The organism is Streptomyces lavendulae subsp. lavendulae (assembly GCF_002803845.1).
In the GTDB taxonomy this organism is placed as follows: Bacteria; Actinomycetota; Actinomycetes; order Streptomycetales; family Streptomycetaceae; genus Streptomyces; species Streptomyces lavendulae.
Genome location: NZ_CP024985.1, coordinates 8219795 through 8333437 on the forward strand (window position 1 = coordinate 8219795; position 113643 = coordinate 8333437).

97 protein-coding genes and 16 pseudogenes (1 of these 113 running past the window's edge) are annotated in these 113643 nt (G+C 71.2%); 52 read left to right on the forward strand and 61 right to left on the reverse strand.

Annotated elements, in window-relative coordinates; genetic code table 11:
- The first annotated feature begins 206 nt into the window (after positions 1-206).
- Together SLAV_RS37025 and SLAV_RS37030 are read left to right on the forward strand one after the other, a co-directional pair.
- Positions 207-548, forward strand: coding sequence for a HopJ type III effector protein (locus SLAV_RS37025; protein WP_030227811.1), 342 nt, complete (start codon positions 207-209; stop codon positions 546-548).
- A 207-nt stretch (positions 549-755) separates the two neighbouring features.
- Entirely contained in the window at positions 756-1013 is a 258-nt protein-coding gene (locus SLAV_RS37030; protein ID WP_158740575.1) for a ferritin-like domain-containing protein, read from the forward strand.
- A 215-nt stretch (positions 1014-1228) separates the two neighbouring features.
- Here the strand turns inward: SLAV_RS37030 and SLAV_RS37035 are convergent, their stop codons facing one another.
- The gene (locus tag SLAV_RS37035) at positions 1229-2626 is read right to left on the reverse strand and encodes an MFS transporter (protein WP_234333501.1); all 1398 of its coding nucleotides are present in this window, start codon (positions 2624-2626) and stop codon (positions 1229-1231) included.
- Positions 2627-2733: 107 nt separating this feature from the next.
- Between SLAV_RS37035 and SLAV_RS37040 the strand changes: the two genes are divergently transcribed.
- Positions 2734-3261, forward strand: a complete 528-nt coding sequence (locus SLAV_RS37040) for a winged helix-turn-helix transcriptional regulator (RefSeq protein WP_030227807.1) — start codon at positions 2734-2736, stop codon at positions 3259-3261.
- Positions 3262-3347: 86 nt separating this feature from the next.
- Here the strand turns inward: SLAV_RS37040 and SLAV_RS37045 are convergent.
- Positions 3348-3755: pseudogene (locus SLAV_RS37045) on the reverse strand (nucleotidyl transferase family protein); the annotation flags it as partial.
- A 122-nt stretch (positions 3756-3877) separates the two neighbouring features.
- On the opposite strand from SLAV_RS37045, the gene SLAV_RS37050 reads away from it, so the two are divergent.
- Positions 3878-4315: an SMI1/KNR4 family protein gene (locus SLAV_RS37050; RefSeq protein ID WP_030227805.1), complete on the forward strand. Its 438-nt coding sequence runs from the start codon at positions 3878-3880 to the stop codon at positions 4313-4315.
- Positions 4316-4371: 56 nt separating this feature from the next.
- Here SLAV_RS37050 and SLAV_RS37055 read toward each other — a convergent pair whose 3' ends face one another.
- Complete coding sequence (locus tag SLAV_RS37055; RefSeq protein WP_030227803.1) at positions 4372-5283, reverse strand: alpha/beta hydrolase family protein; 912 nt, start codon at positions 5281-5283, stop codon at positions 4372-4374.
- A 103-nt stretch (positions 5284-5386) separates the two neighbouring features.
- Here SLAV_RS37055 and SLAV_RS37060 point away from each other — a divergent pair, with 103 nt between their 5' ends.
- Positions 5387-5956 (forward strand): TetR/AcrR family transcriptional regulator, encoded by a 570-nt coding sequence (locus tag SLAV_RS37060; RefSeq protein WP_030227801.1) that lies wholly within the window; start codon positions 5387-5389, stop codon positions 5954-5956.
- Between the two features lie 128 nt (positions 5957-6084).
- Here SLAV_RS37060 and SLAV_RS37065 read toward each other — a convergent pair.
- Positions 6085-6570, reverse strand: a pseudogene (locus SLAV_RS37065) (IS110 family transposase); the annotation flags it as partial.
- Positions 6571-6996: 426 nt separating this feature from the next.
- On the opposite strand from SLAV_RS37065, the gene SLAV_RS42805 reads away from it, so the two are divergent.
- Positions 6997-7233 carry a hypothetical protein gene (locus SLAV_RS42805; RefSeq protein ID WP_244225270.1) on the forward strand — a complete coding sequence of 79 codons (237 nt, stop codon included), beginning with the start codon at positions 6997-6999 and terminating at the stop codon, positions 7231-7233.
- Positions 7234-7933: 700 nt separating this feature from the next.
- Here SLAV_RS42805 and SLAV_RS42810 read toward each other — a convergent pair.
- Positions 7934-8036 (reverse strand): annotated as a pseudogene (locus tag SLAV_RS42810) (ATP-binding protein); the annotation flags it as partial.
- Between the two features lie 191 nt (positions 8037-8227).
- Between SLAV_RS42810 and SLAV_RS37080 the strand changes: the two are divergent.
- A complete protein-coding gene (locus SLAV_RS37080; protein WP_030227797.1) occupies positions 8228-8539 on the forward strand; it encodes a hypothetical protein in 312 nt (103 codons plus the stop codon).
- An 80-nt stretch (positions 8540-8619) separates the two neighbouring features.
- Here SLAV_RS37080 and SLAV_RS37085 read toward each other — a convergent pair whose 3' ends face one another.
- The gene (locus SLAV_RS37085) at positions 8620-9336 is read right to left on the reverse strand and encodes an alpha/beta hydrolase (protein WP_199922139.1); all 717 of its coding nucleotides are present in this window, start codon (positions 9334-9336) and stop codon (positions 8620-8622) included.
- Positions 9337-9433: 97 nt separating this feature from the next.
- Positions 9434-10330 carry an MBL fold metallo-hydrolase gene (locus tag SLAV_RS37090; protein WP_051840547.1) on the reverse strand — a complete coding sequence of 299 codons (897 nt, stop codon included), beginning with the start codon at positions 10328-10330 and terminating at the stop codon, positions 9434-9436.
- 600 nt (positions 10331-10930) lie between these two features.
- On the opposite strand from SLAV_RS37090, the gene SLAV_RS37100 reads away from it, so the two are divergent.
- From SLAV_RS37100 to SLAV_RS37115, 4 genes and pseudogenes are all read left to right on the forward strand, one after another.
- On the forward strand, positions 10931-11542 hold the full coding sequence (locus SLAV_RS37100) for a TetR/AcrR family transcriptional regulator (protein ID WP_199922138.1): 612 nt from the start codon (positions 10931-10933) through the stop codon (positions 11540-11542).
- A 127-nt stretch (positions 11543-11669) separates the two neighbouring features.
- Positions 11670-12099: pseudogene (locus SLAV_RS37105) on the forward strand (transposase); the annotation flags it as partial.
- 234 nt (positions 12100-12333) lie between these two features.
- Positions 12334-12855 carry a GNAT family N-acetyltransferase gene (locus SLAV_RS37110; RefSeq protein ID WP_030227784.1) on the forward strand — a complete coding sequence of 174 codons (522 nt, stop codon included), beginning with the start codon at positions 12334-12336 and terminating at the stop codon, positions 12853-12855.
- 88 nt (positions 12856-12943) lie between these two features.
- Positions 12944-14089 (forward strand): hypothetical protein, encoded by a 1146-nt coding sequence (locus tag SLAV_RS37115; protein WP_051840545.1) that lies wholly within the window; start codon positions 12944-12946, stop codon positions 14087-14089.
- A gap of 32 nt (positions 14090-14121) precedes the next feature.
- On the opposite strand, the gene SLAV_RS37120 is transcribed toward SLAV_RS37115, so the two are convergent.
- From SLAV_RS37120 to SLAV_RS41905, 5 genes are all read right to left on the reverse strand, one after another.
- The gene (locus SLAV_RS37120) at positions 14122-14604 is read right to left on the reverse strand and encodes a hypothetical protein (protein WP_030227779.1); all 483 of its coding nucleotides are present in this window, start codon (positions 14602-14604) and stop codon (positions 14122-14124) included.
- Between the two features lie 53 nt (positions 14605-14657).
- Positions 14658-15158 (reverse strand): GNAT family N-acetyltransferase, encoded by a 501-nt coding sequence (locus SLAV_RS37125; protein ID WP_078950206.1) that lies wholly within the window; start codon positions 15156-15158, stop codon positions 14658-14660.
- 33 nt (positions 15159-15191) lie between these two features.
- Entirely contained in the window at positions 15192-16202 is a 1011-nt protein-coding gene (locus SLAV_RS37130) for a zinc-binding dehydrogenase (protein WP_030227777.1), read from the reverse strand.
- Positions 16203-16423: 221 nt separating this feature from the next.
- Complete coding sequence (locus SLAV_RS42815; protein WP_030227774.1) at positions 16424-16621, reverse strand: hypothetical protein; 198 nt, start codon at positions 16619-16621, stop codon at positions 16424-16426.
- Between the two features lie 161 nt (positions 16622-16782).
- Positions 16783-17331 (reverse strand): hypothetical protein, encoded by a 549-nt coding sequence (locus tag SLAV_RS41905; RefSeq protein ID WP_030227772.1) that lies wholly within the window; start codon positions 17329-17331, stop codon positions 16783-16785.
- Positions 17332-17651: 320 nt separating this feature from the next.
- Between SLAV_RS41905 and SLAV_RS37150 the strand changes: the two genes are divergently transcribed.
- Entirely contained in the window at positions 17652-18377 is a 726-nt protein-coding gene (locus tag SLAV_RS37150; RefSeq protein ID WP_030227770.1) for a dienelactone hydrolase family protein, read from the forward strand.
- A gap of 387 nt (positions 18378-18764) precedes the next feature.
- Positions 18765-18959: pseudogene (locus SLAV_RS43735) on the forward strand (IS5/IS1182 family transposase); the annotation flags it as partial.
- A 200-nt stretch (positions 18960-19159) separates the two neighbouring features.
- On the opposite strand, the gene SLAV_RS37155 reads toward SLAV_RS43735, so the two are convergent.
- The 4 genes from SLAV_RS37155 to SLAV_RS37170 form a co-directional block, all read right to left on the reverse strand.
- On the reverse strand, positions 19160-19954 hold the full coding sequence (locus tag SLAV_RS37155; protein WP_030227768.1) for an SDR family NAD(P)-dependent oxidoreductase: 795 nt from the start codon (positions 19952-19954) through the stop codon (positions 19160-19162).
- Between the two features lie 605 nt (positions 19955-20559).
- On the reverse strand, positions 20560-20943 hold the full coding sequence (locus SLAV_RS37160) for a hypothetical protein (protein ID WP_159038073.1): 384 nt from the start codon (positions 20941-20943) through the stop codon (positions 20560-20562).
- Positions 20944-21065: 122 nt separating this feature from the next.
- A complete protein-coding gene (locus SLAV_RS37165) occupies positions 21066-21662 on the reverse strand; it encodes a DUF4241 domain-containing protein (RefSeq protein ID WP_341869035.1) in 597 nt (198 codons plus the stop codon).
- An 82-nt stretch (positions 21663-21744) separates the two neighbouring features.
- The gene (locus SLAV_RS37170) at positions 21745-22149 is read right to left on the reverse strand and encodes a hypothetical protein (RefSeq protein ID WP_158740572.1); all 405 of its coding nucleotides are present in this window, start codon (positions 22147-22149) and stop codon (positions 21745-21747) included.
- A gap of 954 nt (positions 22150-23103) precedes the next feature.
- Here SLAV_RS37170 and lepB point away from each other — a divergent pair.
- Together lepB and SLAV_RS37190 are read left to right on the forward strand one after the other, a co-directional pair.
- Entirely contained in the window at positions 23104-24018 is a 915-nt protein-coding gene (lepB, locus tag SLAV_RS43435) for a signal peptidase I (protein ID WP_078950204.1), read from the forward strand.
- Positions 24019-25005: 987 nt separating this feature from the next.
- Complete coding sequence (locus tag SLAV_RS37190; protein ID WP_030227754.1) at positions 25006-25365, forward strand: hypothetical protein; 360 nt, start codon at positions 25006-25008, stop codon at positions 25363-25365.
- A 518-nt stretch (positions 25366-25883) separates the two neighbouring features.
- Here SLAV_RS37190 and SLAV_RS37195 read toward each other — a convergent pair.
- The 4 genes from SLAV_RS37195 to SLAV_RS37205 all read right to left on the reverse strand — a co-directional run bounded on the left by SLAV_RS37195 (position 25884) and on the right by SLAV_RS37205 (position 28991).
- On the reverse strand, positions 25884-26273 hold the full coding sequence (locus SLAV_RS37195; RefSeq protein WP_030227746.1) for a DUF3052 family protein: 390 nt from the start codon (positions 26271-26273) through the stop codon (positions 25884-25886).
- 721 nt (positions 26274-26994) lie between these two features.
- Positions 26995-27144, reverse strand: coding sequence for a hypothetical protein (locus SLAV_RS41295; RefSeq protein WP_158740568.1), 150 nt, complete (start codon positions 27142-27144; stop codon positions 26995-26997).
- 46 nt (positions 27145-27190) lie between these two features.
- Positions 27191-27946: an HNH endonuclease signature motif containing protein gene (locus SLAV_RS37200; RefSeq protein ID WP_051840539.1), complete on the reverse strand. Its 756-nt coding sequence runs from the start codon at positions 27944-27946 to the stop codon at positions 27191-27193.
- A gap of 124 nt (positions 27947-28070) precedes the next feature.
- Positions 28071-28991 carry a GntR family transcriptional regulator gene (locus tag SLAV_RS37205; protein ID WP_030227743.1) on the reverse strand — a complete coding sequence of 307 codons (921 nt, stop codon included), beginning with the start codon at positions 28989-28991 and terminating at the stop codon, positions 28071-28073.
- A gap of 128 nt (positions 28992-29119) precedes the next feature.
- On the opposite strand from SLAV_RS37205, the gene SLAV_RS37210 reads away from it, so the two are divergent.
- The 3 genes and pseudogenes from SLAV_RS37210 to SLAV_RS41300 all read left to right on the forward strand — a co-directional run bounded on the left by SLAV_RS37210 (position 29120) and on the right by SLAV_RS41300 (position 32825).
- Positions 29120-30304: an FAD-dependent monooxygenase gene (locus tag SLAV_RS37210; RefSeq protein WP_030227740.1), complete on the forward strand. Its 1185-nt coding sequence runs from the start codon at positions 29120-29122 to the stop codon at positions 30302-30304.
- Positions 30305-30394: 90 nt separating this feature from the next.
- A pseudogene (locus tag SLAV_RS37215) lies at positions 30395-31689 on the forward strand (IS256 family transposase).
- An 851-nt stretch (positions 31690-32540) separates the two neighbouring features.
- Positions 32541-32825 carry a hypothetical protein gene (locus SLAV_RS41300; protein ID WP_158740566.1) on the forward strand — a complete coding sequence of 95 codons (285 nt, stop codon included), beginning with the start codon at positions 32541-32543 and terminating at the stop codon, positions 32823-32825.
- Here SLAV_RS41300 and SLAV_RS41305 read toward each other — a convergent pair.
- The 4 genes from SLAV_RS41305 to SLAV_RS37230 all read right to left on the reverse strand — a co-directional run bounded on the left by SLAV_RS41305 (position 32809) and on the right by SLAV_RS37230 (position 34996).
- Positions 32809-32970: a hypothetical protein gene (locus tag SLAV_RS41305; protein WP_158740564.1), complete on the reverse strand. Its 162-nt coding sequence runs from the start codon at positions 32968-32970 to the stop codon at positions 32809-32811. The genes SLAV_RS41300 and SLAV_RS41305 overlap by 17 nt on opposite strands.
- 41 nt (positions 32971-33011) lie before the next feature.
- Positions 33012-33656, reverse strand: coding sequence for an HAD-IA family hydrolase (locus tag SLAV_RS37225; RefSeq protein ID WP_030227737.1), 645 nt, complete (start codon positions 33654-33656; stop codon positions 33012-33014).
- A gap of 424 nt (positions 33657-34080) precedes the next feature.
- Complete coding sequence (locus SLAV_RS41310; protein ID WP_158740562.1) at positions 34081-34251, reverse strand: hypothetical protein; 171 nt, start codon at positions 34249-34251, stop codon at positions 34081-34083.
- 268 nt (positions 34252-34519) lie between these two features.
- A complete protein-coding gene (locus SLAV_RS37230) occupies positions 34520-34996 on the reverse strand; it encodes a cupin domain-containing protein (RefSeq protein WP_030227736.1) in 477 nt (158 codons plus the stop codon).
- A 428-nt stretch (positions 34997-35424) separates the two neighbouring features.
- Between SLAV_RS37230 and SLAV_RS42830 the strand changes: the two are divergent.
- Positions 35425-35719, forward strand: a pseudogene (locus tag SLAV_RS42830) (IS5/IS1182 family transposase); the annotation flags it as partial.
- A gap of 113 nt (positions 35720-35832) precedes the next feature.
- On the opposite strand, the gene SLAV_RS37240 reads toward SLAV_RS42830, so the two are convergent.
- On the reverse strand, positions 35833-36423 hold the full coding sequence (locus SLAV_RS37240) for a TetR/AcrR family transcriptional regulator (protein ID WP_030227732.1): 591 nt from the start codon (positions 36421-36423) through the stop codon (positions 35833-35835).
- Between the two features lie 89 nt (positions 36424-36512).
- On the opposite strand from SLAV_RS37240, the gene SLAV_RS37245 reads away from it, so the two are divergent.
- Positions 36513-37457, forward strand: a complete 945-nt coding sequence (locus SLAV_RS37245) for an alpha/beta fold hydrolase (RefSeq protein WP_030227731.1) — start codon at positions 36513-36515, stop codon at positions 37455-37457.
- A gap of 178 nt (positions 37458-37635) precedes the next feature.
- On the opposite strand, the gene SLAV_RS37250 is transcribed toward SLAV_RS37245, so the two are convergent.
- Positions 37636-38346 carry a M24 family metallopeptidase gene (locus SLAV_RS37250; RefSeq protein ID WP_051840537.1) on the reverse strand — a complete coding sequence of 237 codons (711 nt, stop codon included), beginning with the start codon at positions 38344-38346 and terminating at the stop codon, positions 37636-37638.
- Between the two features lie 485 nt (positions 38347-38831).
- Between SLAV_RS37250 and SLAV_RS37255 the strand changes: the two genes are divergently transcribed.
- Complete coding sequence (locus SLAV_RS37255; RefSeq protein WP_030227727.1) at positions 38832-39518, forward strand: hypothetical protein; 687 nt, start codon at positions 38832-38834, stop codon at positions 39516-39518.
- Between the two features lie 243 nt (positions 39519-39761).
- Here SLAV_RS37255 and SLAV_RS37260 read toward each other — a convergent pair.
- Positions 39762-40483: pseudogene (locus SLAV_RS37260) on the reverse strand (SDR family NAD(P)-dependent oxidoreductase); the annotation flags it as partial.
- Positions 40484-40720: 237 nt separating this feature from the next.
- Between SLAV_RS37260 and SLAV_RS37265 the strand changes: the two are divergent.
- Positions 40721-41575 carry a hypothetical protein gene (locus tag SLAV_RS37265; protein WP_100661203.1) on the forward strand — a complete coding sequence of 285 codons (855 nt, stop codon included), beginning with the start codon at positions 40721-40723 and terminating at the stop codon, positions 41573-41575.
- A gap of 78 nt (positions 41576-41653) precedes the next feature.
- On the opposite strand, the gene SLAV_RS37270 is transcribed toward SLAV_RS37265, so the two are convergent.
- A complete protein-coding gene (locus tag SLAV_RS37270) occupies positions 41654-42592 on the reverse strand; it encodes a serine hydrolase (protein WP_244225271.1) in 939 nt (312 codons plus the stop codon).
- A gap of 1 nt (position 42593) precedes the next feature.
- On the opposite strand from SLAV_RS37270, the gene SLAV_RS42835 reads away from it, so the two are divergent.
- Positions 42594-42761, forward strand: coding sequence for a sensor histidine kinase (locus SLAV_RS42835; RefSeq protein ID WP_244225272.1), 168 nt, complete (start codon positions 42594-42596; stop codon positions 42759-42761).
- Positions 42752-43416, forward strand: a pseudogene (locus tag SLAV_RS37275) (response regulator). The gene SLAV_RS42835 and the pseudogene SLAV_RS37275 overlap by 10 nt, the downstream one beginning before the upstream one ends.
- Positions 43417-43440: 24 nt before the next feature.
- On the opposite strand, the gene SLAV_RS37280 reads toward SLAV_RS37275, so the two are convergent.
- The 6 genes from SLAV_RS37280 to SLAV_RS37300 all read right to left on the reverse strand — a co-directional run bounded on the left by SLAV_RS37280 (position 43441) and on the right by SLAV_RS37300 (position 51363).
- Positions 43441-45345: an ABC transporter ATP-binding protein gene (locus SLAV_RS37280; protein WP_078950201.1), complete on the reverse strand. Its 1905-nt coding sequence runs from the start codon at positions 45343-45345 to the stop codon at positions 43441-43443.
- On the reverse strand, positions 45342-47033 hold the full coding sequence (locus tag SLAV_RS37285) for an ABC transporter transmembrane domain-containing protein (protein ID WP_030227719.1): 1692 nt from the start codon (positions 47031-47033) through the stop codon (positions 45342-45344). The genes SLAV_RS37280 and SLAV_RS37285 overlap by 4 nt, the downstream gene beginning before the upstream one ends.
- On the reverse strand, positions 47030-47152 hold the full coding sequence (locus SLAV_RS43285) for a hypothetical protein (protein WP_256462234.1): 123 nt from the start codon (positions 47150-47152) through the stop codon (positions 47030-47032). The genes SLAV_RS37285 and SLAV_RS43285 overlap by 4 nt, the downstream gene beginning before the upstream one ends.
- A gap of 33 nt (positions 47153-47185) precedes the next feature.
- Complete coding sequence (locus SLAV_RS37290; protein ID WP_078950200.1) at positions 47186-49024, reverse strand: condensation domain-containing protein; 1839 nt, start codon at positions 49022-49024, stop codon at positions 47186-47188.
- Positions 49021-50754 carry a carbamoyltransferase family protein gene (locus SLAV_RS37295; protein WP_030227714.1) on the reverse strand — a complete coding sequence of 578 codons (1734 nt, stop codon included), beginning with the start codon at positions 50752-50754 and terminating at the stop codon, positions 49021-49023. Before SLAV_RS37295 ends, SLAV_RS37290 begins: the two co-directional genes overlap by 4 nt.
- A gap of 69 nt (positions 50755-50823) precedes the next feature.
- Positions 50824-51363 carry a hypothetical protein gene (locus tag SLAV_RS37300; RefSeq protein WP_037686691.1) on the reverse strand — a complete coding sequence of 180 codons (540 nt, stop codon included), beginning with the start codon at positions 51361-51363 and terminating at the stop codon, positions 50824-50826.
- Positions 51364-51941: 578 nt separating this feature from the next.
- Between SLAV_RS37300 and SLAV_RS37305 the strand changes: the two genes are divergently transcribed.
- The 9 genes from SLAV_RS37305 to SLAV_RS37345 all read left to right on the forward strand — a co-directional run bounded on the left by SLAV_RS37305 (position 51942) and on the right by SLAV_RS37345 (position 63621).
- Complete coding sequence (locus SLAV_RS37305) at positions 51942-53360, forward strand: KamA family radical SAM protein (protein WP_051840532.1); 1419 nt, start codon at positions 51942-51944, stop codon at positions 53358-53360.
- Positions 53357-54517, forward strand: a complete 1161-nt coding sequence (gene vioD, locus SLAV_RS37310; protein ID WP_030227708.1) for a capreomycidine synthase — start codon at positions 53357-53359, stop codon at positions 54515-54517. Before SLAV_RS37305 ends, vioD begins: the two co-directional genes overlap by 4 nt.
- A 5-nt stretch (positions 54518-54522) precedes the next feature.
- Entirely contained in the window at positions 54523-56364 is a 1842-nt protein-coding gene (locus SLAV_RS37315; protein ID WP_234333493.1) for an amino acid adenylation domain-containing protein, read from the forward strand.
- Positions 56365-56655: 291 nt separating this feature from the next.
- Complete coding sequence (gene vioC / locus SLAV_RS37320; RefSeq protein WP_030227704.1) at positions 56656-57690, forward strand: arginine beta-hydroxylase, Fe(II)/alpha-ketoglutarate-dependent; 1035 nt, start codon at positions 56656-56658, stop codon at positions 57688-57690.
- A gap of 7 nt (positions 57691-57697) precedes the next feature.
- A complete protein-coding gene (locus SLAV_RS37325) occupies positions 57698-58447 on the forward strand; it encodes a hypothetical protein (protein ID WP_030227702.1) in 750 nt (249 codons plus the stop codon).
- An 84-nt stretch (positions 58448-58531) separates the two neighbouring features.
- Entirely contained in the window at positions 58532-60559 is a 2028-nt protein-coding gene (locus SLAV_RS37330) for an NAD-dependent epimerase/dehydratase family protein (protein WP_030227700.1), read from the forward strand.
- Positions 60556-61260: a PIG-L deacetylase family protein gene (locus tag SLAV_RS37335; RefSeq protein WP_030227697.1), complete on the forward strand. Its 705-nt coding sequence runs from the start codon at positions 60556-60558 to the stop codon at positions 61258-61260. Before SLAV_RS37330 ends, SLAV_RS37335 begins: the two co-directional genes overlap by 4 nt.
- Entirely contained in the window at positions 61253-62485 is a 1233-nt protein-coding gene (locus SLAV_RS37340; protein WP_030227693.1) for an ATP-grasp domain-containing protein, read from the forward strand. Before SLAV_RS37335 ends, SLAV_RS37340 begins: the two co-directional genes overlap by 8 nt.
- A 56-nt stretch (positions 62486-62541) precedes the next feature.
- The gene (locus SLAV_RS37345; RefSeq protein ID WP_030227691.1) at positions 62542-63621 is read left to right on the forward strand and encodes a glycosyltransferase family 2 protein; all 1080 of its coding nucleotides are present in this window, start codon (positions 62542-62544) and stop codon (positions 63619-63621) included.
- On the opposite strand, the gene SLAV_RS37350 is transcribed toward SLAV_RS37345, so the two are convergent.
- Entirely contained in the window at positions 63586-65262 is a 1677-nt protein-coding gene (locus tag SLAV_RS37350; RefSeq protein WP_234333492.1) for a CocE/NonD family hydrolase, read from the reverse strand. The genes SLAV_RS37345 and SLAV_RS37350 overlap by 36 nt on opposite strands.
- A 46-nt stretch (positions 65263-65308) precedes the next feature.
- On the opposite strand from SLAV_RS37350, the gene SLAV_RS37355 reads away from it, so the two are divergent.
- The 4 genes from SLAV_RS37355 to SLAV_RS37370 are packed head-to-tail and all read left to right on the forward strand — an operon-like array spanning position 65309 to position 69357.
- Complete coding sequence (locus tag SLAV_RS37355) at positions 65309-66826, forward strand: AMP-binding protein (protein WP_030227688.1); 1518 nt, start codon at positions 65309-65311, stop codon at positions 66824-66826.
- On the forward strand, positions 66823-67782 hold the full coding sequence (locus SLAV_RS37360) for a macrolide 2'-phosphotransferase (RefSeq protein ID WP_063760261.1): 960 nt from the start codon (positions 66823-66825) through the stop codon (positions 67780-67782). The genes SLAV_RS37355 and SLAV_RS37360 overlap by 4 nt, the downstream gene beginning before the upstream one ends.
- Positions 67779-68621 carry an alpha/beta fold hydrolase gene (locus SLAV_RS37365; RefSeq protein ID WP_234333490.1) on the forward strand — a complete coding sequence of 281 codons (843 nt, stop codon included), beginning with the start codon at positions 67779-67781 and terminating at the stop codon, positions 68619-68621. The genes SLAV_RS37360 and SLAV_RS37365 overlap by 4 nt, the downstream gene beginning before the upstream one ends.
- Complete coding sequence (locus tag SLAV_RS37370; RefSeq protein ID WP_037686686.1) at positions 68611-69357, forward strand: nucleoside 2-deoxyribosyltransferase domain-containing protein; 747 nt, start codon at positions 68611-68613, stop codon at positions 69355-69357. Before SLAV_RS37365 ends, SLAV_RS37370 begins: the two co-directional genes overlap by 11 nt.
- On the opposite strand, the gene SLAV_RS37375 is transcribed toward SLAV_RS37370, so the two are convergent.
- Complete coding sequence (locus SLAV_RS37375; protein ID WP_030227680.1) at positions 69333-69893, reverse strand: GNAT family N-acetyltransferase; 561 nt, start codon at positions 69891-69893, stop codon at positions 69333-69335. The two genes, SLAV_RS37370 and SLAV_RS37375, sit on opposite strands and share 25 nt — an antisense overlap.
- A 356-nt stretch (positions 69894-70249) precedes the next feature.
- Entirely contained in the window at positions 70250-71479 is a 1230-nt protein-coding gene (locus SLAV_RS37380) for an FAD-dependent monooxygenase (protein WP_030227678.1), read from the reverse strand.
- Between the two features lie 468 nt (positions 71480-71947).
- On the opposite strand from SLAV_RS37380, the gene SLAV_RS37385 reads away from it, so the two are divergent.
- Positions 71948-72469, forward strand: a complete 522-nt coding sequence (locus SLAV_RS37385; RefSeq protein ID WP_078950198.1) for a hypothetical protein — start codon at positions 71948-71950, stop codon at positions 72467-72469.
- A gap of 82 nt (positions 72470-72551) precedes the next feature.
- Here the strand turns inward: SLAV_RS37385 and SLAV_RS37390 are convergent, their stop codons facing one another.
- The 4 genes from SLAV_RS37390 to SLAV_RS37410 all read right to left on the reverse strand — a co-directional run bounded on the left by SLAV_RS37390 (position 72552) and on the right by SLAV_RS37410 (position 78881).
- Positions 72552-74369: a vWA domain-containing protein gene (locus SLAV_RS37390; RefSeq protein ID WP_030227673.1), complete on the reverse strand. Its 1818-nt coding sequence runs from the start codon at positions 74367-74369 to the stop codon at positions 72552-72554.
- Complete coding sequence (locus tag SLAV_RS37395) at positions 74366-75427, reverse strand: ATP-binding protein (RefSeq protein ID WP_030227671.1); 1062 nt, start codon at positions 75425-75427, stop codon at positions 74366-74368. Before SLAV_RS37395 ends, SLAV_RS37390 begins: the two co-directional genes overlap by 4 nt.
- A gap of 981 nt (positions 75428-76408) precedes the next feature.
- Positions 76409-78001, reverse strand: coding sequence for an APC family permease (locus SLAV_RS37405; protein ID WP_030227667.1), 1593 nt, complete (start codon positions 77999-78001; stop codon positions 76409-76411).
- Between the two features lie 169 nt (positions 78002-78170).
- Positions 78171-78881: a TetR/AcrR family transcriptional regulator gene (locus SLAV_RS37410; RefSeq protein WP_030227665.1), complete on the reverse strand. Its 711-nt coding sequence runs from the start codon at positions 78879-78881 to the stop codon at positions 78171-78173.
- 113 nt (positions 78882-78994) lie between these two features.
- Between SLAV_RS37410 and SLAV_RS37415 the strand changes: the two genes are divergently transcribed.
- Complete coding sequence (locus tag SLAV_RS37415; RefSeq protein WP_030227662.1) at positions 78995-80221, forward strand: saccharopine dehydrogenase family protein; 1227 nt, start codon at positions 78995-78997, stop codon at positions 80219-80221.
- A gap of 62 nt (positions 80222-80283) precedes the next feature.
- Here the strand turns inward: SLAV_RS37415 and SLAV_RS37420 are convergent, their stop codons facing one another.
- The 6 genes from SLAV_RS37420 to SLAV_RS37440 form a co-directional block, all read right to left on the reverse strand.
- Positions 80284-80943, reverse strand: coding sequence for a DUF5825 family protein (locus SLAV_RS37420; RefSeq protein WP_030227660.1), 660 nt, complete (start codon positions 80941-80943; stop codon positions 80284-80286).
- 93 nt (positions 80944-81036) lie between these two features.
- On the reverse strand, positions 81037-82938 hold the full coding sequence (locus SLAV_RS37425) for a RiPP maturation radical SAM C-methyltransferase (RefSeq protein WP_030227657.1): 1902 nt from the start codon (positions 82936-82938) through the stop codon (positions 81037-81039).
- A 248-nt stretch (positions 82939-83186) separates the two neighbouring features.
- The gene (locus SLAV_RS42840; protein ID WP_244225273.1) at positions 83187-83720 is read right to left on the reverse strand and encodes an alpha/beta hydrolase family protein; all 534 of its coding nucleotides are present in this window, start codon (positions 83718-83720) and stop codon (positions 83187-83189) included.
- Positions 83633-85051: a S9 family peptidase gene (locus tag SLAV_RS37430; protein ID WP_234333489.1), complete on the reverse strand. Its 1419-nt coding sequence runs from the start codon at positions 85049-85051 to the stop codon at positions 83633-83635. The genes SLAV_RS42840 and SLAV_RS37430 overlap by 88 nt, the downstream gene beginning before the upstream one ends.
- Positions 85048-86325, reverse strand: a complete 1278-nt coding sequence (locus SLAV_RS37435; protein ID WP_030227655.1) for an MFS transporter — start codon at positions 86323-86325, stop codon at positions 85048-85050. Before SLAV_RS37435 ends, SLAV_RS37430 begins: the two co-directional genes overlap by 4 nt.
- A 541-nt stretch (positions 86326-86866) precedes the next feature.
- Entirely contained in the window at positions 86867-87304 is a 438-nt protein-coding gene (locus SLAV_RS37440) for a hypothetical protein (RefSeq protein ID WP_030227653.1), read from the reverse strand.
- 217 nt (positions 87305-87521) lie between these two features.
- Between SLAV_RS37440 and ligA the strand changes: the two genes are divergently transcribed.
- On the forward strand, positions 87522-89573 hold the full coding sequence (gene ligA / locus SLAV_RS37445; RefSeq protein ID WP_037686681.1) for an NAD-dependent DNA ligase LigA: 2052 nt from the start codon (positions 87522-87524) through the stop codon (positions 89571-89573).
- Between the two features lie 257 nt (positions 89574-89830).
- Here the strand turns inward: ligA and SLAV_RS37450 are convergent, their stop codons facing one another.
- Both SLAV_RS37450 and SLAV_RS37455 read right to left on the reverse strand, forming a co-directional pair.
- On the reverse strand, positions 89831-90379 hold the full coding sequence (locus SLAV_RS37450) for a hypothetical protein (RefSeq protein WP_158740558.1): 549 nt from the start codon (positions 90377-90379) through the stop codon (positions 89831-89833).
- 2 nt (positions 90380-90381) lie between these two features.
- Positions 90382-90945, reverse strand: a complete 564-nt coding sequence (locus SLAV_RS37455) for a zinc metalloprotease (RefSeq protein WP_158740556.1) — start codon at positions 90943-90945, stop codon at positions 90382-90384.
- A 313-nt stretch (positions 90946-91258) separates the two neighbouring features.
- Between SLAV_RS37455 and SLAV_RS37460 the strand changes: the two genes are divergently transcribed.
- On the forward strand, positions 91259-91771 hold the full coding sequence (locus SLAV_RS37460) for a hypothetical protein (RefSeq protein ID WP_030227644.1): 513 nt from the start codon (positions 91259-91261) through the stop codon (positions 91769-91771).
- 765 nt (positions 91772-92536) lie between these two features.
- Positions 92537-92794: a hypothetical protein gene (locus SLAV_RS37465; protein ID WP_234333488.1), complete on the forward strand. Its 258-nt coding sequence runs from the start codon at positions 92537-92539 to the stop codon at positions 92792-92794.
- Between the two features lie 7 nt (positions 92795-92801).
- Here SLAV_RS37465 and SLAV_RS43440 read toward each other — a convergent pair.
- A pseudogene (locus SLAV_RS43440) lies at positions 92802-93089 on the reverse strand (transposase); the annotation flags it as partial.
- A 553-nt stretch (positions 93090-93642) separates the two neighbouring features.
- Between SLAV_RS43440 and SLAV_RS37475 the strand changes: the two are divergent.
- From SLAV_RS37475 to SLAV_RS37485, 3 genes are read left to right on the forward strand one after another with little or no spacing between them, the layout of a single operon-like run.
- The gene (locus SLAV_RS37475; RefSeq protein ID WP_030227640.1) at positions 93643-94995 is read left to right on the forward strand and encodes a discoidin domain-containing protein; all 1353 of its coding nucleotides are present in this window, start codon (positions 93643-93645) and stop codon (positions 94993-94995) included.
- Complete coding sequence (locus SLAV_RS37480) at positions 94995-96239, forward strand: MFS transporter (RefSeq protein ID WP_030227638.1); 1245 nt, start codon at positions 94995-94997, stop codon at positions 96237-96239. Before SLAV_RS37475 ends, SLAV_RS37480 begins: the two co-directional genes overlap by 1 nt.
- Positions 96236-97222, forward strand: a complete 987-nt coding sequence (locus SLAV_RS37485; RefSeq protein WP_030227637.1) for a TolB-like translocation protein — start codon at positions 96236-96238, stop codon at positions 97220-97222. Before SLAV_RS37480 ends, SLAV_RS37485 begins: the two co-directional genes overlap by 4 nt.
- A gap of 314 nt (positions 97223-97536) precedes the next feature.
- Here SLAV_RS37485 and SLAV_RS37490 read toward each other — a convergent pair whose 3' ends face one another.
- The 6 genes and pseudogenes from SLAV_RS37490 to SLAV_RS37515 all read right to left on the reverse strand — a co-directional run bounded on the left by SLAV_RS37490 (position 97537) and on the right by SLAV_RS37515 (position 102511).
- Entirely contained in the window at positions 97537-97917 is a 381-nt protein-coding gene (locus tag SLAV_RS37490; protein WP_030227635.1) for an HIT family protein, read from the reverse strand.
- Between the two features lie 130 nt (positions 97918-98047).
- On the reverse strand, positions 98048-98515 hold the full coding sequence (locus tag SLAV_RS37495) for a hypothetical protein (RefSeq protein ID WP_051840528.1): 468 nt from the start codon (positions 98513-98515) through the stop codon (positions 98048-98050).
- Positions 98516-98560: 45 nt separating this feature from the next.
- A complete protein-coding gene (locus SLAV_RS37500; RefSeq protein ID WP_234333487.1) occupies positions 98561-99073 on the reverse strand; it encodes a hypothetical protein in 513 nt (170 codons plus the stop codon).
- A pseudogene (locus tag SLAV_RS42850) lies at positions 99070-99270 on the reverse strand (IS5/IS1182 family transposase); the annotation flags it as partial. The gene SLAV_RS37500 and the pseudogene SLAV_RS42850, both read right to left, overlap by 4 nt.
- A 227-nt stretch (positions 99271-99497) precedes the next feature.
- The gene (locus SLAV_RS37510; RefSeq protein WP_158740554.1) at positions 99498-101552 is read right to left on the reverse strand and encodes a hypothetical protein; all 2055 of its coding nucleotides are present in this window, start codon (positions 101550-101552) and stop codon (positions 99498-99500) included.
- A gap of 150 nt (positions 101553-101702) precedes the next feature.
- Positions 101703-102511: pseudogene (locus SLAV_RS37515) on the reverse strand (IS5 family transposase).
- A gap of 57 nt (positions 102512-102568) precedes the next feature.
- Here SLAV_RS37515 and SLAV_RS37520 point away from each other — a divergent pair.
- Positions 102569-103434 (forward strand): IS5 family transposase gene (locus tag SLAV_RS37520; protein WP_100661205.1). Its coding sequence is split into 2 segments (ribosomal slippage): positions 102569-102842 and positions 102842-103434, totalling 867 coding nucleotides; the frame shifts between segments, so codons are not numbered across the junction.
- A gap of 6 nt (positions 103435-103440) precedes the next feature.
- Positions 103441-103721 (forward strand): annotated as a pseudogene (locus tag SLAV_RS42860) (transposase); the annotation flags it as partial.
- Between the two features lie 90 nt (positions 103722-103811).
- Here SLAV_RS42860 and SLAV_RS37530 read toward each other — a convergent pair.
- The 3 genes and pseudogenes from SLAV_RS37530 to SLAV_RS37540 form a co-directional block, all read right to left on the reverse strand.
- Positions 103812-104795: a GNAT family N-acetyltransferase gene (locus SLAV_RS37530; RefSeq protein WP_051841468.1), complete on the reverse strand. Its 984-nt coding sequence runs from the start codon at positions 104793-104795 to the stop codon at positions 103812-103814.
- 41 nt (positions 104796-104836) lie between these two features.
- Positions 104837-105590: pseudogene (locus tag SLAV_RS37535) on the reverse strand (transposase); the annotation flags it as partial.
- Between the two features lie 162 nt (positions 105591-105752).
- A complete protein-coding gene (locus SLAV_RS37540; protein WP_234333915.1) occupies positions 105753-106877 on the reverse strand; it encodes an alpha/beta fold hydrolase in 1125 nt (374 codons plus the stop codon).
- A gap of 326 nt (positions 106878-107203) precedes the next feature.
- Here SLAV_RS37540 and SLAV_RS37545 point away from each other — a divergent pair, with 326 nt between their 5' ends.
- A complete protein-coding gene (locus tag SLAV_RS37545) occupies positions 107204-107824 on the forward strand; it encodes a TetR-like C-terminal domain-containing protein (protein ID WP_394298638.1) in 621 nt (206 codons plus the stop codon).
- A 236-nt stretch (positions 107825-108060) separates the two neighbouring features.
- A pseudogene (locus tag SLAV_RS37550) lies at positions 108061-108459 on the forward strand (transposase); the annotation flags it as partial.
- Between the two features lie 224 nt (positions 108460-108683).
- On the opposite strand, the gene SLAV_RS37555 reads toward SLAV_RS37550, so the two are convergent.
- Entirely contained in the window at positions 108684-109073 is a 390-nt protein-coding gene (locus SLAV_RS37555; RefSeq protein ID WP_030240320.1) for a VOC family protein, read from the reverse strand.
- Between the two features lie 85 nt (positions 109074-109158).
- On the opposite strand from SLAV_RS37555, the gene SLAV_RS37560 reads away from it, so the two are divergent.
- Positions 109159-109971, forward strand: coding sequence for a TetR/AcrR family transcriptional regulator (locus SLAV_RS37560; RefSeq protein ID WP_051841470.1), 813 nt, complete (start codon positions 109159-109161; stop codon positions 109969-109971).
- Positions 109972-110218: 247 nt separating this feature from the next.
- Positions 110219-110989, forward strand: a complete 771-nt coding sequence (locus SLAV_RS37565) for a class I SAM-dependent methyltransferase (protein ID WP_030240324.1) — start codon at positions 110219-110221, stop codon at positions 110987-110989.
- Positions 110990-112821: 1832 nt separating this feature from the next.
- On the opposite strand, the pseudogene SLAV_RS37580 reads toward SLAV_RS37565, so the two are convergent.
- Positions 112822-113367: pseudogene (locus SLAV_RS37580) on the reverse strand (Rossmann-fold NAD(P)-binding domain-containing protein); the annotation flags it as partial.
- Between the two features lie 105 nt (positions 113368-113472).
- Between SLAV_RS37580 and SLAV_RS37585 the strand changes: the two are divergent.
- Positions 113473-113643, forward strand: the start of a protein-coding gene (locus SLAV_RS37585) for a hypothetical protein (protein WP_030240332.1). 282 nt of this gene lie beyond the right edge of the window; 171 of the gene's 453 nt are visible here — the first part of the coding sequence; it begins with the start codon at positions 113473-113475; the stop codon falls past the right edge of the window.

Below are 113643 nucleotides of genomic sequence, written 5' to 3' on the forward strand. Positions count from 1 at the left end.
TGGCAACGCCACCGCCCGACCCCGCATTGCCACGGCACGCGACCGACCCGTCGGCGGCGCGGGGCGTGAACCGCAACGCCCCGCCGACCAGCACCGCCCGCGTGGCCGGTCGCCCGGACCGAAACCGGCTTTCGGCGGGTCGGGGGGGTATTGTCGTCCGGTCACGGACGGCAATCGGAGCGTCTGTTCAACCCAGGGGAACCAACATGGCTGATCTGAACTCGCTGCGGGCAAGCCTTGCGTCAGGTGAGCACGAGTTCGCCGACACCTTGGCCTTCGTCGCCGCGCATTACGAGTACCAGCCGCAGGCGTTCCGCAACGGTGAACTGGAAAATGCCGCAGGTGAGAACGAGGGTTCGTGTAAGACGCTGGGACTGGCCCTGCTGGAAGGCCTCAGCGACCAGGAGGCGCTGTGGGCATTCGGTGAGTACTACCGCAGTGTGCTGGCGACGCCGAACGACACTGATCACGGCAACATTCGCAACCTCATGGCCCATGGCCTGGCAGGAGTGAGCTTCGCCGGGCAGCCCTTGGCCCGCAAGAGCTGACCAGCGAAGTCGGGCGAGCACCCAAAGGTCACGTCCACCACGCATAGGGCTGCGGGACGTCGAGGCCAAGCGGCGCGTCGCCGTGTCGATGCCTGTCCACCTGAGCGTCCGGACGGGCTATTCCGCCGGGTGCGGGGCGGACGGTGGCTCTGATACTGGCCTCCTGGGTGCCCCGACGGCGGGGCGCGCCGATGAAGGAGTACGGACGTGAACTCACCGATGGCCGCGGAGAGCGGCTGCGACCTGATGAAGCGCCTCGCCAAGGACCTCAAGCTGAGCATCGCCAAGACCCAGGAGCACGCGGACCAGGTCGCGAGCAGGATCGCTGAGCTGGAAGCGCAGGCGAATCCCGACCAGAGCCAGATCAGCGCCTTGAAACAGGCGCTGGAAGTACTCAGGAAGAAGATCGAGGACGAGCGCGCGTCGCTGTCGGAACTGGAGGACGTGATCAGCGAGAACTGCTGAGACGTTCCCTGCCGATCATCGGAACGCCGGCCTGACCGACGCGAGGCTCACCCAGCGCGGAGTGCACCGCCCGGTGCGAAGGAGCCCGCGCGTGAACCGGACTCCTCGCCCACGGCCGCTGCGGGTGGCCGATGACGTCCTCGGCCGCCCGCAGCAGCCGGAAGGCCGGCTCCGGGTCGGTGCCCGCGCTGCCGACGACGGGCGGGATTCGCTCCTCAGGCGGCGCCGACCTTCGCGGCCCCTGCGGCGTCGGGCGACTCGGCTACGCCCGGTCGCGGCTTGCGGGTGAGCGGAACCGTGGCGCACGCGGAGAGCAGGGAGGCCGCGGCGACCGCGTACCACCCGTGCCGGAACGCGGCGACAGCGTGTCCGGGCGCCGGGGTGCCGAGGATGCCGACCAGGATCGCGACGCCGAGGACCGCGCCGATCTGGCGGCCCATCGAGGTGATGGCCGACCCGGTGGCGAAGCGGGCCGGAGGCAGGGCGGCCGCCGACGCCCCGGTCAGGACCGGGAGCGTCATACCGACGCCGAGGCCGGTCAGTATCATGCCGGGCAGGAGCGAGGCCGCGTAGGACGGGCCGGTGTCCAGCGTCGCGGCCCACCACAGGATGCCGGCCGCGAACACGACGGTTCCCGCCAGCGCGATGCGGCCCGCACCGAATCTGGCGACCGCGGGCCCGATCCGCAACGCGACCGGCGGCACCAGCAAGGGGCCCGGCGCGATGGCGAGGCCGGTGAGCAGAGCCGAGTAGCCCCACACGCCCTGGCACCACAGCACCGCGCCGAGCAGCATTCCGGCGAACGCGACGGTGAACAGCGTCAGGGCCGCCGCGGCGGATGCGAACGCCGGTACCCGGAGCAGTGGCAGCTCGATGATCGGTACGGGGTGGCGGGCGGAGCGCACCACGAACCAGACGCCGAGCAGCACCGCGGCAGCCAGGCCGCCGAAGGTGCGGGCGTTCGTCCACCCCCAGTCGGGAGCCTTGACGAGGCCGAGCGCGAGCGTGGCGATCGATCCGGTGAGGAGGGCGGCGCCGAACAGGTCGGGCAGCGGACTCTTCTGCGCCCCGGCGCGTCCGGGCGACGGCAGCACCGTGACACCGAGTGCGAACGCCGCGATCCCCACCGGCACGTTGACGATGAACACCCAGCGCCATCCGGCCTCGACCAGCAGCCCGCCGGCCACCGGCCCGAGTCCGGCGGCGATCCCGCCGATCGACGCCCAGGCCCGCACCGCCCCGGCGCGCTTCTCGGGCGCCGTCGTGTCGAGCAGCAGCGCGAGCGACGTCGGCATCAGCAGCGCAGCGCCGGCGGCCTGGACGAGCCGTGCCGCGACCAGGGTCCCGACGTCGGGGGCGAGTGCGCAGCCGACCGAGGCGAGGGTGAACACCGCCAGTCCGGTCAGGAAGACCGGCTTGTGGCCGGAGCGGTCGGCGACGCGGCCGGCTACCACGAGGAGCGCCGCGAAGGCGATCGCGTAGCCGTTGAGGATCCAGGAGAGGGAGCCGAGGCCGCTGCCGTCGAACGAGTGGCCGATGGCCGGAAGGGCGGCGTTGACGATGAAGAGGTCGAGGTTCGACATGAAGACCGCGGCCGCGACCGTCGCGAACACGGCTCGGGACGCCCTGCGTGAGGGTGGGTTTGAAAATCCAACTGTCATGGACCGGAGGCTAGCCGGGTGGGTTTGAAAACACAACGCACTAGGAGGAGGATGGGGAGGTGACCTCGAACGCGAAGCAGGGCGAGAACTCGGTTCCGCACCCCGAAGTGCCCGGCCGGCCGTGCTCCGCGGCCGCCGCGCTGCAACTCGTCGGCGAACGCTGGGCCCTCCTGGCGATCCGCGAGATCTTCTACGGCAACCGGCGCTTCGGCCAGATCGTCCGCAACACCGGTGCCCCCCGCGACCGCCTCGCCGCCAGACTGCGTGCACTGGAGGAGGCGGGCGTGGTCGAGCGCCGCGCCTACAGCGAGCGCCCCGTGCGCTTCGAGTACCACCTCACGGAGGCCGGCCGCGACCTCGCACCGGTGATGCACGCGCTGCTGGCCTGGGGCGACCGCTGGGCGGTGGACACCCCGCCGGTCGCCTTCCGGCACCGCGGCGCACCGGGCTCGGAGCACGCCGCCGAGCACGACCTCGACCTGAAGTCGACGTGCCGGACCTGCGGTGAGGAGGCCGGCGCGGGAGGTCTCACGATCGACGTACGGGCGCCCGGATGGGATCGGTCCGGACCGGTCGAAGGCTCCTGAACGCAGCAGCGATCAGGAGTGAACGGTGGTCTCGATCGACCGGCCGTCACGGGTGAGGGGAGAACACCCGACTGTCCGCCAAGGCCCTATGCCTTGCCCTTGCTGCGGCTCTCGCCTACGGGAAGAAGCCCGCGCACATCACCATTCGGGACGCGGTCCTGGTGCTTCACCGCGGTGACGAGAATGGAGGAGATGTGGGTCAGGGCGGGGTCGGCAGCGATGAAGAACGTGTCGACTCCGGCCAGTTCGTGTTTCATGCGGGCCATCGGCATTTCGTGGTCCAGGTCGGCAACGCCGCGGACTCCGCGGATGACGACGTCGATTCCGACTCGGCGGCAGTAGTCGACCAGCAGGCCGCCGGTGTGGGAGTCGATGGTGACGTTGCTCAGGCCGCTTGCTGCCGTGCGGAGCCGGTCCAGCCGCTCACCGACGGGGAAGCGGCCGGTCTTGTTCGGATAGGACATGACGCAGACGACGACCTCGTCGAACAGGAGGGCGGCCCGGCGGCGCGCGCCAGGTCCCGGCGACGCCCCATCTCGGGCGGGTGGTGGCCCACCGGCCCTGCGCGGCCGGGCCCAGGACGTAGTCGGCGCATCGGGTCACTACGATTCTGGGCATGTGGAGAGAGACGGCCTCGCAGGCCTTTCCCGGCGTCGGCTTCCGAGAACCGGCTCCTGCCCCCGAACTCGCCGAGGCCGAGCGACGACTTGGCCGGGAGATTCCTCCAGAGCTGAAGCAGCTGCTCCTTGAGAGCAACGGGGTGATCGGTCAGACCTCGGTCGACACCGTCTGGGCAATCGATCAGATCGTCGAGCAGAACCGTGTCTTCTGGTCTGACCCATCCTTCGCCCGGTTGTACATGCCCTTCGACGCCCTGCTGTTCTTCGGAGACAACGGGGGCGGTGATCACTTCGCCTTCGTGCAGAGGCCGCAGCGTCCCGACATCTTCGTGTGGGAGCACGAGACCGACAGCAGGCGGTGGGTGGCCGGCGACCTGCGGGACTACCTCGGGCGCTCACTTCGCGAAGGCGGCGACGGCTGGTACCAGCTGTAGCCCCTGGCTCAACGCATGTTCTCCGCGGTATCCCGTAGCTCGTGCCCCGGCCGGGTTCACTTGCTGGTGATGTCCCACGTGCCGTCGCCGGCTGCGGCGGCGTTGTCGAGGGCGGTCCACGCGGCGTCGTCAAGCTTGAAGGCGTCGTGGAGGTAGGCGGAGATCGCGTCGGCGACGAGTGCGACGCGGGCAGGGTCCTCGTCGGTGGTCTCGGCGACCATCTCGCCGGCGAGGCCCCCCAGGGTGTGCTCGCCCTCGGCGATGCCGAGCAGGCTCTTCGGGGACGGGCTCAGGTGATAGGCGTCGGTGAACCACTCCGGCCCCCGGGTGGAGAGCTGAGACTGGTCCCTGCCGCCCGCGATGACCAGGGTCGGAGCGGTCATGGTGGAGTAGTCCGGCCTCATGAACGGGAGGTGTTCGACGGCGAACGGGGTGAGGGTGTCGCCCGATCCGGTCGCAGCGATCAGCGCGCCGGCCGAGACCGCCGAGTGGGAGAAGTCCTCTCCGGGAATCCCGTCGGCGTCGAGCACGCGCGCGCCGAGGAGCGCCCCGGCCGTCTGGGCACCCCAGGAGTGGCCGACGACCGCGACACGGTCCCGGTCGACGCGGGTCTCCAGATCGCCCGCCTGGGCAAGGATGTCGCCGAGGCCGTCGAGAACCGCATGGAGGTCGGCGATCCGGACGCGCCAGATGGTGGCGAAGCGCGGGTCGTCCCACGTGATGCCGTTGCGGCGGGAGTCCAGGTGGGTGGGCTGCACGACGACGAATCCGGCGGCCGCCCACCGGTCGACGAGGGGTTCGTATCCGTCCATGGACCACGCGTTGCCGTGGGAGAACACGATGACGGGAAGGCTCCGGCCCGACAACGGGGCGGTGACCTTCACCTGGAGGTCGACGCTGCGGCCGGGCGCGGGAACGGGGATGGGCTTGACCGCGACGATCCGCTGGGTGAGGTGATGGGAAGGCATGGGGGACCTGTGCTTTCTTCCTGGGGGCGCCCTGCCATACTTTGGCGGAGCGGCGTTCCGCCAAAATAGCGGAACATTGTTCCGCGAGTAAAGGGAGAATCTCGTGTCGGAATCGGTCGGAGTACGCCAAGCACAGGCGCAACGCACCCGCAGCGCCGTGCTGGCGGCCGCGGCGGCGATCTTCGTAGAGCAGGGTGTCCAGGCCCCCGTCCGTGATATCGCCGAGCGCGCCGGCGTCGGCGTGGGGACGATCTACCGAAACTTTCCGACCCGGGCGGACCTCGTCACCGCCGTCTACCGGCACCAGATCGACACCTGCGCCGCACTCGCGCCCCGGCTCCTGGAGGAATCGGCCTCCCCGTTCGCGGCCCTGACCTGCTGGGTGGACGCGTTCGTGGATTTCCTTGTGACCAAGCACGGCCTCGGTGCCGCCCTGGGGTCCGGTGACCCGGGGCTGGAAAACCTCCACGCCCTCATGCTCGACACCCTGCTCCCGGCGTGCGCGACGCTGCTCGACGCGTGCACCGCCGCCGACGAGCTCAGCCCCGGCATCACCACCTACACGCTCATGCGCGCCATCGGAAACCTCTGCATCACCGGCCCCGACTACGACCAGGCCGACGCCAAGCACATGGTCGCAACCCTCCTCGCCGGATGCCGTCGCAAGGCATAGCGCGGTGATCGCCCGCCCGCGGGACAGGCCCACCCGGTGGCGGAGGCCATCTCGACCTGCGTGTACACGTCCGCCTGCTGGCCCCGTCCGGCCCGTGTCGCGGCGTCGGCCACGACCCGCAGGGGTTGGGCGGCAAGGTGGGCGGTGGTCGGGAAGGCGCTGCCGTCCCCGACCCCGACCCCGTCCCCGACCTCGATCGGGGTCCTGGCTCCGGTCCTGACGCCGACTCCCGTCTCAGTGGCGGGGAGGGTAACGGTCTGCTCGTCCAGGGCGGTGGAGATCTCCTCGACCAGCCGCTCGCCCATCCTCGGGGCCCTCGGGCCGTATCAGCTTCGCGGACCCCGCACGCGCTCCAGGGAAGGACGGATCTGGGCCAGCGGGCCGTGGAGCCGGTTGGCGGCGATCCGGCGCATCGTCAGCCCCGGAAGGCCGGAGACCGGGCAGACCATGACCCTTGCGCTGGACGGCGACAGGGCGCCGGTGGAGACGGGCCGGTCGACCACGACCAGCGCCGTCCCGTGCTTGGCCCGCAGCTCTCCCAACAGTTCGCGGAGCTTGAGTTCAGTGTCGGGCAGGCGCTTGTCGAAGGCCTTCTTCCCGGCTCGGGCGAAGCCGCTGCTCAAGCCCCTCACCAGCGGTCCGTCGATGCCTCCGGGCCCGGTGGCCCCGGCCTGCTGTTGACGCGAGCCCTGTCCCGGGAGACGGGACGGGCACGGCAACTCCTGGCCGTCGGGGAATGGCGTCCCTCCCCGGCGGACGCCGAGGCGGCGACGGCTGTTCTGGGGCGCCTCACCGCTCTGCTGCCCGCTCGGCGGGGCGGGACGGCGCGGTTGTCGGCCAGCGATCGGGACCGGCGGCTCCAGCGCATCCTGCGCACGACGGTCCACCATCTCGATGCGGGCAGTGTCAGCCCTCCTGCCGCTGCCCTTCTGGCCGCCGTCGGTCGCGCTCTCCTGCCCTGGTACGCCGCTCTTAACCCACCGACCGCCGCGGCAGCACCGCGATACGGGGTCGCGCCAAGGACAGCCGACGGCGTATCAGTGCCGCCGACCGAAGCGGGGGAATCCCTGCTCCCCGATCTGATCGCGCTGTTCACCACCCTGGCCGCGGCGAGCCCGCCCGGGGCCGTCCCGGTGACGCCGCCGGTTGAGCCCTGGCAGGTCCGGTACACGGGCCGCTTCCGTCGCCACGGCCGACCCGCCCCCGGGGTGTGGACGGCTGAGACCATCCGCTGCCCGGGGTGCGGGCGTACGGCCGGTCCGTGGGTGGTCACGTGAGACTGGCGTCTGATCACGCTGGGTTGCCCGTGCGGTGTCGTGACCCGAGAGCACGGACTCGCCTTCTCCGAGGTCTGGCTCCTCCTGCCGGACACCTGAGCGCACGGTCGACGACCTCGACTGCGACGCTCCGCCGGCGTTCCTCGCCGCGGGTGGACGAATCGTGTCGCACCGCCGTCCGGCCAGCCCCGGAACGAGCCGCACCACATCGACCGGTCGCGGTGGTGTTCGCCGCTCCTGAAACCGGGGCCGTGGGGGAGGAACGAACACCACCGCGCTGGTGTGGTGCACACCCGGGGCGGGCACGGGTTCCCGTGATACGGCACCCAGCATCGGTATCCCCGCACTGCTGGAGCCGCATTGACCGTCATCACGAAGTTCCTCGACCGCCGGCTGGTGGCGGATGCCAGGTACGGCGGGCGGATGCACCTGGACGCGTGCCCTCCGCTGTCTGCCGTGCCGAATCGGTACCTGCGGTCCTGCGCTCGGTATTCAGTCGACAGCCTTCGCGTGAACCAGGAGATACGGGCCCGCTGTGCCCAGCGGCCTGCGTTCGGGCGGCTGCTGGCCCACACGTACGCCGGGGAGCCCGGCTCGCCGAGGGGGCGGGTCTCGACTTCAGCTGGCACGAAGTGGAACAGCAGGACGGGCAAGGCTTGGTCATGGACGGAACAGGCCGGCCACTCTGGGAGAGCGCGGTCTTTTCGGCGTCGAGCACCCGTGAATCCGGGATCAGTTGCTGCACGAGTGCACCCGTCGTCGTCTTGCCCACCGCCGTGCGCACCGTTGAGCCATACGATCACGGGACCCGATGCCGGCGCTGTGCGGCCCAGGGGCACGGGGTACAGCGGAAATCCCGGTACTGCGTCCGCGCCTATCAGGGTGGCGCCGCCCGCCTTTGTGGACGCCTTCCGTGCTGAACTTGTCCTCCGGGGTCCGACCGGGCCGGCGTCGACATGGGGCAGCGGGACGCCAACCACTCCGGGCGAATCCGATGGCACCGACAGCCTTCCGGCGACAAGACCGCACCGGTGAACACCCTGCCACCGCCGCCGTCACGCATTCCCTGTTCGCCCCGGAGCACGTCCTCGCCGAGCGTCTGGCCACGAACGAACCGCTCCACGTCCTCATCGAGCGGGCCACCGACGCAGGGCTCATCACGGCCGGACTCGCCGCCGAACCCGACCGCAGCCGACTGCTGCGCGACAAGCTCACGCAGGGCGCCGAGTCAAGTGCCGCCTTCCACCCGCTCCGCGCCGTCGCAAGGGCCCGGATCTTGGTCCGGGCGGCCTTCGGGCGGACGTGATGTTGCCGTCCTCGACGAGCATGTGGGTACCCGGATCAGGAGCCCCCGGCCGGTTTCGTGCGATACCCGGAGGGCAAGGGCTACGGCATGCGGACCTGTTCGGCGATCCAGGATTGCGCGAGCTTCGTCCACGCTGCGGCCTGGCCGGCACCCTCGGCCAGACCGAGACTGTGCGGGCCGTGGGCGAAGACGTGCACGGTGTGCGGCACCTCGTGCGCGGCCAGCGCCGAGGCCAGCCGGTAGGTGTGTTCCGGCGGGACGTAGATGTCTTCGGCGGTGTGCCAGAGGAAGAAGGGCGGAGACGCCTCGGTCACCAGCGCGTCGAGGCTCGTCCGGCGGCGCAGGTGCGGTGAGGCGTCCTCCCCGAGCAGGATCAACCGGGCAGGCCGGTAGGTGTCGGTCTCCATCGATGTGATCGCGTAGCCGAGGACGGCGAACTGCACGGACTCGCGCGGATCGTCGCCGGGTGCGAGTGCTGCCAGGCCCGCGAGATGCCCGCCGGCCGAGAAGCCGATCAGCCCGATGCGGTCCGCTCCCTGATCGCGTCGGCGGCGGATCTCGGCTTGCAGGGCGGTCAGAGGTGCGGGATGGCGCACGTGAAGCGGGTAGCGGAAGACGCTCGCCGACAGGCCCAGGGCGGAGAGCCACGCGACGACCGGCTCCGCCTCGTGCGGGGCGTGCGAGGCGTAGCCCCCGCCCGGCAGCACGATCAGATGGGTCGTCGCGGGGCGCATCCGCCCGTCCTGTCCGGGAGGCGCCGGTGCTGCCTCCGGTGGAATGCCCAGTGGAATGCTCATGCCCACCTCCGTGCTTGCTGTCGGACGCTGCGAGCGGCCCTGACCACGAGGTGTGGGGCCACCACCCGACCTACCGTGTGGTGCGTGAGGCGCGCTGCTAGAACCAGGCTCCCACCGAGGCGGCAACCGGGTCGGCCCCCGGCTCGCGCAGGGCGTAGAGCGCCTTCGCGCCGACCCACAGGAGTGTCCTGCCGTAGGGGAGGTCGGGGTGGCGGTCGAGCATCGCGTGGAAGAACTCGGTCGCGGAGGAGCACTCCTTCAGTGCCGCCTCGGCGCTGTCGAGGTACTGGCGGGTCCCGGCGATGACGCGGGTGGCGTCGTCGTCCAGGTCCTTGTTCTTGTGGCCGGCGACGATGTGGCGGGGCGCGAGGGCCTCCACGGTGCTGATGGCGCCCCGCCAGGCGTCCAGGCCGCCTCCGGCCGACTCGCCGATGTACATGTGGGCGCCGTTGTAGAGCACGTCGCCGGCAACGACGAGGCCGAGGTCGGGGACGTGCAGGACGCTGGTCTGCTCGGTGTCGGTATGGCCGACATCGACGAGGCGCAGGTCGTGCCCTTCGAGGGTGAGGGCGTTGTCGGGGACGGTGACGGCGGTGACCGGGGTGTCGGGGATCTGCCCGGGCCAGAGCTTGTCCCAGGCGAAGGGCCGGGCTTGCACGTTGCCGTGCATGACGGCGATGGTGCCGGCGGTGGCCACGACGGGCGCGTCGAACCGCTGGGCGAACTCGTTGTCGCCGAACCAGTGATCGCCGTGCCCGTGGGTGGCGACGATGGCGATGATGTTCTTCCCGCCGGCAGCCACCCAGGCGGCAACCTCCTCGATCTGGCCGGCGGTGAAAGGCGGGTCGACGAGTACGGCGTCCCGCTCGCCGTGGACGAGGGTGGTCGAGATCGGCTGGAAGGTACGCCCTTCGCCGTTGGGCAGGGGCTCGGTGACGCTGATCGGCATCGGGTCGGAGACGTGTACGGCGTAGCCGAGAGACTGCGTGTTCATGAGTGCTGACCCTTCTGTCGGTTGCCGTCGCGAGTGGATGTCTCGGGGGTGATCAGGTGAAGGGGATGTCGCTGGGGTCGATGGAGACGAGCTGCGGCTCGGCTGGCGCGTGGCCTTCGGGTGTGCACGGGAGGATGCGGTGCCCGGTGGGGAGGGCGATTCCGGCGACCCGCGACTACCCGCGAAGCAGTGGGCGCCGGGGCTGCCGGCGCGATGTCGACGCCGTGGCCCTCGCGCCGGGCCACGGGGGATCCGTGGCCCCTGCTCACCCTTCTCCTGCCAAGGTTCCAGTTCCTTGAGCAGGTCGCCATCGGTGGTGAACTCGTCGTGGTCCTGGAACAGGAACCCGTGGGCCGAGTCGGGTGGATCGGCCGTCGCGCCTGCGGCATCAGACCGGCGAGCGGGCGGGAGTGGCGGGGGAGGATCATCGGGTCGCTGTCGCCGTTGGCGACGGACATCGTCGCGATAGGTGCCGCCTGGGTGTAGGACCGCGTCATGGGGGTCCCCTGTTGGCTCCGTCAAAGAATGGCGATCGCTTTACCTGGCATCGACGCTACGCCTCCTCGCGGCAGAAGTAAAGCGTTCGCTATACTTGTGGGTGTGGCGGCAACGATATCGACGAACGGGGCGGCTCGCGGCGGGCGTGGTGCGCGTGAGCGCATCCTGCGGGCGGCGGAGGAGCTCTTCTACGCCCGTGGCATCCACGCCACGGGTGTGGCAGCGCTGATCGAGGCGGCGCACGTCTCGCCCCGGACGTTCTACGTGCACTTCCCGACCAAGAACGCACTGGTGGAGGAGTATCTCCGCCGGTTCGAGTCGGAGAAGTCGATCCCTGCCGAAGCGGAGCTGGAGCGCGAAGACCTACCTCCTGCGCAGCGGTTGTTGGCGATCTTCGATCCAGTCGAGGGGGATGCGTCTGCGCTGATCCGCGGTTGCCCCTTCCACAACGCCGTCATCGAGGGGGCCGGAGAACTCCCGGAGGTGGCCCGCCTCGCGCAGCGGCACAAGCAGGCCTTCCGCGATCGCCTCGTGGCCACGGCCGCAGAGGCCGGAGCAGCCGACCCGGACGCCCTCGGCAGGCAACTCGCCGTGCTCTTCGAGGGCGCCAACGCGCTGGCAGCCTCCTGCAACGACGCGCAGGCGTTCACGGACGCCCGGCAGGCAGCCCGGACGCTGCTGGACATCGCCTTGGCCGCTCCGCCCGGCGGGTAAACGCTTCGGGACCCCCGTCGACCGTGCGCCAAGACGTCTCACGGCCCCCCGGTGCTTCATGGGGTCACCGCTGCCAAGGCCGGACGAACCGGATCCCCAAGTCGGGATCGGACCCAGAGTCCGAAGCAACCTCCTGGCCGAGCTGCGGGCCGCCGGACTGTTGGACATGGATGACGCAGCGATCGACGCTTCGCACGTCAGGTCCCTCAAAGGGGGGTCACACCGGACCTTCGCCGGTCGACCGTGCACGCCCGGGCAGCAAGCACCACCTCATCGTCGACCGCCACGGAACCCCGCTCGTCGTCTCCCTGACCAGCGGAAACCGGCACGACGTCACCCAGCTCATGCCTCTGCTCGACGCGCTGCCCCGCATCCGCGGACTGCGCGGCCGCCCCCGTCACCGGCCCCGCCGGCTCTTCGCCGACCGCGGCTACGACTACGACAAGTACCGGCGCCTGCTCAGAGCCCGCGGGATCACACCCAAGACCGCCCGACGCGGCACATTTCACGGCTCAGGCCTGGGCAAGACCCGCTGGGTCGTCGAGCGAACCGGCGCGGTCACCGGCGACCGCTACGCACCCGAGTTCATGGGGACGCCGGGCGGCTGAACACCCGGCTCGGCGAGCGCCGCGCCGAGACGCCGTGTTCATGCCCATGGGGAAGATGGGGTGGCGGCGTCTCCGAGCAGGGTGACGCGGTCGAGGCTCCAGTGGGGGAGCGGGGCACGGTCGAGCCTCTGGCTGTGTGCAAACCCAGGTGGCCTGAGCAGACCATCTGGGTAGGGTCGGGCAATGCCCCTTCTGAAGCCGCTGAATGCCGGCCATGCCCCGGCGGTCCTGGCCTTCGAGCTGGCGAACCGCGCCTACTTCGCTGCCTCGGTCCCGGACCGCGGCGACGACTTCTTCGACCGGTTCGCCGATCGGTACGACGCCTTGCTGGCTGAGCAGGAGGCCGGAACATGCGCCTTCCACGTGCTCGTCGCCGAGGACGGCTCGGTTCTCGGCAGGTTCAATCTGGTCGACATCGAGGACCGCACTGCAGAAGTCGGCTACAGGGTCGCGCAGCACATCGTGGGCCGCGGCGTCGCGACCGCGACCGTCCGGGAGTTGTGCCAACTGGCGGCGGCCCGGCACGGGCTGCGCACGCTGCGGGCAGCCACGGCCCGCCGGAATGCCGCGTCTCAGAAGGTGCTGGCCAAAGCAGGGTTCGTCCCCGTCGGTTCGGCCCAACTCGACGGTGAGCAAGGCATCTGGTATCAGCGCGACCTGATGATCCAGCCGTACGGTGCGATGGTGCCCGAGGACCGGCCGTAGGAAGGCCGAGGCCACCACTGATCATCGGTGTGCGAGGTCTAACGATCTTGCGATGGTCGCAGCAGGCAGACATTAGGGATGTGCAGAGGTGGTCGAGGATGATGCGGAGATGACTGATCAGGGGTCCGCCGCAATTCCGGCGCCGGTATTCGATGAGGAACACGTACCCGCGCTCGTCGGTAGCTCGGTGAGCGCGGGGCGCTTCAAGGTGGGGGGTGCCGGCATCGTCATGGGCCGGGCGGGGACGGTGATCATCGTGGAAGCGGGTGACTCGCCCGCCAGGAGCGGCGTGTGGAGTGCGGAGGCGGTCCGTCTGATCGGGCCCGCACCGGTGCCGGTCACAGAGCGGCTGATGGGATCGCCCCGTGCTGCGGACGAAGGGTTGTTGCCGATCCACATTGCGGTGCGGCTTGGAGGAGAGGCCCTGTACCTCGGCACTGCCAAGGTGAGCCGGGCCGGCACGTCCGACGGAGTTCTCACCGATTGCGAACTGCGCTTCGAAGCGCCCTTGAGCCGACAACTCCTCAACCGGGTACGTCCACCGCTTCCCGCCGTGGACCTGCCGGGCCTGGAGTGGCTCAGCAATGTGAACGGTGACCGTGCGGCAGCGCTGGAACAGTTCATCACCGGCTGGTATCCAGGCACAGACACCACCGAACCACCGGCCACCAGCTCTCCGTGGTCGTGCCTGCCTGCTGGACTGAGGCAGCTGTACCGGCTCGCGAAGCAGCGGCCGGGTGCCCTCGGAGGCCAGAACAGCATCCTGCCCGAGTCGGATCTGCACACCGACCACCTGGGGGAGATGCTTGTCTTCGCCGTCGAGAACCAAGGAGGCTTCTTCTGGTCACTCCTGTGGACGCTCGACGGGCCCGAGGCGGATCCGACGGTCTGGTTCCGTGAATTCGACGAGGAACCGATCGCCGAGCAGGAACCGCTGAGCGGCTTCCTGATCCAGTTCTCCCTCTTCGAGGCTGTGATGAGTGCCGAGTACTGGGCGCTGCCCCGCAGACTCACGGCAGCACAGGCCGCGCGACTCACCGAAGCACTGCACCTCGTGCCCCTGCGCCCCTTCTGGCCGTGGGCACCCACTCGCTTCTACGTGGCCCCTGGCCTCGTCGTGCACGTCGGCAGCGAGGACGGCGAGGCATTCGATGTCCGGGCCGGCGCCAGCCACCGAAGCGCCCTGGCACCGCTGGCCGGCCTCTCCGTCGACTGGATCCGCTTCGACGGCTGACGTCACCAGGTCAGCTACACAGTCGGCCGGTGTCAGCGCAATGCGGCGAGTTCGTTGACGTGATGGGTCGGCGTGCCCATGAAGAGGTCGGTGGGTGCGGGGCCGTAGGCGATGTTGAGGGTGTCGAGGCGGTAGGTCCACGCATCGCCGTGTGAGCCCGCGAAGCGGTGGTTCACCTGCCAGCGCAGCCATTCGCCCCGGGCGAGCCGGAATGCTGGTGGACGCCGCCATCTGCGCGGCATGCCGAATGGCGTCACGGCCAGTTGGACCCGCAGGAGGCCGTCGTCTTCCTCCAGGAGTACGGATGTGTCCGCGTCGGAGACGGGCAGGACCGCGTGGGTTGCGAACTGCGGCTTGAACGCGTCAACCTCGTGCATCAGGACCTCGTGCACGAACGGCGGCGAGGTGAGCGGCAGGGGGAAAGCGGTCGGGGTCGCGTTGCGGCGTGAGGCTTCAAGCCCGCCGCGGGACTGTTTGGTCCAAGACGTGCGAACCCACTGCACCACGGTTTCCATGATGCTGATCCTCTGGCACTGCATTGCCCGGCCGCTACATCGTTTCCGCCGGTTCAGCGGTCGGCCCCTGCCTTGCTGAAGAGAACCGGTTCGTAGCGCAGAGCGCAGCAGCACCCGGCTCGGGATCGTACCGCTCCACCAGGTCGACGGGTCATTCCTGTGGTGATCGCACGCCACTCGTCTTCGAGGGCGCTGAACATGTCGGAGTCTCGCCAACCATCCCGGATCAGGGCCGTGTGACGATGACGTCCTTCCCGTGTCATGCCGAGCTTGCCGAGAACCCTTGCCGACCCGGGGTTCCGCGGGTCGCAGGTGGCATGGATGCGGCGGAGCCCAAGATCCTCGAACCCTCGCGCCAGTAGTCCCTCGCCGACCGCCGTTCCGACGCCCTGTCCCCAAACCCGCGGATGCACCGCACAGGTGCTCTCGCCTTGACGCTGCCCTCGGCCACGGACGTGGAGTTCCCCCATGCCGACCACGTCGCCTTCGACACGCGCTGCGTAGGCGAACCGCTGCTGAGGTGTGTGCGACCAGGCCAGACATAGCCCGAACAGGCACTCGGCCGTCGGGTGGCAAGCCCCGGTCCGTCAGGGTTTGAGGAGCAGCCGGATCGGGTTGCCTTCCTTGCGTTCCAGGGCGTCCACGGCCTGCGCGGCCTCGGCCAGGGGATAGATCCCGCTGATCGAGCCCGAGAGGTCCAGGCGGTTCATGCCCACCAGGCGGACCAGGTCGGCGAGGTCCTCGGGCCCGGATCCGTAGTGGCCGAGCACCTGTTGCCGGAAGCGGCAGAACCAGAGGTTGTCCTTCATGGTGAAGGGCTGGTCGGTGAGGCCGACCAGGACCAGCCGCCCGCGCTCGGCGAGAGAAGCGAGCGCCTGGTCCCGCGCGGCCGGCACTCCTGCGAAGTCGAAGGCAGCGGCGATGCCCGCCGCCCCGGCGGCGGAGCGCAGCAGGGTGGCGAACTCGGGGTCGGCCGGGTCGAGAGCGGCGTCGGCGCCGAGCCGGACGGCCCGCTCGCGGGCGGCGGCCAGCGGGTCCACGGCGATGACCGGGCAGGCCCCCACCATGCGGAGCAGCTGGACGGCGTGCGCGCCGAGTCCGCCGACGCCCCACACCGCGACGGCCTCCGCGGGCCGTACGTTCGCGCAGGAGGTGATCGCCGCCCACGGGGTGGACACCGCGTCGGGAATGATGCACGCCTGTTCGAACGGGATCCCGGGCGGGAGCGGGACCACCGCGTCAGCCGCGGCCACGGTGTACTCGGCCCAGCCGCCGTCGATGTTCACTCCCCGGGTGCACGGAATCCCGTTGCGGAGTTCGCCGGCCTGGAGGACCACCGGGTCGCCCTCGTCGAATCCGGTGACACCCTCCCCGAGGGCCCTCACCACACCCGCGGTCTCGTGACCGAGCGTCACTTTGCTGCCCGACAGGGGATGCGGCTCCAGCATGCCCTGGATGAGGTGGACGTCCGACAGGCAGACCCCGGCCGCCCGCACCTGGATCAGCACCTGGCCCGGGCCGGGCTCGGGGACGGGCACCTCCTCGACGGCGAAACCGCCCCCTCCGGTGGTGAGCCTTCCGGCCAGCATCGTCTCCACGGCCGTCCTCCTTCCTCGCTTCCGCACCGCTCGGGGGCCGCGCTTTCACCCAGTGAAGCTCATGGAGCGCAGCGGTACGGCGACCGATCGGAGGACGCGCCGGGTGGACGAGACCGGCGCGCGTCGCTGACGCCGGGTTCACCAACCGATCGATGTCGGCGGCGCAATGGGCCCACCCCCGCCCTCTCAGGGGCGTCCGGTCGCGAGCAACGCCTCGATCATCAGGCCATGACCTGCCGCGCCTCTTCGGGGTTACGGGTGAAGCGCAGGTGCTGCCATGCCTCCCAGGACGTGGTGGTCTCCAGCCCGGCGAGGAGGAGTGCACGACGGCCCTCCGGCTGGGCGGCGAACTCCGCCGCGAAGACGGCCTCCAGCTGGACGCGGGCCCGCCCCGCGCGACCCCGGTCCTGCTGCTCCATGGCGAGCCCACCTGGTCCTACCTGTACCGCCACGTCCTAGCGGGCCTGGTCGACCACGGGCAGCGGGGCGTCGCCCCGGACCTGATCGGCTTCGGCCGCTCGGACAAGCCCACCGAGCAGACGGACCACACACCACGACGGTTTGACCAGCCGGGGCGCGCTTACGCGTCCGGTTCTACCCGGCCGGCGTGTATCCACTCGTCCTCGAACTCGGCCCGGCTGATCTCCTGGTCCGCCAGCGCGGGGTCGAAGAGGTCCACGATCGGTGGGTTGAAGGGCCAGTCGTCTGGTCCACTACGCAGGGCGGTTCCGCCCTCCGCGAGCTCCACCTGGCGGATCCGGCGTCCGTCGGACCCCACTTCCATCAGATGGACGACTGCTTCATCGTCCTCCTCGTCCCAGCGGCGCCGCAGGTACACGATGTCCCTGTCCGCGAGCGCGCCGAAACCTTCACGCCCGCGCTGCGCGTCGCGCTCCGCGCGTAGGCCCTCCAGTCCAGGAGGCATCAGGGACGCCTCGATGTCGACTTCTTCCAGCCCGTCGTGCTCGAACCGGGACGCCGCCTCCGGGTCGGTGACGACCTCGACCCAGGCGAACGTTTCGAGCACGTCTCGCGCAGACCGTGCATGGACCCACCACCACGCACCGCCCATGCCGTAGTCGTGCAGAACGAGGAAGCGGCGCTTGTCTGCGCTGTTGGTGCCGGTCATGGGGACTGAGCTTAACGAGGGAGGGAGGGAGGGAGAGAGGGCTGCGAGCCTGGTCAAACTCATCAGGCGAACCGGGGTCGGGTGATGTTCTGGTGGTCTGGGCGTGCAGACAGGGCCTCTTGGTGGTATCGGGGGTGCGACCCCGTCCGAGCAGTTCCGGGAGACCCCGTCGCCACAGCCTCGCGCGTTCGAGCTCGCCGCGTCCAACCCGGCTGCCCATCGACGTCCACGTCCCCTGTCGGCACATCCGGGACGGATCACCGTCTGCCAGCGGTGAACACGAGCCTGACTGGGCCCGATGGTCACTACAGTCCAGTCTCATGACGACGGTCACAACGCGTACGGTTACCTACCAGGCCGATGCCCTCACGATGGTCGGGCACCTCGCGCTCCCCGCCGGATCCGACCGCCGGCCTGCGGTCCTGATCGGCCCCGAGGGGGTGGGGCTCAGCGACGTCGAGCGGCGCCGGGCCGAGGCCCTGGCCGAACTGGGATACGTGGCGCTGGCCTTTGACCTCCACGGCGGGCGCTATCTGAGCGACCCCGAGGAAATGCTGGCCCGTTGCATGCCACTGCTCGCCGACCCAGACCGGATGCGGGGTATCGGCCACGCGGCGCTCGACGTGCTGCGCGCCGAACCACGGGCCGACCTCGACCGGGTGGCGGCCATCGGGTACGGCACCGGGGGCGCGATCGCGCTGGAACTCGGGCGCGATGGCGTCAACCTGCGTGCAATTGGGACGGTCAACGGACTGACCACGGGCCGACCGGGCGAGGCGGCACGCATTCGCTGCCCGGTGTGGGCCGGAGTCGGTTCGGAAGACCCGATCATGCCGCCCGCGCAACGGCAGGCGTTCACTGCTGAGTTGCAGGCCGCAGGCGTCGACTGGCGCCTCGCGGTCTACGGTGGAGCCCTGCATGCCTTTCACCATCCACCGGTCGACCACACAGCGCTTCCCGGCGTCGGCTACCACCCGCGGCACGCACAGCGAGCCTGGCGCGACATCGTCGGCCTGCTTGCCGAGTGTCTGCCCGTAGCGGAGTGACCCGGCCGGTTTCTGACGCTCACTCCTGACCGTTGTCGTCTTCATCCAGCCCTGGTGCGTCCGCGGAGGTGAAGCTGTAGCGGCCGAGCAGGTTGAGATTGCGGTGCTTGAGCGTGGAAAGCTGGGGCTCTCCGCAGATGAGAGCTGGGCGGGGGCTTTGCAGTGACTGACATGGAAGTGGTGTCCGGGGTTGTGGCGCTGACACGAGGACTCGTCCACGCCTTTGCGGAGGGTGGTCTCGCTGACCTCGGCCACCTGGGCGACAGCCCGGGTCGCGTCGTGGCCCAGGATCCGAGCCTCGGCCAATCGACGGCACGTGGGAACGCGTCTTCTCCGTCCTCCTCGCCCAGACCGACGCCGAGGAGGGCCTGAACCGGGTCGGTCGCCGTCGACCCCACGGTCGTCCGCGCCGCACCAGCACGCTGCCGGGGCCCGTCAAAGGGGGCTCCGGCAGGCGAGCCGTCCGACCATGCCGTCGGACGCTGCTCCCGCGGCGGACTGGCCACGAAGATCCACCTCGCCGCCGACGCCCGCTGCAGGCCGCCGGCCTTCGTCCTCACCGCCAGCCAGGCCGGTGACGCACAGGCTTTCACACAGCTCAAAGCCGCAATCCGGGTCATGAGACCGAAAGGAAAACCGCGAACCCGCCCGATGCCGGCTCGCCGACAAGGCGTACACGACTCGCGCGATCCGCGACCACCCGCGCAAACGCAAGATCCGGGCCGTGATCCCACAGCCGGCCGACCAGACGGTCAACCGCAGACACCTCCGCACACCAGGGCTCAGGTCGTCTTGGTCTGGCCGCCGTCGATGAGGAATTCGGCGCCCGTGATGTTCGCGGCGCGGGGCGAGGCCAGGAAGAGCGCGAGGTCGGCGACCTCCTGAGGTTCGGTGAAGCGTCCCGTGGCGATGCCCATCTGCCGGGGCACCACCACATCCATGGCCTCCTGGGCAGTGGTCCCCGCGCCGGCCGCCACGGCGTCGGCGAAGCCGCCGGGGGCGGTCCAGAACGGGGTGCGGACCGGTCCCGGAGCGATGGCGTTCACCCGTACGCCGCGCGGAGCGAACTCCTCCGACAGCGCCTTGGTAAGGCTGGTCAGCGCGGCCTTGGCCGCCGAGTAGTCCACCACCGTGGGGAAGGGCATCCGGGCGTTGACGGAACTGATGTTGACGACCGCGCCTCCGCCGTCCGCGATCAGGTGCGGCAGCGCGGCGCGGCTGGCGCGGACGGCGCTGAAGAAGTTCAGGTCGAAGCCCCGCTGCCACTGTGCGTCGTCGATGGCGAGGAAATCGGTGCGGGGCTCGGTGGCTCCGACGTTGTTGACCAAGACGTCGATCCTGCCATGACGTTCCATCGCCGCCTGGATCAGCGCATTCACGCCTTCGCTGGTAGCCAGATCGCCGGCGACGAAGGCCACGTCGTACGTCTCGCGCAACGCGGCTAGCTCAAGGCTCTCGGAACGGCTGCCGGCGACCACACGTACGCCCTCACGCAGGAACGCCTCGGTGATGGCCAGGCCGATGCCCTTACTGGCACCGGTGACGACGGCGACTTTGCCGGTGAGCTCCAGATCCATCGGCACGCACTCCTTGTGTCATGAACTCGGCACGGATTTTTCCCATGAATCGGATATGCACGGGCATTGTGTGCGTCGGATCCCGTGCGCCCTCGCAGGCACGCCGTTCCCTGCTGTCGGGGTGTGAGACCACCGTCAGCTGTGGGCGGTCCTCGACCGGCCCTCCGCGTCGACGTGCTCCTGGCAGGCGGGACGGTTCCGAAGCCGGTCTACGTCGATTCGAGGCCTCCGGCGCCTCGGGCCGGGAGGCTCTTCTATGTCCCGGGGCACACGTGCTGCATGCCGAGTGCTCGTGCGGCTGGACGGGTACCCGACACACCGTCGACCGGACCGCGGCCGGGGACGTTCCGATCCGTGAGAGCGGACTGGTGACGGCCGAGCGGTGCGAGAAGGACTGGGACACCGGCACCACCTCGCCCGCTACGGCGGCTGGAGCCCGTACGGCTGACGCTGCGCGGGTTCGGGGACGACGGCGATGGTCGGGCCGTCCTCGGCGAGCCCGAGGAGGTCCTGGCGTTCGTTCTCATCGGCGGCCAGGTCCCACCGCAGCTTCGTGGGGAGCGGAGTACGCGGCCGGAGCGGCGGGGTGCCGGGGCGGCCATGTTTCAGTCCGTTGAGGCCCGCACCGCGTCGTGCCAGGTTTGGGGGCTGAGGTAGTGGTTCCTGCGTCCTTCGGCGAGCACGGACCGGAGTTCCGGGAGATGCGGGGTGTCTGCGGGGAGTTGCAGTCGCGCGAGGACAGCCGGTGCGGCCGTGGGCTCCCGGTCGCCGTAGACGTCGTGGTAGCCGGCCAGCAGGCCCTTGAACAGCGGCACGTGCAGTGAAGGGAGCCGCACTGCGGTGTCGTACGCCTTCTGCTTCACGTGCCAGGGCGCGGGGCCCGAGCAGGCCCGGTGCATGATCACGGCCCGCCGGCCGAAGGGCGGCGGGCCGTCATATACCTGTCTCTGAGCCTGACGGTGCAGGCCAGTGGCGGTCGGCCGGAGCATCGGAGAACCGTCAGGTTCGCCAAGGGGCGCCGTGACGGACCCGGGCGGGACGTCTTGGGCGCCGTGCCGCTGCGGCGCGCAATGAGAGCGGTCGCCGTCGCCGGGAACCGAGCTGAGTGCCCTCAGGCCAGTGCCTCCATGCCCATGTGGCCCATGACGCCGATGGAGATGAGTTCTCCTTCTTCTGCACGGCCGAGCCAGGCGACGGAAAGCCCCTCGGTGGCGGAGAAGGTGATGAGGTCTGCGCCCCGGACCTCATCACGGACCATCGCGAACTCAGCGCCACCCACGCTCTCGGTGTCACGGGACACGAGCCCCGGCGCTGTCGCTTTCCTGCGCTGCTCCCAGAATTCACGGAACGGCGCTGTCAGCGCGGGCCGGGCCGTCGCGTCGGCGAAGCTGCCCATGGAGGTGTCCGTGTTGGACCCGACCTCGTCGCCCTGACGGAGGCGTTCGATGTCTTCGCCCGCGGCGAGGCCCATCTCCCAGACCGCCACCGTGCCCTCTCGCACGCTCAGGGGCGTCGCGGCTACCTCGCGGCCGGAGAAGTACTCGTCCATGAACTCGTACGGTGCCTCCGTCCAAGCCACATCCACGCCGTACGCACCAGGAGGGACCCGAACCGCGAGCTCCCGCGGCTCCCCGTCTTCCAGCCAAGGAGTGTCCACCACGAGCCGGCCGCTCGGCACGCGGTTCGACGTCACCCGAGAGCAGGGCACCCGGCCCCATGACAGAAACAGGCCACCACGGCGGAGATCAGTCGGCCTTTGGCGCTGGAGCCTGCGGGGTGCGCGCTGGTGGTCAAGGCATTTCGTCTGGGTCGCAGGAGGCCCGGCGCAGGCCGATCGTGCGCAGGGCGCGCATCAGTCCTTCCTCGTCGCCCGCACGGACGATATGAACGGCCCCGTCGGCGGTGAAGCTGTCAAGGTCGCCGGGGGCCGCGCCGGCTCTCGTGCGGAGTACGACTCCGCTCGGCGGGTCCAGGGCGCGTACCCCGTGGAAGACGTCGAGTGCGACCGGGTCGTCACGGAAGCCTCCGGCCAGGGTGAGCACGGTGATGTCGGGGAGCAGGACCCGGGCGTGAGCGAGGGCGACATCGGGCGTGCGGGCGTGGGAGATGACCTGGAAGTGGGAGTTGCGCTGGATCCGCGACCTCAGCCGCTCCAGTTCCTCGCCTTCCGATACGCCGACCACCATTACTGTCATCACGGTCCTCATTCTCCGTCCGTGTGGCGCGTCGGGCAGGACGGTGGTCGTCCGCCCATGGTCGACGGGCGGGCGGTGTAGACCGCACCTGCGGACCGCCGCTCCCCGCTCCCCGCCCTGGACCCGGTTGTCCCGGGCCGGGACCAGGTGCTGCTGGGGGAGGCGGGGCGGATGGCCCGGGCCGCGGGACCGCGCCACACCGCTGCCTGGTCTGCTGACAGCGGTCGGCGGGACTCTGCCTACGCGGAGCGGCTCTGAAGCAGCCGCCGCTGACGGCTCGGGCGCCCCGAACACGAGGACGTGCAGGTCGGCCGAGTGACCCGGCTCGTTCTGCAGGGGGGGGAGGCCCCGGCGAACGGTCGGCCGGCGGCGGGGCGAGGCCGGACGATGGCTCCGGCAGACGGGGCGGCCAGTAAGTGCGGACAAGGCGGTAGTGGCTTGTCCGGGCCTTTCCCGGTCCGGCGCCTTCGGGGGTCGTCACCGCTTGGTGGCGTCCCGCCCCGCTCGTCGTGTTGTCGGCCCACGCGCGGTGTCGTCGGGGTGTCGGCCGGGCGGGGGCGGGAGACCTCGGGTCTGGACGTGGAGTCGCTGTCGGCGGAGCCCTGTATGCGTTGCTGGCGTCGGCGTTCACCGCGACCCGCGACGAGTACGCGGCCGAGGCCACGAAAGCCGGGGACAGGGCGCTCGCCGCCGCTATCGCGGCGCTGCCGAAGCCGACCGTCGCGGCATGGGCGGCCGGGATACTGGCCCCCCGCCGGCCGAAGGAGGCGCAGAGCCTCGTCCGCTGGACGCCGGGCAGCTGCGCAAGCTGTCGCATGACCAGCATGTGGTGATCGAGCGGCTGGCCCCTACGGCGCGCACCCTGGTCGCGGAGGCGGGGCAGGGGCAAGGCAGCTGAGACCGAGGTACAGACCGCGGGGGAGCGGCTGGAGACGGCACGTGCGGCGAGGGCGGATGCCGCGGGCCGCCTGGAGGAGGCCGGGCCCGCGGCCGCGAAGGCGCGGGCGTAGGCCGAGGCGGCGGCCCGGACGGCCAGGAGAGTCAGAAGCTGTTCCTGGAGTCCGTGCACACTTGCCTGACGGGATTCTGGGCGGTGTGGGACCCCATCGGGGTTGGTCGTGCCGCGGGCCCGTACAGTTCGGTCGCACATCGGAACAGGGAGAGCAGGGCGTGATCGTGGGAACGCAGGGCCGGAAGCCGGGACGCCGTCTCGGGGTGGCGGCGGTGGCACTGCTGGTGTTGGGCGGGGTTCTGAGCTGTGTAGGGAGCCTCGGCGGGCACTTCTTCATGCCGACCAGGGTCATGCCGTCGGACCATATGAGGCCGTCCCATCCGGCAGGCGGGTCGATGGTCTTCAACACGCTGGTCGCTGGTGTGGACCGCGGCGACGTGGTGCTTTTCGATGCCGCGGCCTGGGGCGAACGCCACCTGTCCGTGGAGCGGGTCATAGCGGTGGGCGGCGACCGCATCGCCTACACCCCCGGGGACCGGACACTGACCTTGAACGGGAGGCCGCTGGAGGAGCCGTACGTCCTGAACGGCGACCCCGTGGCAGGCTCGCCCGGCGCGTTCAGCGTCAAGGTGCCCGAGGGCCGGCTGTTCCTGCTGGGCGACAACCGCGGCAACTCCGCCGACTCCCGGTACCGCTTCGAAGCGGCGGAAGGCGGCACCGTGCCCCTGCCGGCGGTGAAGGGCGCGCTCATCGACGAGGACGACCCGCTGGCGGTCGGCCTGCGGTCGGCCGTGCCTGCGGGCGGCGGGGTGCTGCTCCTGGGCGCAGTGTCCGGCGTCGCGGCGCTGCGCCTGCGGCGCCGAGCGGTGACGGCCGCGGCACCGACGGCGGACACGGTACCGGTCCCGGGAGTCTGACAACAGCGCCCGGGCCGGCCCTGCTGCTGCCTCGTCTACTGGGCTGTGTGGTGGTGGGGCGGCCGGGTCCTTGAAGGAGATCACGAAGGCTGCGGGATCCGTCATTCACGGTTCGGTCGCCCCGCAATCCCTGTGCGCTGTGTGTGGGTGGGGGGCCGTCTTGTTGGTGTCGGCGGCCGGTGAGATGCGGTTCACCGTTCCGGGTGCGCACGTCTTCACGGTCCGCGCCGGGGTGACGCGTCTCGCCTTGCTGTTGCGGGTCGCCTGCGGTTGGCGCTGGCGCGAACGGCGTGGGTCCGCACCGAGGTGCCGGCAGTTGGGGCGCGTCCGCCGCGGGCGGTGGCGCCTCCGCGTACGAGGACAGCAGCGGAGGCGGCGGTGATGCCGGCACCGTGAACGGGGAGCGCGGTGGCGGGGCCGGGGCCGGCGGAGGGTCGATGTTCCGCCGCCGCCGCCGAAGGGCGGGCGGAGGCCTTCGGCGGCAGCGGCGGCGGTCCCAGCGCTGCCAACAGGGAGTTCAGCGGCTCGGCGGGGCTGGCGATGTGCAGGGAGGAAGGGCCGGCGGCGTCCGCGAGAACATCACATACCCCTATGGCGGATTGGGAGGCGCGGCCGGCTCCTGCCCGGACGATGAGGACGACGAGGCGTCCGGAACCTCCGGGAACGAGGGGGAGAAGGGAATCGGCGGCAAGGGCGAGACGGGCCGTGGCGGGATCGCTGTGGAGGACGGCACGCGCGATGAAGGCCACGGAGCGGGCGGTGCCGGAGGCCGTGCCCCGACGGCCACCGGTGCCAACGGGGGCAACGGAGCGGTGATCGTGGAACGGGAACAGCGGCGGGCTGACCGGCACCGTCACCGGTCCGATCGGGTGGTGGTGGCGGGGCACGCGGGAGTGCCGGGTCCGGCGGATCGATTCGCCGCCGGGCCCTGCGTCTAGGGTCGGGCCCGCATCATCGGTGATCATCTCCGGAAGGCATTCCCCTGTCATGAACCTCCGCACCACGCTGGGTGCCGGCCTCAGCGCGCTCGCTCTGGTCCTGTCGATGGCCGGCTCGGCCCAGGCCGCCCAGGGCAACTTCACCTACAAGTACGTCGACGGCTACGGCGCAGAGCGCCAGGTCACCCTCCACGACCCGCACAGCGGCAAGTGCATCAACCTCCATGCCGTCGGCGACGACAAGGAGCAGCCAGGCTACGGCCCGCGCAACGACACCGACACCGCCGTGACCGTCTACCTCGGTGCGAACTGCCAGGGGCCCGAGTGGCGGCTGAAGGCACACGGCCAGCCGGCCAAGGACACCCTGGAAGTCCGCTCGGTACGCTTCGACGCCCCGCAGGTCAGCTAGGCAGGCCGCTGCTCCTCGCCCGCATCGTCCCGTGTGACGGACCGGCAGGACACAAGGCCGGTCCGCCACGCGATCGGGCCGCCGCAGAGCCAATCCCGTCGGCGGCCGGCTCGCGGAGATGCCGCGGGCGCCGACAGCGCCGCGCGCAGCACCTACGCCCCGCCCTGGTCCGGTGACGTGGACACCGGCGAGAGCCGCGACTTCCCCGGCGCCTCGACCCGTTCTCCGGGGAAGCCGCCCAGCAGCCGATGGCGAGCGCCTGGTGTCCCTTGTATGCCGCGCACGGCCAGGGCGTCGGTGTCGACCGGCTCGTCGCAGCCCTCCCTCCTGGCTCAGCAGGGCGCCGCACCTGCGGCGGCTCTTGATCAGGCCGCGGAGGCGGTGGCGGTGAGAGTGGATGCCCGCGCGAAAGATCGCGTTGAGCAGTCCGAAGGGCGTCCGGTCGGAGAGGGCCGGAGCCGGGTCGGCGAGCACGTCAGCTACGCCGAGCGAGTCCCCTGGGGTGATCTTGCACGGTTTCAGCGCCTGCTGCGCGCGGCCTTCGCGCTTGCCAGCAGGGTTCCCGTCCAGTCCGGCGCTGCGCCGATGGACGAGGTCTGCGCCAGACCGGCTGTGACCGCGGCATCGCTGATGTCGCTGGGCTCCATGGAGCCGTCGCGGCCGGACTTGGGCGTCGGGACCCAGACGATGCTGTTCTCCGCGAGCCCCGGCATGGTGTCGACCAGGGCGTCCACAAGTTCGCCCTCGTCGTCGCGGAACCACAGCAGGACGACGTCCACCAGGTCGTCGTAGTCGACATCGACCAGGGCTTGCCCGCCGGCCTCCGCGGCTGACTTGCGTACGCTCTCGTCCCCGTAGCCGATCTCCTGGACGACCATGCCGGGCTCGACGCCCAGGCGCTGGGCGATGCGGAGCTTTCTCCTCGTGGTGTGACGGCAATGCGGACCACAAGCACCGAGGCCGTGGCTGGGTCCGGGTGAGACATTTTCAAACCACAGATTCGAGTGGCCGGGTAAGTGCGGGGCGGGCTTCTCCGACCCCCGAACGACGAAGCCTCAGCCATCGCGGAGGCTGGACCTCGACTCGGCAGCTGCGGGCTGTGCGAGGCAGTCCCGTAAGCTCAGCCTGGTGTTCCTGTTCCAAGTAGCAGCAGACGGGCCTGAACCACTGGTCGTTCACTTCGAACCTCTCGGCTGGGACTTAGTGGTCGATCCGGGAGACCACATACTGATCGAGTGGCCCGAGAGTTCTACTGGCCCGGCTATGTCTGGGATGTTCTGTCATGCGCCGGGGCGCTTGACCATCCTGGAGCCCAACTTTCTGCCTGGTCAGGAGCGGAACTGGGCCAGGGTTTGGAACTCTGCGGGCGAAGAGATCACCTACTAGTGCTCATTGACCTCGTGGCTGGCAGAGGTGAGCTGACGGATGCGGCACGGGAGCAAGCCACGGAGCGGACGGTCCCGGAGGCCGTGTCCAGGACCGTGACGTCCTGATGCTCTTCCATCCGAAGTTCAGCGGGATCGAGGGCCCTGAGAACCCAACCAACCAGTCCATGGGCGTAGGCGACCTCAGGGAAGCCGTCCGGTACACCCCCTTCGACAACCGCAGCAGAATCCTCACGCTGGCCGACTACAGAAGCGTCAGCGTCAGGAGCAGTCGGGAGACTCTGTCGCCGTAGGCTTCGTCGACGATCGCGAGGTCGAAGCCCGTCATCTGCTGGCCGTAGAGTCGTTCTCCGTCCGCCCAGACGGCCTCCAGCAGCCCCCGGATCTTCCTCACCCGCTACGGTCGCTCCCGGCGGAGGTAGGGGGACAGCGCCGCGCGGTTACTCTTCCGTCTCCCAGAGTCCGCGGGTGCCGAGGGGGACTTCGGGGAGCCCCAGGCCGGACTTCTCGGCCTCGAAGAAGTCCAGCTCCGTGGGGTCCAGGTCCAGGGCCGCGCAGAGCTCCTCATGGAGCATGACGAAGGCCATGAGCCTCTCCTGAGCCCGGTCTTCGTAGTCGTCCCTGGTCCCGTTGAAGGCGGAGGGCTTGAGGTCGAACACGTCGTTTGCCCAGCTTCGGTACCAGTCGAAGATGTGGTTCGCCGCCTCGGCGACACCCTCGTCGCCTAGGTTGCCCAGCTTGTCGGCGGCTGCGCGGGCAATGGACGCTGCCGTGCGACACGGCTTCAGATTGCCGGTCGGAAAGCCACCGGAGGAGTACTTGACTGCCGAGACCAGAGTGGAGATGGTCTTGTGCCATCTGGTCATTTCGCTCTGGAACAGTCGGTACGCCCGGATGAGACCGGCTCTCGGAGAAGGATCGTCGGGCGCTACGTGGTTGGGGTCCGAGAGCCGCAGCAGCTCCTTGTAGCGGAACATGGCTTGGCGGTCGATGTCTCCGCGATCAAAGCGGGTGTGGCAGTTAGGGCACAGGACGATCATGTTGTGGAAGTCGTGCCTCTGGACACGGTGCCAGGGCACGATGTGCGCGATCTCCAGAGGTGTCGCGCGGCACGTCGGTATCGCGCATCGGTGGCCGGTCTCGACGAAGAGCTGGCGGGCTAATGGGCGAGGCACCTTGGTGCGGTTCGTGGCCATGAGGGAAGCGTATGAGGGCGGTGTGAGAACGGGTCGTGCGGCCCAGGGGTTGGGCTGATCCCCGTGCTCCGTGCATCGGACCGGTGACCCATCGGGCAACTCGTCCTTCCGCTGAGCGACAGGGTCAGTTCGGTGGTGTGGTGATACGGGTGGCGAGTCCGTCGAGCAGGGTTGTGAGGCCGTGCTGGAGGAGGGATTCGGGGGAGAGGGCGGCGCCCGTCCTCGCCGCGGCGAACGCCGGGAAGGCTCCGCCGTCCACCAGGGCCGCCAGCCGTGTCTCCTGGGCACGCATCCACTCCTGCCCGCTGACGCCGCTGGTGCGCGCCGCGTCGGTCTCCGGCTGGAGGTCGACGGCGTGGCCACGGACGTACCCGAAGAGGGTGACGGCGGCGTGCATCCGGGTGTCGTCGTCCAGGCCGAGTCCGTCCAGGGCGGCGAGGGCCCAGTCGATGTGGCGTATGCCGTTGGGGATCAGCAGGGGCCGGTTGAGGTTCATGGCCCCGGCCAGCCAGGGGTGGGCCCGGTAGAGCCGCCATTGCAGGGCCGCCGACAGTTCCAGCCGCTCCCGCCAGTGCGGCGGCGGCCGATCGGGCAGAGTCTGTTCCCCGAACACGGCGTCGGCCATCAGCACCACCAGCTGCTCCTTGGAGCTGACATGCCGGTAGAGGGACATCGCCGAGACGCCGAGCTCGGCGCCGAGCCGACGCATGGTCAGGGCCGCGAGTCCCTCGGCGTCCGCGATGACGACCGCCGCGCGGACGATGCGGGCACGCTGCGCGGTGTCGTCCTCGGCGGCGGGGCGCCGTCCCGGCCCGCCGGCCGCGGGCCGGGATGCGACCACAGTCCCGACTCCCGGCACCGCGCGCACCAGCCCTTCCTGTCCGAGTAGGGCCAGGACCTTGCTCGCGGTGGCCATGGCGACCCCCCACCGCTGGGTGATGGCCCGTGTCGAGGGCACCCGGTCCCCGGGCCGCAGTTCCCCGCGCTCGATGCGCCCGCGTAGCTCGGCCGCGATCCGCGCGTACGGCGCCTGCGTCTCTGTCATCCCACCCTCCTTGGTGCACTAGTACGGACGAACCGTAGTGCACTAGCTCGGTTTGCTCAACTTCCCTGTTCCATCACGCATTTACCGTCTGTACGTTGTACACACCACCCCGAGAGAGGACAGGGAAAATGAACGAGACCCAGAGCCAGACCAAGACCAGGAACCAGACCGTGCTGATCTCCGGCGGCAGTGTCGCGGGCCCCACCCTCGCCTACTGGCTGCACCACCACGGCTTCACCCCCACGGTCGTCGAGCGAGCCCCCCGGCTGCGTGACGGCGGCTACGCGGTCGACTTCCGCGGGGAGGCCCTGGACGTCCTGGACCGCATGGGGCTGCTGGAGGGGATCCGAGCGCTGGACACCGAGATGGGCGACGCGGCCCTGGTGGACGCCGAGGGCCGCCAGTACGCCACCCTGCCGGCGGCGGTCTTCGCCGGAGACCTGGAGGTCCTCAAGGGCGACCTGACCCGGATGCTGTACGAGGCCACCCGCGAGGACGTCGAGTACGTCTTCGGCGACTCGATCGCGAGCCTGGAGCAGGACGAGGACGGGGTGCTCGTCTCCTTCGAGCACGGGGCGCCCCGTCGCTTCGACCTGGTGGTCGGGGCCGACGGCCTCCACTCCAGGACCCGCGCGCTTGCATTCGGCCCGGAGGACGAGTTCATCCGCCACCTCGGCATCTACACGGCGATCTTCAACCTCGACAACTATCTCGGCCTGAAGAACACCGGCCACCTCTACGCCGCCCCCGGCAAGGCCGCCAACGTCTTCACGGCCCGCGACAACACCGAGGCCCGCGCGGCCTTCCACTTCGCCGCCGACCACCTGGAGTACGACCGTCGCGACCCCGCCTCGCACAGGCGGATCGTCGCCGAGCGGTTCGCCGGCGAGGGCTGGGAGGTGCCGCGCCTGCTGAAGGAGATGGACACCGCGCAGGAGTTCTTCTTCGACTCCAACGCCCAGGTCGAGATGGACACCTACTCGGCCGGCCGCATCGTCCTCCTTGGTGACGCGGGCTACTGCGCCGGCCCCACCTCGGGCCGCGGCACCTCCCAGGCACTGATCGGTGCCTACGTCCTCGCCGGCGAACTCGCCACCCGAGACGGCGACCACACGGCCGCCTTCGCCGCCTACGAGCAGCAGATGCGTCCCTACGTGGCCGAACACCAGGCTCTGGGCCGCGAGGGCGCCGAACGGTTCTTCATGCCTGCTCCCACCCAGGAGATCCTCGACATGCTGGCCGCGAACGCCCCCGGGAATACCCGCACCGAACCGGTCCGCCTCCCCGACTACATCCCTGCCGCCGCCGCCTGACGGGCGACGGCGGGACTGTCCGGAAGTTTGTGTATGCCCCGGTGTGACCCGTAAGGCATGAGATGTGGTCTCTGTCGGGAGAGATCACTGATGGGGATCAACGACGCTCGGCCCCGTGAAGGCATCGTGCGGACGGGGGCCGAGTTGGCTCGACTTGCGCAATCAGAAAGTGACTTGGCCGCCCAGCTCGTGGAACGGGCCCGCGCGGAAGGCGTGAACCTGGTCGGGGAGAACGGGCTGCTCAAGGGACTGGTGAAGCTGGTCCTGGAAGGAGCCCTTGAGAGCGAGATGGCCGACCACCTCGGCTACGAGAAGGGCGACCGGGCCGGGAACGGCTCGGGCAACTCCCGCAACGGCACCAGCCGCAAGCGAATCCTGACCGATGTCGGGGCGGTGGAACTGGACATCCCGGCGACCGGGCCGGCACCTTCAGCCCGCAGATCGTGCCCAAGCACCAGCGGCGTGTGGAAGGCTTCGACGAGGCGATCCTGTCCCTCTACGCCAAGGGCCTGACCGCCGGCGAGATCCAGGCCCACCTCGCGGAGATCTACGACGTCGACGTCTCCCACGAGACGATCTCCAAGGCCCCCGACAAGGTCAGCGCCGAGCTGGACGCCTGGCGCCAGAGGCCGCTGGACCGCGTCTACGCCGTCGTCATGATCGACGCCATCGTCCTGAAGATCCGCGACGGCGCGGTCGCCAACCGGCCCGTCTACATCGCGGTCGGGATCAATCTCGAAAGCGAACGCGACATTCTCCGGGTGTGGGTCGGCGCCGGTGGTGAGGGCGCCAAGACCTGGATGGCCTGGCTCGCGGAACGGAAGAACCGAGGGGTCCAGGATGTCCTGATCGCCTGCTGCGACGACCTCAAGGGCCTGCCCGACTCCATCGCCGCGATCTGGCCCCTGGCCGACATCCAGCTCTGTGTGGTCCACATGGTCCGCAACAGCCTCAAGTACGCCTCCACCAGGCACTGGTCGCAGATCGCCAAGGAACTTCGGCAGGTCTACACGGCCGCGACCGCGGACGCGGCCGAGGCCAGGTTTGCCGAGTTCGAGGCCGAGTGGGGCGCCCGCTACCCGGCCCTGGTAGCGGTCCGGCGCCGCGGCTGGGAACACTTCGTGATGTTCCTGCGGTTCCCGCCCGAGATCCGAAAGATCGTCTACACGGCGAACATGATCGAGTCCCTGAACTTGAGGTTCCGACAGGCGACCCGCCGCCGAGGCCACTTCCCGAACGAGGAAGCGGCGCTCAAGGTCCTCTACCTCGTCATCCGGGACCGGCAGCCTAACCGGCGCAACCCCACCGGCCGGACCCACAACTGGGAGGAAGCGATCAACACCCTCGCCGGCTACTACGGCGACCGCGCCACCGACAACCAGTAACCGCACTACCCACAAGAAGCGTCAGCACCAGGGCTTACACAAAGAAACTGACACTCCCGAGGAAGGTCTTGTAGGTCCGCCTGAGATCGCGATCGCAGCAGTCGTATTCCGATCCGCTGTTGCCGCATTCGGATTTCTGGGTGTGGCCGCTTCAGATCTTCTGTATGGAAATCCGGACAGTGGTCAGTGGATCAAAATGACGTCTCTCGCTGTCGGGGGCATGGTCGGCGCAACCTGGACCGTTCGCAGGTTGGGGCGGACAAAGCGTTGATGGGTTCGTTCTGAGAAATGCTCGTGGCACACCATGAGTCGGCGGTGTGCCATAGCCATCCCACACGACTGGTGTGAATGCGAGGGCTGATAGCAGTCGATCTTCCGGCACCCGGTCACTCCATGGCAGCCAAGATCCGAAGCCCTGCCGGTCTCCGGCTCGAACGGGCCCGGGAACGGGGTGAAGAGGTAACGGGACGGGGGAACCGGCGCCGGTGGGATCCCCTCTTGATGAGTGACCGAGGGGGAATTGCATGGCGGGGAAGATCGTCCCGGCAGCGGGGCGCTTGGTGGTGGCGGGGTTTCTTTGCGCCCTGATCGCGGGGTGCGGCAGCACAGCACCGGGGGGCTCGGCAGGACCTGCGCCCGTGCCCTCCCTCTCGCCTACCGCCGACTGCGGCCTTGACACGACGACTGACGACCCGAGCGGCGGGTACGCGGGCCCGCCGACGGACGAGGAGGCCGGCGGTCATGCCGGCCCGCCCACTGACCAGGAGGCCGCCGACGGTGGCGCCGGTCCGCCGACCGACGGGGAGATCGGAAACGGGGGTGGCCCCTGCGGGTCTGCGGACTGGTTCGACATGACCCGGGACTTCCAGGCCTACCTCGGACAGCACCTCACCAAGGCAGACGACGGCACCGTCTCCCAGCAGTCCGTACGCGAGACCCGTGTCCGGAAGGTGAACACCGCCGGCGAGGCGAGGATCACCTTCTTCTCCTACTTCACCGACGATGCCCTCAGCCGCAACGCCGCGCTCCGCCTGGCCCGGCTGTTCGCCGACTGGCGACGCGAGATCTACGGCGACGCGGGCAGGGTGTCGGTCCGTAGCACCGAAGGGACCGTGCTCGTCACCCTGAACTGGTGACCCCGGCCCCTCGCGCGTCCCATACCGCGCGGTGGTGGACGGCCCCGGCGCCCTCCGCCCGGATCCCGCCCGGAGCCGGCGAGGCGAGGCGCCGGGTGATGAGAGCGTGGTGGGCCTTGATGGTCTTGACCGGTAGACGGCTCATGGTGGAGTCGGGTATTCGAGACTGTCCGAGTGCCTCGCGTGTCACTGCCCCTGTGCCCGTGGGGTCGCCGAGGCGAGGAGACCGGACAAGGCCTCCTGGAGATTCTCGATCCGGCGGTAGTGAAGGGCGGTCATCCCCACTTCGCGGGCCGCGACGACGTTGGCGGCGGTGTCGTCGATGAACAGGCAGCGGCGGATCGGCACTCCGACGCGTTCGGCGGCGATGAGGTAGACGCGAGGATCGGGTTTCGCGACTCCGATGCGGGACGTGTTCACCACGGCGTCGGCGAGGCCGTCCAAGCCTTGCCGGGAAAGATCCGACTCCAATCGTGTGGTCGCGTTGGAGACCAGGGCGACGGTGGCGACTTCGCGGACCCTGGTGAGGAGGGACACGACCTCTTGATCGACGCGTGGCATGAGTTCGGACCAGGCAGCGACAATGCTTCGGGCACGATCCGTTGACCCACAGACGGCGGCGAGGTCCGTGACGACAGCTGAGCGCCATTGCTCATCGGTGACCTCCCCCGTGATCGCGGGGTGCAGGCGGGATGGCGCGAAGGCGGCTGCCGCGAGCGTGCCTGCGGGGAGTCCATGGGTGTGGTCGAGGTCATCGGGTCCCGCAGCGGGCCAGTGGCGAATCACGCCGTCGATGTCGCAGAGCACGGCGTCGTAGGGGCGGACGGTCATGTTCAGCGCTCCTTGGTGATGGCAGTCGAGCGGCTGACGTCGGCTGCCTAGGCGGCCCGGTCGCTCGCTGATGCCTCCCGCCACCGGTGGCGACTTGGACGCTGACCAGCACGTCATCCGCCCCTCTCAAGCCGGGATTGTCGCAGACGTCCCCGCGGTGGGAGAAGGGTTTCATCCCGCACCCAGCCCTTCACGAGTTCCACGCTCCAGGGCAGTACGGCCAGGCAAGCGCGGTGCTGTTGCACGTGCCGCCGGCGGCGGTCGAGGCACGGACGCGGGACGCGACCGCACCGTGCCCGTACGCATCGTGCGCGAGCACCACGCCTCCCAGCGGTACGGCGAGGGCTTTGCCGCAGGTGCACCTGATCTCCGGCTTCGGCGCGGCCGGAGCCCAAGGGCCATCATCCGCGCACTGACGCCATTTCTACTGGGCGGACTTCGATTCGCGACGCTGCAGCCGCTCGCCCATCAGCAACAGGAACGCCACCGCCGCCGCCGGATCGGGGCCGGCCGAGTACAAGTACAGGCCGAGCACGATCACGGCCTGCGTGGCTACAGCCGCAGTCAGCGCGGACTGCGGAAAGCGGTCGAGCAACGCACCGCGATGCTCATGCCTGCCAGACCCGCAACACCAAACCTACGTGCAGGGCGCTGACCGTGCCGGGGGAGAACCCGCTTGGGCGTCACCCAGAAGCCTCACGATGTGGGCAAATCCTGTGGACGCCCCGGCGACAGACAGCGTCCCGGCTGCGAGCACCGTTCCGGACCGGCGGACGTCAGGGCGTACAGGGGGGAGGGGCCCACCGTGATTCTCTCGGTGGGCCTCGGGGTCAGGAACTACCGTCGCGAAAAGCCCTCGCTCGTCAGGCGTGCTCGTCCGATGGCTGCTGGGCAGGCTGGACCGACCAGCTTGGCGGCTCGTCGTTGCCCGAGTGCTCGTCCAGCTCCGCGTCGGCGGCCGTCGCATGGACCTTGCCCGGCGAGTGGTGGACGGGCGCGTATACGGCGTAGAGCTGCAGAGCTTCTTCCCCGATGTTGGTGACGTTGTGCCAGGTGCCGGCGGGCACGAAGATCGCCCAGCCATCCTCGACCTCCTGGTCGAAGTCGAGTCGATCCTTCGTGGGGCCCATCTGTACGCGGCCCCGGCCTGCGTCGAGTCGTAGGAATTGGTCAGTCTCCGGGTGAGCCTCCAAGCCGATGTCCTCACCCACCGGGATCGACATGAGGGTCAGCTGAAGGTACTTCCCAGACCAGGCGACCGTGCGATAGTTCGTGTTTTCGAGCGTCGCCTTCTCAAGGTCGAAGCTTTGAGGTTCCGGCCCAATGTCCTTGATGGTCATACTTCTCTCCCGGTCAACGAAGGCGGTAGGCGGTACTCGGTTGTGTCTTGCACCGGACCACGTCAATATTCTCAGATCCCCAGGCTCTTCTGGCGACAAGTACGCGAGCCGCCGCCACGCAAATGTCCATGCCCCATTGCTCCGTTCTTCAGTGTGCCGTCGAGCAAGACCACCTCCTCGCACCGCTGGACGCCGCCTTTCAGCGCGCGCAGGTGGGGATCTGGCTGAAGAACGCGCGCGCCGCGGCTGCGGAGAAGTGGTCAAGACCTGTGGATCAAGCGTTCCAAGGGCTGTCCAACAAGGGCGGCCGTGCCTTGATGGGGTCAGGATCACAGTCGGCGGACGAGGATCCCTCAATGCCGACGTACGACCAGCTGACCGAGTGGGCCGGTCTGGGGCATGTCAGGCGAGCCAGATGGGACGCTGTGGCCGGCTGGCGGATCCCGGGCTTGATGATCCTGCGGCAGCCGGCTCCCTTGTCCGGGTCTAGAAGTCGTCCGCGGGCCGCCTCGTGAGCCGGCTCGGGCCCTTGCTCGCGCTCCGGCCACGGAGCCGCTTCAGCAGAGACAGGGTGCTGATCGTGAACGGCACCTTGGTGCCGACACGGGACCCGGTGTGGGGGAGCAGTCCAAGAACCATCGCTACTCGACCAACCCCCAGGTCGTCATTGATGCCGATTCACGCCTTGTCGTCTCCGTCGGCCGACCCGTACCCGGCAACCGGCGGCGGCAGCCTGACGGAAGCCGGTTCTCCCGAGTCGCGTCTCCCACCGCCTTGCATGCTCGCGGATCAGGTTTCCGCCCCAACAGCTTCCGTATCCGGGCGAGACGGCGAGGTCAGCTCCGGGCATGCAAGGCGCGTGCAAGTGCATTCATGCTGATGTCGACGACCGTGCGGAGCTGCTTCTGGCTCGCCCTGGTCCTGCTCATCACGGCCAGCGACTGGTTGACCGCCGTCATGTGAACCGCGAAGTCGTCTGCATCGGCTTCGGGCAACTGTGCGGCGTTCAAGGCGGTCCGCAGCCGCGCATGCTGGGAGTCCAGAGCTTCGATCGCGCGGGCGGCGATGGTGGGGCTGAGCGCCGGTGCCGCCATCGCGGTCTGGGCGATCAGGCATCCATCGGGTACGTCAGGGTCGGCGATGCGCTGCAGGGTGACCTCGAAGAACGCCCGTACCGCCTGGAGCGGTTCCTCGGACGCGCATGAAAGCGCCTGCTCGTACCTGTTTCCGTACCGCGCGGCATAGCGGTCCAGGCAGCGCAGGTAGAGCGAGTCCTTGTCGCCGAACGAGGAGTAGATGGAGCTGCGGTTCAGTCCGGTCGTCCTGGAGAGGTCGTCGAGAGACGTGTCGGCGTATCCGGCCCGCCAGAACTGGACCATCGCCGCGTCGAGCGCGATGCCCACGTCGAACTGCTTCTTCCCGGCCATCACGCATGCACCTCGTTCTCGTACCGGCCGTTGCGGCCCTGCCCATCTTATCTTGAACTGAACAGTTCAAGATGCAGTAGGCTTGAAACATGACCTACGACGCCATGGCCCCGGACTCCTCATGCGACCAGAACCCGGTCCCAGGGTTGCCGCTGTACGACCTTGAGGGTTTCGCTCACCGCTGGGTCGACGCGGAAGGAATCCGACTCCACGCCGTGGAAGGCGGCCGTCCGGCCGGTCCCACCGTCGTCCTGCTCGCCGGGTTCCCGCAGACCTGGTGGGCTTGGCGAAAGGTGATGCCAGGTCTTGCCGAGCGATTCCACGTGATCGCGATCGACCTGCCGGGGCAGGGCCACTCCGACCGCCCTCAAGGGGGCTACGACACGCACACCGTCGCTTCGCGCGTCCAGGGTGCGCTGACCGCGCTCAACGTGCCGAAGTACTGGCTCGTCGCCCACGACATCGGGGCTTGGGTCGCTTTCTCGCTCGCCCTGAAGTACGAAGAGCGCCTGCACGGTGTCGCTCTGCTTGACGCCGGCATTCCCGGAATCACCCTCCCGGCCTCGATCCCAACGGACCCCGACCGGGCCTGGAAGACCTGGCACTTCGCCTTCCACTTGGTGCCCGAACTGCCCGAGACCCTGCTCACCGGCCGCGAGCGTGACTACGTCGGCTGGTTCTTGAAGGTCAAAGCCCTGTCCCCGAACACCTTCGACCGTGCCGAGATCGACCACTACGCCGCCGCCATCGCGGCCGAGGGAGGGCTTTCAGCAGCTCTCGCCTACTACCGCGACGCCGCGGAATCAGCGCGTAGGAACCACGACGCCCTCGAACAGCAACACTTGACCGTTCCGGTCCTGGGAATCTCCAGCTCCCATGGCTCGATCCCCGACATGGCCGCCTCCGTCCGTCCATGGGCAGAGCACACGACCGGCGTCGTCATCCCACAAGCCGGACACTTCATTCCCGAGGAGCAGCCCGACGCAACTGTGGAGGTGCTGACCGCGTTCATCGATCACGAGCGTGTCGAGTAGTTCGCAACACGCTGGTCAGTCCGGTGACGTCGGCGAGATGAGCCGGCAGTCGTGCCCCGGCATGACCCGGCACTCCCGCACCGTCGGCGCAGACATGAAGCCAGGGACGCGAACCGATACCCTTCCCGCACGGAGAAAGGGCCTTCCACCAGGGCCGAAAGAACCCCTGTGGGGTTGTTCAGGCGAGGTCGAGGAGCTGCTTGAGCGTCCCGCCGTAGCCGTGGGCCTCGTCCGTGAGGTGGATCTCCACCACCCAGTGGGCAGGGAATCCGCTCCGGTCCGTACGGCGCAGCGGCCTGCTGTTCTTGTACGCGATGAGGTCCGTCTCCGGCAGGGCCTCCGGTCCGTCCGTGATCAGGGTGCCCGTGATGCGGCCCACGTGCCCGGACCCCAGGGACCAGCCGCCCTCGTCGGCGAGGTCGCGCACCTCGGCGTGCAGGAGCCTGCCGGTGATGCCGCCGCAGCGCTGGAACACCTCCTGCGCGTGGCCGAGCAGACCGGCGAGATCCTCGACGAGCTGGTGGCGGCGCAGATCGTCACCGACGACGACAGTGCGCGCGAAACCCGTCTCGTGGCGGGCCAGCAGCGGGCTCAGGTCCACCACCACGACATCGTCCCCGGCGATGAGCCGGTCCGAAGCCGTGCGCGAGGCGTCGGTCAGGAGGGTGCGGGGCCCGGAGCGGACGAGCCGGCCCGGACCGGCCAGCGCGGGGCCGGCCACCGACCGCGCGGTCTCCCGGATGGAGCGGTCCACCTCGCTCTCGTACCGGCCCGCGGCGATCACACCGTCGGCCGAGACCCGGGCGAACACGGCCTGCGCCATCCGCTGGGCCTCCACCAGCCGCAGGACCCGCAGCTGCTCGTCCATCCGGTCGCGTACCGTCTCCACGCACTGTCTCCTTCGTGCTCCACCGCCGTGCCCGCCTGATCCGCCGACGGGCTTGCGCTGTCGTGTCGACAGGGCTGGGAAGGCGGTGGCCGTGCCGGCCTCTCATCGAGGCGGGACCGAACGTAACACCGCCGAGGTGGCCCCGGTCAGCGGTCGATCCCCCAGACCTGACAGGCCCAACGAAGCCCAGGCTCTGGTCGAATCACCAGGACGGCCACGCGCCGATCACCGCTCGGCAGCGAGCGCGATGCGCGAAGGCGCGCCGACAGCGGCCACGGCGATGAGGGTCTGGTCGCGGCGGCCGTGGATCGCACAATGACGCGAGGCACCGGCAGTGCCCCCAGGCCACAACGGACTCGCTCGTCAGCGATTCGGATGTTCCTCAAGCCTCGGCCCGATTCCTGATCCGAACGCCTGCGCGCTTCCTTCCGCGCTTGAGAGGATCCGCCTGGGGAAGCCGTCTCGATTCGCACTTGGAGGGACACATGCACCGCGCGCGTGCGCTGTCCGTACTGCCCGCCACCCTCGTGGCCGCGCTGCTGGCCGTCTCGGGATGTTCAGGAGGTGGCAAGCCTGCCGCCCAGGTCCCGGCTCCCACGCCTTCCGGTCTCGTGCACTACGCGCCCGCCACCGGCTCCGCCGCCCCGGCCGCGAGCGCGCTGCCCACCGCGCCCAAGGAGTGCGTGCGGACCGCCGGAATGAGCGTCGAGCAGCTGACCGGCTACCTGAAGGAACTGCGCAGCTCCAGCGGGGACTACCAGACCAAAGGCCTGACCCTGGACTCCTCCGGCCTGAACTTCACCCCGGAGGACATCAAGCGCCCGTGCGAAGCGGTCTCGGTCAAGCTCGCCCACTACTGGGTCGACCTGAAGAAGACGCACGAGGCCAACGTCGTCAGCGGGGCCCGCTACGAATACGCGTACACCCTGATCGGCACCGCCTCCCACGCGGCCGGCCCGCAGGACGGCCGGGTACCCGACACCGCGCCGCCGGGGCCGTCAGCCTGTCGCGGCACGGTCTCGGTGGCCTACCTCGGCGAGGACATCCCGCTGCGGTCCCTGCCGTACGACCTGAAACTGGTCGACACCACTGCCCCCGTCCCGGTCAAGGTGGACGGCGACGGGGTGCTGTCCGCGATCTACGTGTCCCCTCCCCACCCGGATTCGTGCTGACACCGACAGGCGCCGGCCACGAGATTGCCCGGCCCTGGCCGGGCCGGACGCCAGACGTCGGATGACGCCTCGCGTATGTGGCGGTAGGCCGGGCCGATCCCGATGCGGAAGCCTGCTGCGAGGCGCGCGCGTAGGTGTCGCCGCAGCACAGATGAGCCAGGACGAGCAGGGCCATGCCGGCCGCAGGTCAGAGCAATGCTCAGGACTTGTGGACCTCCTTGTAGCTGATGCGGGGGGACCCTTTCACAGGGGTGCTGTGAACGCGTCGACACCTGTGAGCTGGGCCGAGAGTTTCCACAGCCGCGCCGCCTGCCCGGGGCCCGTCGCGTAGGCGCGTACGCCCCCGGCGAGCTGGCCCTCGGCTGCGGGTTCGGCGATGTCGCAGTCCTCGCAGTAGACACCCCTCATGCCGGCCAGCTGCGGGGAGGTCGCCACCCATACCTGTGTCGCCGCACCCTGGCTCGGGGTCTTGAACCCGGCGTTCGTCGGGTTGCCGTCCTCGTCGATCCAGCCGGCGGCGAGCATCTCCTCCCCGGCCACGTGGCGCCCCAGCTGGGTGGCAATGGCGCCGGGGTGCACCGCGAACGCTCGTCCACCGGTGTCCCGGCCCAGCGCATCGAGCTGTACGGCGAACCGTGCGTTGGCGGTCTTCGCCTGCCCGTACGCCTGCCACTTGTCGTAGCCGTGTTCGAACTGCATGTCGTCCCAGTGGATGGCCGAGAACTGGTGGCCGTTGGAGGACACCGTGACGACCCGCCCCCCGCCCCGCGCGATCGCCGGCCAGAGCCGGTTGACGAGTGCGTAGTGGCCATGGTCCCGGCATTGTTGATCAACAGGTCGATGGCGCGGCCGGAGGCGATGAAGCGTCCGGCGAAGCTGCCGGCACTGTCGAGGTCGGAGAGGTCCAGTTCGTCGACCTCCACGTTGTCGATGCCGACGACCGCCTCCTGGCCGACCGCCTGCCGGGTGCACTCCGGCGAGCGGGTCCCCGTTCGCCGAACAGCGCAGCCGGGTCCAGCGTGTGCGAGGTCCGGATACGAGCTTGTGCGTCGTTGCCGGCCGGGGTGTGTTCTCGGGTCGGTGCCCGGGTGTCGAGGGCGTGGAGGTGAATCGGCTGGTGCACTTGGGTGCTGGTGACTTCGCAGGATGGCGGTGTGGGGTACAGGTGTCCTGTGACGACCGCATCAAGAAGAGGTCTTGCCATGGGATCCGTCCGTACGACCGCGCTGACGGCGGTGCTGTTCGCCGTTGCCCTGCCCGTTGCCGTGCCGTCCGCATGGGCGGACGGCGGCCCTTCGCCCGCGGGGCCGGGGGCCGCCGTTCGTACCGTCACCCAGCAGGTGGGGCATCCTGCGATCATGTCTCCCGGCAGGCTGTACACGGTGGCGGCGTACTGCCCGCAGGGTACGAAGCCCACCGGGGGAGGTGCGACGGTGGAAGACGACCCGGTGAGCGCGGTCTTCATCAAGGACTCCTACCCCGATGCGGTGGGCAATCGGTGGCTGGTGCGGGCCTTCAACGACTCGGGGAAGGTGCAGACCCTGCATCCGCGGGTGGTCTGTTCGACGGACCCGACCATCGGCTACGAGGTCGGACCGGACAAGCCCCTTCAGCCGGGGGAGGCGGCCAATCCCGGCCGGGCGAACTGCGGCTTCGGCCGTACCCGGTTCGTGGTGGGCGGCGGAATCCAGGCCGGGGACCGCACGTACGCCAGCGAGACGAGCGTCGGCAACGGGGAGTGGGTGGCGCAGGCGAAGTACACGGACTTCGACCCGGACGCGCCCCTGTCGTTCGTGCGGGCGACCGCTGTCTGCTCCGCCACCGAGGCCACCTTCAAGTTCAGCAGCACCGTCAGGCTCGCGGTGGGGGCGGTCGCCACCGTGCACGCGGAATGCCCCGCCGGGCTGGTGCCGATCGGCGGCGGCGGGGACGCGAGCCCCGACGTCCTGCTCAACTCCTCGGCCCCGACGGCGACGGGCTGGACCGTCCGGGCCACGAACAAGGGCTTCAGCGACCGCGACGGCGTCTTCGCCACGGTCGCCTGCGCGGCGCCCTGATCCAGTACCGGACGGGCAGGGTCGGCGCCGGCTCCGCTGCGACGGCGTCGCCATCGAAGTGGCGCACCCCCTGGGAGATCAGTGCCCCTGCCCGTTGCCGGGGGTGTCGCACAGCGCGCGGTCGACGAGGTCGCTCGCGGCCCTCTGCTGCCGGATGGTTTCATCGGGGGCATTGAAGCTGGTGGACATGGAGACGGTGACGGTGCGGCCGCCGTCGTCGGTGGCGCCGTTCAGGGTGACGTAGCCGGCTTCGCCTCCTTCGTGACTCCAGTAGCTGCCACCACAGGTGTGATGCATGCCGAGCGGTTTCAGGATCCGGCCCGCGACCTCCTGCCATCGGCGGCCGGTGGCCTTGTCGACGATCATGCCGAGGACGACGTAGCCGGTGTTGGAGTAGTTCCAGTCGGTGCCGGGCTGGCGGAGCGCCACCGCCGACGCACCGGGACGCTGCCGGGCCGACCGGTGGAGCCGTGCCCGCGCGCCCCGCGCCGCGACCTCGCGTGGTTCGTGACCCAGGTGGCCACCGGCCTGACCGCGGGCATGCTCGCCCTGCTGTGCCTGGGCAACCTGCTCCTCGTCCTTTGCATCACCGTAGGGTGGTGGGCCTTCCCCGCGTCGGATACGCCACGCATGCCACTGCTCGGTGTCCGCATCGACAGCCGGGCCTCCGCACGGACGATCGGTCCGGCGCAATTCCTGCTGCTGGCGGCGCCGGCGACCGTCGGCCTGCCACCGCTCGCCCGGGTACACGCGCGGTGCTGTATGGCAGTGCTGGCACCGACATCCGCGGAACAACTGGCCGCACGCGTCACAGAACTCACCCGGACACGCACAGACGTCCTGCAGGCGCACGGTGCGGAACTCCGCAGGATCGAACGCGATCTGCCCGACGGCAGCCAGGCCCGGCTGGTGGCCATCGCCATACGGCTCGCCGTGGCCGTGGAGACCCTTCCTCAGGACCCCGACGCGGCCGCGGCGCTCGTACGGCAGGCTCAAGCCGAGACCGAGGAACGACACGATGCTGTTCGCAGAGATCACCGACGACGGGAGGGGCGGGGCGGACGTTTCCCAGGTCAGCGGCCTGGACGGAATCCGCCACCGCGCCGCAGCCCTGGACGGCACCACGGAGATCAGCAGCGCGCCCGGCGGGCCGACCGTCATCACCGTGGAGCTGCCGTGCGCATAGTCATCGCCGAGGACAGCGTCCTGCTGTCCTCCGGACTTGAACTCCTGCTGCGCTCCCAGGGGTTCGAAGTCGCCGCGATCACGGATGACGCCCCCCGGGTTCCTGGCCGCCGTCGAGACCCACCGCCCGGACGTCACGATCGTCGACGTCCGGCTGCCCCCGGCCTTTCGCGACGAGGGTATCCGTGCCGCCCTCCGGGCCCGCCGCGACCGCCCCGGGCTACCCGTCCTGGTCCTGTCCCGGTACGTCGAGCAGGAATACGCCGGCCGCCTCCTCTCCGACACCCGCGGAGGCATCGGATATCTGCTCAAGGACCGGGTGAGCCGTGTCGCGGAGTTCATCGACGCACTGCGCCGCGTGGCCGCCGGCGGCACCGCCATGGACCCCGAGGTCATCGCCCAGCTCCTCGCCGTCCGCGGCGATCCCGTCGGCACCCCTCACACCCCGCGAACGGGAGGTCCCGGCCCTGATGGCCGAAGGGCACGACAACGCCACCCTCGCCCAGCGGCTTTTCATCACCGACAACGCCGTCCACAAACACATCGGCAGCATCTTCCTCAAACTCGGCCTGTCGGTCGGCGACAGCGGCCACCGCCGGGTCCTGGCCGTCCTGGCCCACCTCCGCAGTAATGGCGGCCCCGGAGGAATTGCATGACGCTCACAGTCGGCGGGAGTCGTGTCAGTGCGTGCTCCGGTTCCTCGTGCCCGCCGGGGTCCAGGAGCGCCAGAGGGACGCGTAGGCGCCGTCGGCGGCCAGGAGGGCTTCGTGGCTGCCGAGTTCGACGATCCGGCCGCCGTCCATCACCGCGATGCGGTCCGCGTCGCGTACGGAGTCGAGGCGGTGCACGATCGATATGACCGTGCGGCCCTCGATCAGCGCCGCGAGCGAGCGTTCGACCCGGCGTGAGGCGGTGGAGTCCAGCAGGGCGGTCGCCTCGTCGAGGACGAGGGCGAACGGGTTCGACAGCAGCAGCCGGGCGAGGGCGAGCTGCTGGGCGTGCGAGGGGGAGACCGGAGCGGCGCCCGGTCCGATCTCGCTGTCCAGCCCGTTGGGCAGGGAGCGCGCCCAGTCCGCCAGGAGGACGCTTTCCAGCGCTCGCCACAGGGGCGCGTCCGTGGCGGTGAGGCAGGCATCGGCGCTCTGCTGCGTGCCCTGGGCCAGCAGCAGGTTGTCCCGTACCGTGCCGGTGAACACGTGCTGCTCCTGCGTGACGAGGACGATCTCCCGCCGCAGTTGTTCCACGGGCAGGGTGGTGACGTCGGCCCCGCCGATCCGCACGGTGCCCCGGGTGGCGTGGTGGACGCCCGCGAGCAGCTTGCCGAGGGTGGACTTGCCCGCGCCGGAGGCACCCACGACCACCAGCCGTTCACCGGCCCTGATGTCGAGGTCGATGCCGGTCAAGGCGTCGCGGCCCGGCCCGTAGCCGAAGCCCACCGCCTCCAGACGGATGGAGTGGCCGTCGGTGGCGGCCGGCGGCCGCGGGGCTTCGCGGGGGAGCCGTTCGACGCCGAGGATCCGGCGCAGCGCCGCGTTCCCGATCTGGAGTTCGTCGGTCCAGGTCAGCAGGTCGTTCAGGGGCTCGCCGAGGGCCTGGACGTAGAGCACGACGGCGGTGAGCTCCGCGAGCCCCACCTCGCCCCGCTGGTAGGCGAGGCCGCCGATGAGGAGGGTGAGGGCCATCGGGACCATGGTCGCCAGGTCCAGGCTGGGGAACCAGATGGTCTGCAGCCAGGTGGTGCGCTGGCGGGTCCTGACCACCCGGTCCACGGCCGCGGCGTGGCGGCGGACCTGCCGGGGGCCGAGCCCGAGGGCCGACGCCGTGGCGGCTCCGCGCGCGGTCTCGTGCGTGACGGCCAGGACGTCGGCCTCCTGGGCGAGCAGGAGTTCGTAGGCGCGGGTGGCGCGCGGCCGGTACCACCACGTGGACAGGGCGGCGAAGGGTACGCCGGCGAGGAGGCCGAGGGCGAGCAGCGGCGAGGTGAGCAGGATGGCCGCGAAGGTGAACACCAGCGTGACGGCTGCCAGCGCGATACGGGGCACGGCCTGCCGGATGCCCTCGTTCAGCCGGTCGGCGTCGGTGGTGGCGCGGCTGAGGAGGTCTCCCGTGCCGACGGCCTCCACCTCGGACAGCGGCAGCCCGAGGACCCGGCTGACGAACGTCTCGCGGGTGCGGGCGAGCACGCGTTCACCGAGCAGGGTGGCCTGGGTGCGGGCCGCGCGGGCGAGGAAGGCGTGGCCGGCGAGGATGGCGACGAACGCGAGGGCGAGGACGTCGACCCGGCCGGCGGTGGTGCCGCTCTTGACCGACTCGACCAGATGACCCAGCAGCCGGGGGCCGATCAGGCTCGCCACCAGGGCGGCGGCGAACAGAGCGAAGGTAAGGGCCAGCCGGCGGGACTCCGCCCGCAGGAAGGCCGCGCTCCACGCGCGGACCTCGGCCCGGTCCGCGAGCGGCAGCCGGCCGGGGCCGTCGGGGGTCGCGGTGGCTCCGGGGGCCTCGCAGGGTCCGGGGCGATCGGAGGGCTCGCCGGCCGGGCCGGTGGCCGTACCCGCCGCCGGGGCCCGGGTGGGGATGCCGTTCATCGGGACACTCCTGAGGAGCGGTCGGGGCCGTCGGACGGCGCCTGGGCTTCGAGTCGGACCACGTGGTCGGCGGCGCCCCGCCACAGCGGGCTGTCGCTGAGGACCACCGTGGTCCGGCCGGCGCGCAGGGCGGCGACCCGGTCGACGATGCGGGCCTCGGTGTGGGCGTCCACGGAAGAGGTGGGGTCCTCCAGGATCAGGACGTCGGGGGCCGCGAGCAGGGCGCGGGCGAGGATGAGACGCTGGCGCTGACCGCCGGACAGGGCGCGGCCGCCCTCGTCCAGCCGGGCGTCCAGGCCGCCGGGCAGGGCGTCGACGACGTCGGCGGCGTCGGCGGCGAACAGGGCCCGGGCCACGGCCTCCGCGGAGGGGGCGGATCCGGCGGCCAGTTCCTGGCGGACGGTGCCGCTGAAGAGGACGTCGCCGGGCCCGGAGTGGAGCAGCCTGGCGGAAAGCCCGTCGGGATCGGTCCGGTCCAGGGGCACGCCGCCGAGCCGGACGTCGGGGGAGCCGCCGCCGGCGCCGCCCCGGCTGAGGCGTTCGGCGAGGACGCCGGTGCGGTCGGCGGGAGCGGTGACCACGGTGAGGCGGCCCGCGGCGGCGGTGATGCCGAGACCGGAGTCGGCGAGGGGGAGGGGTCCGGTCGGCAGCGGTTCGGGGCGGGCGGGCCGGACCGTCCCGGGGGCCAGCCGGAGCAGGGTGCAGACCCGGCCGGCGGCCACCTTGGCGAGGCTGAGGGTCTCGGCGGCCTCGGTGGCCGTGCTCACGGGCAGGGTGAGGAAGGCGGAGGCACCGTAGAACGCGACGAGTTCGCCGGCGGTGATGGCACCGCTCAGCGCGAGGCGGGCGCCGAGCCAGACCACGCCGACGGTGACCAGGCCGGGCAGGAAGACGCCGGCCGCCTGGATCCAGGCCTCCATCCGGCCGGCGGACTCGCCCGCCCGGCGCACCCGTTGGCTGGTGTGCCGGAAGCGCTCGGCGAAGCCGGCTTCGCCGCCGATGCCGCGCAGGATGCGCAGCCCGGCCACGATGTCACCGGCCTGGGAGGTGGCGATGCCCATCTGTTCGCGCTGGGCCTCGTCGCGTGCCTGCAGGGGCCGCAGCAGGGGGCCGATGCCGAGGACGGCGGCGGGGACCCCGATGAGCACGGCCAGTCCGAGCAAGGGCGAGGTGGCGGTGAGGGCGACGGCCACCAGGACGGCGGCGACGGCCGCTCCGATGGTGCGGCCGAGGACCTCGAAGGCGTTCCCGATGCTCGCCACGTCGGCCGCCGCCGAGGCCGCCACGTCCCCGGACCGGGCCTGGCCGCGCAGGCCGGCACCGAGCCGGACGACCTGCCGCATCAGTACCCGGTGGGTGACCGACAGGGCGTGGGCCTCCGCGCCCACGGCCGCCTGGATGAGACCGGCGCCCGCGAGCGCCTGGAGGATGCCGAGTCCGAGGGCGAGGAGGGACCACAGGTAGAGCCCGGCCTGCCCGGAGCCCTGTCCGGCCTCGTCGATGGCCCGTCCGATGACCAGCGGGACCAGGGCGAGGGGCACCATCCACAGGGCGCCGAGGCCGGCGGCGAGGACCAGCGGCCAGGGGCGGATCCGCACCAGCCACCACAGGTAGGCCCAGGGGCCGCGGGCATCCGCCTCGGGCACGCGGGAGGGTGCCACCGAGGCGTCGAAGAGGCGGTTGGTCACGGGTGCCGGGCCCCCTCGCCGGCCGTGGCGCCGAGGGCCGGGGGCCGGTCCGGACCGGAGGGGTCCGGGCCCGAGGGGACCGGGGTGGAGCAGGGGAGCGGCGGGCTGGGCAGGGTCATGGCAGGGCGTCTTCCGGTCCGTCCGTGCGGCGTTCAGCGGGTGTCAGCGGGTGGGGCCTCGCCGGCGCCGGGCAGGGCGGGTCCGGCCAGGGCGTCCAGGAGGGCGGTGAGGGCGGAGCGGTGGCGGGCGGCGAGCGCGCGTACGGTCGTCCCCTCGTGCAGGGCGGTGGAGTACCACCACTCGACGCGCAGCACCCCGCCGTCGGTGGTGGCGATCACCTCGACCGGATGCGGACGCGTCCAGTGGGGAGCCGTGATGTCACCGACCTCCTCCGGCGCCACCTCGCGCAGCAGCGAGCCCAGCGGCAGGGCGCCGACGTCGTCGCCCTCGAAGTCGAAGGAGACGTCGCTGGGCGGCGCCGCGCGCAGGGCGGCGGCGATGCGCGGCCGTCCGTGCCGGGCGAGCGCGCCGTGGCCCACACCCCCGCCGGGCAGCGCGGCGAGGTGGCCCACGGTCCGGGCGAGGCGTTCGGCCGGGGTGCCGCCCAGGGGTTCCAGCCGGACCGGGACCGTGGTGGTGAACCAGCCGGTGGTGCGCGCCAGGTGGGTGTCGCCCACGGTCTCCTCGCGACCGTGGCGCAGGACGTCCAGACGCACCGCCGGTTCGCCGAGCCGCTCGGCCAGCACCTCCCCGAGGGCGTGCAGGACCAGGTCGCCGGGGTGGGCGCGGTGGGCCCGTGCCACCGCGTGGAGGCGGACGGTGAGGTCGGCGGGGAACTCCTCGCGATGGGTGGCCGCGGTGGCCGCGGTGTTCGCGGCGCGCGGATCGGCCACCTCACGGTCCGTGGGCAGCGTGGCGGGGGTGCGGGCCACCTCGGTCCACCACTCGGCCTGCGCCTCCGCCTCGGGGGTGCGGGCGTGGGCCGCCAGGGCCCGTGCCCACTGCGGGTAGGAGGTGCCTTCCGTCGGCCACACCTCGTCCCGGCCCGCTTCGAGCGCCGTGTAGACCTCCTCCAGATCGGAGAGGAGGACGGACCACGAGACCATGTCGATCGCGAGCTGGTGGACGACGATCAGCAGCCGGCCGGGGCGCGAGGGCCCCGCGTCGAAGCGGACGAAGCGGGCCACGCGGCCCGAGCCCGGGTCCAGGCGGCCCTGCTCGTCGGCGCACCGCCGGGTGACGGCGGCCGAGAGGCCGGCGCCGGTGAGCGCGCGGACGTCGACGGTGTCGAGCACCGCGCCGAGAGCGGCACCGGGCGGGCCGTCGACGGCGACGGCGGCCGTCCGCTGCCGGGGCCGGCGGGCCGGGGGCTCCTCGAAGGCCAGGCGCAGCGAGGCGTGGGAGGCGACCAGACGCCGGACGGCCTCGGCGAACAGTCCCGGGTCGATGTCCGGCCTCATGGTGAAGAGCATGGCCTGGTTCCAATGGCCGCGTCCGCCCGTCTGCTCCTCCCAGGCCTGTTCCTGGGACGGGGTGAGGACGACCGGCTCGTGGGCGGTGCCGGGGGGCGCGGTTCCGCCACCGCCGCGCCGGGCGGCCCGTTCGGCGACGAGGTCGGCGAGCCGGGCGGTGGTCAGACCGGGTGCGAACAGCTCGCGCAACTGCACCCGTACGGCGAAGGCCACCTCGATGCGGCGGGCGGTGCGGATCAGGTCGAGGGAGTCCACGCCCAGGTCGCGCAGCGGGGCGGACGGATCCGCGTCCGGGACCAGGACCGCTTCGGCGAGCCAGTCCCGGAGCCGGGCGTGGACCTCCTCGGCCGACGGGCCGGCCGCAGGGGCCGGGTCGGGGAGGGCCGGCGCGGCCGCTCCGCCCACCGGCCCCGCCCCGGACCCGGGGGTCGACCCGCTCGCCGGATCCGCGCCGCTCGTCGGATCCGCGCCGCCCGCCGGCTCCGCCCCGGCGGCCCGTCGCCGTACGGGGGCGCTCACGCGTTGCCCTGCCCGAGGGCCCCGGCAGGACGGCGTACGAGGAACGGGCCGAGGGCGAGAGCGTCCAGGGGCAGCCGGTGGAACGTGGCGAGGGCGTCGCGCGGGCTGCACACGACCGGTTCGTCAGGGCCGTTGAACGAGGTGTTCATGACGACCGCGGTACCGGTGTGCCCGCCGACCTCCCCGATGAGGCGGTGGTAGAGCGGATCGACGGCCGCGGAGACGGTCTGCGGCCGGGTGGTGAGGTCGCTGTGCACGACGGCAGGCATGGCCGCCGCGCCGGCCTCCGTCACCGGGGTGGTGACGATCATGTACGGCAGCGGGGTGGTGGTGCCGATGAGGGCTTCGGCGGCCTCCTCGTGCATGCTGGGGGCGAAAGGCCGCCACGCCTCACGGTCCTTGATGCGGACGTTGACCCGGTCCCGCGTGGACTCCGGGTCGGGTACGGCCACCATGCTCCGGTGCCCCAGCGCGCGGGGCCCGCCCTCGGCGCGGCCCTGGAACCAGCCGGCGACCCCGCCACCTGCCAGTACCCCGGCGGTGGCGGCGGCGATGTCCACGGGCTCGGTGTAGGCGGTGCCGGTGGCCTCCAGGACGTGGCGGATCTCGTCGGGCGTCCACTCGGGCCCCCAGGCGACCGAGCCGGTCATGGGCCGGATCCGGTCGCCCTCCTGCGCGGCGACCCAGACCGCGGCGCCGAGCGAGACGCCCTGGTCCCCGGCGAGCGGCTGGACGAAGAGGTCCCGGACCTCGGGCATCCGCATGATCTTGCCGTTGAGGGTGGCGTTGAAGCCGACCCCGCCCGCGATCAGCAGCGTGCTCTCACCGGTCTCCCGGAGCAGGCCGCGGACCAGGCCCATGACGGCCCGTTCCAGGGCCGCCTGCGCGGTGGCGGCGATGTCGCGGTACGCGTACGGGTCCCGGGCGGTCACCTTGGTGTGGCGGCCGGTGCGCGGGTCGAAGCGGCGCACCCGGCGGTTGGGGCCGTCCGGGAGGGTCTTCTCCAGGTGCTCCAGCCAGTACCGGATGGTGGCCGTCTCCTCGTCCGTGCCGCCGACGGAACGCAGCCCGGGCGGGACGATGCCGACGGTGAAGTCCTCGTCGGTGAAGCCGAGCGCGCCGCCGAAGGTGAGGTCGCCGGGAGTGCCGTACGAGGCCAGGCCCATCATCTTGCCGGCGGCGTCGGCCCCGAGGCCGGCGTACTCGCAGACGGCCGCGTAGAAGTAGCCGAGCGACCAGCCGGGGCTGTGGGCGCGCAGCGTCTTGATCCCCCCGTCGATGCCGACGGCGAGGGTGGTGCTCTCGTTCTCGCCCTGGCCGTCCAGGACGAGGATCGCGCCGCGCTCGCGCCCCGAGAGGTGGTAGGCGCTCGCGGCGTGGGCGATGTGGTGGCCGACGAACGTCAGGCGCGGGTCGCGGCGGCGCGGGAACAGGGCCCTGGGCAGCAGGTGTTCCAGGGCGTCGGCGTCGCTGTCGAACCAGTCCAGGCCGCGGTCGGCGAAGAGGGTGGGCAGGTCCCACCCGTGGGCGACGACGTCGATGTCGTCCAGGGTGAGACCGCCCTGTGCGAGGCAGTGGGCAGCGGCGTGGAGCGGCGCCTCTCCGTAGGCGTGCTTGTGACGGGTGAAGCGTTCCTCCTCGGCCAGGGCGATGACTTCGCCGTCCACGACGAGGCAGGCGGCACCGTCGTGGCTGGCGCCGGGCCAGCCGTTGACTCCGAGCACACGCATGTCAGTCCCCAAAGGTCGGTCGGGTTCCGCCGGTTCCGCCTCGGGCCACGCGGGGCGCTCGGCGTCCGGTCACACCAACGGATCTTGTCGGTCCGGCGGGTTGTACACGACCTCGGAGTTTGTGCGGAGATCCGCGGCGAAGATCGCCGAGGCGGCCTTCAGCACCGCGTTGGCGTGCCGCAGCCGCTCGACCTCGGTGCGCAGCCGCCGCAGTTCGGCCCGTTCGTCGGGGGTCAGCCTGTCCGCGCCGGAGCGCCGCGCGGGGGCGCCCGAGGGGACGGGACGGGGGGAGGCCGCCCGGCGGGGCGTCGCGGCGCGGGGCCCGGGGGCGGGACCGGCCGGGCGGTCCGCGGCGGCGGGCACACCGGGTGCGAGGCGTCGGGTCACGCCCGCGGCGGCCGGCACCGGGCCGGAGTTCCGCGGCTGGCCCCGGGCGAGCCTGTCGCTTCCTTCCAGTTCACGGCTGAGGAGGTGCCAGCGGCGGCTCCACGACTCGGGGTCGCCGCCGCACGCGGCCACGTAGGCGAGCGTCACCTTCAACGAGGGTTTGTGCAGTCCGCGGGCCGCCTCCGACAGCGTGGCCACGGAGTAGTGGGCGCTTTTCGCCATGGTGCGGTACGAGGGGTTCCCGGCCTGCCTCCGTAGTCCGCGCAGGGCATGGGCGAATTCCTCCAGCGGTCCGGCTGTGGGGTCCAATAAACGCTCTGGCCTGGGCATGCTTCTCCCCTGGGATCGATGGTGTCGAGCGAAGCGCATGTTCCGTCGTGCCGTACAACCCGGTCGGTGCCGCACGGTGGGCCGGCGACAACTGGTTGTGAGGGGCCGGAGGCGGCGGGAAAGCACCGCACCGGACCTCTCGGACATTGGTACATGCCAGTGACATATCGATCAATCGGCAGTCGAGGAATCCGGCCACTTGAGACGCGGGATCGACCGAATTAGGTTGCCCTTACCTCGTAGTCGCCCCTGAGTCGTCCCCGCCGTTCCGCTTTCCGTCGCACAACCTCGCGTGTACAAGGTCACTACCACCGTGCGCCCCGTACAAATCTCCGCCTACGGCGCCACGTTGTACAGGGGTGCAACCTCTTGGCGCCCCGTACAACCTGCCCTCGTGTACAACGCCGCCGCTCTGCAAGATCGGTTCCTGTCAGGCGATACGGCCGAAACCGACGGGAATGGGTGGCGGGTTGGCGGACACAGCACGCAGCCAGACGGAATCAGCGGCTCTCGAAGGCGTCTACGACTACCGCAGCAGCCCGCTCGTGGAACCGGACTGGCGGCGTTTCCCCGGGTGGCGCGACGTTACCGAGACCGAATGGACGGACCCGCAGTGGCAGCGCGCCCACTGCGTCAAGAACGCGAAAGGACTGCGTGCGGTCGTCGGCGACCTGCTCGACGAGGAGTTCTACGAGGACTGGGAACGGGACCGGCTGCACCGCGCCACCATGTCGGTCCTGCTGCCGCCCCAGATGATCAACACCATGGCTCCCGAGGCGCCCGCGGCCCGTCCCGGCGAGCTGACGAAGGCCTTCCACGACGACCCCGTGCGCCGCTACATGCTGCCGGTGTTCTCCGACCGGCACCCGCGCTGGCCCTCGCACCCGATGGCCAGCCGGGACTCGCTGCACGAGCAGGACATGTGGGTGGTGGAGGGGCTCACCCACCGGTACCCCACCAAGGTGCTGGCGGAACTGCTCTCCACCTGCCCGCAGTACTGCGGGCACTGCACCCGCATGGACCTGGTGGGCAACTCCACCCCCCAGGTCACCAAGAACAGGCTCCTGCTCAAGCCGGCCGACCGGGCCGAGCGGATCCTGGAGCACCTGCGCGCCTCTCCCGGGATCCGGGACGTGGTGGTCTCCGGCGGCGACCTGGCGAACCTGCCGTGGCCGAAGCTGGAGGGCTTCGTGGACGGCCTGCTGGACATCGACGCGATCCGCGACATCCGGCTCGCCAGCAAGGCGCTGATCGGACTGCCCCAGTACTGGAGTTCCGGCCCGGTGCTGAAGGGCGTCGAGCGCCTCGCCCGCAAGGCCCGCTCCCGCGGGGTGCGCATCGCCCTGCACACCCATGCCAACGCCGCGCAGCAGGTGACGCCCGCCGTGGCCCGTGCCGCCTGGGACCTGCTCGGCGCCGGCCTGCACGACGTGCGCAACCAGGGCGTGCTGATGCGCGGTGTCAACGACAGCGCGCACGATCTGCTCGACCTGTGCTTCGCGCTCGCCGATCACGCCGGCATCACCCCGTACTACTTCTACATGTGCGACATGATCCCGAACGCCGAGCACTGGCGGGTGCCGCTGCACCGGGCGCAGCTGATCCAGCGTCAGATCATGGGCTACCTGCCCGGCTTCGCCACCCCGCGCATCGTGTGCGACGTACCGATGGCCGGCAAGCGCTGGGTGGACCAGACCGACTCCTACGACCGCGAGCTCGGGGTGTCGCACTGGAGCAAGAGCTACCTCACCCCGCTGGAGGCGGCGGATCCGGACGCCCACAGCGGCTCGTACCACTACTACGACCCCATCGACACGCTCCCGCTCTCCGGGCAGCGCTGGTGGCGGGAAACCGTCGGGGACACAGAAGGGACCGTCGCACAGCCATGAGCAGCCTGCGTCCACGGCGCGAAGACCCGCCGGTGCTGGAGGAGTGGTACCGCCGCCACCTCGGCCCGGACATCCACGACATCAGCTCCAGCGGGGTCCACCCGTACAGCTTCGCCGAGATACGCGACGTGTGCCGGATCCCGGCCGCGGACCTCGACGCGGTCGTCATGGACGACAGCGTCTCCCAGGGCGGCGAGGGCGTACGCCGGGCCATCGCCGACCGGTACGCCGGCGGCGACGCCGACCGGGTGCTGGTCACCCACGGCTCCAGCGAGGCCATCGCGCTCACGCTGAACGCCCTGCTGCACCGGGGCGACCGGGTGGTCGTCCAGGAGGGCATCTACCACTCGCTGGGCCACTACCCCCGGGCGGCGGGCTGCGACGTGGCCGTGCTTCCGGGGCGGGCGGTGCGCGACGGCGAGATCGACCCCGACGTGCTGGCCGGGCTGGTCACCCCCGGCACCGCGGCCGTCATCGTCAACTTCCCGCACAACCCCACCGGGGTCACGCTCTCCCCGCAGGGCCTGCGGGCCCTGAAGGAGCGGACGGCGGCGACCGGCGCCGTCCTCGTCTGGGACGCCGCCACCGCCGAGATCGCCCACCGCTGGGAGGTGCTCGCCGACCCCGGGGCCGACGGCGGCGACACCGTGTCCTACGGCACCCTCTCCAAGACGTTCGGCCTGCCGGGCCTGCGGGTGGGCTGGGCCGTGGCCCCCAAGGAACTGCTCACCGCCACCTTCCCGCTCCGCGACCGGACCACCCTGTTCCTCTCGCCGCTGGTCGAGCTGGTCGCGGAGCGGGCCGTGCGCCACGCCGACGAGCTGATCGGCGCGCGGGCGGCCGAGGCCCGCCACAACCTCGCCCACCTGACCGGGTGGATGGCCGCGCACGAGGAGCTGGTGCGCTGGACCCCGCCGGAGGGCGGCGTGTGCGCACTGCCGGTCTTCCGCGAACTGGAGCGGGCGGCGGCCGGACCGCAGGAGGTGGAACGCTTCTGCCTGGAGCTGCTGGAGCGCCACCGCACCCTGCTCGTGCCGGGTACGGCCTTCGGCGCGCCGCACGGCGCCCGGCTCGGCTTCGGCGGCCCGCAGGAGGACTTCCGGGCCGGCCTCGACGGGCTCTCCCGGTTCCTGCGGGAACGCGCGGCGGGGCGGTGAGCGCCGTGACCGGGACCGACGTGCTCGACCTGTGGGACGCTTCGGCGCGTGAGCACCCCGACGCCCCTGCGCTCGTCACCGCGCACCGGGTGCTCTCCTACCGGGACGCGGACCGGCTCACCGACGCCTGGGCCGCCTCCCTCGCCGCGCGCGGCGCCCGCCCGGGCGAGCTGGTGGGCCTGGCCTTCGGCGATCCGGCGCGCACCGTGCTCGGCATGCTCGCCGCGCTCAAGGCCGGGGCGGGGTTCACCGTCCTGGACGAGCGACTGCCGCCCGCCGCCCGCGCGGAGCTGGTGCACCGGACCGCGGCGGCGGTATGGCTGGGCGACGGCGGCCACGCGCCCGAGGGGGCGTACGTACCGGCCGCTCCGGACGGCGGCGAAGGGGCGGACGGGACCGAGGGGCCGGGGGCGGCGCGCCCCGCGGCGCGGGCCGCCGCGTCCGACGCCGCGTACGTGCTCTTCACGTCCGGCTCCACCGGCCGCCCCAAGGGCACCGTCGTCGAACGGGACGCCCTGCGCCGCTTCGCGGGCGCGGTGGCCGGCCGGCTCGGCCTGACGCCGCGCGACCGCTGGCTCCAGGTGGCCTCACTGGGCTTCGACGTGCTGATCGAGGAGGTCTTCCCGGCGTTCGCCGCCGGCGCGGCCGTGGTCTGCCGGGAGGACAGCCGGGCCCTGGACGCCGAGGAACTGCACATCGCCCTGTCACGGACCCGCACCACCGTGGTCGAACTGTCCACCCAGTACTGGCTGGAGTACGCCCGCTGGCTGGAGCACACCGGTACGACGACCCCGGCGGCCCTGCGCACGGTGGTCGTGGGCGGTGAACGGATGGACCCACGGCCCTACCGCGCGTGGCAGGCACGGCAGCCGGCCGGGCTCGCCCACGTGTACGGGCTCACCGAATGCACCGTCAGCTCCACCTTCTACACCGGCCTGCTGCCGGACGACGCCGAGGAGGTGCCCCTCGGTACCCCCCTGCGCGACGTCGAGATCAGCATCAGGCGGGACGGCCGCCGGGTACCGGACGGCGAGACCGGCGAGATCCACATCGGCGGCCCGCTGCTGGCCCGCGGCTTCCTCGACGACGAGGCCGCCACCGCCCGCCGCTTCGTACCCGACCCGGAGGCCTCCCGGCCCGGCGCCCGCCTCTACGTCACGGGCGACCTGGGCCGGATCGACGCCGACGGGCAACTGGTCTTCCGCGGCCGGGCCGACGACCAGATCAAGATCCGCGGGCACCGGCTGGAGCCGGCCCGGGTGGAGCGGGCCCTGTGCGCGGTGCCCGGGGTCGACCAGGCGGTGATCTTTCCCGATCCGGAGGCCGGCACCGCCCTGTGGGCTTTCACCGTGCCCGCCGACCCGGCGGCGGCCCCCCTGCCCGGCGGGGCCGAACGACTGACGGGCGCCGACCGGGACGCGCTGGTGGCGCCGCTGGAGGCGGAGCTGCCGGACTGGGCGGTACCCCGGGTGCTGTACCGGGTGTCCGCCCTGCCGAAGAACCCGCACGGAAAGGTCGACAAGCGCCGGCTGGCCACCTGGGCGACGGCCGGAACCGGAACCGGGGCCGGTGCCCCGCCCGTCCCCTGCGCGCCGCGGCCCGGTCCGGGGGACCCCCTGGGCGGCGTCCTGGACCTCTTCCGCGAGGTCCTGGACGCCCCCGGGCTCGGCCCCGACGACGACTTCTTCGACCACGGCGGCCAGTCCCTGCTCGCCATGCGCCTGCTCGCGCGGCTACGCGAGTCCCACCCCGCCGCCGCCGGACTGCGCGCGAGCGCCCTCTTCGCGTCCCCGACGCCCCGGCTGCTGGCGAAAGCCCTCACCGACCGCGAGAACGCCCGTACCTGACCGCCCCGCCACGGGGCCCCGGCGCACCGCACGGCCACCGCGCCCGTGCACCCGCACCCCCGCGCCGGGGAGCACCCGCGCCCCCACGTCGCGGCACACCGTGTCCACGGCGTGCCCGTCACGGCACCCCGGCCCCCGCGCCCCACGCGCCGGCGCGCCGCGGCGCATCCACGCACCCGCTCCACCGACGAGCCGCCACCCGGCCCGTCACCGCACGTCCCGAGGGCCCGCGGTCCCGGCTCCGGCCGGCCGCGGGCAGCCACCATCACCGACCAATCAGCGAGAGTTGGCATGTCGAACCTCACCGACCAGTCCACGCCCAGCTACAGCCTCACGCCCGCCGAGGCCTCCGCCGTCGCGGAGCTCACCCTCGAACTCGCCGCCGCCTACGGGTCCTTCGGCGATCCCGTCCTCCTGCGCGACCTGCCGCGGCTCGCGGCCCGGCTGCCCGAGGGAGTCCAGGACTTCCTGCGCGAGTTCAAACTGGCCGACCGCCACGGCCACACCGTGATCCGCGGGCACGACTTCGACCAGCGGCGCATCGGCCCGACGCCCGACCACTGGCGAGGCCGGGTCCGCCCCGGCCCGGAGTTCCCCGAGGAACTGCTGCTGATGCTGTACTCGGCGCTGCTCGGCGAGCCCTTCGGATGGGCGACGCAGCAGGACGGCCACCTCGTGCACGACATCTTCCCGATCCGCTCGCACGAGAACGACCAGCTCGGGATGGGCAGCAAGCAGCTCCTGACCTGGCACACCGAGGACGCCTTCCACCCCTACCGCAGCGACTACCTGATCCTCGGCGCCCTGCGCAACCCCGACCACGTGCCCACGACGGTCGGCGAACTGGACCTGTCCTCGCTGTCCGCCGAGGACATCGACGTCCTCTTCGAGCCGCGCTACCACATCGCGCCCGACGAATCGCACCTGCCGAAGAACAACACGATCGCCACCGAGGAGGAGGCGGCCCGGTTCGCCACCATCCAGCGGATGATCGACGAGCGGCCGCTCGGCCCGCTGCTCTACGGCTCGCGCCTGGACCCGTACATGCGCCTGGACCCGTACTTCACCTCCGTCCCGCAGGACGACACCGACGCCCGGCGCGCCTACGACGCACTGTTCAAGGTGGTGGACTCCGGCATGCGGGAGGTCGTGGCCGACCAGGGCGACGTGCTGTTCATCGACAACCACCGCGCGGTGCACGGCCGGCTCCCCTTCCAGGCCCGCTACGACGGCACCGACCGCTGGCTCAAGCGGGTGTGCGTCACATCCGACCTGCGCCGCTCCCGTGAGATGCGGGCCACGTCCGCCACCCGGCTGCTGGGCTGACGCCCCGGTGCCGCCCACCCTGACCGACCTGTCCCGGGACCCGTGGCTACGGTCCGACGTGGACGCCCTGATCGGCGCCAACATGCCCGCGTACATGAGCTGGGAGTCACCCGGGAACTGGCGCTGGCACGGCATGTACGACCTCTACCCGGCCCACCAGCTGTGCCTGCTGGACGAGGACGGGCGCCTGCTCGCCGCCGCCAACGGGCTGCCGATCCGCTGGGACGGCAGCGCCTCGTCGCTGCCGTCCGGCAGCGACGGGGTCCTGGTGGAGGCCGTCGACCACGGCCCGCCCGACCGCCCGGACGCCGTGTGCATGCTGTCGGTGTCCGTGGACGCCGGGCACCGGGCGGCCGGCCTCGCCGAGCTGCTGCTCGGCGAGGTCCGGCGGCGGGCCGCCGAGGACGCCCCGCGCGGAGTCGTCATCCCGGTCCGCCCCACCCGCAAGCCCCGCTACCCGCTGATCCCCATCGACGTCTACGCCGCCTGGCGACGGCCCGACGGGAGCTGCTTCGACCCCTGGCTGCGCACCCACCTGGACCTCGGCGCCACCCGACTGGGCATCGCCGAGAACTCCCTGGTGATCCGCCAGCCGGTGCACCGGTGGGAGGAGTTCCTCGGCCACCCGCTGCCGGGACCCGGCGACCACCCCCTGCCCGGAGCCCTCGTGCCGCTGCGCGTCACCGAGGACGGCTACGGCACCTACACCGAGCCCAACGTGTGGGTCCACCACCCCGCAGGACTCCCCACGCCCTGACCGGGCGGCGGGCCGGGCCGCGCGCCCGGTACCCCCGCCCCCTCACGACGAACCACGACGAACCACGACGAACCCTGGAGAGCCATGACTCCCGTACGCCTCGCGATCGTCGGATGCGGCGCTGCCGCCCGCGGCTGCCACCTGCCCGCCCTGCCCCCGCTCAAGGGGGACGTGCGGCTGACCGCCCTCATCGACCGCGACCCCCTCCAAGCCGAGGCCGCCCTGGCCCTGTACCGCGAACTCGGCGGCACCGACGCCGACGCGGTGCTGCTCGCCACCGACCCGGCCGACGCGGCGGACGCGTTCGACGCGGCCGTGGTGGTCGCCCCCCACACCCTGCACGCGCCGATCGTCCGGTCGCTGCTGGCGGCGGGCAAGCACGTCCTGCTGGAGAAGCCGATGACCACCACGGTCGCCGACGCCGAGGCCCTGCTGGCCGCCGCCGCGGCCGACGGCGCGCCGGTGCTGGCCATGGCCCACCCGCGGCGGCTCTTCCCCGCCTACGCCTGGGTCAAGCGGCTCATCGACGACGGCGACCTCGGCGAGGTGGTGCGCGTCGAATGGTCGGAGGGCCACCCCTACGCCCACGAGCCGGTCTCCTGGTCGATGTTCGACCGGCGCCTCGCCGGCGGCGGGGTGCTCACCGACACCGCCTCCCACGTCTTCGACACCCTGCTGTGGTGGCTCGGCCCCGAGGCGGAGGTCGTGCGCTACGAGGACAACTCCCTCGGCGGGGTGGAGACCGACGCCTCCGCCCACCTGCGGTTCGGCGCCACCGACGTGCACTGCGACTTCAGCCGCCTGCGCGACCTGGGCATCCGCTGCCGCGTCACAGGCACCCGGGCGACCGTCACCATCGGCACGGACTTCCCGGCGGGGGAGTGCACCCTGGTCACCGCGGACGGGGTGGAACTGCACCGCGGCGACGTGGACGCCGTCGCCCCCGCCCAGGGCGAATGGGAGCTGCTCTTCACCGAGCAGCTCGCCAACTTCGCCGCCGCGGTACGCGGGACGGCCCCCGTGCACTCCACCGCGCGGGACGGCGTACGCGTCGTGGAGCTCATACAGGCCTGCTACGGCGCCGCCGTCCGCGAGGGCTCCGCGCAGCCCTGGACCACGCGCGGCAGCGGCGCCGCCGCCGGGGGCCCCGCGCTCGCCGGCCGCACCGTGGCCGTCACCGGCGCGAGCGGGTTCATCGGCGGCCGCCTCGTCGAACGGCTGGTCCTCGGCACCGGAGCCCGGGTCCGGCCCGTGGTGCGCGGCTTCGGCCGGGCGGCCCGGCTCTCCGTACTGCCGCAGGACCGGCTGGAGTTCCGCCAGGCCGACCTGCTGGACCCCGCCGCGCTGCGCGCCGCGTTCGAGGGCTGCGACACCGTCGTGCACTGCGCCTTCGGCAGCTCCGGTGACGAGGCCGCGCGCTGGGCCGCCTCCGTCGAGGGCACCTCCGGGGTATTGGCCGCCGCGCGGGCCGCCGGCGTCCGGCGCGTGGTGCACCTGAGCACCGTCGACGTGTACGACCCCGCCGTCGAAGGAGCCCTCACCGAGGACTCGGCAGCCCGCCCGGCCGACCCCGCCGACCGCGAGTACGAACAGCAGAAACTGGCCGCGGAGCGGCTCGTCAGGGACGCCCACGGCGACGGGCTGGAGACGGTGGTGCTCCAGCCCGGAGTGGTCCACGGCCCGTGGGGCGGCCAGTGGACCACCGCCCAGCTGCGCCGCCCCGCGGGCGACTTCGCGCAGCTCCCGACGGGCGACGGGGGCGGGGCCTGCAACGCCGTGTACGTCGACGACCTGGCCGACGCCGTCCTCCTGGCCGTGGACACCCCGGCGGCGGCCGGCGAGCGGTTCCTCGTCGGGCACGCCGAGGAGCTGCGCTGGGGCACCTTCTTCGACGCCGTCCGGGCCCTGCGCGGCCTGGACACCGCGGCGGCGGAGCCGGGGGAGCCGGTGGCCGAGTGGGAACTGGAGCTGTACCGCTCGACGGCCCGGGCCGACTACGACAAGGCCCGCCGGATCCTGGGCTTCACGGCACGCGTCCCGTTCTCCGAGGGCGCCGCGCTGACCGGCCAGTGGGCATCCTGGGCCGGCGAGACGCCGGGGGCGGGCGCATGAGCGCGGTCACCGACGTCCTGGTCGTCGCCCCCCACCCCGACGACGACGTCATCGGCTGCGGCGGATCCATCGCCAAACACGTGCGCGACGGAGCCCGGGTGACGGTCGTCATCGTCATCGGACGCGAGCGGAGCGCCCTCGACGACTCGGTGAGCGACGCCGCCTTCGCCGCCGAGACCGAGGCGGCCGCGAAGGCCCTGGGCGTGCACCGCTGCATCCGTTTCGACGAACCCTCGCGCGACTTCGTCCTCTCCCGCCGCGTCCACCTGGACCTCGTCCGCGTGCTGCGCGAGGTGCGGCCGCAGGTGGTGTACCTGCCGCACGACAACGACGACGACGTCGAACACCGCATGGTGCACCGGCTCACCGTCGAGGCGCTGTGGATGGCCGGGTCGGAGTTCTTCCAGGAGACGGGCGGCCGGCCGATGCCCGCCCCCGGGCTGGTGCTCGGCTACGAGGTGTGGGCGCCGATGGCGCGCTTCCAGTACGCCGAGGACATCGACGGGCAGATCGAGACCAAGGTCGAGGCGATGCGCGCGTACGTTTCCCAGCTGCGGCACGCCGCCTGGGACGAGGGCATCCGCGGCCTGGCCCGCTACCGGGGCGCGCTCTCGAAGGGCTCGGGACACGCCGAGGTGTTCCAGGTACTGGCCCTCGGCGCCGCGCCGGCCCCCGGCGCGGGGGGAGGCGACCGTGACTGACCGCCTCCTGGTCTGCGGGCTCGGCTCCGGAATGGACCACTCCCTGGCGGGCCTGCGCTCCCCCCGACGGGAGCTGGTCGTGGTGACGGACCGTCCCACGGACCGGGCCCGCGCCGCCGCGGACGTCCTCCTCGACTGCGACCCGGACGACGCGGCGGCGGTGCTCGCGCGGCTGTCGGCCGCCGGCCTGGACCGGATCGACGGGGTGTTCTCCCTCGGAGCGGACAACCCGCCGGTGATCAGCACCCTCGCGCGGCACTTCGGCTGCCCGGGCCTGCCGCTGGAGACGGCCCTCGACTGCACGCTCAAGGACCGCCGCCTGCGGATCCTGCGCGCGGCCGGACTGGACCTGCCCCGCTTCGCCGTCGCCGAAGGCGTCGGCGAGGCGGTGCGGGCGGCCGCCGACATCGGCCTGCCCGTAGTCGTCAAACCATGCGACCGGACCGGATCGCTGGGCGTGCTCAAGGCGGAGTCGGCCGGGCAGGTGCGCGCCCTGGCCGAGGAGGCGCTGCGGCTCAGCCCCGGCGGCCGGATCGTGGTCGAGGAGTTCCTGGAGGGCACCGAGCACACCCTGGCGGCCTTCATGACCGACGGCGAGCTGCACCGGTTCGGCTTCGCCGACCGGGAGTACGGGAACAAGGAGCGCTTCGCGCCGCACTTCTTCGAGGGCGGCGACACCCTACCGAGCCGGCTGACCGACGAGCAGATCGACGAGGTCACCGACGTGGTGCGGCGCGGGGCGCGGGCCCTGCGCCTGGACCCCGCGGTGATCAACACCGACATCCTGCGCACGCGCGACGGCCGGGTGATCCTCCTGGAGATCACCTGCAGGATCACCGGGGCCCGCATCGCGACCGAGGTGATGCGGCTGGCGACCGGAGTGGACCCGCTGCCGAACCTGGTCAGGCTGGCCCTGGGACGTCCGCTGGAACCGGCCGAACTGGTGCCCCGGCACAGCCGCGCGGTGGTCCAGCGGTTCGTCCCCGCGGACGGCGGGGTCGTCGCGTGGGTCGGCGACCCGAGGGACATCGCCCGCCGCAGCGGGGTGCACGACGTGTTCTGGGGACTCGAACTGAAACCGGGCACCGTCGTGCCGCCGTACCGAGGCGGCGCCGACGTCCTCGGCGGGGTGATCGCCCACGCCGCACGCCCGGCGGAGGCCGAGGCCATCGCCGAACGCACCCTGCGCGCCCTGCCCGTGCGGTTCGAGGCCGGATCCCGGTGACCGCGCGGCAGGCGGACCGTACGCATCCGAACGTGACGAAGACGAAGGGGAGACACATGGCCACCGACCCGGTGGACGAGACGGACGTCGACAAGGGCATCGCCCGCACCGGCGTGGTCATCGCGCTGCGCGACGACCTGCGCATCGCCGACTGCATCGCCTCGATCGACGAGGACGTCGAGATCGTCCTGGCTCTCAACGGACCCAGCGACGCCGTGCTGAAACTGATCGCCGAGCACCCGCGCCCGCTGACCGTCACCGAGATCGAGGACGTCGGCAACCTGGGCGCCGCCTACAACGCGGGGGCCGCCGCCACCGACCGGCAGTACCTCCTGCTCATGGACTCCGACTGCACCTTCGCCCCCGGCGTGGTCCGCGCCATGGTCCGCGCGGTGCTCACCGACCCGGTGGTCAAGGGCCAGGTGGTGTACGGGGAGTCGGACGGGGTGCTCAGCAAACTGACGGCCAGGGTGAGGGAGTTCGACGAGGGCGACTACGTCAGCGCGCTGTCCCCGCCGCTGATCTACAACCGCGACATCGTCGACCACATCGGCGGCTACCACTTCGACGAGCTGATCCACTGGTGCGAGGACCGCGAGTTCGACTTCCGGCTCCAGCTCGCGGGCATCCCCGTGGTGTACCTGCCGCAGGCACGCATCTTCCACGACGCCCAGCACGGCTTCGCCAACATGCGCAGCTACTTCCGCTACGGCGTGGGCGAGGGCATCGCACAGGAGACCGGGGTGTTCACCACACCGGCGGTGCCGGTGGCGTGGCGGCTGTTCGAGGCGTCACGGACCCTGGTGCACTGCGCCCGCGACAAGGGCGTGGGCGCGGCGGCCTACTACGCCCTCCTGAAGGCGGCCTTCCACACGGGCACCGCCCACCACCTGCTCAACGACCCGTACAAGGTGCGGGAGCGCTACCCCGCCGCGGCCAAACGGGCGCGGATGGTGCGCTCGATCCCCCAGCACAGCACCAAGCTGACCGGCGCTCAGGTGCGGCGGCTGCGGCGGGCCCACTGGGAGGCGGGCCGGCGGATCGAGAAGGTGGCCGACCTGTCGGTCTTCCACCCGGACGCCGCCGGCCCGGGCCCCCGGTCAGCCGCCGGACAGGCCCGGCAGCAGCAGGCGTGAGGGATGGTCACCGCCGTGGTGGACGGTGTGGTGGGCGAGGACGGGCGGGTGGACGTCGAAACGTGGCGTGTTGCTCGCCGCGACCTCCAGCCGGATCCGGTGGCCCGCGCGGAAGACGTGGCCGACGGCGCCCAGCGCGACGGTGACCTCCACCGGCCCGCCGGGGGCGGACGAGCCGTCCGCCCCCGGAGCCAGGCGGCGCACGCTGTCGCACAGCAGCTCGGCCCGCCCGTCGGGGTGGACGTCGACGAGCTTGCCGGTCACGTCGGCGCCCGCCGCGTCCGGGGTCACGTACACCGTCAGGACGGTGTCGCCGATGACGGTCAGCGGCGCAGTGAGCGGCTCGCCGGTGAAACACAGGACGTCGGAGCGCTGTTCGACCTCGCGCTGGTCCAGCGGACCGCAGTCGCCCCCGGTGAACTGGCCCGGCAGGGCGGTCGCGCCGCCGGTCGTGGGAACCGGGTCGGCGGGATCGTGGCGCAGCCGGTCGGCCCCCGGTTCCCGCGGGGCGGGGCCGGGCGTCAGACCGCGGCCGCGGAGGTACAGGACGAGGTCCCGGGTCCCGGGGACGGGCCAGTCGGAGAAGGAGCGCCACGCGTCGGCGCCGGTGACGAACAGCCGGACCGGCCCGTCGTCCCCGGAGCGGGAGCGGGAGCGGGAGCCGGAGCCGGAGCTGGAGTCGGAGCCGGTCCCGCCGGCCCGTACCCCGGCGCCGTGGCGCCCCAGGTACCGGTCGAAATGGTCCAGGTGCATCCCGGTCACATCGATTTCGCGTTCATCGGCGGCGAGCCCGTAACGGCGCTGCGGGAAAATGCCGCCGGTGACGCAATGGGACCACGGGCCGACCACCAGACGCGACGGGGTGCCGAAATTCCGCATTCCCCGGTAATTCTCCAGGGCGCCCGCGAGGAAGATGTCGTACCAGCCGGTGAGGTGGAGCACCGGTACCTCGATCGCCGGATACGACGCGCGGGGTGCGGCCCGCCGCCAGTAGGGGGCGCCGTCCGGGTGCGCCCGCCACTGGCGGTAGTACGGGGCCAGCCGGTCCAGCAGGTCCGTCGCGGCGCCGGGGTCCCGGTAGAGCTCCTCGATCCGGTCGACGGCATCGGCCACCTCCGCCAGATCGGCCCCCGTCAGCCCGGCCCCGTCCAGCAGCAGGTCGTAGAGCACCCAGTACAGGACGAAGCCCAGCTGGAAGGCACCGCCCTGGCGCGTCCAGCCCTCGTCGAAGCCGGAACCGGCCACGTGCGGGGCGATCGCACCGAGCCCGGGAGGGCGTTCGGCCGCGGCGAGCAGAGCGGCCATCGCCTCGTAGGAGCGGCCGAACAGGCCTGCCGTGCCGTCGCACCACGACTGCTCCACCGCCCAGGCGACCGTGTCCGCGCCGTCCGCCGCCTCGTGCCAGTAGGGCTCGAAGGCGCCGCCGGAGGCGAACCGGCCGCGCACGTCCTGCACCAGCAGGGCGTAGCCCCCGCGGACCAGGCGCAGTCCGTCGACGGAGGCGCCGCCCGGGCTGCCGCCCGATTTCCCGTAGGGCGTCCGGCGCACCAGCACCGGCACCGGCGCGTCGGTCACGGGCCGGTAGAGATCGGCGCTCAATAACGTGCCGTCACGCATGGATATCTTCAGATCGTGTTCCACGACAATATTCACCCGCCCATATTCCATCAGGACGAGGAAACCCACAATGCAGGCCTCCGAAATCGCCGGAATTCATTTCCTGGAACCGTTCTTCGAGACGGCGCGCACGGATCCGGCCCGCCCGGCCGTGGTCGACAACGGGCTCGTCGTCGGCTACGGAACCCTCGCCGCCTGGGCGTCGGAGGTGGCCGGCGCCCTCGCGCCGCGCACGGACGGGCCGCAGCCGCCGGTCGGCATCGTCGTGCACCACTCGGCCCGTGACGTGGCGGCCCTCCTCGGCGTCCTCGCGGCCGGCCGCGCCTACGTCCCCCTGGAGGCGGCCCACCCCGCCGCCCGGCTCCGGTCGATCCTGACGGGGCTCGCGGTCCACGAGGCCGTGGCCACCGCGGACACCGGCTGGCAGCCGCAGACCGCACGGGTGATCCGCCCCCGCTGGCGGCCCACCCCGCCCGCCACGGCCCCCGCGCTCCCCGACTCCGGCGTACGGCCGGACGATCCGGCGTACGTGCTGTTCACCTCGGGCTCCACCGGGCGACCCAAGGGGGTCGTGGTCCCGCACCGGGCCCTGGCCGCCGTGGTCCCGCCGCTGCGCACCCTCTACGGCATCGACCCGCACGCCACCGTGCTGCACTTCCACGGCGCCGGCGGCGACACGAGCCTGGAGGAGATCCTCCCCACCCTGACGGGCGGCGGGACGCTCGTCATCGACGACGCGGCCCGCGAACGCTTCACCCAGGTCGCAGAGGACCAGGAGGTCACCGTCGCGGTACTGCCCACCGGTTTCTGGCACGGCTGGGCCGGCGACCTGGAACACCAGGGCGCCGGCCTGCCGCCGTCCCTGCGCACGGTCGTCATCGGAGGGGAGGCGGTGCGCGCCGACATGCTGGCCCGCTGGCGGCGGCTCGACAGCGACGGGGTGAGCCTGCTCAACACCTACGGGTCCACCGAGACGGCCCTGGTCACCCACGCCGTGCGGCTCGCCGGTCCGGGAGCCCCCGAACTGCCCCGGACCGGCGGGGACCTGCCCATCGGCCCGCCCCTGGCACACGTCGGCCAGCGCGTCGACACCTCGGGCGAGCTGTACCTCTCCGGACCCGGGCTGGCCCTCGGCTACCACGGCGACCCGCGGGCGACGGCGGCCAGGTTCTCCGAGGACGGCGGAACCCGCTGGTACCGCACCGGGGACCTGGTCGAGGAGGCACCCGGCGGCGTCCTGGTGTTCCGCGGCCGCTCCGACCACCAGGTCAAGATCCGCGGCCACCGGGTGGACCTCGTCGACGTGGAGGCCCTCGTCGGGGACTGCGAGGGCGTGCTGGAGGTGGCGGCCGCACGGGTGGAACGGGCGCGGCACAGCACCCTGGCGGCCTTCTTCGTGCCGCTGCCGGACCACGACCCCGGCGCGGTGGCGGCCGGCGTCCGAACCCGGCTGGACGCCACGGCCGCCCCGCACCTGGTGCCCAGCCTGCTGGTGCCGGTCGCGGTGCTGGAGCGTACCCACACCGGAAAGGTGGACCGCGACGCCACCAGGGACCGGTACCTGGCTGCCACCGGGGCCGGCCGATGAGCGCCGTACGTGACGCCGCGTCCGGTCCGGAGACCGACGCGCCCGCCAGGACCGATGCGGACGCCGTCGCCCACGCCTCCCGGCGCCTGGGCGTCGCCCTCGACCCGGCGTCCGCCCGCGCCGACGACAGCGGCTGGGACTTCCGGGTCACGCACGTGCGGGCGGCCGACGGCACCTGGTGGATCCTGCGGCAGCCCCGCCGCCCCGAAGCCGCCGGGCAACTGGCCTTCGAGGGCGCGGTGCTGGCCGCCGTACGCGACCGGATGCCCGTACCCGTGCCCCACTGGCGCCTGCACACCCCGGACCTGGTCGCCTATCCCCGCCTGCCCGGTGAGGCCGCCGGGACCGAGGACCCCGGCACCCTGGTCTACCGCTGGTCCACGGACCCGCTGGCGCACCCCGGCCACTACCTGGAGCCGCTGGCCCGGGCCCTGGTCGCGGTGCACACCACCCCCCTGGACTCTCCCGGCGCCCTGGCGGACCGGGCCCGCACCGACCCCGGCACCGTACGCACCCTGATCGCGGACCGGCTCGCCCGCGCCCACGACGAACTCCCGCTCCCCGCCGCCGGACTGCGCCGCTGGCAGGCCTGGCTGGACGACGACCGCGGCTGGCCCGCCCGGCTCACCCTGGTCCACGGCGACGTCCACCCCGGGCACACCCTCGTGGTGCGTCCGGCATCCGGCCCGCCGGCCCTGTCCGGCCTGCTGGACTGGGCCAACGCCGATGTCGGCGATCCCGCGGCCGACTTCGTCGACATGCTCTACGCCGGCGGCAGCGCCGTGCTCGACCGCCTCCTCGACGCCTACCGGGCGGCGGGTGGCGAGGTGGGCGACGGGATGCGGGCGCACATCCTGGCACGCGCCTCCTTCCTGTGGGTGCACGTGGCGCTGCGAGGCCTCGACACCGGCCGCCCGGCCTGGGTGGAGACGGCCCTGCGCAGGATGGCACCGTGACGGCCCCGGGGGCGCCCCGCGCCATCCGGACCACGGGGCGCACACCCGGCGGGACCGCGTACACGCTGCACGGCACGGACGGTCCGCCGGTGGTGCTCGTCGCGGGTGCGGGCGGCACCGGAGCCGTCTGGGAGCACCACCAGGTGCCCGCGCTGACCCGGGCCGGCCGCCGCGTGCTCACCTTCGACCACGGGCCGGCGGCTCCCGCGGGACCGGGGGAGACCGCCTCCGTCCTGCGGGAGCTGCTGGTGACCGCCGCTGCGCCGGGGCCGTGCGCCCTGGTGGGCCACTCCCTCGGCGCGTTCGCCGTCCAGGAACTGCTCCTGACCGATCCCCACCTGGTGAGCGGCGCGCTCCTCGCGGCGACCCGCGGCCGGCCCGACGCGGTGGGGGAGGCACTGGCGCGCGCCGAAGCCGCGTCCGTCGCGGCGGGCCCCCGGCCGCCGGAGTACGAGGCCTTCGTCCGCCTGGTCCAGAACCTTTCCCCCAGGACGCTGGCCGACGAGGCCGCGGTCGCGGATTGGCTCGACTTGTTCGAAATCGCCGCGCGGGCCGGCGCCACGGCCGCCCACCTGCCCGCGCCGCCGGTGCCCGACCGGCTGGCCGATTACGACCGCATCCGCGTCCCGGTGCTGGTGGTGGGATTCGCCGACGACGTACTGGTCCCCGCCCCCCTGGGACGGGAGGTCGCCGCCGCCATCCCCGGCGCCCGGTACGCGCAGCTGCCGGACACCGGCCACCTCGGGTTCCTGGAACGGCCCGAGGCCTTCAACTCCGTCCTGCTGGACTTCCTCGCCACCGTGGCCCCGACCGAACCCGGAGCGAACCATGCCCCTTGACACCGTCCACACCGTCCACGTCGTCCACGTCGGCCAGGAGCCGCCGCAGTCCTGGACGGCGGCCGTCTACCTGAGCGGCCCCACCCCCACCGACCCCGCCGAACCGTCCTGGCGGGCGGACGCCGTCGCGGCGCTGCGCTCCGCGTGGTCGGGCGCCGGACGGCTGGTGGTGTTCGTCCCCGAACCGGCACCCGGCGGCGCCTACCCGGCGTACGCGGACCAGATCGCGTGGGAGGAGGAGGCCATGCGCCGCTGCGACGTCGTCCTGTTCTGGATACCCCGCGACATGGCCCGACTGCCCGGCCTGGTGTCCAACATCAAGTGGGGAGCGTGGTGCGACTCCGGGCGCGCCGTGCTCGGTACGCCGCCGGAGGCCGAACGCATGGAGTACCTGCTCCACTTCGCCGGGGCACTGGGGGTACCGGTGGAGCGGACGCTGGCGGGTGCGGCGGCCGCCGCCCTGCGCGCGATCGGCGCGGGCCGCGCACGCACCGGCGCCGAGCGGGCGGTGCCCCTGACGGTATGGCGCACCGAGCCGTTCCGCAGGTGGTACGCCGACCACCGCCGGGCCGGGGACCGGATGCTGGACGCGCGCGTGGAGTGGTACGCGCCGGCGGCCGGTCCGGCCGGGGAGGCCGCGTGGCTGCTGACCGTCACGGTCGGCCCGGGCGACGGCTCCCGCGCGCCCGCCCCGGTCCGGCTGCTGTCCGCTCAGGGGCAGGGCATGCTCATGTAGAGCGCCTGCTCGCCCTCGGACTCGGTGCCCAGGTAGAGGGCGGTGTCCAGACCGCAGAAGGTGAAGCCCAGGCGCAGGTAGGCGTGGATGGCCGGGGCGTTGACGTTGGTCACCTCCAGCCAGAGGTGCCCGGCGCCCCGCTCCCGGGCGAAGTCCGCGGCCCGCTCCATCAGACCCCGGCCGATGCCCCGGCCCCGGTGGCCGGGGGCGACCTCGATGTCCTCGATGGTCAGCCGCCCGTTCCACGGGGTGTAGGAGACGGCGGTGAAACCGGCGACCGCGCCGCCGGCCCCCACGGCCACGTACGTGCGCCGGTCGCCGTCCTCGCCCTCCGCGTCGTGGCTGCCGTCGTCCTCGGGGAACACCTTGACGAGTGGCGGGTCCACCGCGACCTCGCGCAGGGTGAATCCGTCCGGTGCGACGGCGACTTGGAAGACGGTGCCGGTGGTGAAGGAACCGTCGATGGCCGCGATGGCCTCGACGTCCTCGGGACGGGCGACGCGGAACGCGTACGTCGTGTCATGGGTCGTGGTCATACCCCGAGGCTATGCCCGGCCTGCCCGCATGAGGGCGGGTTTCAGCCTGGCCCGGGACCGTGTGCCGACCCCCTCGGGCCCGCGACGAGTGCTCCCGGTCTCCGCTCCACCGACCTGCGTGAGCACCTTGGCGGCGCGGCCCCCGGGCGAGGGCCGGGCCGGGGAGAGCCGCCCCGAAGACCCGGGGGAGCCGCACGATGTCCGGATTCGATCGCGAGGTGCGTCAGACGGTCTGCACGGGTGCCGCGGCCCAGGTCTGGGGCCGCCTCCGGCGGAGGACGGAGCCCGGTGGTCGGGGCGTGGCGGCCGCCGTATCGGTGGCCAGGCACCCCGCGCCCGCCCCGCCGGAGGGTGCGTCAGGGAGCGGTCCGCGGCAAGGGGTAGTCGGGGAGGTCGATGGCTTCGGCAGCGGGCGTGAACAGCCTCGATGCCAGGCCGCCCACGCGTGCGGCGACCGGGCCGGCGGCGACCCTGAGGACGGTGTTCATCATCACGACCCCGCCGCGGGTACGGGGGTTGGCGATGCGGGGAGTGCCCGGCGGCAGCTTCTGGGCCCGGTCCACGTAAGGACGCATGACCGCCTCGTACCGGGCGAAGGCCGTACGGTGGTGCGGGTGCGCGGCGAGCTCGCCCGCGAGCACGTAGGCGCCGGTGAGCGCGAGGCTGGTGCTCATTCCACTGATGGGGGACGAGCAGTAGGCGGCGTCTCCGAGGAGGACGGTGCGTCCGCTGCTCCAGGAGGGCATGCGGGCCTGGCCGATGGCGTCGAAGTAGAGAGGGGCGTCGTCGAGGGCGGCGAGCACGCGGGGCGCCGCCCAGCCCACGTCGGCGAAAGTGCGTCGCAGGACCGTGACGATGCCGTCGCGGTCGAGTTCGTCCAGGCCCCGGACGTCGGACATGAAGGCGAGGGTGGCCCGGATCGTGCCCAGGTTGTCCGGGCGCAGCGTGACGCTGCGGCCCCGGCCGGCGCTGTGCCAGCGCCAGAGGTCGGTGTCGGCGGGCGTGCGGGGGATCGTCAGGTAGGCGATGTAGAAGCCGAGTTCGCGCACGGCCCGGGCGCCGGGGAAGACCAGTGATCGGGTGCGCGAGCGCAGTCCCTCGGCGACGGCGACCACGTCGAAGGTCCTGGCCGGTCCGTGGGCGAAGCTGACCGTGACGCCGTCCTCGTTCCCTGTCCCGGTCCCCGGTTCGTCGAGTGCGGTGATCCGATCGCCGAACACGTACTCGGTGTCCTTGGCGGTGCGGTCGACGAGGATGCGCGACAACTGCCCGCGCAGGATCTCCAGCTCGGCCGTGGCGCCGCCGGAGTCGGTCGTCCCGGCCGCGAAGCGGGCGATGGCGGCACCTGAGGCATCGACGAACTCGGTACCCGTCTCGCCGGTCGAGGCGGCGCGGATGGCGTCCTCGATTCCCATCCGACGGGCGACCTCGCGGCCCGCGCCCCGCACGTCGATGTTCTGGCCGTCGTCACGCAGGGCGTCGAACCGCTCGACGACGGTGGTCCGCCAGCCGCGGGCATTGAGCCAGTACGCCAGGGCAGGCCCGGCGATACTCGCTCCGGAGATCAGGGCGGTGGGCGTACGCATGAGGGACCCTTCGACGGAGGGGAGCAGCCGATCTCAGCGCCAGACTAATGGAGTTGCCCGGCACCGATCCGGTCGCGCGACTGGAACTCGTCCAAGGTGATCCGCCGCGATCTGCGCGGGGGCCGCGGTGCCCGGCATCCTGTTGAGTAGTCGACTCACGAAGGCTTGCGTCCGTGTGACTACTGCGGGCACCCGGTCTTGGCGAAGAGGAAGAAGGCCAGGGGAAGTCATGTCGGCCCCGCACGCCGGCAGCCCCATCGCGGAGCCACGAGGCAGGGAGGAGCGTCCTCGTTGGCCCGGCCGTGTCCGGGTCGGCGTCTGCTTGAAGCCGTCGCGGGTCTCTCGGCTGGAGGTGAATCCTTTCGGGCCCTGCCCGCCTCTTGTATGCGTACCGGCCGAACGGGCCGGCAGAGGTTCTGGGAGCTCCGCCACTGACCAGGGTGGAGCCTCAAGAAGGGAAACAACAGCATGGCCACTTCTGTGCGTAAGTTCGTCACGGCCACCGCCGCGTCCGCGGTGTTCGCCGGCGGCCTGCTCGGAATCTCGGCGACGCCCGCATCAGCGGGCGAGGACTGTGACGACGTCTACAAGCGCAAGTACACGGAGATCTCGTCCCAGTGGCACAAGGTGGTCGCGTCGGGGGTCATTGACAACCGCCGCAGCGATGCCGCCGTGCGCCAGAGCATCACCGCGGGGAGCAGTGCCAGCCTGAAGGGCAGCGTCGAGGGTGAGATCGGGGGCAAGCTCGATCTGGCCGCGGCGGAGATCAGCTCCAAGCTCGGGGTGAGCGTCGAGGCCAGTGTGTCCATCTCGAAGGGGAAGACCACGACGGTCGTGGTCCCCGCCCGTAAGCGGGTCACCTACAAGATCGGTATCAAGAAGCGGGAATACCAGGTCTACGTCACTCATCAGTTCCGAAACTGCCACGTCTCCAACTCCTGGGCGAAGGTCACGGTCGCGGACTCCTACACCGAGACCTGGAACAGCTGAACCGTCGTCTGAGCGCAGGCGCGCCACTCTGCTGAGCCCCAACGACCACTGACCGAGGGCGACGCACAGCCGAGCGCGCCGGTCAGGTCAGGCGGAAGACCGGGCCCCTCGGGGTGAAGGGGAGGCAGGCGCCCTGGGGGATCAGGTAGGCGTGTTCGCGGCGGATGCGCAGGGTGTCGCACCAGCCATCGGTGATCACCAGGAGCGGCGCCCCGGGCGGGAAGTCCTCGGCGCGCTGGAGCAGGTCGATGCCCGGCTGGAGCACCGTGCCGCCCCGGCCGCGGACCCGGACCCGGCCCGCGATCTCGGACGGCGGGACGTAGCCCGCGTCGTACGGTGCCGCGTCGCAGAAGACGACCCGCGCCGCCGGTACGTCGCGGGCCTCGGCGTACGAGGCGATCGCGCCCAGCGCCTTGCCGAGCAGGGCGGCGTTCATCGAACCGGAGGTGTCGAGCACCACGCCGAAGGTGCAGCGGGCCGTCTCCTCGGGCGGGAAGTACCGGCCCGCGCGAGGGATGTCCGGGGTCGAAGCCTGGCGGCGCGCCGGGCGGGCGTAGGACCGTACGGCCTCCGGCCTCGGTACGTACTCGTCGAACCAGCGGGCGAGCCGGGCGTCCCAGGGCACCGGCGGGTGGGCCAGGGCCCGGATCTCCTGGACGAGCCCGGCGGGCAGCAGGCCGCGCCCGCCGCGGACGTGCAGGTCGAAGCCCTGGACGAGGCCGCGACGGTAGAACTCGTCGAGATCCGCGTACGGACGCCCGGCACCGTGTGCGAGGGGCTCGCCCAGGATGTCCCCGGCGCCCTGGCCGCGCAGGGTGGCCAGGCGCCGCATCCGGCGCAGGTCGGAGGCGATCCGGTCGTACACCTCCTCGACGGAGAGCCCGCGCAGCGCCGGGTCGTGCAGCAGCCCCTCGGGCATGCAGCCGATCCGCATCTCCACCAGCCAGTCGTTGACGACGTAGTCCGCGGCGACGTTGTGCAGGTACGGGTCGCGGCCGCCCCGGCGCTCACCGTGGCGCAGGGCGGCGTGCAGCATCTCGTGGGCCAGGATGAACCGCCATTCGTCGTCCTCGAAGGTGCGCAGCGGGTTGACGTAGATCTCGCCGGCGGTGGCGCTGACGGCGGCGATCGAGATGTCCTGGGCGCGGGCCAGTTCGGCGTCGGCGACGACGGTCAGACCGGCGGCGAGCCCGCCGAGCAGCGGGTACGAGGACACGAACCAGTTCAGGGCCCGGTCCCAGGGGCGCTGGGCGACGCGTGCGCCGGTGGTCCGGTCACGGCGGCCGCCGGCCACGTCCATGGCGGCGGAGACGCTGCGGGTCAGGGCGGCGGCGAAGGCGGTCTGCCAGTCGGGGACGGCGGTGCCCCAGGTCGCCCAGGTGGTCAGGACCTGGTCGGGGCCGCGTCCGGCGGTGCCGCAGTGCTCGTAGGCGGGCGGGATGCCGTCGCGGCGCCAGCGGGCGGCGAGCTCGTCCTCGTCGCCGCCGGGGTACTCGGCGGGCAGGTGGTCGGGGGCGCGGCCGACGGGGAAGGTCAGCAGGAAGCGGTTGACGACCGCGCAGCGGGCGGCGAGGTCGAAGGCGTCCGGCTGGGTGCGGTCCTCGTCCTTGGCGGCCGGGACGTGGCCGAACCCGAGGTGGAGCAGGGCGTGGGCGATGGCCCAGGCCCACTCGCGGGGTTCGGCCCGCCGGGTGGGGTGGACGTGGACGACGCCGTTGGAGGTGACGGCGGCCAGGCCTCCGTCGGGGGACTGCGGGCAGCCGTCCTCGCGGCAGATCTTGCCGTTGAGGGCGCCGAGGGCCGGGTTCTGCTTGACCAGGGCCAGGCCCTCGGCGAAGGCCTGGGTGGCCGGGTCGGGCTTGGCGGCGGCCTTGGCCCGGGCCTTGCCGCTGCGGCTCACCGGCGGGCCTCGACCAGGCGGGGCATGTCGCGGGCGGCCTCGATCAGGAACCATCCGGGCAGTACGGGCAGGCCGTCGGCGTCGTCGGCGATGACGGTCTGGGCGACCTCGACGGAGATCTCGGCGAGTTGGACGAGGAGCGACTTGAAGCGGTACGTGTGCTGCCGCAGGGCGGGGGAGACGTGCTCCTTCTGCGCCGGGAGGTCCTTGAGCAGACGGCCCCGGAACGCTTCCGCGAGGTAGTAGAGCAGGTCGCGGTCCTGGAGCCGGGCGGGCCAGGAGGCGTCGCCCTTCAGGATGGCCTCGATGCCGAAGGTGTGACGGACGATCTTGGCGTAGCCGCAGAAGGACACGGCGTGCGCGGGGGTGAGGGTGCCGTGGGCGACCACCTTGAGGGTCTGCTCGTCCAGTCCCGCGCCGAAGGAGTGCAGGGCGTCGGAGAGCATGTGCCAGGAGCGCGGGGTGGAGAAGGGCTCCTCGGTCTTGGGCGGCTGCGACCAGAGGTGGTCGGGGCGGTCGGTGAGGTAGTCGGTGACCCACGGGTGGATGCCGTGCTCGCCGGCCCACACCAGCCAGTCCTGTGCGGACGCCTGGAGGTGGACGTGGGTGAGGCGGTTGACCAGGGCGGAGGCGATGGGCCGGGCCAGCGCGTTGTCCGTGGAGCGGTTGCCCGCGCCGATGACGATGGAGCCGGCGGGCAGTTCGTAGGAACCGATCCGGCGGTCGAGGATCAGCGAGTAGAAGGCCTTCTGGACGTCCGGGCTCGCGGCGTTGAGCTCGTCGAGGAAGAGGCAGTACGGCTCGTCGCGGGCGATGGCCTCGGGCGGGCAGAAGACCGAGCGGCCGTCGCGGATCTGGGGTACGCCGATCAGGTCCTCGGGGGCGAGCTGCGTACCGAGGAGGCTGACGCACTCCAGGCCCAGGGAGTCGGCGAACTTCCGCACGAGCGAGGACTTCCCGATGCCGGGCGCCCCCCAGAGGAAAACGGGCCGCACGGTGGCGAGGCCGAGCAGCAGTTCGGGGATCTGGGCGGGGGTGACGGTGACGGCAGCCTGCACGGGCGGGAGTGTCCTTCGGGGTGGGGCGGTGTGTGGTGCGGCCAGTGTGGTCACACCGCACACCGTCTGGCATCCGGTTTTCCCTCACCGTTGAGGTCGCCCGTGGTCTACTTCGCGTCCGCGAGCCGGGGTTGCGACGGGCTGTGGCCGCGGTGGAGTCCGGGGAGAGGGGTTCGGTGTCGCGCCGCAGGGTGATGGCACCCGTGCGAACGTCAGCCGCAGGGCCGTCCGGCACCGGCACCGGCTCGCGGCGGGGGCGCGGCGTTGCTCTGACGCGGGTGCCCTCGCTTCCGGTTCGGGCCGCGGGCCTCGTCCGGAGTGTCCTTCGGGACCAGCACTGCGTCTTCTCCGAGCGGTCCGCCAGCCCGCCGAGGAGGGATTCGAGGCCGAAGGCGAAGGTGTCCTGCGGGGCTTCGGCGAAGCCGATCTTCTCGTAGACGGCGAGGGTGTGGTCGTCGTGGCGGGCCTTGCCGACACCGTGGAAGGGGCGCGCCCCGGGGGCCTGGTGGAGGACAAGCTCCGCTTCGACGCGCCGAAGCCGCGAACGAGCGTCGCGTCACGATGACCGCACAGGCCGGCGGTTGAACGGCAAGCGCGGCGAATGGCGCCCACTCCCCCTGTCCCGGTGTTGCACCACGTCGTTGCAACACCGGGACGCCCCTGCTCTCCGCACCCTTGAAGCAGTCGTCGCCGCCTGGCCTCTTCGTCAGGTCCGGCGCAGACAACGTCCTGGCGGCACGGGGCCGGTGCCCGGCGCGACGGCCAAGCCCAGAAGGAACCGCCTTGCGGCAACGGTCCGGGCCGGTCCCGCGGCGGCTGTACCACGAAGATCACCTGGCCTGCGAGCCGTGCCCATCCGCGTCGGCGGGGAATCCGCTGCGCGATCCCCGGACCTGCCGATCAGGCAGGCACCGCAAACGCCGAGGAGTGGGCGCCGGGCGGCCTCCGGCCTTCGACGGCGAGGACTGCCGCGCACGGGGGCTACGGCGCCTCGGGAGCCACGCCGGGGCGCTCGCGCCAGAAGGCTCCGGACGCGGCGCGGCGCAGCAGCATCAGCACCACTCCGGCGCCGGCCAGGAAGAGCGCGATGACCAGCGGGGCGCCCAGCCCGAACCAGGCGGTCGAACTGGAGGCGTGAGCCGGATCGGCCATGTCGGCGACGGCCTCCGCCAGCAGCCAGATCAGCATGGCCGAGCCGAGCAGCGGGCCCGCGCCCAGCAGCAGGAAGGGGCCCGGCCCCCGCATCAGCCGGCGCCGGTACCAGACGGCGCAGGCGATGCCGGTGAGGGCGTAGTAGAAGGCGATGAGCAACGACAGGGCGGTGAGGGAGTCCGCGAGGGCGTTCTCGCTGATCCGGTGGATGACGACGTACCAGACGATCGCCGTGCCGGTGACCCACCACGTGCTGGTGCCCGGTGTGCCCCGGCGGGGGTCTATGTTGGCGAAGGCGGCGGGCAGCGCCCGGCGGCGGGCCATGGACAGCGCGGTGCGGGAGGCCGGGATGATGGTCGTCTGCGTCGAGGCGAGGGCGGAGGTGGCGACGGCGAGGAGCAGGATCCAGTCCCAGCCGCCGAGCACCTCACGGGCGAGCGCGGCGAAGACGTCCTCCTCCGAGTCGGCCCGTCCGGCGAGGTAGGCGGTGCCGGCGTAGGCGACGACCGCGAAGGCCACGGCCAGGTAGGTCGCCAGCAGGACCACCGTCGACCAGATGCCGGCCCGGCCGGGGGCGTTGGCGGGGTCCTTGGTCTCCTCGGTCAGGTTGACGGCGGATTCCCAGCCCCAGTACGCGAAGACGCCGAGCAGCAGGCCGCCGGTGAGCGCGGAGCCGCCGGCCCCGAAGGGGTCCAGCCAGTCGACTGCCGGACGGACGGCGTCCAGGGATCCCGTGCCGGCGTGGACGCGGTACACGGCGACGGCCGCGAACACGATGAGGCAGAGGACCTGGAGCAGCACGAGCACGTTCTGGAAGCGGGCCGACGCCTCGGTGCCGCGCACGCAGAGCCAGGACATGAGGAGGATCAGCAGGACGGTGAGGGCCTCGCGGACCAGGCTGTTGTCGGCCAGGCCGTCGGCCCCGACGGCGAGCAGACCGAAGCCGACGGCGACGTCGGCGAGCGAGCCGACGACGAGCACTCCGGTCATCGCGATGGCCCAGCCGCCCAGCCATCCGGTGGTGGGGCCGAGGGCGCGGGTGACCCAGGAGAAGGTCGTACCGCAGTCGGGATCGGCCCGGTTGAGGAAGTGGAAGGCGGAGGCGATCAGCAGCATGGGGACGAAGGACGCGAGAATCACTCCGGGGGCGTGTACGCCGACGAGGGCGACGAGGGGTCCGATGACGGCGGCCAGCGAGTAGGCGGGCGAGGTGGCGTTGAGGCCGATGGCGAGGGCGTCGAGGAAGCCGATCGCGTCCGGTGTGAGGGTGCCGGCCGGGGCCTGTGCCGTCGGTGTGCCGTTCCCACTCGGGACCGCCGTGCCGGGTGGGGCGGCTGTGACGGTCGTACCGCCCCGCCCCGCGGGCACGGCGGTGGCCGTGGCGGCTCGGGGAGTGGTTTCCGGCGGGGTGTCTGCGGCCATCGTCCCTCGCTGTACTGGGTGCGGTGTGCGGTGTGCGGTGTGCGGTGTGCGGGCCGCGCCGTGGCGGGCGCGGTGTGAACAGGGCGTGAACTGCGAAGAGGAAACCCGCGCGGGCGGGAAGGGGTCAATGGTGTTGGCGTAAGGGACCCGCGCGGTCCCGGGCGGCCGGTCAGCCGGCCCGCAGGGCCTGGAGCCGTGACTCCGCGCTCGCGAGCAGCATGTCCAGGGCGACCGGGTAGGCGCTGTGGTTCATGCGGGCGGCCAGCAGTCGCCTCGTGGCACTGATGTGCGGGTACTCGTCGGCCGGCAACCGGGCGTAGGTGGACTCCCACTGCCCCTCGTCGGAGGTCCGGGAAGGCTCGGACAGGGCGAGGGCGCCGGCGTCGAGGGCGGCGAAGGCCAGGCTCTGGTCGATGAAGGCGTGGTAGATCAGGACCGCCTCCGGGTCGGGGAAGCCCGCGGTGCGCAGGATGCCGAGGACGGCCTCGTCCGCGGCGATCTCGCGGGGCCGGCCGGTCACGCGGCCGGCGGTCAGTACGGCCGCCTGCGGATGCGAGAGGTAGGCGCCATGGATGCGCAGCCCGAGTTCGCGCAGGTCGTGACGCCACTGGCCGGTGACCGCCCATCCGTCGAGGGCCCGGCCGATGAGCTCCTCGCCGATGGCGAGGGTGAGGGCGTCCATGCCGTCGAAGTACCGGTAGAGGGTGCTGGGGTCCGCGCCGAGGGCGGCGCCGAGCCGACGGGCGGACAGGCCCGCGCTGCCGTGTTCGCGCAGCATGCGCAGGGCGGTCTCGACGATCAGCCGCTCGGACAGGACGACGCCCCGCCGGGTGGGGCGCCGCCGCCTGCGGGCATCCTCGGGGACCACCGGCTTCGCCATCGGACGCCTCCTCCTCCTTATGCCAACACCATTGACCTTATCTTGCGGCCCCGGCTTTCATCCCTCCCACGAGGCGCGGATCTCCGCGGACCTCACCAAGAGAGGGTTTCGTCATGCGTGTTCTGCTAGTGGGCGCCGGTGGCGTCGGTACCGCGATCACCCGGATCGCGGCCCGCCGGGACTTCTTCGACCTCTTCGTGGTCGCCGACTACGACCTGGCCCGCGCCGAGGCGGCCGTGGCCGCGCTCGGCGAGGCCGGCGGCCGGTTCCACGCGCGCCGCGTCGACGCCTCGGACCAGGCGGCGGTGGCCGCGCTCCTCACCGAGGAGCGGTGCGACGTACTGCTGAACGCCACGGATCCGCGGTTCGTGATGCCGCTGTTCGAGGCGGCGCTCGCGGCGGACAGCCACTACGTGGACATGGCCATGTCCCTGTCCCGGCCGCACCCCGGCAACCCCTACGCGCAGTGCGGGGTCAAGCTCGGCGACGAGCAGTTCGAGCGGGCCGGGGCCTGGGAGAAGGCGGGGCGGCTGGCCCTGGTCGGCATGGGCGTGGAACCCGGCCTGTCGGACGTCTTCGCCCGCTACGCGGCCGACGAGCTCTTCGACGAGGTCGAGGAGATCGGCATCCGCGACGGGGCGAACCTGACCGTCGAGGGATACGAGTTCGCCCCGTCCTTCAACATCTGGACGACGATCGAGGAGTGCCTGAACCCGCCGGTGGTCTACGAGCGGGACCGCGGATGGTTCACCACCGAGCCGTTCAGCGAGCCGGAGGTGTTCGACTTCCCGGAGGGCATCGGCCCGGTCGAGTGCGTCAACGTCGAGCACGAGGAGGTGCTGCTGGTCCCGCGCTGGGTGGACGCCCGACGGGTCACCTTCAAGTACGGCCTGGGCGAGGACTTCATCGGCAAGCTGAAGACCCTGCACGCACTGGGCCTGGACTCGACCGAGCCCGTCACGGTGCGCGGCGCGGACGGCACCCCGGTTCGGGTCTCCCCGCGCGACGTGGTGGCGGCGTGCCTGCCCGACCCGGCCACGCTGGGCGAGCGGATGTCCGGCAAGACCTGCGCGGGGACCTGGGTGAAGGGCACCAAGGACGGCCGGCCGCGCGAGGTGTACCTGTACCACGTGGTGGACAACCAGTGGTCGATGCGCGAGTACGGTTCACAGGCCGTGGTCTGGCAGACCGCGGTCAACCCGGTCGTGGCGCTCGAACTCATCGCCGGCGGGGTCTGGGCGGAGGCGGGCGTACTCGGCCCGGAGGCCCTTGCGCCGCGCCCGTTCCTGGACCTGCTGACCGCGTACGGCTCCCCGTGGGGCATCCGCGAACAGGGCTGACCGGAGCCCCCCGCCGCGGGCCGGGTCGGACAGCGGCCGGTGGGGGAGCGGCGACGGGCCCGTCAGATCACCATCGGTGCCTCCGACCAGCGGCGGACGCGGTACGGGGCCCACCACACGTGGTCCCCGAAACGCAGGACGAGGGTCTCGCCCATCAGGTCGTCCAGCACCGGCCCCGGCACCGCGTCGGCGCGGGCGCCGTCCGTGAGCGCCTCGATGGCCGCGTGGTACTCCGGTTCGTCGATGGTGAAGCGTCGCAGTTCCCCGTAGCGCCGGTCCCGTACCTGGATGAACCCGGGGCCGTGCCGGAAGACGCACTTGCAGATGTAGTACGTGTTGCGCCACTCCAGCGCCGTCGCGGCCGGGTCGGGGGTGCCCAGGACGGCGGTCGGCGGGTGGAGGTGGCCGTAGTGGCGCCAGGCGTCGGGGTCCGGGCCCGTGTGGAGCTGCCAGTCGACGGCGATGGCCAGGCTGGTCAGGTCGCCGACGAAGCTCAGCGCCCGGACGGTCCAGGCCGCGTCGGCGGTGTCGGTCACGTCGACCGGGCGGGGCAGCGTGACGTGCCGGGCCCCGGCGGCGAAGAGCCGCCGGGCGGCCTCGCCGCCGGGGAGGTCGATCTCGTAGCGCCCCAGGGACATCCCGGGGAGCGCGCCCACCTCGGGGTCGTAGTCCCGCGCGGCCGTCACGGTGAAGGGCGGGGTGCCGGTGAGTGCTGCAGTCATCGTCGTCCTCTGTCGTCGTGCCCTGTCGGCGTCTTCAGGCGGTCGTACGACGGTCGTCGGGCGGTCGTCGGACGGTCGCCAGGCGGTCGGTCGTCAGGCGGTCGTCGCCGTGAGTTCGGCGTCGCGGGCCGAGGTGTGCCGCATGAAGTCGATCCGCAGGAACTCCTCGTTGAGCGCGGGCGGCGCGATCTGCACGAACTGCCCGCTGTCCTCGAAGACCACCCCGAGCGCCCGCCACCGCTCCAGCACCTCGCGGAGGGCGTCCTCGCCCATCCCGTGCTCCTCGTGCAGTTTGCGGGTGGCCGCCTTGACCGTGTGCGGCTGGTCGAGCAGCCGGAACAGGGACAGCTCGAACGGGACGGTCAGTTCCAGGTGCGTCCAGTCGAAGGCCCGCCGCCTGCTCACCAGCACGATCCGGTCCTCCAGGTCGCAGTGGGTGAGCCGGCTGCCGGCGTAGTTGCGCTTCCACTGGGCGATTCCCTCGTCCAGCCGGGCGACGACCTCCTCGCCGATCCCGCGCGGCGGCACGTCGAAGACGTACGCCAGGTCGAACATCTCGGCCTCGGGGAGGTCGTAGGTGAGCCGGTACGGCTCGGCGGGACGCAGTTCGGAGAACCCGAGCGCGGGGTTGTTGAAGTAGGGGCTGAACCGCTCGATCGCGATCCGGGACGATTGGCCCACGGGCGGGTTGAGGTGCTCCAGCGCGGCGAGCTGGGCCACCACGTCGTCATAGTCCTCGGCGTCCTCACCGGGGAAGCCGTGCAGGTAGTTCCAGGCCACCGAGAGGCCCACGGTGGCGGCGTCGCGGAGCATCCGGACGTTCTGGCCGCCGGTGACACCCTTGTCCATCAGCGTCAGCACCCGGCTGTTGAGGCTCTCGATGCCCGGCTGGACGAAGATCAGGCCCGCGTCGGCGAGGGTCTGGAGCTGCTTCCGCCGCATGTTGGACTTGATCTCGATGTGCATGCGCAGGTCGAACCCGCTGTCGATGATGCGCGGCAGCACACTGTTGACGTACCCCATGTCCAGGATGTTGTCGACGACGTACATGTCCAGGACCCGGTGCCTGCGTGCCAGCTCCACGACCTCGTCGTAGAACACGTCCGGACTCTTGCTGCGGAACTGCATGAACGAGCCGTTCAGCCCGCAGAAGGTGCAGTGGTGCTTCTCGCCCCACCAGCAGCCCCGCGCCCCCTCGACCACCAGCTTGGGCTCGACCCAGTTGCGCGCGTGGGAGGAGGCGAGCCGCTCGAAGTACCCGGCGTAGTCCGGCGGCAGGATGGCGGCGGGCGGCAGCGGGTTCGTGCTCATCGCGTTCACGACGGACGTGCCGTCGTCACCGCGCCAGCACAGCCCGGGAACCTCCGACAGCGCCTCTCCGGCGTCCAGTGCGGCGAGCAGCGCGGGGAAGGACACCTCCCCCTCACCGCGCAGGACGTAGTCGACGAAGGGGAAGTTGCGGTGGACCGCCTCGCCCTGCTTGCCGTCGCAGTTGGCGCCACCCATGGCCGTCGCGATGTGCGGGGCGAGGCGCTTGACGTACTTGGCGGCCGCCAGGGCCGCCGTGTTCTGCTGGAACGTCGAGGTGAAACCGACGACGTCCGGGTCGAGTTCGACGATGCGCTCGGCGATGTACCGCACGAAGTCGGGCGCGGAGGAGTGCAGTGCCCGTGTCATGTCCATACGTGCCCCGCGGACCCGGCCGCTCATCGCCTCGGTGAACTCGGGAACACGCCACTCGGGGTCGTCGTAAAGGGCGGAGGAGAACACCCAGTCGCCGCAGCCGAGGAAATAGGATCCGAGTGCGTAGTAGGAATAGTCCTCCAGGGTGAATTCCGTGTTCCTGGTGATCCAGTCCACGTATTCGAGATTGGCGTGGAGGACGTCCGCGCTTCCGTTCGGAACACGCTCGTCGACACTGCGCTTGAGAATTCCGAGAGCCAGCGACGGGAGGTCGATCGGGGCCCAGGGCATGTTCACCAGGAGTACGCGCACGGCTGGCCTCTTCTCATGTGATCAGGGCACGGGTTCGGTCGTCGGGTCCGGTGCCCGAGCCGGTCGTCGGCCCGGGCACCGGGTGGGGCCGGCCACGCACCGCGCGTGGCCGGCCCCGCGGTGCTACTTCTCCTCTTCCTCCATCTCCTCCGAGGAGCGGAAGTAGATGACGACACCGACGCCGGGCTTGCGGCTCTCCTCGGCGCCCTCCAGCGGGTCTCCGTGGATGATGTCCTTCTGCATGCTGTTCACCTCCCCTCCGGGTGCGGGGACGGCTCGGCCCGCACGGGCGCCACAGGCAGCCCGCGACCGAGAAATCTGAGGGACTGCCGGATCACGGCCAGGTGGTCGGCGCCGTCGTAGCCGTCGTGGCCCGAGTCCAGCCACATCAGCTCGTGCGCCACACCGCCCGCACGCAGCACGTCCAGGTACGCCTCCACCTGCTCCGGCGGGCACTTCTCGTCGCGGCGGGCGGCGACGAGCAGCAGCGGGGCGCGGATGGCGGCCGCGTACGAGGACGGCGAGGCGTGCGCGTAGGCTTCCGGCACCTCGTCCGGAGTGCCGCCGAACAGCTCCGTGTCCAGCGCCTGGAGTGCGGGTGTGGAGTGCCGGAAGGCCGTGGCGCAGTCGGCGAGCGGTTTGACGGCGACCCCGGCGTGCCACAGGTCCGGCCGGGTCCCCAAGGCCAGGAGCGTCAGGTAACCGCCCCACGAGGTGCCGCACAGGCCCACGGCGTCCGCGCGGCCGATGCCCCGCTCCACCAGCTCGGCGCGGGCCCGCACCAGGTCGGCGACCTGGTGTGGCCGACGCCCTCGGAATAGGCGGAGCGCCAGCGCGGCCCGTAGCCGGTCGAGCCCCGGTAGTTCACGCGGGCCACGGCGTAGCCCGAGCCGACGAGGGCCTGGACCATGGGGTCGTAGGCGTCACGGTCGTGATCGGCCGGGCCGCCGTGGACGAGGAAGACCAGCGGGTGCGGGGCGGGCCGGTCGGCGGGCGTGGTGACGAAGGTGTGCACGGGGCCGTCGGGACCGGGCGTCCACAGGTCCTGACGGCTGCCGAAGCGGGGGAGCTGCCACCGGCTTTGCCCTGGCAGAGCCGCACCCGACAGCGACATCGCGCGCGGCACGTTCACCGCGTCCGTCCAGATGAAGTGCACGTCGCCGTCGGCAGCCGGTGACGCGTCCAGGACGCTGCCCTCGGGAGTGGGGACCGGGGTCAGTTCCCGGCGATCCAGGTCGGCGGTGAACAGCCGGCTGCGGCCGTGCCGGTCCTGGCGGAGCAGCACGCGCGCAGCGCCCGGGCCCGGGTACCAGCGGGCGGTCGTCTCGGTGTCGAACGAGCACCAGGGCAGCAGCTCCACTCCGCGCCCGGGGGTCCACGTGCCGAGGTGGTAGCGGCCGGCCCGCTCCCGCATCACCAGCAGCAGGGTGTGGTCGGACGCCGAACCCGATGACGGCGCGGGCGTGGCGGCGGTCAGGGTGGCGGGCGCGAGCGCCGGCGCGGGTGCGGGTGCGAAGCCGAGGGCCCAGGTGCGTTCCCGGGTGCCGGAGAGCACCGCGACGGTCGTCCCGTCCGGGCGCAGCAGTGTCACGGCGCGGGCGGAGTGGGCGGGGCCGGACACCGCCAGCAGCCCGCCGTCCGGCGCCAGGTCGCACAGCGTGCCGGATTCCGTGGTGCGCAGGACGGCCGTCGCGGTACCGCCGCGCCGCCCGATGTGGACCCCGAGTCCCCCGGAGCCGCGGATGCCCACGGCCACCGTGCCCCCCGCCGTCAGCGCCAGCCCGGCGGGCCGCCCGCGGGGGACGCCGGCGAGCGCCGGACGGTCGGGGCCGCCGTCGAAGTCCTGGGTGCGCCAGCCGCCGCTGCCGCCGCGGTCCTCGTCGAACCACCAGACGGCCTCGTCCTCGTCGATGGCGCACAGCAGCGTGCCGTGCGGACGGTCCGTCAACTGCCGTCCGGTGCCGGTGGCGCGGTCCCACGTGAAGATCTCGCACCGGCCGTCGGCGTCCCCGGTGTACACCATGCGGTCCGGGTGGCGGGGGCTGGTAACGGGCAGCACCGGCCGGTAGACGCCGTAGGTGCGGGTGGCCGCCCTCTGCGGGGCCGGCCTCACCCGGCCTCCCCCGTCCCCGTCACGAGACCGGCCCTGGCGGTCGCGTACAGCGCCAGTGCGGCGAACGCGCCCGCGCAGCTCAGGGCCACCGTGCGTCCTCCGTACGCCGCCACCAGGACGCCCGCCGTCACGGGCGCGAGTACCGCGACGGCCTGGCCGGCGGTGCCCAGTACCGTGCCCATCCGGGCCAGCAGCCGGTCGGGGGTGACCAGCATCGCCCGGGTCTGGAGCACCACCACCACGGACGGCACGATCAGCGAGACCCCACCGAGCAGCAGCCCGTAGGCCCAGGTCCGGGACGTGAACGCGAGCCCGGCCGCCGTCGGCACCATGGCCCAGGAGGCGCCCGTCACGATCCGCGCCGCCCGGAGCCGCCGTACGAGCCAGGGCGCGGCGAGGGCGCCCAGCAGCCCGCCGACGCCCGCCAGGGTGAGGACGAGCCCGATCGAGGAAGGGCTGGCCCCCCGGGCGTGGGAGGCGAACACCGCGTTGAAGTAGAGCGCGCCGAGCAGGGCGTTGATCCCGGCGGTCCACACGACCACGAAGCGCAGGAACGATTCGGCGCACACGAAGCGCAGCCCCTCCGCGAGGTCCCGGACGAAGGACGGGGACGGATCGGTCCGGCCGGGCGGGGCGGGCGTCAGGTCCGTGCGGATCGCCTTGGTCAACGCCGCCACCAGCAGGAAGGACACCGCGTCGGCGAGCAGCGGGACCCACCGCGCCAGCTGGAACAGCACACCGCCCAGGGTCGGCCCGACGATCTGCACGGCCTGGTCGCGCGCCTGGAGGTACCCGATCGCCCGGGGGTACCCCTCGGGCGGCACCAGCCGCCGGATCGTCCCGGAGGCCGCCGCCCCGTAGACGGCGGCGGCCGCCTGCTCGACCACGGCGGCGGCGAGTACGTGGACGAGGACGACGTGGCCGAGGGCCACGGCCACGAACACCGATCCCATGGCGCCCGCCGCTGTCAGGGCGGCCACGTACATCATCGGTTTGCGGGACCGGCGGTCGGCGTGGACGCCGGCGACCGGCGAGACGACGAGACCGCTGACCAGCGCCACGGAGGCGACGAGTCCGGCGAGCCCGGCCGGGTATCCGGCGCCCAGCAGGATCAGCGGCAGGAAGAGGGAGGACGCGCAGGTGCCGAGACCGTCGACGGCGCCCGCCGCCCAGAAGAGCGTGAAATCGCGTGCACGGAACGGGGACGGTGAGGAGGACGCGTTCTTGGATAATAAAGGGCCGGAGTGCTGTAATTCCTCATCGGCCTCGTCCATCAAAAATTCCGTTCGGGGGGTCTTGCCGAAGCCGACGCACCCACAATGCCCCCTGAAATAAGCGGACTTACGGCCGTTGAGGGTTGCGATCGTAGCGAACGGAGAGGGTCGTCACAACACCTGCGTTCGAATGTAATTCTCGATCAAGAAACGGCATTTTCCACTGCTCCCGGAGAGCGCCGCGTCCCCCTGTCGGCGCATGGACGGAGGGACGCGGTCGCGCACCGGTCGCGCTCGTCGCCGTTCCCCGAAGCGGGGGCGACTGTGAAGGCATCCGCCGACGGCAGCTTGACGTCCCCTGCACCGCAGTTCGAGGCCGGTGGCGGCGTGAGTCGTACGGCGTGTGTGGGGTGTCGGGTTGGATGAGGGCGACGGCGATGAAGGGGCCGTCCTCGTCTCCGGGGCGTCGTGTCTACTCCGCGCCCGGCCGCCGACGTACCGGCTCCGGTCTCGCAGTGTGCCGGGGGTCGACGAGGACCAGGAGCCGGTACTTGAGGGTCTCACCCGGGAGCAGGTCCTGCCGGCGGACAGCCCTGTCACTTCAGGCTTCCTGCGCCGCGTGCTTTTCGACGAAGCGACGCAGTTCCTCGCGCGGGTCGGGGCCCAGCCCGTTGCGCCAGATCCGATTGGTCCGTTCCCCCGAGGGTATTCCGGCGAGCAGCATGTCGCGCATGTCCGAGGTGGCCGCCCGCTTCGCCTCTCTGACGCGGTGGCCGCTCTCCTCGCTTCCGTCGTCGGCGGCCAGGACCGCAGTCAGCTGCTGCTCCCAGGTGCCGAGCTTCCCCCACGCGTACATCTCTCCTTGCGCGGAGCCCATGTGCTGAAGCCCGATGATCGTCCATCCCTGGCTCTCCGTCAGGGGTGTGCTCGTCGACACCCACGCGGTCACCAACTCAGCTGCCCTTCGGGCGAGTTCCTCATCCATTGCGGTGTCGAGGGGGTGGGCGGCGTCGGCGTTCTCATCTCGCGTTTGCTTCATGTGCCGACCCTAACATTCTTATCGTCATGGCGACGATAATGAGGGGGTCGAGATGCGATACGGGCGGCAGTACCCGAGCAATCACTCGTAGGACTGCTGTCTCCGCGACCACGGCAGGGGCCTGATCGAGATGCGGTGCTCGACCGGGCAAACCGGCCCCGCTGCACGTCGTGGAAAGGCGCGGTCGGGCGGGGCATTGTCAGTGGTGGCCAGGATGATGACCTTCATGACCGAAAACAGTGCCCTGCTTTCCCCTGCCGCCTACGTGGAGGCCGTGACCACCGCCGTCGCGGCGTCGGCCGCGTACTACGGCGACGGGACCACCCCTCTCGGTGACGACGAGTACGACGGGCTGCTGCGCGCCATCGCGGCCTACGAGGAAGCCCATCCGGACGAGGTGCTTGCCGAGTCGCCGACCGGGAAGGTGGCGGGCGGCGCAGCGCAGGGTGACGTGCCGCACTCGGTGCCGATGCTCTCCCTCGACAACGTCTTCGACGCCGACGAGCTCGCCGAATGGGCCGCAGGCCTGGAACGGCGTCTTGGGCGTCCCGTGGCCGCATGGTGCGTGGAGCCGAAGCTCGACGGCCTCGCGATCGCTGCCCGCTACCGGGGCGGTCGGCTCGTTCAGGTCCTCACCCGCGGCGACGGCCTGGCCGGCGAGGACATCACCCACGCAGCCGACGCCGTCCTCGGCCTGCCGCCGGTACTCACCGAGCCGATCGACGTCGAGCTGCGCGGCGAGGTGCTGCTGACGACCGCGCAGTTCGAGGAGGCCAACCGGATCCGGCTCGCCCACGAGGCCACGCCCTTCGCGCACCCGCGCAGCGGAGCGGCCGGCACGCTGCGGGCCAAGGACCGCCCCTACCGGATCGAGCTGACCTTCTTCGCCTACAGCGCGATCGGCCTGGACGACCTCGGCCACGTCGCTCTGCTGGAGAGGCTGGCCGCGCTCGGCGCGAACACAGCCGCCAGCACGGCCGCCGCCCCGATGCGCTGCGAGACCGTGGAACAGGTGCAGGAACGCATCGACGTGATCGCCGGCCTGCGCACAGAGCTGCCGTTCGGGATCGACGGTGTCGTCGTCAAGGCCGACACGGCCGAGGACCAGCGCCAGGCCGGCAACGGCTCGCGCGCCCCCAGGTGGGCGGTAGCCCGGAAACTGGCGGCCGAACACAAGGTGACGCGCCTGCTGGCGGTGGAGTGGAACGTCGGCCGGACCGGGATCATCGCCCCGCGCGCGGTCCTGGAGCCCGTGGTCATCGACGGGGTGACGGTCACCTACGCCACCCTCCACAACCCCTCCGACATCACCCGCCGCGGGCTCATGATCGGCGACCAGGTGTTCGTCTACCGGGCCGGCGACGTGATCCCCCGGGTCGAGGCACCGCTGGCCGACCAGCGCACCGGCGCCGAGAGCCCGATCGTCTTCCCCGAGGCGTGCCCCCGCTGTGGCGACGCGATCGACACCTCCGAGCAGCGGTGGCGATGCGTGCGCGGCCGCAGCTGCCAGGCCGTCGCCTCGGTGATCTACGCGGCCGGCCGCGACCAGCTCGACATCGAGGGACTCGGCGGCACCCGCGCGATCCAACTGGTGGAAGCCGGTCTGGTCAAGGACATCGCCGACCTGTTCACACTGACCCGCGAGCAGCTCCTCGGACTGGAACGGATGGGTGAGACCAGCACCACCAACCTCCTGGCCGCGATCGAGACCGCCCGCGGGGCCGCGTTGAGCCGCGTGTTCTGCGCCCTCGGTGTCCGCGGCACCGGGCGCACGATGTCCCGCCGGATCGCCGCCCACTTCGGCTCGATGGCCGCGATCCGCGCCGCCGACGCGGACACGCTGGCCGGGGTCGACGGCATCGGCACCGAGAAGGCCCGCGTCATCGCGGCCGAACTCCTCGAACTCGCCCCGCTCCTCGACAGACTCCAGGCCCAGCAGGTCGGTACGCAGGTCACCGAGCCGCAGAAGCCCGCAGCCGATGCGAGCGACGGCGAGGACGACTCGGCGGGCGGCCCGCTGGCCGGACAGGCCGTCGTGGTGACCGGCTCCATGACCGGCCCCCTTGCGGTGCTGTCCCGGAACGAGATGAACGAGCTGATCGAGCGGGCCGGCGGAAAGGCATCGTCGTCGGTGTCCAAGCGCACCACCCTCGTGGTGGCGGGGGAGAAGGCCGGGTCCAAGCGCACCAAGGCCGAAGAACTGGGCATCCGCATCCTGGACCCCGAGGAATTCGCCGCCCTCGTCGCCGGCCTCCTCCCCACCACCTAGCCATCGCCGCCCGCCACCCCTCGGCACGGCCAAGTCCGGCGCCGCCCGCGGCAGTCGGCATAGCGCTGATGGTCCAGCCGCAGGCTTGCGACAGGCCCGGCCCCAGCCGGCCGAGACCGGGCCTCCGCGGTGGCGTGGCGGGCCGTCACCTGCCCAGATCTGCTGCCTGCCCGACCTGAATCCTCGTCCGCGTCACCCCTCGCTCCCTTCACACGGAAAGGACATCTTCCTGAACTGGGCCGTCCGGGATGCCCGCGTCAGCCCGCATACACGTCCTCACAGCTGCCGTCCACGGCAGCCTCAGGTGTACGGGCCAAGGCCTCCTTCCAGTGCGTACTCTCCCCGGCCAGGCCCCTCTGCGCCGGCCGGGCATACCACGCCCACGCTTCGGTTCCCGCGCCGCCGGCCGTCGATCCGGACTGGACCGCGATGACGTACCGCCGGCCGGGTTCCAGAACCGCGTAGCGGTCGGGGTCCTCCGTTGCGTACCGGCCCGGGGCGCCGCCGTTCTTCACCCCTTGGCTGATGGCCAGGACGTCGCCGAAGCGGCCCTTGAGAGGCTCAAGGACCTTCACCCGGGTGGTCAGGTAGGCGCTTCCCCCGTCCTCGCGGTACCGGACGTTCTCGACCGCCTCGACGACGGCGACGCCCTTGGACTTCGCCGCGACGACGTCGTCACGGCTCAGGTCCGGGCCGCACACCGCATGCGCGGTCCCGGCCTCGGGGATGGCAACGGTGAACCAGGCCGCACCGGCCGCGACCACGCCGGCCGTGAGGCATCCGCCGATCCATAGCTTCCCGTTCACGATCAACCCCACAGCCTGCGATAGTTCGCCTTGTCGACATCGGTCGGAACATCGGGGTACCGGGCTGCCTCAGGCCACATCACGGACTTCACGGCGTTCTTGCCGCTGCCCGACTTATGGCACAACCCGAGCGCATGCCCCAGCTCGTGGGCGGCGACCATCCGCCGGGTGGCTGCGTCGAAGGTGTCCATCCGCGCCTTGTTGAAGCGGATCAGATCCGTCGCCGCGATGCCGGGATGACGCGACCACACCCCTGCCGCCGCGTTCCTCGCGTCCGAGAAGTCTTCGTAGTTCAGATCGTTCACGGTCGTCGCCGAATCCGGCGCGATCTTGATCTTCGCCCCGGAGTACGACCACGCTCGGTTCGCGTGCTGGTACTCCGCCTTGTACTTCGTACTCGCCGTCCAGCGGATCTCTCCCTCGTCCACCGAACTGTCCTCACGCGTCTCGGTTGCGTCGCTGCCGGACTTCGCGATACACGGCGCCGCCACCGCGGCGCGTGCCGGAGCAGGAGCAAGAAGCAGCACGGTCGCGAGGGCCGCAAGGCCCGCCACAAGATTGCTCACCCCGACAACGGTAGGACAGCACAGCTCCGGGATGACCGTTTCAGCGTCTCACCGCCTGAGAACTCGGTGTCCGTCAGGGGTCTTCCGCGGACGTCGATCCCGGGCCCGAGAGCCGAACGTAGGCCGGAGAAGCCGACGATGGTGCAGCCCGGTGCGGGACATCCGCAGTTCGAGGACTCCTTGACCTACTTCCCAGGTCGAGATGTCGCTGCGATGGCTCCGACGAACCCGAGCGCTGCCCGTCGTCGCCGCCCTCCGGTGATCTGTTGCCGGGTGCCATCCCGGAGCCGCCGCTGACCGGTTAGCATCCGGCATGGCCACGCACTGGAAGAACAGTCCCGAGCTGTTCGCATCCATCCTCCGACGTCATGGACTGGACCCGGACACGGTCGACGACGTCGCACGGGCCTGGTCTGCGTTCCAGGAGTTCGTCCAGGTGCAGATCGACGGCATCGAGCCTGCAGAAGACGACGGCGATGGATTCATCGTGCAGTGGGGGCGGTGGGGTTGGAACGACGATCGCCCCGCACTGGTCTTCACCAGGCAGTTCGCGGTGAGCGACGAAGGTGACCGGGATGACGAGTTCTGGCAGCCACAGCGCTGGAGCGTAGAACTCGAACTCTTCTTCGCCGACGCTCCGGCCTGGGCCGACCTGGACAAGATGGCCTGGACCAACAGCATGGGCTTCGACTTCGATCCCATCGGTCATGAACGGGCCGCAACGCTGGCCCAAATCGCCACGTTCATCGAAACGCTTCCGCAGGTCAGCGCGATGTGGCGGGCGATTCCCGTGGACAGCGCCCTCGGGCTGGAACGTGCGGACTGATCCGTGGGCAAGTACCCCGCTCCTGAGGTCTGGGTGTGTCGCGACCGCGGCGGTCGAGTTCGCGGCGGAGGCCGAGGTTCGCGCCGTGGGCCTGTTCCAGGGCCTTCCACAGGGCCTGGACTTCCTGACGAGGCAGCTCCTTGATCCGGGTGATCTGGCTGGTCGGCGCGAGGACGAGGGTGCTGTCCGCAGCGACCGGGGGGTTGCCTCGGTTGGGGTTGGCCGACCCTGGACCCGCAAGCGTCCGAGGTGTCCGCGCAGGCCGGGTGGCCCCAGGGGAACGCAGGGGAGATGCCGTTTTCTCGCTGGCAGGCCTGGAACGTGAAAGCCTCGCCGGGGTTGATCGGGGTCCGGATCGCCTGCTCGGCGGCTTTCGTCTCGGCCTGCGATTTCGCTTGCGCGGCAGCGAGGGTCTCCCAGATGGTGGCCAGAAGCCGGGTCAGGGCTGCCTGCTGGGCCCCGTCGCTGCGGTAGTCGGACGTTGTCCTCGGGCAAGCGCGGGGGAGGGGCTGCAGGTGATGGACTCCTTCGCCCCCCACCACCCCACCACCCCGCCGCTTTGCCCTAAAAGGGCGGTTCATCCTGGCGAAGTGGTTAGGTAAGCCCATCGAGGATGATGTCTGGGTGTTGGTCAAGGTAGAGGCAGTGCAGTCGGCCCGGTCGGGGCCCAAGTTCGTCCGAGTGCACTCGGCGGTGGGCACTGTTGTGGTGCTCTGGCAGGGGGCGCCCCAGGATGTGGGGCGAGAGCGCCACGTGGAGTGGTCCGTGGACGAGGAGATCGTCTGGATGGAGAACGCCCGGCTGAGCACTGTTGGAACGCCTGGACTGTGGGAAGACGGTGACCGCATCGTCTTGCGTGGGCAGCTGAGGCTCGACGAGGGCGGAGGGGCGGTCCTGGACGTGGCCGGCTCGGTGATCCTGTTCGATCATGCCGATCGGCCTCTGCCGGATGGTGTCGATGGGTCGTGGGTCGAGGTCCGCGTGGCACCGGACAACGTCACGGCCTGGCCCTACGAAATCTGACCGCCAGCGGGTGTGCCTGCGAGATCTGTGAGAGCACCCGGATGCCGCCAGCGGTGTCAGAGACGCTCGCGGCCGTGACCAGTACCGCCAAGACGAGGCCGAGAGCGTTGACGCCGATGTGGCGCTCGCGGCCTGCGATTCTCTTGCCTGCGTCGATGCTCTGGCTGGCGGCAGGGACGATGGCGGAGGTCTTGACGCTCTGAGTGTCCAGCCCACACGTGCTCGGCTCGGCGTCCCGGCCCTCGGCCTCACGGGCGAGGCGGCGGCGGAGGAGTCCTTTGAGCCGGTCGAAGACACCACCGGTCTCTGATCTTCAGAGCAGGGCCGAGAGGGAAAGAACGGTGGGCGGAGCGGAAGTGGAGCGGCGGACGCGCAAACGCGTCGGTGCGGCTGCGCGGGCGGCAATGGGCGCCTGTGTGGCTACCGTCCTCGCCGGCTGCTTCGCAGGGGCACTTACGGACAGCTCTTCAGCCCATGGACTTCACCGCTGAACTCACTGAAGGCCCCGACCCCGTCCCCGTGATGAACTTCGGCTCCGGCCGCGCCTACGCGCACACCTGCACCCCGTGCGGCCGCGCGCTACTCCTGTGGCAGTGCTGCCCCCCGCCCCCCGCCGCCCCATCTGGCCCCGCAGACCGTGCTGTTGAACCACTGGTAGGAAACTTTCCTATCCGCTACGCTCCCCGACGGCGGCCCGGCACCGTGCCATATGGCATGGGCATGACGTGCTCAGCAAGAGCTCTGATCCGGCCGCCGTGACGCCGTCCCCTGCTCGCCCCAGGGTCCGGAGGGCGGCGTTCCCCGCACCGGTGTCCAGCTGTCGCCCTTCCCAGGTCAAGGAGTCAGGCATGCACCTGCACGCCTCCACCCCACCACCCACATCCGGCAGTCGCCTTCGGCCCGCCCTCCTCGTCTCAACCGCGGTACTCGCCCTCGTCGCCGGGCTCCTCCTCGCCTGGCCCGGCCGGGCGGGGGCCGCGGCCGACCCACTCATCTCGCGCGGCAGGCCGGCCACCGCCTCGTCCACCGAGAGCTCCTCGCTCGGCGCCGCGAACGCCTTCGACGGCGCCGCCTCGACCCGCTGGGCCAGCGCCGAGGGCAAGGACCCGCAGTGGATCCGCGTCGACCTCGGGTCCGGCGCCACCGTTTCCCGGGTCAAGCTGACCTGGGAGTCCGCCTACGCCAAGGCCTACCGCGTCGAGGTCTCCGCCGACGGCGCGACCTGGACCAAGATCGCCGAGGAGAAGGCCGGCAACGGCGGCACCGACGACCTCACCGGCCTCTCCGGCAAGGGCAGGTACCTGCGCGTGTACGGCACCGCGCGCGGCACGGCGTACGGCTACTCCCTCTTCGAGGCCGAGGTGTACGGCACCGTCGACGGCGGCCCGCCCCCCGGCGGCGGCGCCTTCACCGTCGTCGCGGCCGGGGACATCGCCGCCCAGTGCACGGCCTCCGACAGCGGCTGCGCCCACCCGAAGACCGCCGCCCTGGCCCGGCAGATCGACCCGAAGTTCTACCTCACGATGGGCGACAACCAGTACGACGACGCCCGGATCGCCGACTTCCGCACCTACTACGACAAGAGCTGGGGCACCTTCAAGGACAAGACCCACCCCGTGCCCGGCAACCACGAGACGTACGACCCGGCCGGCCCCCTCGCCGGATACAAGGCGTACTTCGGGAACATCGCCTACCCGCAGGGCAAGAGCTACTACAGCTTCGACGAGGGCAACTGGCACTTCATCGCCCTCGACTCCAACGCCTTCGACCAGGCGGCCCAGATCGACTGGCTCAAGGCCGACCTCGCCGCCAACGGCAAGCAGTGCACAGCCGCCTACTGGCACCACCCGCTGTTCTCCTCCGGCGGACACGGCAACGACCCCGTGTCCAAGCCCGTCTGGAAGATCCTCTACGCCGCCAAGGCCGACCTGGTCCTCAACGGACACGACCACCACTACGAGCGGTTCGCCCCGCAGAACCCCGACGGCAAGGCGGCCGCCGACGGGATCGTGGAGATCGTCGGAGGCATGGGCGGCGCCGAGCCCTACCCGATCGAGCAGGTGCAGCCCAACAGCCAGAAGCGCATCAGTGGCCAGTACGGGGTCCTGAAACTCGACTTCACGGACTCCGGCTACGGCTGGACCTACGTCGCCGCCGACGGGTCGGTCAAGGACACCAGCCCCAAGTACAGCTGCCACTGATGTACCTGGCCAACACCGGCCGCCCGGACGCGCCGCCCCGCCCCGCCGGGGCCCGGCGGCGCGTCCCCGCCACCGTCGTCGCGCTGGGCGCGGTCAGCCTCGTCACCGACGTCTCCTCCGAGATGGTCACGGCCGTGCTGCCGCTCTACCTCGTCCTTGGCCTCGGCCTCTCACCCCTCCAGTTCGGCTTCCTCGACGGCATGTTCAACGGAGCCACCGCACTCGTCCGGCTCCTCGGCGGCCGCCTCGCCGACCGCGGCGGCCACCACAAGAGGGTCGCCCTCGCGGGCTACCTGCTCTCCGCCCTCTCCCGGCTCGGGCTGCTCCTCGCCGGCGGCGCCACCGCGGGGATCGCCGCCTCCCTCGCCGCCGACCGACTCGGCAAGGGTGTGCGCACCGCTCCCCGCGACGCGCTGATCTCGCTCAGCGGCCCGCCGGAGACACTGGGCCGGGCGTTCGGCGTACACCGCGCCATGGACACCACCGGCGCGCTGCTGGGCCCGCTCGCCGCCTTCGCCGTGCTGTGGGCCACCGCCGACGCCTACGACGCGGTGTTCGCCGTCAGCTTCTGCACGGGCCTGCTCGGCGTGCTCCTGCTCGTCCTGTACGTCCCCTCGGCCGCCCCCGCACCGCCCGCCCGGTCGACGCCCCTCCACGGTGGTGCACTTCGGGACCCCGCCTTCCGCCGGATCCTGTACACCGCTTCCCTGCTCGGAGCCGCCACCATCGGCGACTCCTTCCTCTACCTGCTCATCCAGCGCGGCCTCGACCTGCCGCCCGCCCTCTTCCCCCTGCTGCCGCTCGGCGCCGCCACCGGATACCTGCTGCTCGCCGTCCCGGCCGGCCGGATCGCCGACCGCGTGGGGCGCCGGCTGCCGTTCCTGGCCGGACACCTCGCGCTGCTCGGAGCGTACGCCGCCCTGCTGTTTCCCGTTGCCTGGCCCACCGTGGTCGCGGTACTGGCGCTCCTCGGCGTCTTCTACGCCTTCACCGACGGGGTCCTGATGGCCTTGGCCGGCCCCGTGCTGCACGCGCACCGCCGGGCCGGCGGGCTGGCGGTGCTCCAGACCGGCCAGGCACTGGCCCGGCTGCTGGGCGCCGCGGGCTTCGGAGCCGCCTGGACCTTCTGGGGGCAGGGGCCCGCCCTGTGGACGGCGGCGCTCGCGCTCGCGGGGGCCCTCGCGGCCGGCTGGCGCATCCTGCCCGCTCCCGCACCCGCCCGCGACGCCCCGGAGGCACCGTGAACCGCCGACCGTCACAGCTCCGCCGCCTCGCCCTCGTCGTACTCTCCGTCCTGGTGCTGGGGGGCGGCTCCCTGGGCTACGTACTGCACGCCAGGCACCGCGGCCTGCCGACTGCCACCGTGGACGGATCGTTCAGCCTGGCCGAACCAGGGCTCTACTACCGGGACTCGGCCACCGGACAGGTCGCCCGCCGGAGCGGCACAGGGGGGCCGCCCGCCACGGGAGGCCCCGCCTGCGAGCGCTTCTACGCCACGGGGGAACGCGCCCTGTGCCTGCGCAAGCTGCCCGGCATCCCGGCCCGCACCCAGGCCCTCGTACTGGACCGGCGGCTGCGCGAGATCAAGCGCGTGACCGTACCCGGCATCCCCAACCGGGCCCGCGTCTCGGCCTCGGGAAACGTACTGTCCTGGACGGCCTTCGCGACCGGCGACTCCTACGCCACGACCGCGTTCTCCACCCGGACCTCCATCCTCGACCTGCGCACCGGCTACCTGATCAAATCGATGGAGGAGATCCCGCTGACGATCGACGGGACCCGCTACCACGCCAGCGACGTCAACTACTGGGGAGTGACCTTCGCACGCGACGACAACCGCTTCTACGCCACGGTGTCGACCAAGGGCCGCACCCACCTCGTCGAGGGGAACCTGCGCGACTGGTCCGCGAAGGCCCTGCGCGAGAACGTCGAATGCCCATCCCTCTCACCGGACGACACCCGCATCGCCTTCAAGAAGAAGGTCTCCGACGACCCCGCCGCACCCTGGCGGCTGTACGTCCTGGACCTGGCGGACATGCGCGAACACCCGCTCGCGGAAACGCGCAGCGTCGACGACCAGGCGGCCTGGCTGGACGACAAGACCGTCGGCTACGCCCTCCCGGGACGGGACGGACGCGCCGCCGACACCTGGTCGACCCCGGCGGACGGCACGTCCGAACCCCGCCTCCTGATCCCCGGCGGCTCCTCCCCGGCCGCCGTGTCCTGACCTGCCGGTCGGTACTGCTGGACCTTCACCCCGGCGCCCGCGCCTGTTCGGGCGCGAAAGCGGCCGCCGGGCCTGGCCGGCGCCGGACCAGCCGGGCTCGGCGGCCGGGCCTGGTGCGTGCCGTGCTGCGGGGCCGGAGGTGACGTCGTGCAGGGCGCCGCGGGCGGCCCACCGCCGCCCCGCTCCGGCTGACGTCCGCATCCCCGCACCCGCCACCACTCCGGACACGGCGCTGGAACAGCTGTGGGTGAACCGGCCCCGCACGCCACGCCTTCGCCAGGACGCCAAGCGCACCGGAGCGAGGATCGGTGAGTTCAGCGGTCGTGGTGGCCGTACATGTCGAGGATCGCGCTCTTGCTCTCACCCCGGTAGACGACGTGCCAACGCTGGTGCTTCGACTCCTGGTAGAGCCCGAGGTTCGTGGTGACCGAGCACGAGCCGTACTCCGTCTCCACCATCGCCGCGACCTTGCGGACCACCGAAATCACCTCGGTGAGCAGGTCCGTGCCGGTGCTGCCGAGATCAGTGAGAGAGGGGACATGCTCCTTCGGGATCACCACGATGTGGACCGGGTAGGACGGATTGGTGTGGAAGGCGAGGACCCGCTCCGTCTCTGCCACCGGCTGGATCTCCACCCGGCCGGTGAGGGCTTGATTGCAGTAGAAGTCGCTGACCGCCACGTCGCTTGTCACCATGCGTCACCTTCGGTATCAGAGAGCGGTTCGTGAGGTGTTGACCGTTTCCCGGTTGGGTCGAAGCATGCTGGTTGACACATAGGCAGACTTCTTGGCACCTGCGAGGCTTTGACGCCGCATGTCGTTCGTTTCAATTCTTGACGGCCTCCGCGATCTGCAGGGCGGCCTGGGCAGGCGTGAGGTGTGTGGTGTCGACGACCTCGGCCTCGGCGTGCAGCCACGTGCGGGCCGCCTCGGCGTAGGGCTCAAGGTATCGGAGCCGGAACGGGGAGTCGGGGCGGACAACAGTGTCGCCCGCGATGCGCCCGCGGAGAGTGTCCTGGTCGGCGTGGAGGACGAAGTGCCGGAGCGGAATGGCATGCTGAGCAAGGCCTGAGCTGATCTCGCGCCAGTACTGCTCGACCAGGACGGTCATGGGAATCACCAGAGTGCCGCCGGTGTAGTCGAGAACGCGTCGGGCGGTCTCGACCACAAGAGGTCGCCATGGCGGCCAGTGCTGGAAGTTGTCCGTAGCGGGCAACCCCGGTGTGATGTCCATGAGCGTCTCGCCGACCTTCTCGGCGTCGAACACCCGTGAATCCGGGATCAGCTGCTGCACGAGCGCACTGGTCGTCGTCTTGCCCGCGCCATGGGTGCCGTTGAGCTATAGGATCACGAGAATCGACGCTGGCGTCGTGCGGTCCGCAGGAACAGACACAGCAGAAATCGGCTCACTGATGAGGCTGGTGTGGGGCTGCTCGTCGCGGTTCTTGGCCGCTACTGCTTCCTTTGTGAAGCTGCCGACGTCGACCCCGGTGAGGATGTCGAGCTTGACCAGGCGTTTGAGCTTGGCGCGGGTGCCTTCGATGTTCTTCGACAGCAGTTCGTGGTTGAGGGCTTCGCACATGTCCCGGGCCCGAAGTGGTCCGGTCGCGTCGTTGAAGACACCGAGGATGCGGGGGTAGTCCGGGTGCTCGGGCAGGTCCGGTGGGACGGCCGGGAACCGGTCGGCGAGGGCGGTGACGGTCTTCCGCGTGATCGCGAGGTGTTCGAGGTGGGTCTCTGCCTCCTGTAGCCGGCAGTGCAGTCGTTCGATCTGGGTGCGCAGGTCGTCGGCCGGCGCCCGAACGGCGTCCTCCTGGACGCCGAGCGCGTCGAGGAGGGGCTGGATCTTCACGTGCTCACCGCCTGCGCATCGCGCCAGGTCGGGTTGTTCGCTCCGGTGAGGCGGCGGGCCATGACTTGGGTCATCGCCCAGTAGACGCGGGAGGCGGAGGAGGTCGGCCGGTGCTCGTAGTCGCGGACCAGACGCCGGTGCAGTATCAGGATCCCGTAGGTCCGCTCGACCCTCCCCCGCTTCGACTGCGGAACGAACCAGGTCCGTGAGCGGGTCCGGCGATTACACGTCGTTTCTTATGGCGTGATCATTCATTGAACCGTCCATGACGGATCTGGTTGAGCGGCTGGCGCCGGACGAGTTGTGGGTGCTGTTCCGGCGGGTGCCGCCGACGGAGGTCATACGTCCACAGGGTGGCGGCCGACCTCGAGCGGACTTGCAGCGCCCCAGCCCATCCACCACCCCACACACCAACAACCACCCCTCAGCGACGGCCAGGGCGTGCGGATACGGCCCTGGCGCACATGCCGAAAAACGGCCAAAGCGCCACCCATGCAATGTAAGTGAAGATCAGCAGGAGGCGCGGATCACGCCAGTCAGCGAACGAGACATGCATTCCTCTGCCCCAGTACACGGACGAAAAAATCAAGCCGGAGACGCAAAGCGCCACGAACAGATGTCCGCTGATGCCTAGACGCACGCTCCAGTCACTTGGTCGTTCAGTGCATGTCCGCAGACTCTCCCGACGATGCCATTCTTGCCAAGGGAACCTCAAGAGGCCAGAAAAGGCAGCGAATGTTGCGAGAGCTACTGCCACCAGCAAAACCAAAGAACTTAGCCCCCCACCTAGTCGATCCAAAATCCAAACCCCTGTGCCGTAGTCGGACATCACCCAGGAGCCGATACCGGACAACGAATGCTCGGGATTGCGTCTGAGGAGCCAGTCGACGACCGCTGCGGCGCACACCGCTGCGATCACGCGGGACATGGCCAACGCCTGGACGCGCTGCACGTGCGTTGCCTCCATCTGCCAGTCCCGTGAGGGCAGGAATGGAGTGGACGGACCGCCGGGCTTTCCGTCGTTTTCCCCTGCGGCTTCAGACAAGGACAGTAGTAGATGCGCCAGCGGGTACTGGACCTGTGTCAGATTGGTTGAATAGGTTGTGTGGTCCGAGACGATGGACCAGCGGTTGCTGACGGGCCACTCCTCCGGTCCGGGCTCGTTGAAGACACGGGGAATAGGAGTGTCCTCCGGCTCCACACGGTCGCTGCCAGCCTGTCGGAACACGGCTTCCGCGATGTTTTCGGCCTCCGCCCGATTAAGCCACTCGGTGACCGGCTCCGACGTTCCGACGGCTTCCGTGGTGGGGGTGCCCCACCACGGTTGTGTGCGCCGCCCTCGGGAGTTGCGTGCCTGCCTCACGAGGTCCTCGCTGCCCGACCAGCAGTCCGGGCCTTCGCCCTCTCTCCAGGCCAGTTCAAGCTGCCCGTCTGGCGAACGCATGACGAAACCACCGACGGTGTAATGCCAAAGCGTCTCCAGCCAGCGGCTGCGTACAGCCTTCGGGCTGTCACCCATCGGGCCAGCCGGGACAAGGTCGCGCGCCGACCAGATGTTGATCCACGGAGGGCAGCCCAATGACTGCCACCGGCCTACGGAATTCTCCTCATTGAGCAGACTGGTAGCTGCGCCAACTGTCACCAAATACGTCGGCCATGGGGCGTCCCTCGCCAGGAACGTACGGCAAGCGATCGCGGCACCTTGTGAATGAGCAACGACAACCACGCTCCTCGAACGCCGGGACGCGTCGGCGACACGGTTGAGAAGGACCTGGCGCATTGCTGCTGCCTGAATCTCCCTGTCACGGTAGGCCTGGGCATCGCCCACAGACGTCACCAGGTCCGCGACCAACGGAGAGACTTTTTTACCGAGAACAGGAATCCGTTGCGCCACGATAAGCGCCAAGATTCCCACCACGGCAGCGCAAAGCATCAGCGGCGCCAAGAGGAACAACACGCAGAAAAGCACCAGGTAAGGCACGATCATGACGAACAGGCAAACATACCCGTAGACCAGCAGCTGAATCCACGCTACCAGGGCGACCACTGACCCGGCGCAACCAGCATCCCAGGCGGGGATCATCCCAAGAATCTGCGGCCACAAGCGTTTTGTGGCGGAGAACCAGAACTGATGGACTAGCGCGGCCAGTCCCCGCCTAGCAGCACGCCAGGAGAACCGGACGGCCCAGAGCAGCACATCGGAGGCCCGCGACGGATGGAAGGCCTCAGCCCATCGTGCCTCGGACAGCAGCCACGTGGTCGGCTGGCTTCCCGTCTGAGCGATCTCTAGAGTGATTTCTGGTGCGTCGCCGACAAGGTCATCTACGTTCCCCACCCGCGTGCTGAAGCCATAGCGCGGCCCTACCTGAGAAAGCACCTCAAACAGCGGTTCCGCCCAACTCAGTAGAGTCGCTCCTCGGGCCTGCGAACCGATGCCATGCACGAAGACAACGCCCACGTCGAAGGTGAAGGTGTCCACATCATCGTGGTGTTCGACCGCGCTACCGTTCCCAGCTTCCTGCCTCACAGGCCCCAACATGCCACGCAGCATCAGGCTCAGTCTGGTGACGCCCCGGAGCTGGGCAAGAAGATGGGCAAATACCGATCAACTTGCCGTTTAGACGTCGCTTCATTTGGTGAGGCGGCGGTGGCAGATGAGGGCTGCGGCTATGCCGACGAAGGCGAGGAAGTGTTCGGCCTTGCGCTCGTATCGGCGGTGGAGCCGTCGGCAGCCGGCGAGCCAGGACACGGTCCTTTCGACGACCCATCTGTGGCGGCCGAGCCGTTGTGAGGACTCGATGCCCCGGCGGGCGATGCGGTGGCGGATGCCGCGTTGGCGGAGCCAGCGGCGCAGGTGGTCGTAGTCGTAGCCCTTGTCGGCGTGGAGCTTGCCGGGACGCCGTCGGCGAGGCCCACGCCGGGACCGGATCGGCGGGATCCCCCACACGAGCGGTTCCAGACCAAGGCTGTCGTGCATGTTCGCGCCCGGGATGCCGAGCGAGACCGGCAGTCCGTTCCGGTCGGTGATCAAGTGGATTTTCGATCCGGGCTTGCCACGGCCGGTCGGATTCGGTCCCGCCAAAGACCCCCTTTTGCAGCCCTCAGGCTGACTGAGCCGATCGCACAGCGCGACCAGTCGAGTTCCCCGCGGGCGCCGAGTCCGTCGAGGATGACGCGGTGGAGCCGGGCTCAGACCCGGGCCCGGCTCCACTGGGCGAAACGTCGGTAGCCCGTCTGCCAGCTCGGGCCGAACACTGGCGGGAGCTGCCGCCACGTGCAGCCCGAGGTCGCCACGAAGATGACCGCGGCCAGGGCCTCCCGGTCACCCGCCCGGCGTCGGCCGCCGCCCTGCGGACGTATGACCTCCGTCGGAGGCACCACCCGCCGAAACAGCACCCACAACTCGTCCGGCACCAGCCGCTCAACCAGATCCGTCATGCACGGTTCAACGAATGATCACGCCAAAAGAAACGATGCCTAACTGATCGTTTCAGAATGAGGTTTGTTGAGGGGCTTGGCAGTTGGGTGTGGTGTCGGCAGGATCTGGGGTGTGTCTCTGCTGATCTCGTGCCTGATGACCTGTGGGAACGTGTGGCCCCGTTGTTGCCGGATCGGCCGGCCAGGCGGTTTCGATATCCCGGACGGCTGCCGGTGGACGACCGTGCGGCGTTGAGGGCCATCGTTTACGTGCTGTGCAAGAGCGTGAGCTGGCGGGACGTCCCAGCCGAGCGGATCGGCTGCAGTGGTGTGACGGCCTGGCGCCGGCTTCGGACTGGACCGAGGCCGGCGTGTGGCCGCGCCTCCACGAGGTCCTTCTGACCGAGCTGCGGGCCGCCGGACTGCTGGACATGGATGACGCAGCGATCGACGCCTCACACGTCAGGGCTCTCAAAGGGGGGGCTCACACCGGACCTTCGCCGGTCGACCGTGCACGCCCGGGCAGCAAGCACCACCTCATCGTCGACCGCCACGGAACCCCACTCGTCGTCTCCCTGACCAGCGGAAACCGCCACGATGTCACCCAGCTCATGCCTCTGCTCGACGCGGTACCCCGCATCCGCGGGCTTCGCGGACGGCCACGGCACCGGCCCCGCCGACTCTTCGCGGACCGCGGCTACGACTTCGACAAGTACCGGCGTCTGATCCAGGCCCGCGGGATCACGCCCCAGATTGCACGCCGGGGCACACTTCACGGCTCCGGCCTGGGCAAGACCCGCTGGGTCGTCGAGCGAACCTTCGCCTGGCTCCACCAGTTCAAACGACTCCGCATCCGCTACGAGATACGAGCCGACCTCCACCTCGGTCTCCTCCAACTCGCCTGCAGCATCATCTGCTTACGCCGACTCCGAACCTCATTCTGAAACGATCAGTTAGAGGACCCGACCCTGGTGGTCCTGGACACCCAGAGTGTCCACGCGGCCGCCGGGGTCCCTTCCTCCACGACCGGCCGGGACCCGGCGAAGAAGGTGCCGGGCCGCAAGCGGGGACTGGCCGTGGACGTGCTCGGGCTTGTCATCGCGGTGATCGTGCCGGCCGCGAACACCCCTACAACGCCGCGGGCGTCGCCCTACTGGACCAGGTCGTCGAGCACACCGGCGGCACTGTCGAGAAGGCGCTGGTCGACCAGGGCTTCAAAGGGCGATACGTGAGCTGATGTCCGGTTCCGACTCCTGGCAGGTGAGTGATCGAGGCATTGTCGAGTCCTGTGGACTGACCCGACAGCCCAATGGCCGATCGGTCAAGCAAGCGGTTTTCGGTAACGGACGTACTCGTTCTGCTGCCGGAACCCCACACTCTCGTAAAGGTCGTAGGACCGGTGCGGATTTGCCGTGCCCGTGAACAGCCGGGCGGTCGTTGCACCCTGCTCGCGAAGGCTCCGCAGCCCGTCCAGCAGCAGAACCCGGCCGATTCCGAGGCGTCGCTGGTCCCTCCGGACACTCAGCTCTTCCACCTCGCCCACGGCGTGGTCGTGACGGCGGATGGAGCAGAGGGCGACGCCGACCATGTCCTTCCCGTTCCAGGCAGCCCTCCAGCATGCCGGGTCGGCGGTGTCGACGAAGTCCTGGAAAGGCCATCTCTGGGTGAATCCGGTGTCCGCGTACGAATCGACGACCGTCTTCCAGGCTGCACGGTAGTGGCTTGTCCCGATCGGCCCTGTCCTTATCCCGGCCGGCAGCCCGCTGTCCGGCTCGGGCACCTGCTGCAGATCGCCCAGCTCCAGCTCGACCAGGCTGAAGACACGTCGGTAGCCGGCCGCGCGCAGAAGTGCCGTGGCGTCCTGCTCGGAGGCCATGGCGTTCGCGCCTATCACTGCCGTCCGCGCCGTTCCGTGCTGTTCGACGAGCTGGCGGATCCGCGCTTCGGCCCAGCTCAGCATGGCTGAGCCGATGCCCTGGCCGCGATGCTCGGGCAAGAGGTAGCCGCGGTGCAGGTACAGCCACGTATCGTCCCGCTCTTGCCACCACCGGATCGTCGAGTAGCCGACGACGCTCCCGTCGAGCACCACCAGGATCTGGTTCCTGGACGGCTCCTCCAACTTGGCAGAAGCTTCGGCGATCTCGGCCGCTGTCGGGAGCCCTTCTACTACCGAATGGACATCGACCCGGTCCCGTTCAACACACCCCAGCCGCACCGCGGCCATGGCGCCGTGATCTTCGTCGCCGCGATACGGCCGGAACCCGAAGCCGACTGGAAGGTCCTGTCCTGCCGTGCCATCCAACATGACCGGATGTTCTCGAACTTCGAGCAGGTCCGCCACCCTATTCACGCCGCTGTCGTCTGCGGCCGTTCGACGAGCCGGCCGCGTTCAAAGCGGGTTCCGGCGCGGACGAGGGCAACGAGGTGGGGTGCATTCACGGCGCGCCAGCGGGCCTGGGCGGACTCGACGAGCTTGAATACCATCGCCAGGGCGGCGACCCGGGATCCGGCGCCCTTGGCGACCTCGGTCCGCAGACGGACGGTCGCGAAGGTCGACTCGATGGGGTTGGTTGTCCGCGGGTGGATCCAGTGCCCGGCGGGGAAGTCGTAGAACGCCAGCAGCTCATCCTCGTCATCGACGATCTTCTTGACGGCCTTGGGGAACTTCGCGCCGTACTGCTTGACGAACGCCTCGACCGCGGCGGCCGCGTGCTTCCTGCCCTCGGCGTTGTAGATGTCCTGGATGGCCTTCTGCGCCGTGGGCGTTCGCCTCCTCCAGCCGTATGCGCAGGTGGATACCGTCGGCCCAGACGTAGACGTAGTCCGTGGCGGACAGGTCGCGCTCGCTGAACGCCTTGTGGTCGGCCTGCCACTGGGCGGTCAGCCTGGTGACGGTGGCCGGCGACAGGCCGGCCGAGGAGCCGAGGAACTGTTCGAGCGCGGGCACGAAGTCCCCGCTGGACAGGCCGTGGAGATAGAGGAGCGGCAGCACCTCGCTGATCTTCGGGGACTTGCGGCACCACGGCGGCAGGATCACCGAGGAGAACCGCTTGCGCTCGCCGGTTGCCTCGTCAATGCGCTTGACCCGGGGCCGATCCACAGGTCATGAGCGTTGCTCGGTGAGAGTGAAAGCGCGCCGATGAGCCTGTGACTGAGCAGCTCAGTTGGCGAAACGCTGCCAACTGCGCTGCTCAGTCACAGGCGGCGAGCCGGCTGCGGGGTCCGCTCGTCCGCCGGGCCGGTGGCGGGCGGTGGGTCGTCGTTACTTGTGGTCGCGAAGGAAGGCGGGGATCTCAGCGCTGGTCGGGTAGTTCGGCAGGGGTGCCGGCTCGTCCTGAAGGAATGCGGTGACGATGGCGGCGGCTCGGTCGTTGTTGGCGTCCAGGCCGTTCCACATGTGGTGTCCGACGCCGGGGGTGTACTGCGTGCGCTGGATGGCGGGGTCGTTGGCGAGGATGACGGTCGCCCATTGCCGGACCTGGGAGGAGCACTCGGCGATCATCAGCATCGCGGGGGTCCGGGAGTGTGCCAGTTGCGGGGCGATGGAGGGTGAGTCCTTGACCGTCTGCTGGACCCGGAGGCTGGCGGCGGGGCTGAAGGAGAAGTTCTGCGCCGTGTCCTCGGCAGGGATGCGGTGCGCGTCGCGCGCGCAGTATCCGGATGCGGTGTCGCTGCCGAGGTCAGCGGCGGTGAACGCGTTGTCGCCTTCGGCCTGTCCGATCAGCCCTGTGTCGGGGGTCAGGAGTCCGAGTCGCATGAGGCCGAATGCGGCGGCGTACCGGGGAATGTGTGTCGAGCGCGGTCCGGTCATGGTCGGCGCGAGGCCGCGCGCGGATGGCAGGCCCTTGTGCCCCGTGATGTGCGCGGTGGGGCCGTCCATCGGGCCGGGCTCGGCGATGACCGCCCGGTGCAGGCGTTCGGCGACGCGCGGATCGGCCAGGGCTCGCGTGAGCACGACCGCGCCTGAGGAGAATCCGAGGATGTCGACCCTGCCCTTGCCGAGGCGGTCGACGAAGGCGGCGAGGTCGCGGACCGACCTGGAGATCGTGTACTGGTCCATCGGGAGCAGGTCGCTTCGTCCGCCGCCGGCCTGTTCGTAGGCGTAGACGTCGTAGCCCTGTCGTGCCAGGAGCTGCAGGAACCGGTGGTCGAGCTCCGAGATGCCGCGGACTGGTCCGCCGTTGAGGTACACGAACGGAATGGGGTGTCGGGTGCCGGCGTTCGCGGGCGGGTAGTGGTACACGGCGACCTGGCTCCCGGTGGCCAGGCGCCAGTGCTGCGTGGCGACGAAGGGCAGGGCGGGCGGGTACCGCCGTGTCGTGGGCACGGTCGGGATGCAGACCGAGGCCGTCAATGCTGCCGCGACGACCACCGGCAGGAACGGCACGAGCCGCGTCCGCCAGGTACCGCGTCGTCCCCGCCACAGTGCGGCGGCAGTCGCGATCCCAAGGGTTGTCAACCATGCGGGGAGCCCCGCGCCTGCACCGTCCGTGAGGACGATGAACGCCAGAAAGACGACGATCAGCCCCGCGATGGCAGCCAGGGCCGGCAACACGCGACCGGCCAGATGGACAGGACGTATGACAGACGTAGACATAAGGTCCCTTCAGCAGTTTCAGAACGCTGTTTTGAAACGACGTTATCAAACGGGGTAAGCTGTTCGTCGTGGGTAGGCCGAGAACGAATGACGAGACCGTCAAAGAGCGACTTGTGGTGTCCGCGACCGAGATGCTCGCCACCCGTCCACGGGAGTCGGTCACAGTCCGCGCCCTGGCCGCCGCCGCCGGAACGTCAACGACGGCGGTGTACTCCTTGTTCGACGGCAAGGACGGAGTGATCGGCGAGGTACGCAACAGAGCCGTCGCCGGCCTGTTCCAGGACCTGTCGGCAGTGCCGACCTCCGAGGACCCCCTCGCGGACCTCTACGCACTGGCCACCGCATACCACCGGTGGGGACGCACGAACAGCCACCTCTACACAGTGCTGTTCGGTGGCGTGCAGTCCTTCGACCCATCGGGCGCGGTCGGCACCGGTGACCCCATCCGACCGCTCCTCGTGGCGATCGATCGCGCCTTGACCGAGTCCGTCCTCGCCGGCGAAGCAACGCTCATCGCCCTCTCGCTCTGGGCGACCCTGCACGGGCTTGTGACCCTCGAACTGGCTGGAGCCCTCGATGCCACCACGGCCGAGACCGCATTCCGATCGACGATTCCCGCCACGCTGCGCGGCTGGACGACCCCGCGGTCTTCCGCAGCCTCCGGCGGGGCGAACCAGCCCCGTGACAGCGGTCGCAGCCGACTTTCGGTCAGGCAGTGGATGAACGGCCGGGAGTGAACGCGAGCCGATGCTCGGTTCGTGATCGGGGCCGGGTGAGGTTCGCTGGTCGGGGGTCGCGAAGGGGGTTATGGGCGGGGCTGGGTGAACAGACCGAGTTCGGTCTCAGTGAGGACGGCCTGTGCTGACCAGGCATTTCAGCTTGAAGCGGATGCTCTCCGTGTTCTTCGGGACGATCGGCAGGTCGAGAGGCCGGCAGAGGTCTTGAGCGCGCATCGGGCGGCCGGTATCGGTGAAGGGAGCGCTTCACCAGCAAGATCCACCCGAGCGCCGACGGTCGCTGCCGCCCGCTGTCCCTGCTCATCACCCCCGGCCAGCGGAGTGCCAGCCCCCAGTTCCGACCGGTGCTGGAGAAGATCCGCGTTCCCCGTCTCGGGCCGGCCAGGCCCCGCAATAAGCCGGACAGCGTCGCCGTTGACAAGGCCTACGGCAACCGGCCGTGTAGGGAGTACCTGCGACGACGGGGCATCCCGCACACGATCCCGGAGAAGGCCGACAGCCGGGCCGCCCGCCTGCGAAGAGGCGCGCACGGCGGCCGGCCACCGGGATTCGACGAGGACCGCTACAAGAAGCGCAACACCGTCGAACGGGCCATCAACAAGCTGAAGAACCACCGAGCAGTGGCCGCCCGCTATGCGTTCGGCCCGCTCCGCGGTGAAGCCGCCGCTCGCGAAGAGACTCGCCGGAGGCGAGGCCCACCGGTGCTGCTCCGACGGGGTGCCCGGTGAAAGGGACCGTCTGGACGACGGCTGACCGGACCGCCCACCCACCACGGGGTGTGCGTAGCCCGGCCGGTCCGACGTCGCCAACCTCCCCCTCGACGGGGCTGCGGCTGCTTGGGCCGGGGCCGCAGGTTCCCTCAGCGGCTGGTGGGTGCGTTCCAGTCGACCAGTTGGACGATGACGCCATTGGGGTCCCGGACCTGGAAGGCGCGCTCGCCCCACTCCTCGTCGGTCAGCGGCATGGTGATCGCGACGCCTTCGGAGCGCAGGCGCGCCAGCTCGCCTTCGAGGTCCTCGACGACGAAGGCGAGGATCAGACCTGCGGCGTGCTCGTCGCGCTGGTCCGCCGGGAGGCTGTCCAGCCCACGCCGCAAGAAGATGACGTTCATGCCGGCGTCGTCGCGCGTCAGGGACGCGAAACCGTCGGCGGCCATCTCCTCGCGGAACCCGAAGTGCTCGACGAGGAAGGCGCTGGAGGCGGGGACATCGTCGACGTTGAGCGACACGGCGCTAGAGGTGATCTTCATGAAAGCTCCTCCGGGATCGTGAGCATTTTCTCTGTACGGCGTACAATGTACAGCGTACAGAGTTAGACCGCGAGAGGATTTCCCCGTGCCCACGGAACGAACCAGCTCGGGCGACCCGGCCCGCACCCTGCAACTGCTCTGGCGTGACTCCTCCTCCGACCGGCGCCGAGGGCCGCGGCGGGGGCTGAGCATCGACGCGGTGGTCGAGGCCGCCACCGCCATCGCCGACGCCGAAGGCCTGGACGCGGTGACCATGCGGGGGGTGGCCAAGGAACTCGGCGTGGTGCCGATGACGCTGTACACCTACGTCCCCAGCAAGGCCGAGCTCCTCGACCTCATGCTCGACGCCGCCTACGCCCGCATGCCCCGCACCGGCACCGCCGGAAAGCCCTGGCGCCAGCGCGTCACCGCTGTCGCCGAGGAGAACAAGGCCCTCTACGAACGCCACCCCTGGGCCGCGGCCGTCTCCACCGCCAGGCCTCCGCTGGGGCCGGGGCAGATGTCGAAGTACGAGCACGAACTGTCCGGGCTCGACGGCCTCGGCCTCAGCGACGTCGAGATGGACGACTGCCTGACCCACCTGCTCACCTTCGTGCAGGCATGCGCCCGCGCCGATGCCGACGTCCGCGCCGCACAGCACGACAGCGCCCTGGACGACCAGCAATGGTGGGAGTTGAACGCCCCGCTCCTCGCCCGGGTCCTCGACGAGAACGCCTACCCCACCGCCGTCCGCGTCGGCGCAGCCGCAGGCGCGGCACACGGCAGCGCCTACGACCCCGCCCACGCCTACCACTTCGGCCTGCAACGTGTCCTCGACTCCTTCGCCGCGCTGATCGGCCGAAGCGGAGACGCGAAGACATCGACTTGCGCGCACGGGCCCGACGCCATCGCCCCGTGAGCCGGACCACCTGTCGCCGATGCGCCGGCGGGCGAACTCGGTGAGGAGGCCCGTGACCCTCGAACTGACCGGGGCCCGGCGCACGGGGCCCGGCCGGTGAGCGCGACGACCGGATCCGACCGGCAGAGCGGCCGGTTGCGCGCCCCACAGCCCACCCGGGCCGTCACTGCTCCTGGCGCTCACGCTGGTCGATCTTGGCCGACGATGGATCCTGTTCCTCAGCGGAGGCCTGCGCCATAGTCGGGCCATGACGTACAACATCCCCTCCCACGAACGCGCTCTGGCCTTCGACCGGGCCGCCGACGCGTACGCCGCGTACCGGCCGCAGTACCCTGCGGCCGTCTTCGAGACCGTGGAGGAGTTCAGCGGGCGGCGGCTTGCCGGGGCCCGGGTGGCCGATGTGGGAACCGGGACGGGGATCGCCGCCCGGCAACTGCGCGAGCGCGGGGCCTTGGTGGTGGGCGTCGAGCCGGGCGCCGGGATGGCGGCGCAGTTCCGTCGCGAGCTGCCGGGGATCCCGCTCGTACGCGGGGACGGCAACCGGCTGCCGCTGGCCGACGGCTCTCTCGACCTCGTCTCGTACGCCCAGTCCTGGCACTGGACCGACCCCGCACGCGCCGTCCCGTCCGCCCTGCGGGTCCTGCGCCCCGGGGGCGCTCTCGCGCTGTGGTGGAACGACCCGGACCCCTCCGTGCCATGGGTGACGGAGCAGGCGGCCAGGATCGAGCAGTGGCTGGGGCCCGGCTTCTACGTCTCCAACGTGGAAACACCGGCCGGGCTCTGCTGGAAGACCCGCACGCTGCGCTGGTCGCGCCGCGTCTCGGTCGATGTCCACCTCGCGAAGCTGGCCACCCATTCAGCCTTCATCGTGCTCGGCGAGCGCAGGGCCTCGGCTTTTCTGGGGGCGGAACGCAAGCACCTCGCGCGGCACTTCCCCGATGGCGAGCTGGACGAGCCGTACGTGACCTCCGTGGCGGTGGCCTTGCGCCCCGCCCAGGGCCTGTTCCTGTCCGGATGAGGGGTGTGGTCCCGTGGCGGAACCCGGGAACACCCCCAGCGGGGGCGACATCGATGCTGCGGCGTCAAGCCCCGTCGCCCCTTACTCCGAGGTGGTGCGGGTGTCGTCCGTCTCCGCGGGGGCGGGCGCGTCCTGGGGTGCCCGTCGTTGGTGGGCTTGACGATGGCGTGCGTGATGACCTGCCCCTGGATCTGCTTGGTTTCGAGCTTCTGCTTGCCCTCGGCCATGTCCTGTCTTCTGCTTTCGTGTCCGAGACGTGCGTCTTCGGAGATGCTCCAGTCGGTGGCGGTGGGTGGGCAGCGAGGCGCTAACAGGTCAGCGGCGGATCCGTCGGCTTGAAACGATCACTGGGCTACGGGATCTGCCGGGAGCGCCGTCGCCTTCCCCGGGCGATGTTCCCCGGCCGGCTGCTCGACGATCCCCCCCCCACGGACTCGTACCACTCCATGGCACTTCCTCGCGTCTCTGTCCGTCAGCGCGCCTCGGCGGACCGGTCGGCAGTCGTCCGGGCGCCCCGGGGCCACGGGTGTGGGGGGTGCGGGATCCAGGGCACCACCCCCGCGCGCCCGGGAACATCTTCGGCAGCGGGCCGGGGCCGCCTCGGGGCTTGCCCTTTCAACAGGCCCGCAGTCCTGCTGCTGCCGACGGGGAAGGCGCTGACGCCCCGGCTGCTGCACCGACTCCTGAAGGGCCGCACCCGCGGGACCGGGCACCGGCTGGGACCTGCACGGGTGGCGGCACTCCTGCCTGACCCACCTCGGCGAGCAGGGCGCGTCGTCGCTGATCCTGACGGCCGAGTCCCGGCACACGAATCCGGAGAACCCCCGGCGCCGCCGCAAGCCGTCCCGCCAGGCGATTGCCGAGGTCAACAGCCTGCCCACGCCCGGCGACAGCAGGCCCCGAGGGCTGGTTGCGGCGCGGGCCCGACGGGCAGGATCCAGGCGCGTCGGCAGCGAGCCGTCCAGTGAGGAGACGCCATGTCCGAGACCGAGCCCCCGGCCCGTGGTCGTCGCAAGCGGTGGGAAGTACGCCCCGTCCGAGCTCCCCGTCGTGGACAGCTCCGGAGCGGTATACGCGGCGCGATTCGCCTGGTCGAATGGCGTGGCGCACCTTCACACGCCCGACCCGGTGTCCGCACCGGATGGGTCACCCCGGCCGCCGGCCTCTGGGCCTGACGTACTGCTTGTCCTGTTTGACAGCATTCCCGACCAGATCGCCATCCGGGAGCCCGGGGAGGGGATCCACTTCGGGCCCAGCTGAGTTCCTGAGGTCCCCGACGCCGGGGCGGTTCGTGGCGGCCGGGCCCCTTCCACGAGCCGGTGACCGGCGCCTCTCCCGGGCGGCTCCGGCAAGAGGAAGGAGTACCGGCCGAGCCGGGCGAACGCAGAAGATCGCTTCGGCTGGCCTTCGCCACCGCCACCGCCACCGCCACGGCGTTACTTCTTCCGCGCCCGCAGGCCGTGCCGATCTTTCGCGGCACTGGTCAAGGGCGAGTCCGAGGCGGCCGTCGCCACGGCGCCAGCCCAGCGCACCGCCGTGGCCGGGGAGAGTAGAGCCGCCGTGGTGAACACCTGGCCCGGTCTGCCCTGGCTCGGGACGCGGAAGGAGTCCTCGGCGTGCCTCCTGGCACGGGCCCGTTGCTGGGGGCGGAGTTCATTGCCTGCACCGGCGGGGACGTGGACGCCTGGACGGCCAGGACCACCTGTCCGGCAGGAGCTCATTCTTGGCGCCGGAGCCGGAGGACGGCGTCGGCGTAGTCGCCGGAGAGGACCAGCGGAACCCCGTGGGAGACGAGTTGGGGACCTGTGGTGGCGCCGACCGGTGATCTCGTTTCAGCGGAAGGCTCTGACGTTCTCCGAAGCCCACTGCCGGAACGGGCGGGCCGGCGTTCCGGTGATCTGTGAAACCGTGTCGCGCACCATCAGCAGCTCGTCGTTCACGTCTCCGCCCGTGACGTCGAGCACCGCGTCGGCGGCCTCGGCGCCGAAGACCGCGGTCATCTGTGCGTGGGCCTGCCGGCGGCTGATCTCGGCGAAGGGAACCTGCCGACCCAGTGCTGACGCGAGGGCCTCGACCTGCTGTCGGGCGGTCACCGGCTCCGGACCGGTCAGGGCGTACGTGCGTCCCTGGTGGCCGGGCTCGGTCAGCGCGACCCGTGCCACCGCCGCGATGTCAGCAGGGTGGACGGTCGGCAGCGCGGTCTCGGCGTACGGCGCGCACACGGTCTCGTGGCCGCGGATGGAAGCCGCCCACATCAGAGCGTTCGAGGCGAACTGCGTCGGCCGCAGGATCGTCCAGGCCATGCCGCTGGCCTTGAGCAGTCGCTCCACCGCCAGGTTCTCGCCGGCGGGGCCGAGGTGTGGGTGGGTCTGGACGGTCCGCCGACAGCCGACCGGGCCCACCTCCCCCCAATGCCCGGCACGACTCCGCTACCGCCACTGGTCTCCACCCCCGGAGCGAACAGGGTCCCCCCACCTCTGGGTGTGACATCGGCCAAGCCCCCGGCACGCCTTCGGGTACTGCCGGCGGCCACGGACACGGCGACCCGGTTCGTCCTACCGACAGTCCTGTTCTTCCTCTACAACTGGCTGATCGGTTTCGGGAACAGACTCGGCTTGTTCGTCGTCATGACGGTCACCCTGGTGTTGACGGCG

What these genes read in the sequence shown, in the direction of transcription:
- SLAV_RS37025 (WP_030227811.1), top strand. Translation starts at nt 207, where the DNA reads ATGGCTGATCTGAACTCGCTGCGGGCAAGCCTTGCGTCAGGTGAGCAC.
- SLAV_RS37050 (WP_030227805.1), top strand. Translation starts at nt 3,878, where the DNA reads ATGTGGAGAGAGACGGCCTCGCAGGCCTTTCCCGGCGTCGGCTTCCGA.
- SLAV_RS37055 (WP_030227803.1), bottom strand. Translation starts at nt 5,283, where the DNA reads ATGCCTTCCCATCACCTCACCCAGCGGATCGTCGCGGTCAAGCCCATC.
- SLAV_RS37080 (WP_030227797.1), top strand. Translation starts at nt 8,228, where the DNA reads ATGGCACCGACAGCCTTCCGGCGACAAGACCGCACCGGTGAACACCCT.
- SLAV_RS37085 (WP_199922139.1), bottom strand. Translation starts at nt 9,336, where the DNA reads ATGAGCATTCCACTGGGCATTCCACCGGAGGCAGCACCGGCGCCTCCC.
- SLAV_RS37090 (WP_051840547.1), bottom strand. Translation starts at nt 10,330, where the DNA reads ATGAACACGCAGTCTCTCGGCTACGCCGTACACGTCTCCGACCCGATG.
- SLAV_RS37110 (WP_030227784.1), top strand. Translation starts at nt 12,334, where the DNA reads ATGCCCCTTCTGAAGCCGCTGAATGCCGGCCATGCCCCGGCGGTCCTG.
- SLAV_RS37120 (WP_030227779.1), bottom strand. Translation starts at nt 14,604, where the DNA reads ATGGAAACCGTGGTGCAGTGGGTTCGCACGTCTTGGACCAAACAGTCC.
- SLAV_RS42815 (WP_030227774.1), bottom strand. Translation starts at nt 16,621, where the DNA reads ATGGAGCAGCAGGACCGGGGTCGCGCGGGGCGGGCCCGCGTCCAGCTG.
- SLAV_RS41905 (WP_030227772.1), bottom strand. Translation starts at nt 17,331, where the DNA reads ATGACCGGCACCAACAGCGCAGACAAGCGCCGCTTCCTCGTTCTGCAC.
- SLAV_RS37150 (WP_030227770.1), top strand. Translation starts at nt 17,652, where the DNA reads ATGACGACGGTCACAACGCGTACGGTTACCTACCAGGCCGATGCCCTC.
- SLAV_RS37155 (WP_030227768.1), bottom strand. Translation starts at nt 19,954, where the DNA reads ATGGATCTGGAGCTCACCGGCAAAGTCGCCGTCGTCACCGGTGCCAGT.
- SLAV_RS37160 (WP_159038073.1), bottom strand. Translation starts at nt 20,943, where the DNA reads ATGCTCCGGCCGACCGCCACTGGCCTGCACCGTCAGGCTCAGAGACAG.
- SLAV_RS37170 (WP_158740572.1), bottom strand. Translation starts at nt 22,149, where the DNA reads ATGACAGTAATGGTGGTCGGCGTATCGGAAGGCGAGGAACTGGAGCGG.
- lepB (WP_078950204.1), top strand. Translation starts at nt 23,104, where the DNA reads ATGCCGCGGGCCGCCTGGAGGAGGCCGGGCCCGCGGCCGCGAAGGCGC.
- SLAV_RS37190 (WP_030227754.1), top strand. Translation starts at nt 25,006, where the DNA reads ATGAACCTCCGCACCACGCTGGGTGCCGGCCTCAGCGCGCTCGCTCTG.
- SLAV_RS37200 (WP_051840539.1), bottom strand. Translation starts at nt 27,946, where the DNA reads ATGGCCACGAACCGCACCAAGGTGCCTCGCCCATTAGCCCGCCAGCTC.
- SLAV_RS37205 (WP_030227743.1), bottom strand. Translation starts at nt 28,991, where the DNA reads ATGACAGAGACGCAGGCGCCGTACGCGCGGATCGCGGCCGAGCTACGC.
- SLAV_RS37210 (WP_030227740.1), top strand. Translation starts at nt 29,120, where the DNA reads ATGAACGAGACCCAGAGCCAGACCAAGACCAGGAACCAGACCGTGCTG.
- SLAV_RS41300 (WP_158740566.1), top strand. Translation starts at nt 32,541, where the DNA reads ATGACCCGGGACTTCCAGGCCTACCTCGGACAGCACCTCACCAAGGCA.
- SLAV_RS41305 (WP_158740564.1), bottom strand. Translation starts at nt 32,970, where the DNA reads ATGAGCCGTCTACCGGTCAAGACCATCAAGGCCCACCACGCTCTCATC.
- SLAV_RS37225 (WP_030227737.1), bottom strand. Translation starts at nt 33,656, where the DNA reads ATGACCGTCCGCCCCTACGACGCCGTGCTCTGCGACATCGACGGCGTG.
- SLAV_RS37230 (WP_030227736.1), bottom strand. Translation starts at nt 34,996, where the DNA reads ATGACCATCAAGGACATTGGGCCGGAACCTCAAAGCTTCGACCTTGAG.
- SLAV_RS37240 (WP_030227732.1), bottom strand. Translation starts at nt 36,423, where the DNA reads ATGGCCGGGAAGAAGCAGTTCGACGTGGGCATCGCGCTCGACGCGGCG.
- SLAV_RS37245 (WP_030227731.1), top strand. Translation starts at nt 36,513, where the DNA reads ATGACCTACGACGCCATGGCCCCGGACTCCTCATGCGACCAGAACCCG.
- SLAV_RS37255 (WP_030227727.1), top strand. Translation starts at nt 38,832, where the DNA reads ATGCACCGCGCGCGTGCGCTGTCCGTACTGCCCGCCACCCTCGTGGCC.
- SLAV_RS37265 (WP_100661203.1), top strand. Translation starts at nt 40,721, where the DNA reads ATGGGATCCGTCCGTACGACCGCGCTGACGGCGGTGCTGTTCGCCGTT.
- SLAV_RS42835 (WP_244225272.1), top strand. Translation starts at nt 42,594, where the DNA reads ATGCTGTTCGCAGAGATCACCGACGACGGGAGGGGCGGGGCGGACGTT.
- SLAV_RS37280 (WP_078950201.1), bottom strand. Translation starts at nt 45,345, where the DNA reads ATGAACGGCATCCCCACCCGGGCCCCGGCGGCGGGTACGGCCACCGGC.
- SLAV_RS43285 (WP_256462234.1), bottom strand. Translation starts at nt 47,152, where the DNA reads ATGACCCTGCCCAGCCCGCCGCTCCCCTGCTCCACCCCGGTCCCCTCG.
- SLAV_RS37295 (WP_030227714.1), bottom strand. Translation starts at nt 50,754, where the DNA reads ATGCGTGTGCTCGGAGTCAACGGCTGGCCCGGCGCCAGCCACGACGGT.
- SLAV_RS37300 (WP_037686691.1), bottom strand. Translation starts at nt 51,363, where the DNA reads ATGGCGAAAAGCGCCCACTACTCCGTGGCCACGCTGTCGGAGGCGGCC.
- vioD (WP_030227708.1), top strand. Translation starts at nt 53,357, where the DNA reads ATGAGCAGCCTGCGTCCACGGCGCGAAGACCCGCCGGTGCTGGAGGAG.
- vioC (WP_030227704.1), top strand. Translation starts at nt 56,656, where the DNA reads ATGTCGAACCTCACCGACCAGTCCACGCCCAGCTACAGCCTCACGCCC.
- SLAV_RS37330 (WP_030227700.1), top strand. Translation starts at nt 58,532, where the DNA reads ATGACTCCCGTACGCCTCGCGATCGTCGGATGCGGCGCTGCCGCCCGC.
- SLAV_RS37335 (WP_030227697.1), top strand. Translation starts at nt 60,556, where the DNA reads ATGAGCGCGGTCACCGACGTCCTGGTCGTCGCCCCCCACCCCGACGAC.
- SLAV_RS37345 (WP_030227691.1), top strand. Translation starts at nt 62,542, where the DNA reads ATGGCCACCGACCCGGTGGACGAGACGGACGTCGACAAGGGCATCGCC.
- SLAV_RS37355 (WP_030227688.1), top strand. Translation starts at nt 65,309, where the DNA reads ATGCAGGCCTCCGAAATCGCCGGAATTCATTTCCTGGAACCGTTCTTC.
- SLAV_RS37360 (WP_063760261.1), top strand. Translation starts at nt 66,823, where the DNA reads ATGAGCGCCGTACGTGACGCCGCGTCCGGTCCGGAGACCGACGCGCCC.
- SLAV_RS37370 (WP_037686686.1), top strand. Translation starts at nt 68,611, where the DNA reads ATGCCCCTTGACACCGTCCACACCGTCCACGTCGTCCACGTCGGCCAG.
- SLAV_RS37375 (WP_030227680.1), bottom strand. Translation starts at nt 69,893, where the DNA reads ATGACCACGACCCATGACACGACGTACGCGTTCCGCGTCGCCCGTCCC.
- SLAV_RS37380 (WP_030227678.1), bottom strand. Translation starts at nt 71,479, where the DNA reads ATGCGTACGCCCACCGCCCTGATCTCCGGAGCGAGTATCGCCGGGCCT.
- SLAV_RS37385 (WP_078950198.1), top strand. Translation starts at nt 71,948, where the DNA reads ATGGCCACTTCTGTGCGTAAGTTCGTCACGGCCACCGCCGCGTCCGCG.
- SLAV_RS37405 (WP_030227667.1), bottom strand. Translation starts at nt 78,001, where the DNA reads ATGGCCGCAGACACCCCGCCGGAAACCACTCCCCGAGCCGCCACGGCC.
- SLAV_RS37410 (WP_030227665.1), bottom strand. Translation starts at nt 78,881, where the DNA reads ATGGCGAAGCCGGTGGTCCCCGAGGATGCCCGCAGGCGGCGGCGCCCC.
- SLAV_RS37415 (WP_030227662.1), top strand. Translation starts at nt 78,995, where the DNA reads ATGCGTGTTCTGCTAGTGGGCGCCGGTGGCGTCGGTACCGCGATCACC.
- SLAV_RS37420 (WP_030227660.1), bottom strand. Translation starts at nt 80,943, where the DNA reads ATGACTGCAGCACTCACCGGCACCCCGCCCTTCACCGTGACGGCCGCG.
- SLAV_RS37435 (WP_030227655.1), bottom strand. Translation starts at nt 86,325, where the DNA reads ATGGACGAGGCCGATGAGGAATTACAGCACTCCGGCCCTTTATTATCC.
- SLAV_RS37440 (WP_030227653.1), bottom strand. Translation starts at nt 87,304, where the DNA reads ATGAAGCAAACGCGAGATGAGAACGCCGACGCCGCCCACCCCCTCGAC.
- ligA (WP_037686681.1), top strand. Translation starts at nt 87,522, where the DNA reads ATGACCTTCATGACCGAAAACAGTGCCCTGCTTTCCCCTGCCGCCTAC.
- SLAV_RS37460 (WP_030227644.1), top strand. Translation starts at nt 91,259, where the DNA reads ATGGCCACGCACTGGAAGAACAGTCCCGAGCTGTTCGCATCCATCCTC.
- SLAV_RS37475 (WP_030227640.1), top strand. Translation starts at nt 93,643, where the DNA reads ATGCACCTGCACGCCTCCACCCCACCACCCACATCCGGCAGTCGCCTT.
- SLAV_RS37480 (WP_030227638.1), top strand. Translation starts at nt 94,995, where the DNA reads ATGTACCTGGCCAACACCGGCCGCCCGGACGCGCCGCCCCGCCCCGCC.
- SLAV_RS37490 (WP_030227635.1), bottom strand. Translation starts at nt 97,917, where the DNA reads ATGGTGACAAGCGACGTGGCGGTCAGCGACTTCTACTGCAATCAAGCC.
- SLAV_RS37530 (WP_051841468.1), bottom strand. Translation starts at nt 104,795, where the DNA reads ATGTTGGATGGCACGGCAGGACAGGACCTTCCAGTCGGCTTCGGGTTC.
- SLAV_RS37555 (WP_030240320.1), bottom strand. Translation starts at nt 109,073, where the DNA reads ATGAAGATCACCTCTAGCGCCGTGTCGCTCAACGTCGACGATGTCCCC.
- SLAV_RS37565 (WP_030240324.1), top strand. Translation starts at nt 110,219, where the DNA reads ATGACGTACAACATCCCCTCCCACGAACGCGCTCTGGCCTTCGACCGG.